119 protein-coding genes, 1 tRNA gene, 1 other RNA gene and 1 pseudogene (1 of these 122 only partly in view) are annotated in these 109,449 nt (G+C 63.1%); 37 read left to right on the top strand and 85 right to left on the bottom strand.

Going from position 1 to position 109,449, the window contains the following annotated elements; all coding sequences use genetic code 11:
- Positions 1-55 precede the first annotated feature (55 nt).
- Positions 56-679, bottom strand: coding sequence for a hypothetical protein (locus C1D09_RS18420; RefSeq protein ID WP_143975658.1), 624 nt, complete (start codon positions 677-679; stop codon positions 56-58).
- A 160-nt stretch (positions 680-839) separates the two neighbouring features.
- Here C1D09_RS18420 and C1D09_RS18425 point away from each other — a divergent pair, with 160 nt between their 5' ends.
- Complete coding sequence (locus C1D09_RS18425; RefSeq protein ID WP_143975659.1) at positions 840-1,973, top strand: helix-turn-helix domain-containing protein; 1,134 nt, start codon at positions 840-842, stop codon at positions 1,971-1,973.
- Positions 1,974-1,989: 16 nt separating this feature from the next.
- Here the strand turns inward: C1D09_RS18425 and C1D09_RS18430 are convergent, their stop codons facing one another.
- Positions 1,990-2,619, bottom strand: a complete 630-nt coding sequence (locus C1D09_RS18430; protein WP_143975660.1) for a TetR/AcrR family transcriptional regulator — start codon at positions 2,617-2,619, stop codon at positions 1,990-1,992.
- Between the two features lie 124 nt (positions 2,620-2,743).
- On the opposite strand from C1D09_RS18430, the gene C1D09_RS18435 reads away from it, so the two are divergent.
- Positions 2,744-3,571, top strand: a complete 828-nt coding sequence (locus C1D09_RS18435; RefSeq protein WP_143975661.1) for an NAD(P)H-binding protein — start codon at positions 2,744-2,746, stop codon at positions 3,569-3,571.
- A gap of 1 nt (position 3,572) precedes the next feature.
- On the top strand, positions 3,573-4,049 hold the full coding sequence (locus tag C1D09_RS18440; RefSeq protein ID WP_143975662.1) for an anthrone oxygenase family protein: 477 nt from the start codon (positions 3,573-3,575) through the stop codon (positions 4,047-4,049).
- 30 nt (positions 4,050-4,079) lie between these two features.
- On the opposite strand, the gene C1D09_RS18445 is transcribed toward C1D09_RS18440, so the two are convergent.
- The 3 genes from C1D09_RS18445 to C1D09_RS18455 all read right to left on the bottom strand — a co-directional run bounded on the left by C1D09_RS18445 (position 4,080) and on the right by C1D09_RS18455 (position 5,692).
- Complete coding sequence (locus tag C1D09_RS18445; RefSeq protein WP_143975663.1) at positions 4,080-4,406, bottom strand: Rdx family protein; 327 nt, start codon at positions 4,404-4,406, stop codon at positions 4,080-4,082.
- Positions 4,406-5,155 (bottom strand): YebC/PmpR family DNA-binding transcriptional regulator, encoded by a 750-nt coding sequence (locus C1D09_RS18450; RefSeq protein ID WP_143975664.1) that lies wholly within the window; start codon positions 5,153-5,155, stop codon positions 4,406-4,408. Before C1D09_RS18450 ends, C1D09_RS18445 begins: the two co-directional genes overlap by 1 nt.
- A 213-nt stretch (positions 5,156-5,368) precedes the next feature.
- Entirely contained in the window at positions 5,369-5,692 is a 324-nt protein-coding gene (locus tag C1D09_RS18455; RefSeq protein ID WP_143975665.1) for an ArsR/SmtB family transcription factor, read from the bottom strand.
- Positions 5,693-5,743: 51 nt separating this feature from the next.
- Between C1D09_RS18455 and C1D09_RS18460 the strand changes: the two genes are divergently transcribed.
- From C1D09_RS18460 to C1D09_RS18475, 4 genes are read left to right on the top strand one after another with little or no spacing between them, the layout of a single operon-like run.
- Positions 5,744-6,226, top strand: a complete 483-nt coding sequence (locus tag C1D09_RS18460; RefSeq protein WP_143975666.1) for an SRPBCC domain-containing protein — start codon at positions 5,744-5,746, stop codon at positions 6,224-6,226.
- A 23-nt stretch (positions 6,227-6,249) separates the two neighbouring features.
- Positions 6,250-6,642, top strand: a complete 393-nt coding sequence (locus tag C1D09_RS18465; RefSeq protein ID WP_143975667.1) for a VOC family protein — start codon at positions 6,250-6,252, stop codon at positions 6,640-6,642.
- Positions 6,643-6,698: 56 nt separating this feature from the next.
- Positions 6,699-7,061: a hypothetical protein gene (locus C1D09_RS18470; RefSeq protein WP_143975668.1), complete on the top strand. Its 363-nt coding sequence runs from the start codon at positions 6,699-6,701 to the stop codon at positions 7,059-7,061.
- A gap of 26 nt (positions 7,062-7,087) precedes the next feature.
- Positions 7,088-7,555 carry an SRPBCC family protein gene (locus C1D09_RS18475; RefSeq protein WP_143975669.1) on the top strand — a complete coding sequence of 156 codons (468 nt, stop codon included), beginning with the start codon at positions 7,088-7,090 and terminating at the stop codon, positions 7,553-7,555.
- Between the two features lie 19 nt (positions 7,556-7,574).
- Here C1D09_RS18475 and C1D09_RS18480 read toward each other — a convergent pair whose 3' ends face one another.
- The 4 genes from C1D09_RS18480 to ssrS all read right to left on the bottom strand — a co-directional run bounded on the left by C1D09_RS18480 (position 7,575) and on the right by ssrS (position 10,154).
- Positions 7,575-8,342 (bottom strand): TerC family protein, encoded by a 768-nt coding sequence (locus tag C1D09_RS18480; RefSeq protein ID WP_143975670.1) that lies wholly within the window; start codon positions 8,340-8,342, stop codon positions 7,575-7,577.
- A gap of 78 nt (positions 8,343-8,420) precedes the next feature.
- Complete coding sequence (locus tag C1D09_RS18485; protein WP_019861780.1) at positions 8,421-9,245, bottom strand: TIGR00282 family metallophosphoesterase; 825 nt, start codon at positions 9,243-9,245, stop codon at positions 8,421-8,423.
- A 70-nt stretch (positions 9,246-9,315) separates the two neighbouring features.
- Positions 9,316-9,903: a 5-formyltetrahydrofolate cyclo-ligase gene (locus tag C1D09_RS18490; protein WP_143975671.1), complete on the bottom strand. Its 588-nt coding sequence runs from the start codon at positions 9,901-9,903 to the stop codon at positions 9,316-9,318.
- A gap of 95 nt (positions 9,904-9,998) precedes the next feature.
- A non-coding RNA gene (gene ssrS, locus C1D09_RS18495) (6S RNA) lies at positions 9,999-10,154 on the bottom strand.
- A 136-nt stretch (positions 10,155-10,290) separates the two neighbouring features.
- Here ssrS and C1D09_RS18500 point away from each other — a divergent pair.
- The 5 genes from C1D09_RS18500 to msrB all read left to right on the top strand — a co-directional run bounded on the left by C1D09_RS18500 (position 10,291) and on the right by msrB (position 14,189).
- On the top strand, positions 10,291-11,130 hold the full coding sequence (locus C1D09_RS18500; protein WP_143975672.1) for an AAA family ATPase: 840 nt from the start codon (positions 10,291-10,293) through the stop codon (positions 11,128-11,130).
- Positions 11,131-11,221: 91 nt separating this feature from the next.
- Entirely contained in the window at positions 11,222-11,668 is a 447-nt protein-coding gene (locus C1D09_RS18505) for a GNAT family N-acetyltransferase (RefSeq protein WP_143975673.1), read from the top strand.
- 7 nt (positions 11,669-11,675) lie between these two features.
- Positions 11,676-12,866 (top strand): vWA domain-containing protein, encoded by a 1,191-nt coding sequence (locus tag C1D09_RS18510; protein ID WP_019861785.1) that lies wholly within the window; start codon positions 11,676-11,678, stop codon positions 12,864-12,866.
- Positions 12,867-12,885: 19 nt separating this feature from the next.
- Complete coding sequence (locus C1D09_RS18515) at positions 12,886-13,683, top strand: MBL fold metallo-hydrolase (protein WP_143975674.1); 798 nt, start codon at positions 12,886-12,888, stop codon at positions 13,681-13,683.
- A 101-nt stretch (positions 13,684-13,784) separates the two neighbouring features.
- A complete protein-coding gene (gene msrB / locus C1D09_RS18520) occupies positions 13,785-14,189 on the top strand; it encodes a peptide-methionine (R)-S-oxide reductase MsrB (RefSeq protein ID WP_143975675.1) in 405 nt (134 codons plus the stop codon).
- Positions 14,190-14,255: 66 nt separating this feature from the next.
- Here msrB and C1D09_RS18525 read toward each other — a convergent pair whose 3' ends face one another.
- The 13 genes from C1D09_RS18525 to C1D09_RS18585 all read right to left on the bottom strand — a co-directional run bounded on the left by C1D09_RS18525 (position 14,256) and on the right by C1D09_RS18585 (position 29,269).
- On the bottom strand, positions 14,256-14,564 hold the full coding sequence (locus C1D09_RS18525; protein WP_246135802.1) for a hypothetical protein: 309 nt from the start codon (positions 14,562-14,564) through the stop codon (positions 14,256-14,258).
- A gap of 7 nt (positions 14,565-14,571) precedes the next feature.
- Positions 14,572-15,012, bottom strand: a complete 441-nt coding sequence (locus C1D09_RS18530) for a hypothetical protein (protein ID WP_143975677.1) — start codon at positions 15,010-15,012, stop codon at positions 14,572-14,574.
- Between the two features lie 49 nt (positions 15,013-15,061).
- Entirely contained in the window at positions 15,062-15,322 is a 261-nt protein-coding gene (locus tag C1D09_RS18535; RefSeq protein ID WP_010912082.1) for a DUF2312 domain-containing protein, read from the bottom strand.
- A 160-nt stretch (positions 15,323-15,482) separates the two neighbouring features.
- On the bottom strand, positions 15,483-18,941 hold the full coding sequence (pyc, locus tag C1D09_RS18540) for a pyruvate carboxylase (protein ID WP_143975678.1): 3,459 nt from the start codon (positions 18,939-18,941) through the stop codon (positions 15,483-15,485).
- A 292-nt stretch (positions 18,942-19,233) separates the two neighbouring features.
- Complete coding sequence (locus tag C1D09_RS18545; protein WP_019861791.1) at positions 19,234-20,349, bottom strand: branched-chain amino acid ABC transporter substrate-binding protein; 1,116 nt, start codon at positions 20,347-20,349, stop codon at positions 19,234-19,236.
- A 137-nt stretch (positions 20,350-20,486) separates the two neighbouring features.
- Entirely contained in the window at positions 20,487-20,834 is a 348-nt protein-coding gene (locus C1D09_RS18550; protein ID WP_143975679.1) for a DUF6867 family protein, read from the bottom strand.
- A 110-nt stretch (positions 20,835-20,944) separates the two neighbouring features.
- Complete coding sequence (locus C1D09_RS18555) at positions 20,945-21,673, bottom strand: ABC transporter ATP-binding protein (protein WP_010912086.1); 729 nt, start codon at positions 21,671-21,673, stop codon at positions 20,945-20,947.
- Positions 21,673-23,148 (bottom strand): ATP-binding cassette domain-containing protein, encoded by a 1,476-nt coding sequence (locus C1D09_RS18560; protein ID WP_143975680.1) that lies wholly within the window; start codon positions 23,146-23,148, stop codon positions 21,673-21,675. Before C1D09_RS18560 ends, C1D09_RS18555 begins: the two co-directional genes overlap by 1 nt.
- Positions 23,148-24,743, bottom strand: coding sequence for a high-affinity branched-chain amino acid ABC transporter permease LivM (gene livM / locus C1D09_RS18565; RefSeq protein ID WP_143975681.1), 1,596 nt, complete (start codon positions 24,741-24,743; stop codon positions 23,148-23,150). Before livM ends, C1D09_RS18560 begins: the two co-directional genes overlap by 1 nt.
- A gap of 4 nt (positions 24,744-24,747) precedes the next feature.
- Complete coding sequence (locus C1D09_RS18570; protein ID WP_010912089.1) at positions 24,748-25,650, bottom strand: branched-chain amino acid ABC transporter permease; 903 nt, start codon at positions 25,648-25,650, stop codon at positions 24,748-24,750.
- Between the two features lie 336 nt (positions 25,651-25,986).
- Complete coding sequence (locus C1D09_RS18575; protein ID WP_143975682.1) at positions 25,987-26,988, bottom strand: 4-hydroxyproline epimerase; 1,002 nt, start codon at positions 26,986-26,988, stop codon at positions 25,987-25,989.
- A 17-nt stretch (positions 26,989-27,005) separates the two neighbouring features.
- Positions 27,006-28,319, bottom strand: coding sequence for an NAD(P)/FAD-dependent oxidoreductase (locus C1D09_RS18580; RefSeq protein ID WP_167514669.1), 1,314 nt, complete (start codon positions 28,317-28,319; stop codon positions 27,006-27,008).
- Between the two features lie 14 nt (positions 28,320-28,333).
- On the bottom strand, positions 28,334-29,269 hold the full coding sequence (locus tag C1D09_RS18585; RefSeq protein WP_143975683.1) for a dihydrodipicolinate synthase family protein: 936 nt from the start codon (positions 29,267-29,269) through the stop codon (positions 28,334-28,336).
- 69 nt (positions 29,270-29,338) lie between these two features.
- Between C1D09_RS18585 and C1D09_RS18590 the strand changes: the two genes are divergently transcribed.
- A complete protein-coding gene (locus C1D09_RS18590) occupies positions 29,339-30,031 on the top strand; it encodes a GntR family transcriptional regulator (protein ID WP_167514670.1) in 693 nt (230 codons plus the stop codon).
- 166 nt (positions 30,032-30,197) lie between these two features.
- Here C1D09_RS18590 and C1D09_RS18595 read toward each other — a convergent pair whose 3' ends face one another.
- Both C1D09_RS18595 and C1D09_RS18600 read right to left on the bottom strand, forming a co-directional pair.
- The gene (locus tag C1D09_RS18595; protein WP_246135803.1) at positions 30,198-30,488 is read right to left on the bottom strand and encodes a hypothetical protein; all 291 of its coding nucleotides are present in this window, start codon (positions 30,486-30,488) and stop codon (positions 30,198-30,200) included.
- A 260-nt stretch (positions 30,489-30,748) separates the two neighbouring features.
- Positions 30,749-32,245, bottom strand: coding sequence for a CoA-acylating methylmalonate-semialdehyde dehydrogenase (locus tag C1D09_RS18600; RefSeq protein ID WP_143975686.1), 1,497 nt, complete (start codon positions 32,243-32,245; stop codon positions 30,749-30,751).
- Between the two features lie 160 nt (positions 32,246-32,405).
- Between C1D09_RS18600 and C1D09_RS18605 the strand changes: the two genes are divergently transcribed.
- Entirely contained in the window at positions 32,406-33,287 is an 882-nt protein-coding gene (locus C1D09_RS18605; protein WP_143975687.1) for a LysR family transcriptional regulator, read from the top strand.
- Between the two features lie 30 nt (positions 33,288-33,317).
- Here the strand turns inward: C1D09_RS18605 and C1D09_RS18610 are convergent, their stop codons facing one another.
- On the bottom strand, positions 33,318-33,605 hold the full coding sequence (locus C1D09_RS18610; protein ID WP_143975688.1) for a hypothetical protein: 288 nt from the start codon (positions 33,603-33,605) through the stop codon (positions 33,318-33,320).
- 49 nt (positions 33,606-33,654) lie between these two features.
- Here C1D09_RS18610 and C1D09_RS18615 point away from each other — a divergent pair, with 49 nt between their 5' ends.
- Together C1D09_RS18615 and C1D09_RS18620 are read left to right on the top strand one after the other, a co-directional pair.
- Complete coding sequence (locus C1D09_RS18615) at positions 33,655-34,098, top strand: phospholipase A2 family protein (protein ID WP_143975689.1); 444 nt, start codon at positions 33,655-33,657, stop codon at positions 34,096-34,098.
- Complete coding sequence (locus C1D09_RS18620; protein ID WP_143975690.1) at positions 34,095-36,248, top strand: phospholipase D-like domain-containing protein; 2,154 nt, start codon at positions 34,095-34,097, stop codon at positions 36,246-36,248. The genes C1D09_RS18615 and C1D09_RS18620 overlap by 4 nt, the downstream gene beginning before the upstream one ends.
- Before the next feature lie 11 nt (positions 36,249-36,259).
- Here C1D09_RS18620 and C1D09_RS18625 read toward each other — a convergent pair whose 3' ends face one another.
- The 10 genes from C1D09_RS18625 to rsfS form a co-directional block, all read right to left on the bottom strand.
- Positions 36,260-37,516 carry a D-amino acid dehydrogenase gene (locus C1D09_RS18625; protein WP_143975691.1) on the bottom strand — a complete coding sequence of 419 codons (1,257 nt, stop codon included), beginning with the start codon at positions 37,514-37,516 and terminating at the stop codon, positions 36,260-36,262.
- Between the two features lie 124 nt (positions 37,517-37,640).
- Complete coding sequence (locus tag C1D09_RS18630) at positions 37,641-38,183, bottom strand: GreA/GreB family elongation factor (protein WP_143975692.1); 543 nt, start codon at positions 38,181-38,183, stop codon at positions 37,641-37,643.
- A 14-nt stretch (positions 38,184-38,197) separates the two neighbouring features.
- Positions 38,198-38,620 carry a nucleoside diphosphate kinase regulator gene (gene rnk / locus C1D09_RS18635; protein WP_143975693.1) on the bottom strand — a complete coding sequence of 141 codons (423 nt, stop codon included), beginning with the start codon at positions 38,618-38,620 and terminating at the stop codon, positions 38,198-38,200.
- Positions 38,621-38,892: 272 nt separating this feature from the next.
- Positions 38,893-40,038 carry an alanine racemase gene (alr, locus tag C1D09_RS18640; protein ID WP_143975694.1) on the bottom strand — a complete coding sequence of 382 codons (1,146 nt, stop codon included), beginning with the start codon at positions 40,036-40,038 and terminating at the stop codon, positions 38,893-38,895.
- 65 nt (positions 40,039-40,103) lie between these two features.
- Positions 40,104-40,625: an RNA pyrophosphohydrolase gene (locus C1D09_RS18645; protein WP_143975695.1), complete on the bottom strand. Its 522-nt coding sequence runs from the start codon at positions 40,623-40,625 to the stop codon at positions 40,104-40,106.
- A 30-nt stretch (positions 40,626-40,655) separates the two neighbouring features.
- Positions 40,656-41,837 (bottom strand): divergent polysaccharide deacetylase family protein, encoded by a 1,182-nt coding sequence (locus tag C1D09_RS18650; protein ID WP_143975696.1) that lies wholly within the window; start codon positions 41,835-41,837, stop codon positions 40,656-40,658.
- Positions 41,838-42,029: 192 nt separating this feature from the next.
- Entirely contained in the window at positions 42,030-43,361 is a 1,332-nt protein-coding gene (locus tag C1D09_RS18655) for a S41 family peptidase (RefSeq protein WP_038650335.1), read from the bottom strand.
- Position 43,362: 1 nt separating this feature from the next.
- Positions 43,363-44,733 carry a murein hydrolase activator EnvC family protein gene (locus C1D09_RS18660; protein ID WP_143975697.1) on the bottom strand — a complete coding sequence of 457 codons (1,371 nt, stop codon included), beginning with the start codon at positions 44,731-44,733 and terminating at the stop codon, positions 43,363-43,365.
- Between the two features lie 205 nt (positions 44,734-44,938).
- On the bottom strand, positions 44,939-45,421 hold the full coding sequence (rlmH, locus tag C1D09_RS18665) for a 23S rRNA (pseudouridine(1915)-N(3))-methyltransferase RlmH (RefSeq protein ID WP_064981297.1): 483 nt from the start codon (positions 45,419-45,421) through the stop codon (positions 44,939-44,941).
- An 84-nt stretch (positions 45,422-45,505) separates the two neighbouring features.
- Positions 45,506-45,883, bottom strand: coding sequence for a ribosome silencing factor (gene rsfS / locus C1D09_RS18670; RefSeq protein ID WP_010912111.1), 378 nt, complete (start codon positions 45,881-45,883; stop codon positions 45,506-45,508).
- A 241-nt stretch (positions 45,884-46,124) separates the two neighbouring features.
- On the opposite strand from rsfS, the gene C1D09_RS18675 reads away from it, so the two are divergent.
- Positions 46,125-46,976 carry a mechanosensitive ion channel family protein gene (locus tag C1D09_RS18675; RefSeq protein ID WP_095793480.1) on the top strand — a complete coding sequence of 284 codons (852 nt, stop codon included), beginning with the start codon at positions 46,125-46,127 and terminating at the stop codon, positions 46,974-46,976.
- Positions 46,977-47,030: 54 nt separating this feature from the next.
- Here the strand turns inward: C1D09_RS18675 and C1D09_RS18680 are convergent, their stop codons facing one another.
- The 5 genes and pseudogenes from C1D09_RS18680 to obgE all read right to left on the bottom strand — a co-directional run bounded on the left by C1D09_RS18680 (position 47,031) and on the right by obgE (position 52,667).
- Positions 47,031-48,329 carry an MFS transporter gene (locus C1D09_RS18680; protein ID WP_143975698.1) on the bottom strand — a complete coding sequence of 433 codons (1,299 nt, stop codon included), beginning with the start codon at positions 48,327-48,329 and terminating at the stop codon, positions 47,031-47,033.
- 95 nt (positions 48,330-48,424) lie between these two features.
- The gene (locus C1D09_RS18685; RefSeq protein WP_143975776.1) at positions 48,425-49,012 is read right to left on the bottom strand and encodes a nicotinate-nucleotide adenylyltransferase; all 588 of its coding nucleotides are present in this window, start codon (positions 49,010-49,012) and stop codon (positions 48,425-48,427) included.
- Between the two features lie 193 nt (positions 49,013-49,205).
- Complete coding sequence (locus C1D09_RS18690) at positions 49,206-50,492, bottom strand: glutamate-5-semialdehyde dehydrogenase (protein WP_143975699.1); 1,287 nt, start codon at positions 50,490-50,492, stop codon at positions 49,206-49,208.
- 3 nt (positions 50,493-50,495) lie between these two features.
- Positions 50,496-51,631, bottom strand: a pseudogene (gene proB, locus C1D09_RS18695) (glutamate 5-kinase).
- Positions 51,632-51,635: 4 nt separating this feature from the next.
- Entirely contained in the window at positions 51,636-52,667 is a 1,032-nt protein-coding gene (obgE, locus tag C1D09_RS18700; protein WP_143975701.1) for a GTPase ObgE, read from the bottom strand.
- A 129-nt stretch (positions 52,668-52,796) separates the two neighbouring features.
- Between obgE and C1D09_RS18705 the strand changes: the two genes are divergently transcribed.
- Positions 52,797-53,666, top strand: a complete 870-nt coding sequence (locus tag C1D09_RS18705; RefSeq protein ID WP_143975702.1) for an endonuclease/exonuclease/phosphatase family protein — start codon at positions 52,797-52,799, stop codon at positions 53,664-53,666.
- 7 nt (positions 53,667-53,673) lie between these two features.
- Here C1D09_RS18705 and C1D09_RS18710 read toward each other — a convergent pair whose 3' ends face one another.
- The 4 genes from C1D09_RS18710 to C1D09_RS18725 form a co-directional block, all read right to left on the bottom strand.
- The gene (locus C1D09_RS18710; RefSeq protein ID WP_143975703.1) at positions 53,674-54,207 is read right to left on the bottom strand and encodes a GNAT family N-acetyltransferase; all 534 of its coding nucleotides are present in this window, start codon (positions 54,205-54,207) and stop codon (positions 53,674-53,676) included.
- A 21-nt stretch (positions 54,208-54,228) separates the two neighbouring features.
- Positions 54,229-54,816: a GNAT family N-acetyltransferase gene (locus C1D09_RS18715; RefSeq protein ID WP_019861830.1), complete on the bottom strand. Its 588-nt coding sequence runs from the start codon at positions 54,814-54,816 to the stop codon at positions 54,229-54,231.
- Positions 54,817-54,936: 120 nt separating this feature from the next.
- The gene (gene rpmA / locus C1D09_RS18720; protein WP_143975705.1) at positions 54,937-55,206 is read right to left on the bottom strand and encodes a 50S ribosomal protein L27; all 270 of its coding nucleotides are present in this window, start codon (positions 55,204-55,206) and stop codon (positions 54,937-54,939) included.
- A gap of 98 nt (positions 55,207-55,304) precedes the next feature.
- Positions 55,305-55,976 carry a 50S ribosomal protein L21 gene (locus C1D09_RS18725; RefSeq protein ID WP_143975706.1) on the bottom strand — a complete coding sequence of 224 codons (672 nt, stop codon included), beginning with the start codon at positions 55,974-55,976 and terminating at the stop codon, positions 55,305-55,307.
- A 414-nt stretch (positions 55,977-56,390) separates the two neighbouring features.
- Here C1D09_RS18725 and C1D09_RS18730 point away from each other — a divergent pair.
- The 4 genes from C1D09_RS18730 to C1D09_RS18745 all read left to right on the top strand — a co-directional run bounded on the left by C1D09_RS18730 (position 56,391) and on the right by C1D09_RS18745 (position 57,474).
- Positions 56,391-56,480, top strand: a tRNA-Ser gene (locus tag C1D09_RS18730).
- A 103-nt stretch (positions 56,481-56,583) separates the two neighbouring features.
- Complete coding sequence (locus C1D09_RS18735) at positions 56,584-56,889, top strand: hypothetical protein (protein WP_143975707.1); 306 nt, start codon at positions 56,584-56,586, stop codon at positions 56,887-56,889.
- A gap of 1 nt (position 56,890) precedes the next feature.
- A complete protein-coding gene (locus tag C1D09_RS18740; protein WP_143975708.1) occupies positions 56,891-57,286 on the top strand; it encodes a hypothetical protein in 396 nt (131 codons plus the stop codon).
- The gene (locus tag C1D09_RS18745; RefSeq protein ID WP_143975709.1) at positions 57,283-57,474 is read left to right on the top strand and encodes a hypothetical protein; all 192 of its coding nucleotides are present in this window, start codon (positions 57,283-57,285) and stop codon (positions 57,472-57,474) included. Before C1D09_RS18740 ends, C1D09_RS18745 begins: the two co-directional genes overlap by 4 nt.
- 51 nt (positions 57,475-57,525) lie before the next feature.
- Here C1D09_RS18745 and C1D09_RS18750 read toward each other — a convergent pair whose 3' ends face one another.
- From C1D09_RS18750 to C1D09_RS18765, 4 genes are all read right to left on the bottom strand, one after another.
- Positions 57,526-58,077 carry a GNAT family N-acetyltransferase gene (locus C1D09_RS18750; RefSeq protein ID WP_143975710.1) on the bottom strand — a complete coding sequence of 184 codons (552 nt, stop codon included), beginning with the start codon at positions 58,075-58,077 and terminating at the stop codon, positions 57,526-57,528.
- A gap of 482 nt (positions 58,078-58,559) precedes the next feature.
- A complete protein-coding gene (locus C1D09_RS18755) occupies positions 58,560-58,793 on the bottom strand; it encodes a hypothetical protein (protein WP_143975711.1) in 234 nt (77 codons plus the stop codon).
- Positions 58,794-58,850: 57 nt separating this feature from the next.
- Complete coding sequence (locus tag C1D09_RS18760) at positions 58,851-59,069, bottom strand: hypothetical protein (RefSeq protein WP_143975712.1); 219 nt, start codon at positions 59,067-59,069, stop codon at positions 58,851-58,853.
- Positions 59,070-59,517: 448 nt separating this feature from the next.
- Complete coding sequence (locus C1D09_RS18765; RefSeq protein WP_143975713.1) at positions 59,518-60,375, bottom strand: ATP-dependent DNA ligase; 858 nt, start codon at positions 60,373-60,375, stop codon at positions 59,518-59,520.
- A 113-nt stretch (positions 60,376-60,488) separates the two neighbouring features.
- Here C1D09_RS18765 and C1D09_RS18770 point away from each other — a divergent pair, with 113 nt between their 5' ends.
- Positions 60,489-60,773 (top strand): DUF982 domain-containing protein, encoded by a 285-nt coding sequence (locus C1D09_RS18770; protein WP_143975714.1) that lies wholly within the window; start codon positions 60,489-60,491, stop codon positions 60,771-60,773.
- A 15-nt stretch (positions 60,774-60,788) separates the two neighbouring features.
- Positions 60,789-61,013, top strand: a complete 225-nt coding sequence (locus C1D09_RS18775; RefSeq protein ID WP_143975715.1) for a hypothetical protein — start codon at positions 60,789-60,791, stop codon at positions 61,011-61,013.
- 68 nt (positions 61,014-61,081) lie between these two features.
- On the opposite strand, the gene C1D09_RS18780 is transcribed toward C1D09_RS18775, so the two are convergent.
- Both C1D09_RS18780 and C1D09_RS18785 read right to left on the bottom strand, forming a co-directional pair.
- A complete protein-coding gene (locus C1D09_RS18780) occupies positions 61,082-61,306 on the bottom strand; it encodes a DUF6894 family protein (RefSeq protein WP_143975716.1) in 225 nt (74 codons plus the stop codon).
- Positions 61,307-61,827: 521 nt separating this feature from the next.
- Entirely contained in the window at positions 61,828-62,202 is a 375-nt protein-coding gene (locus C1D09_RS18785) for a hypothetical protein (RefSeq protein WP_143975717.1), read from the bottom strand.
- 443 nt (positions 62,203-62,645) lie between these two features.
- Between C1D09_RS18785 and C1D09_RS18790 the strand changes: the two genes are divergently transcribed.
- The 4 genes from C1D09_RS18790 (at position 62,646) to C1D09_RS18810 (ending at position 65,060) form a co-directional block, all read left to right on the top strand.
- Positions 62,646-62,819, top strand: coding sequence for a Flp family type IVb pilin (locus C1D09_RS18790; protein WP_143975718.1), 174 nt, complete (start codon positions 62,646-62,648; stop codon positions 62,817-62,819).
- 303 nt (positions 62,820-63,122) lie between these two features.
- Entirely contained in the window at positions 63,123-64,091 is a 969-nt protein-coding gene (locus tag C1D09_RS18800) for a phosphatase PAP2 family protein (protein WP_167514671.1), read from the top strand.
- A gap of 13 nt (positions 64,092-64,104) precedes the next feature.
- The gene (locus C1D09_RS18805; protein WP_143975721.1) at positions 64,105-64,818 is read left to right on the top strand and encodes a hypothetical protein; all 714 of its coding nucleotides are present in this window, start codon (positions 64,105-64,107) and stop codon (positions 64,816-64,818) included.
- Positions 64,819-64,862: 44 nt separating this feature from the next.
- Positions 64,863-65,060, top strand: coding sequence for a hypothetical protein (locus tag C1D09_RS18810; protein WP_143975722.1), 198 nt, complete (start codon positions 64,863-64,865; stop codon positions 65,058-65,060).
- A 3-nt stretch (positions 65,061-65,063) separates the two neighbouring features.
- On the opposite strand, the gene C1D09_RS18815 is transcribed toward C1D09_RS18810, so the two are convergent.
- The 8 genes from C1D09_RS18815 to C1D09_RS18855 form a co-directional block, all read right to left on the bottom strand.
- Positions 65,064-65,780, bottom strand: a complete 717-nt coding sequence (locus tag C1D09_RS18815; RefSeq protein WP_143975723.1) for a hypothetical protein — start codon at positions 65,778-65,780, stop codon at positions 65,064-65,066.
- Positions 65,781-65,851: 71 nt separating this feature from the next.
- Entirely contained in the window at positions 65,852-66,166 is a 315-nt protein-coding gene (locus C1D09_RS18820) for a hypothetical protein (protein WP_143975724.1), read from the bottom strand.
- Positions 66,166-67,707 (bottom strand): phage tail family protein, encoded by a 1,542-nt coding sequence (locus tag C1D09_RS18825; protein WP_143975725.1) that lies wholly within the window; start codon positions 67,705-67,707, stop codon positions 66,166-66,168. The genes C1D09_RS18820 and C1D09_RS18825 overlap by 1 nt, the downstream gene beginning before the upstream one ends.
- 707 nt (positions 67,708-68,414) lie before the next feature.
- On the bottom strand, positions 68,415-69,071 hold the full coding sequence (locus C1D09_RS18835; RefSeq protein WP_281288595.1) for a DUF6441 family protein: 657 nt from the start codon (positions 69,069-69,071) through the stop codon (positions 68,415-68,417).
- A gap of 3 nt (positions 69,072-69,074) precedes the next feature.
- Positions 69,075-69,512, bottom strand: coding sequence for a hypothetical protein (locus C1D09_RS18840; RefSeq protein WP_143975728.1), 438 nt, complete (start codon positions 69,510-69,512; stop codon positions 69,075-69,077).
- Between the two features lie 3 nt (positions 69,513-69,515).
- Complete coding sequence (locus tag C1D09_RS18845) at positions 69,516-70,022, bottom strand: hypothetical protein (RefSeq protein ID WP_143975729.1); 507 nt, start codon at positions 70,020-70,022, stop codon at positions 69,516-69,518.
- A gap of 430 nt (positions 70,023-70,452) precedes the next feature.
- The gene (locus C1D09_RS18850) at positions 70,453-71,376 is read right to left on the bottom strand and encodes a hypothetical protein (protein WP_143975730.1); all 924 of its coding nucleotides are present in this window, start codon (positions 71,374-71,376) and stop codon (positions 70,453-70,455) included.
- A gap of 116 nt (positions 71,377-71,492) precedes the next feature.
- Complete coding sequence (locus tag C1D09_RS18855; protein ID WP_143975731.1) at positions 71,493-71,843, bottom strand: hypothetical protein; 351 nt, start codon at positions 71,841-71,843, stop codon at positions 71,493-71,495.
- Between the two features lie 342 nt (positions 71,844-72,185).
- On the opposite strand from C1D09_RS18855, the gene C1D09_RS18860 reads away from it, so the two are divergent.
- Positions 72,186-72,647, top strand: coding sequence for a hypothetical protein (locus C1D09_RS18860; RefSeq protein WP_143975732.1), 462 nt, complete (start codon positions 72,186-72,188; stop codon positions 72,645-72,647).
- 91 nt (positions 72,648-72,738) lie between these two features.
- Here the strand turns inward: C1D09_RS18860 and C1D09_RS18865 are convergent, their stop codons facing one another.
- Entirely contained in the window at positions 72,739-72,930 is a 192-nt protein-coding gene (locus C1D09_RS18865) for a hypothetical protein (RefSeq protein ID WP_143975733.1), read from the bottom strand.
- An 80-nt stretch (positions 72,931-73,010) separates the two neighbouring features.
- Here C1D09_RS18865 and C1D09_RS18870 point away from each other — a divergent pair, with 80 nt between their 5' ends.
- Together C1D09_RS18870 and C1D09_RS18875 are read left to right on the top strand one after the other, a co-directional pair.
- Positions 73,011-73,319 (top strand): hypothetical protein, encoded by a 309-nt coding sequence (locus C1D09_RS18870; protein WP_143975734.1) that lies wholly within the window; start codon positions 73,011-73,013, stop codon positions 73,317-73,319.
- A 60-nt stretch (positions 73,320-73,379) separates the two neighbouring features.
- Positions 73,380-73,574, top strand: coding sequence for a hypothetical protein (locus C1D09_RS18875; protein ID WP_143975735.1), 195 nt, complete (start codon positions 73,380-73,382; stop codon positions 73,572-73,574).
- Positions 73,575-73,822: 248 nt separating this feature from the next.
- Here C1D09_RS18875 and C1D09_RS18880 read toward each other — a convergent pair whose 3' ends face one another.
- The 7 genes from C1D09_RS18880 to C1D09_RS18905 all read right to left on the bottom strand — a co-directional run bounded on the left by C1D09_RS18880 (position 73,823) and on the right by C1D09_RS18905 (position 78,215).
- Positions 73,823-74,125: a DUF6074 family protein gene (locus C1D09_RS18880; RefSeq protein ID WP_167514672.1), complete on the bottom strand. Its 303-nt coding sequence runs from the start codon at positions 74,123-74,125 to the stop codon at positions 73,823-73,825.
- 80 nt (positions 74,126-74,205) lie between these two features.
- Positions 74,206-74,754 carry a hypothetical protein gene (locus tag C1D09_RS18885; RefSeq protein ID WP_143975736.1) on the bottom strand — a complete coding sequence of 183 codons (549 nt, stop codon included), beginning with the start codon at positions 74,752-74,754 and terminating at the stop codon, positions 74,206-74,208.
- Positions 74,751-75,707 (bottom strand): hypothetical protein, encoded by a 957-nt coding sequence (locus C1D09_RS18890; RefSeq protein ID WP_208760402.1) that lies wholly within the window; start codon positions 75,705-75,707, stop codon positions 74,751-74,753. Before C1D09_RS18890 ends, C1D09_RS18885 begins: the two co-directional genes overlap by 4 nt.
- Positions 75,691-75,867: a hypothetical protein gene (locus C1D09_RS33195; RefSeq protein ID WP_167514673.1), complete on the bottom strand. Its 177-nt coding sequence runs from the start codon at positions 75,865-75,867 to the stop codon at positions 75,691-75,693. Before C1D09_RS33195 ends, C1D09_RS18890 begins: the two co-directional genes overlap by 17 nt.
- 193 nt (positions 75,868-76,060) lie before the next feature.
- Entirely contained in the window at positions 76,061-76,264 is a 204-nt protein-coding gene (locus C1D09_RS18895; RefSeq protein WP_143975737.1) for a helix-turn-helix transcriptional regulator, read from the bottom strand.
- A 138-nt stretch (positions 76,265-76,402) separates the two neighbouring features.
- Positions 76,403-77,005: a hypothetical protein gene (locus C1D09_RS18900; RefSeq protein ID WP_143975738.1), complete on the bottom strand. Its 603-nt coding sequence runs from the start codon at positions 77,003-77,005 to the stop codon at positions 76,403-76,405.
- Positions 76,995-78,215: a tyrosine-type recombinase/integrase gene (locus C1D09_RS18905; RefSeq protein WP_143975739.1), complete on the bottom strand. Its 1,221-nt coding sequence runs from the start codon at positions 78,213-78,215 to the stop codon at positions 76,995-76,997. The genes C1D09_RS18900 and C1D09_RS18905 overlap by 11 nt, the downstream gene beginning before the upstream one ends.
- A gap of 271 nt (positions 78,216-78,486) precedes the next feature.
- Here C1D09_RS18905 and C1D09_RS34365 point away from each other — a divergent pair, with 271 nt between their 5' ends.
- Positions 78,487-78,744 (top strand): DUF6538 domain-containing protein, encoded by a 258-nt coding sequence (locus tag C1D09_RS34365; RefSeq protein WP_425463424.1) that lies wholly within the window; start codon positions 78,487-78,489, stop codon positions 78,742-78,744.
- Positions 78,745-78,935: 191 nt separating this feature from the next.
- Here the strand turns inward: C1D09_RS34365 and C1D09_RS18910 are convergent, their stop codons facing one another.
- The 3 genes from C1D09_RS18910 to recQ all read right to left on the bottom strand — a co-directional run bounded on the left by C1D09_RS18910 (position 78,936) and on the right by recQ (position 83,560).
- A complete protein-coding gene (locus tag C1D09_RS18910; RefSeq protein ID WP_143975740.1) occupies positions 78,936-79,850 on the bottom strand; it encodes a hypothetical protein in 915 nt (304 codons plus the stop codon).
- A 1,201-nt stretch (positions 79,851-81,051) separates the two neighbouring features.
- Positions 81,052-81,315, bottom strand: coding sequence for a PilZ domain-containing protein (locus C1D09_RS18915; RefSeq protein WP_143975741.1), 264 nt, complete (start codon positions 81,313-81,315; stop codon positions 81,052-81,054).
- Positions 81,316-81,724: 409 nt separating this feature from the next.
- Entirely contained in the window at positions 81,725-83,560 is a 1,836-nt protein-coding gene (gene recQ / locus C1D09_RS18920) for a DNA helicase RecQ (RefSeq protein ID WP_143975742.1), read from the bottom strand.
- A gap of 254 nt (positions 83,561-83,814) precedes the next feature.
- Between recQ and C1D09_RS18925 the strand changes: the two genes are divergently transcribed.
- Positions 83,815-85,236, top strand: coding sequence for a coniferyl aldehyde dehydrogenase (locus C1D09_RS18925; protein ID WP_143975743.1), 1,422 nt, complete (start codon positions 83,815-83,817; stop codon positions 85,234-85,236).
- A gap of 235 nt (positions 85,237-85,471) precedes the next feature.
- On the opposite strand, the gene C1D09_RS18930 is transcribed toward C1D09_RS18925, so the two are convergent.
- The 3 genes from C1D09_RS18930 to uxaC form a co-directional block, all read right to left on the bottom strand.
- Entirely contained in the window at positions 85,472-85,831 is a 360-nt protein-coding gene (locus C1D09_RS18930) for a cupin domain-containing protein (RefSeq protein ID WP_143975744.1), read from the bottom strand.
- Positions 85,832-85,943: 112 nt separating this feature from the next.
- On the bottom strand, positions 85,944-86,720 hold the full coding sequence (gene kduD, locus C1D09_RS18935; protein WP_143975745.1) for a 2-dehydro-3-deoxy-D-gluconate 5-dehydrogenase KduD: 777 nt from the start codon (positions 86,718-86,720) through the stop codon (positions 85,944-85,946).
- Positions 86,721-86,777: 57 nt separating this feature from the next.
- Positions 86,778-88,187, bottom strand: coding sequence for a glucuronate isomerase (gene uxaC / locus C1D09_RS18940; protein ID WP_143975746.1), 1,410 nt, complete (start codon positions 88,185-88,187; stop codon positions 86,778-86,780).
- Positions 88,188-88,326: 139 nt separating this feature from the next.
- Here uxaC and C1D09_RS18945 point away from each other — a divergent pair, with 139 nt between their 5' ends.
- Complete coding sequence (locus C1D09_RS18945) at positions 88,327-89,835, top strand: mannitol dehydrogenase family protein (RefSeq protein ID WP_143975747.1); 1,509 nt, start codon at positions 88,327-88,329, stop codon at positions 89,833-89,835.
- Between the two features lie 27 nt (positions 89,836-89,862).
- On the opposite strand, the gene lepB is transcribed toward C1D09_RS18945, so the two are convergent.
- The 9 genes from lepB to C1D09_RS18990 all read right to left on the bottom strand — a co-directional run bounded on the left by lepB (position 89,863) and on the right by C1D09_RS18990 (position 99,846).
- A complete protein-coding gene (lepB, locus tag C1D09_RS18950; RefSeq protein WP_143975779.1) occupies positions 89,863-90,588 on the bottom strand; it encodes a signal peptidase I in 726 nt (241 codons plus the stop codon).
- 335 nt (positions 90,589-90,923) lie between these two features.
- Entirely contained in the window at positions 90,924-91,331 is a 408-nt protein-coding gene (locus tag C1D09_RS18955; RefSeq protein WP_143975748.1) for a F0F1 ATP synthase subunit epsilon, read from the bottom strand.
- Between the two features lie 109 nt (positions 91,332-91,440).
- A complete protein-coding gene (atpD, locus tag C1D09_RS18960; RefSeq protein WP_167514674.1) occupies positions 91,441-93,021 on the bottom strand; it encodes a F0F1 ATP synthase subunit beta in 1,581 nt (526 codons plus the stop codon).
- Positions 93,022-93,091: 70 nt separating this feature from the next.
- Positions 93,092-93,976 (bottom strand): F0F1 ATP synthase subunit gamma, encoded by an 885-nt coding sequence (locus C1D09_RS18965; protein WP_143975749.1) that lies wholly within the window; start codon positions 93,974-93,976, stop codon positions 93,092-93,094.
- A 32-nt stretch (positions 93,977-94,008) separates the two neighbouring features.
- A complete protein-coding gene (gene atpA / locus C1D09_RS18970; protein WP_019861845.1) occupies positions 94,009-95,538 on the bottom strand; it encodes a F0F1 ATP synthase subunit alpha in 1,530 nt (509 codons plus the stop codon).
- Positions 95,538-96,098 carry a F0F1 ATP synthase subunit delta gene (locus tag C1D09_RS18975; RefSeq protein WP_143975750.1) on the bottom strand — a complete coding sequence of 187 codons (561 nt, stop codon included), beginning with the start codon at positions 96,096-96,098 and terminating at the stop codon, positions 95,538-95,540. Before C1D09_RS18975 ends, atpA begins: the two co-directional genes overlap by 1 nt.
- A gap of 246 nt (positions 96,099-96,344) precedes the next feature.
- Positions 96,345-96,740, bottom strand: coding sequence for an AGROH133_08824 family phage infection protein (locus C1D09_RS18980; RefSeq protein WP_143975751.1), 396 nt, complete (start codon positions 96,738-96,740; stop codon positions 96,345-96,347).
- A 175-nt stretch (positions 96,741-96,915) separates the two neighbouring features.
- Positions 96,916-97,611, bottom strand: coding sequence for an aspartate/glutamate racemase family protein (locus tag C1D09_RS18985; RefSeq protein ID WP_143975752.1), 696 nt, complete (start codon positions 97,609-97,611; stop codon positions 96,916-96,918).
- A 51-nt stretch (positions 97,612-97,662) separates the two neighbouring features.
- Positions 97,663-99,846 (bottom strand): primosomal protein N', encoded by a 2,184-nt coding sequence (locus tag C1D09_RS18990; protein WP_143975753.1) that lies wholly within the window; start codon positions 99,844-99,846, stop codon positions 97,663-97,665.
- Positions 99,847-99,936: 90 nt separating this feature from the next.
- Here C1D09_RS18990 and fsa point away from each other — a divergent pair, with 90 nt between their 5' ends.
- Complete coding sequence (gene fsa, locus C1D09_RS18995; RefSeq protein WP_143975754.1) at positions 99,937-100,593, top strand: fructose-6-phosphate aldolase; 657 nt, start codon at positions 99,937-99,939, stop codon at positions 100,591-100,593.
- Between the two features lie 88 nt (positions 100,594-100,681).
- Here the strand turns inward: fsa and C1D09_RS19000 are convergent, their stop codons facing one another.
- From C1D09_RS19000 to leuS, 3 genes are all read right to left on the bottom strand, one after another.
- Positions 100,682-103,273, bottom strand: a complete 2,592-nt coding sequence (locus C1D09_RS19000; protein WP_143975755.1) for a DNA translocase FtsK — start codon at positions 103,271-103,273, stop codon at positions 100,682-100,684.
- Positions 103,274-103,529: 256 nt separating this feature from the next.
- Positions 103,530-104,108 carry an LPS assembly lipoprotein LptE gene (gene lptE, locus C1D09_RS19005; RefSeq protein WP_143975756.1) on the bottom strand — a complete coding sequence of 193 codons (579 nt, stop codon included), beginning with the start codon at positions 104,106-104,108 and terminating at the stop codon, positions 103,530-103,532.
- Complete coding sequence (gene leuS / locus C1D09_RS19010) at positions 104,095-106,719, bottom strand: leucine--tRNA ligase (protein ID WP_143975757.1); 2,625 nt, start codon at positions 106,717-106,719, stop codon at positions 104,095-104,097. The genes lptE and leuS overlap by 14 nt, the downstream gene beginning before the upstream one ends.
- Positions 106,720-106,875: 156 nt before the next feature.
- Between leuS and C1D09_RS19015 the strand changes: the two genes are divergently transcribed.
- Both C1D09_RS19015 and C1D09_RS19020 read left to right on the top strand, forming a co-directional pair.
- On the top strand, positions 106,876-107,538 hold the full coding sequence (locus tag C1D09_RS19015; RefSeq protein WP_143975758.1) for a YggS family pyridoxal phosphate-dependent enzyme: 663 nt from the start codon (positions 106,876-106,878) through the stop codon (positions 107,536-107,538).
- A 111-nt stretch (positions 107,539-107,649) separates the two neighbouring features.
- Positions 107,650-108,699 carry an aldo/keto reductase gene (locus C1D09_RS19020; protein WP_143975759.1) on the top strand — a complete coding sequence of 350 codons (1,050 nt, stop codon included), beginning with the start codon at positions 107,650-107,652 and terminating at the stop codon, positions 108,697-108,699.
- A gap of 76 nt (positions 108,700-108,775) precedes the next feature.
- Here the strand turns inward: C1D09_RS19020 and C1D09_RS19025 are convergent, their stop codons facing one another.
- A protein-coding gene (locus tag C1D09_RS19025; protein ID WP_167514675.1) for a neutral zinc metallopeptidase crosses the window boundary here: on the bottom strand, positions 108,776-109,449 show its 3' portion. The gene runs 1 nt beyond the window's last position; the window shows 674 of its 675 coding nt (coding positions 2-675); its start codon straddles the right edge of the window (only 2 of its three bases are visible, at positions 109,448-109,449); the stop codon is at positions 108,776-108,778.

The raw sequence follows: 109,449 nt of genomic DNA on the forward strand, positions 1-109,449 counted from the left end.
CCCTTGATCACTACCGAGGGTTTGGCGCCGGCGGTGTTGGCAAGCGAGCTGTCGACTAGCGACGCGGTGGCGGTGACCGAATAACCGATCGCAACCCCCTGGCCGAAGGACAGCGTGGCATCCAGCGCTTTGCCGGTGATGGCGATGTTCTCGTCCTTCCTGACGCTGCCGAAGGCGAGATGGCCTTCAGCGCGTCACCCCTGAGGTCGACGCTCGAGGCATGCCCGTCCAGCGACACGTCGGCTGCCTTGCTGGTTATGGCGATGGTGGAGAAATTCCCCGTCATGCTGGCCTGCAGCGCTGCCTGGTCGATCGAGACCGAACTTTCGGGCTGCATGTTGGCGTTGATCTCGACCCTGCAGTCTGACGGATCCAACCATGACGAAGGGGCAACGTCGATGCGCAATGTCGAGGCCTCCAGCTTCATATCGCTGGCAGAACGGCAGTCATTGGCGAACCAGCTCGAATACCAGCGCGCGAACCAGCCTTCGCGGCGGCTGCCGATCGTCACCTGGTAAGGGGCCGAAGCCGAAGCGGTGAGCCGGACGGAACTGGCTTCGCCCGATATGACGACGGCGGTCACGCCGGCGAGATCGAGCGTCTTGCCAGTATCCCCGCTTGCGGGTGAGGCAAGCGCTGCGCTGCCAAATGACAGCAAGGCGAGAATTGCGGATTTCATTGATATCTCCGATCATGTGTGGCGGTCCCCGCTGGACCGTGGCGCTGTCGGAATGAACCGGGATGTCGATTTCCGCGACCTCGATCACGATCCGGGACGACCGTGAACGCAATCCGGGCCATTGTCGGTCGCTGCCAGCCTTAGAACCACGCCTGCGATCATGATTTTCATTCCCCTGCCGTTCGTCGTCTCCCTGCTGCTCGTCATTCTGCTCGTGCGGATGGCCCGCCGGGCCGACCTGCGCGAGAACATGTTCTTCATGCTGCTGATGGGGATCTACGCCTTGCAGTCGGTGCTGATCGGCATGCGCTGGGGTTATGATGCCAGGGTCGTCATGCCGGTCCTGTCCTTGATAGCGACGCTGATCGCGCCGCTTGCCTGGATCGCTTTCAGCGGCCTGACGAAGGAACGGTCGGAGCATCGCCTGGCCCGGCTGTGGCCGCATATGCTGCCGGCCTGCCTGGCAGCCCTCCTGATGACCTTCTGGCGCGAGCCGGTCGGGCCGCTGATTATCCTGGTGTTCCTGTCATATGGGTTGGCGCTTCTTTGGCTTGCACTGGCCGGCCCGGACGTCCTTGTCGAATCGCGCCTCGACGGCGTCTTGCGGTCCTACCGGTCGCTGTGGGTTACGGCGCTGGCGATCCTCGCATCGCCCATCACCGACATCTTCATCAGTCTCGACATGCAATGGGCTGGCGGCGTTCATTCCGGCGCGATCATAGCCGGCGGCAGCGTGCTGGCTCTATTGCTGCTCGGTGGCGCCGCCGCAGTCGCCAGCGAAGAAGCCGCTCCGGGCGAAGACGACGACGAAGCGGATCGGGCGCATGCACAGACCACGCCAAGGGCGACCGGCGAAGATTCTGCGGTCGCGGCGGCGGTCGACGCGCTGATGCGGTCGAAGCAACTCTACAAGGACGTCGATCTCAACCTTGGGCGCATCGCCAGGCGGCTCGGCCTGCCGGCACGGCAAGTGTCGTCGGCGATCAACCGCATCCACGGATCGAGCGTGTCGCAGTATGTCAACAATCAGAGGATCGAGGAGGCGCGCCGCCTGCTGGTGACGACGGACGAGCCGGTCACCCGCGTCATGTTCGATGCCGGCTTCCTCAGCAAATCGAACTTCAACCGCGAGTTCCTGCGCATCACCGGCCTGAGCCCGAAGGCATGGCGGCTCGAGCACCAGCCGCCAGGCGGTGCGATGTCGGTCACATCCTCGCCGGCCGAAGCCTTGCCGGCCAAGTCCTTGCCGGCCAAGTCCTTGCCGGCCCAGTCCATGCAAGGCAGGGGAAAATAACTCCGCGCAGCGCCACTCAATCGCCGGCCAGTTCCCGCAGCGCCATGCGCTTGTAGGCGGCGACCAGCCTGTCGCCCTCCTCCCGCTCGACCGAGATGGCCAGCCGCACCGCGGCCTCGCCCATTTGCCAGACGAGAAACGCCGTGGTCTCCAGGGCAAGGGAATCGGCGCCGGGACGCAGGCGCTTCAGCACCGCGACGAGAAACTCCGCATTGGCCCGGCTGTCGGCGAGTTCGAGCTGGCGCAGCGCCTTGTCGGCCTGCGTGCCCGACCAGATGTCGCGCATCACCGGCTCGGCCAGGAACAGCCCGTAATAGATATCGACCAGCTCCGAGAAAGCCCGCCGCAGGCCTTCGGCGTCGCTGACATCCTTGAGCGCGGCCGCGATGCAGGCCTGGCTTTCGGCCGTGTAGCGCTCGGCCAGTGCCCAGATGATCGCCCGCTTGTCGGGAAAGAACTGGTAGAGCGAGCCGATCGACACCCCTGCCCGTTCGGCGACCTCGCCCATGCGCATGGCGTCGCTGCCCTGCTCGGTGATCAGCGCCGAGGCCGCGGCCAGCATGCGCTCCACCCGCTCGCGGCTGCGCTGCTGACTTGGCGCCCGTCGTGGCGAAGCGATCTGCTCGTTGGCCGGCGTGACTTCCATGACTGTCTCCAACAAGGCGTTCGGCACAATCACCGAAAAAATGGCTTGACCCGCAAAATACGAGGGTTTATCACGTTTTGCAAATGTGAGGATTTCTCACGTTTATAAACGGAGGAACATCACCATGACCGACACCAAACCAATTCTTATCCTCGGCGGCACCGGCAAAACTGGCCGCCGCCTTGCCGAGCGGCTGACGGCGCGCGCCATTCCGGTACGGATCGGCTCGCGTTACGGCACGCCGCTTTTCGACTGGGAGGCTCCCGCAAGCTGGGCTCCCGCACTCGAAGGCGTCAGCGCGGTCTACATCAGCTACTATCCCGACATCGCCGTGCCGGGCGCCGCAGAAGTGATCGATGCCTTCACCCGCCTTGCCGTGGAGCATGGCGTTCGCCGGCTGGTGCTGTTGTCGGGGCGCGGCGAGCACGAGGCGCAGCGCGCCGAGGAGATGCTGAAAGCTTCCGGGGCCGACTGGACGATCCTGCGCTGCGCATGGTTCTCGCAGAATTTCAGCGAAGGCTTTCTCGTCGAGCCGTTGCTGGCGGGCGAAGTGGCACTGCCGGTCGGACCTGTCGGCGAACCCTTTGTCGATGCAGACGACATCGCTGACGCCGCCGAAGCGGTGCTGACGGAGCCCGGTCATGTCGGCCAGCTCTATGAACTGACGGGGCCGCGGCTGTTGAGCTTCGCCGACGCGGTCGCCGAAATTGCCAAGGCGGTTGGGCGCGACATCCGCTTTGTCAGAATTTCGCATGACGAGTTCGCGGCCGCTGTCGCGTCGCAAGAACTGCCATCCGAAATCGTCTGGCTGCTCGATGAGCTGTTCACCCAGGTGCTCGATGGTCGCAACGAGTCGCTCACTGACGGCATCCAGCGCGTGCTCGGCCGCGCACCGAAAGACTTTTCCGCCTACGCAACCGAAACCGCCGCTGGTCGAATCTGGAGCAACTGAGATGAGCAAGCTTGTCCCCGCCCTCACGATCATCGCCGCAATCGGCTCGGGCGTCGTCGGCGGCGTCTTCTTCGCCTTTTCCAACTTCGTCATGGCAGCACTTGCCCGGCTGCCCGTCCCGAGCGGCATCGCCGCGATGAATTCGATCAACATCATGGTGATCACGCCGACTTTCATGACCGCGCTTTTCGGCACCGGCCTGCTCTGCCTGCTGCTTATCGCCGCCGCCGTCATGGGCTGGAGCCAGTCCGGTTCGTACTGGCTGCTTGCCGGCGCGGTGATCTACGTGATCGGCAACCCGATCGTGACCATGGTCTTCAACGTGCCGCTCAACGATGCGCTTGCCGCCGTCGACCCGGCCAGCAGCAATGGCGCAGCCGTGTGGGCGAACCATCTGAGCCAATGGGTGATGTGGAACCACGTCCGCACCGTCACTGCCATCGTGGCGATGGCCTGCTTTATCTTCGCATTGCTGTGAAGAGGCGTTGCGAAACGCAAAAGGCTCCGCTCAGGCGGGGTCTTCTTGCGCGTGCCCCTTTGACGTGTGGCCCTTGCGGTCGGAATGGCCGAGATCGCGATCGGGATCGATCACGTCACGCACCAGCTGTTTGAGTTTTGCCGCGTCCGGGAAGCCGCCGTCGCGCTTGCGATCCCAGATGAGAACATCATTGCAGGAGATGGTGAAGACACCACCGGTGCCGGGCACCAGCGTCACTTCGCCAAGATCGGTGCCGAAGGTGGAGAGCAGCTCCTGCGCCATCCAGCCGGCGCGCAGCAGCCACTGGCACTGCGTGCAATAGGAGATGCGGATGGCGGGCAGCGGCGTCTCGCTCATCACGCCGCGCTGAGCTTGGCCAAGGTCTCGTCGTCGACTTCGAAGTTGGCGTAGACGCTTTGCACGTCATCGTCGTCCTCGAGCGTGGCGACCAGCTTCATCAGCGACTGTGCCCGCTCCTCGTCAACCGGAACATTGTTCTGCGGCCGCCAGATCAGCTTCACCGATTCCGCCTCGCCGAGCGAGGCTTCCAGCGCCTTCGACACCTCGCCGAGATTCTCGAAGGCGCAATAGATCGTGTGGCCTTCCTCGTCGGTTTCGACGTCGTCGGCGCCGGCTTCGATCGCCGCTTCCATGACCTTGTCGGCGCTGCCGGCCGATGCCGGATAATAGATCTCGCCGACACGATCCCACATGAAGGACACCGAGCCGGTTTCGCCCATCGCGCCGCCGGCCTTGGTGAAGGCGGCGCGCACATTCGACGCCGAGCGGTTGCGGTTGTCGGTCAGCGCCTCGACGATGACGGCGACGCCACCTGGGCCATAGCCCTCATAGCGCACGGCCTCGTAGTTTTCGGCATCGCCCATCGACGCCTTATTGATGGCGCGCTGGATGTTGTCCTTCGGCATCGACACCGCCTTGGCGTTCTGGACCGCCAGCCGAAGGCGTGGATTCATCGATGGGTCGGGCGTGCCACTCTTGGCGGCCACGGTGATTTCGCGCGCCAGCTTGGAAAACATTTTCGACCGCACCGCGTCCTGACGGCCCTTGCGGTGCATGATGTTCTTGAACTGTGAATGGCCAGCCATGGCACCCCTGTCGTGTTCGGCTAGAGCGTTCTGCGGCGAGTTGCATTACCTCGCCTTCTGCAAAATGCTCGAACTCAAAATTTCAGAGCGTCCTTGATGCGTCCGGAGGACGTACGGCGCTCCTTGTCGGAATGGCCGGCTTATAGATAAATCGGCTCAATTCGTCCAGCCGCACCGCGCGCGTGCCGCAACCGGACAGGCTGCCGCAAACGCTTACGCCTCAAGATCGGACTTCAGCCGGTCGATGATGCTGAGAGCATGGCCGGCATACTGGCTGATCCAGCGGTCGTGGATCTGCTTGATCGGCAGTGCGTTGAGGTGGTTCCAGCGCTCGCGTCCGTCGCGGCGCGGGACGATCAGCTCCGCCTCCTCCAGCACCTTCAGGTGCAGCATGACTGTGCAGCGGTCGATATCGGGAAAGGCGGCGCACAGCATGCCGGTTGTCTTCGGCTCATCCTTTAGCTGATCGAGCATTTCGCGCCGGCGCGGATGCGCCAGCGCCTTGAAAACATTGTCGTCTTGCGATCGACTTGACATGTTATCTTTCTATAACATATCGTCGAGCCGATCAAGGATGGAGCTGTGGATATGTCCCTGGGATTCCGCGTTTCCGGCCGCATCGGCAAACCGGTCGCCGAAGTGTTCGACGCCGTCGTCAACCCCAAGAAGCTCAGCGGCTATTTCACCACCATTGGCGGCGCCAGCGCGCCGCTGCGGACCGGCACCGGTGTCGTCTGGTGGGGCAAGGTGCCGGTCGAGGTCGACGAAGTGGTCAAGGACCGCCGTATCGTGCTGCGCTGGGACGCCACCGACGCCGACGGCAGGCCGGCCTACAAGACCCGCATCGAGATGAATTTCGAACCGCTGGACGATGGCGGCACCTTCGTCACCATCGCCGAAAGCGGCTGGCAGGAAGGCGAGGTCGGCCTGAAGAAGTCCTACCTCAACTGCGAGGGCTGGTCGCAGATGCTGGCCTGCATGAAGGCCTATGTCGAATACGGGATCAATCTGCGCGACGGCTATTACCGCAGCGAGATGAAGGGCGAACCCGCCAACGAGAGCAATGTTTGAGCAGGGAAAAATGGAGGTCCGCGATGACGAGAGCAACACCGTTTCTGATGTTCGAGGGCAAGGCCGAGGAGGCCATGGCTCTTTACTGCGAGACCATTCCGGGCAGCAGCATCCTCGACATTACCCGCTATGGTGCCGATGAGGATGGCCCGGAGGGGACGCTGAAGTTGGCGCGCGCTTCCATCGCCGGCCTGGACGTAATGATCTTCAACAGCCCCGTACACCACGCCTTCGGCTTCACGCCGTCGGTCTCGTTCTATGTCGACTGCTCCTCCCTGGAGGAACTGGACCGCATTGTCGACGCACTGGCGAAGGAGGGCGGGTTCCTGATGCCGTCAGGCAATTACGGTTTCAGCCGCCGCTTCGCCTGGCTCAACGACAGGTTCGGTGTCTCCTGGCAGGTCAACCTGGCCTGACCGAACCTGGCCGGAACGATGACGAAGACACCAGGCGCGGCGCAATGGAGACGGCAATGACGACAAAAATCACCGGCGGCATCAACATCGCCATGAAAGTGCCGCCGCATCAGTATGAAGCAACGATCGCCTTCTACCGCGACACGGTCGGCCTGAAGCCATTCACCGCCAAGGCGCCGGCGGTCGGCTTCGAACTCGGGCCCAACCGCCTGTGGATCGACGAGGCGCCGATGTTGAGCCAGGCCGAGGTTTGGCTGGAGCTGTTCACCGAAGATTTCACGACCGCCGCCGCACACCTCGCCGAGGCCGGCATTGTGCGTTGCGATGCCATCGAGCCCTTGGGCGAAGGCTTTCGCGGCGGCTGGATCACCAACCCGGCCAGCATCGTCCACATGCTGCGCGAGCCCGACGCCTGGTGAACGCCACGCCCAGAAAGGAGACCGCCATGGAGATCCGCGAAACCCCGACTGCCGAAGCCGGCATGCTGATCCGACGGCCTGTCGCCGAGGTGTTCGAGGCCATCGTCGATCCGGCCATCACCGCCAAATTCTGGTTCACCCATGGCAGCGGCCGGCTGGACAGCGGCAATGAGGTCCGCTGGGAGTGGCGCATGTATGGCGTCTCGACGACCGCCAAGGTCAGCGAGATCGTCAGGAACGAAAGGATCGTCATGCAATGGGGCGATCCGCCGACGACGGTGGTCTGGACCTTCACCGAAATGCGCGGCGACGCGACCTTCCTCGAGGTCCGCAACTTCGGCTTTTCCGGCACGGGCGATGAACAGGTGAAGGAAGCGATCGGCTCGACCGGCGGCTTCACGTCGGTGCTGGCCGGCGCCAAGGCATGGCTGGAACGGGGCCTGACGCTCGGCCTGATCGGCGACCGCCACCCGGAGGGCGTGCCAGGGCGCTAGATGCCCCGGCGTGCCAGGCTCAATGCCCGTCGCCGGGCCTCGCTTTCTTGCGCCGCCGCGCCAGCATGTTGAGCCCCTCGACCAGGGCCGAGAAACCCATCGCCGCGTAGATGTAGCCCTTGGGCACATGGTAACCCATGCCGTCGGCGATCAGCGTCATGCCGATCATCAACAGGAAGCCCAGGGCCAGCATGACGATGCTGGGGTTCTTGGCAATGAAGTCGGCCAGCGGGCCCGCCGCCAGCATCATCACGCTGACGGCCACGATCACGGCGATGTACATGATGGCGATCTCGTCGGTCATGCCGACGGCGGTGATGATGGAATCAATCGAAAAGACGAGGTCGAGCAGCAGGATCTGGAAGATCGCGCCGGCAAGCGAGATCTTGAGCGTCTCGCCCATCATCGTGTCCTTGTGGTCGTCGGGATCGACCGTGTGATGGATCTCCTTGGTCGCCTTCCACACCAGGAACAGGCCCCCGGCGATCAGGATCAGGTCGCGCCAGGAGAAGCCATGGCCGAAGGCCGTGAAGACCGGCGTCGTCAGCTGGACGATGATCGAGATGGTGGCCAGCAGCACCAGCCGCATGACCAGCGCCGCCGAAATACCGAGCCGGCGGGCGCGGGCCCGCTGCGCTTCCGGCAGCTTGTTGGTCAGGATCGAGATGAAGATCAGATTGTCGATGCCGAGCACGATCTCGAGCACCACCAGCGTCAGCAAGGCGACCCATGCGGTTGGATCGGAAACGAATTGAAAATGCGGCGCAAGAAATTCGATAAGCTGCATGGAGGTCGTTGTCCCCTCTTTTAACGATCTGAAGCAGATGTCGTCGGCAGTTAGGTACTGCGCGCGCCCATATCAACGTCACGACCAGAAGGATGGAGCCGTTTCTTCCAGTCTAGGCCCGCGACGAAACGGCGCGATCTTCTCGGTCAGTCCGGTACGGTCGGAAATATTGACACCGACCCCGCACAAGGTCGCCGGGCCGGTCGCCGCCTCGAAGCGCCCCTTCGGCACCTTCGACAGGAACCGGTTGAGCGGTTCCTCCTTGTCCATGCCAAGCGAGGAATCATAGTCGCCGCACATCCCGGCATCCGACAGATAACCGGTGCCGCCATTGAGGATCTGGTGGTCCGCCGTCGGCTGGTGGGTGTGGGTGCCGACGACGAGACTGGCGCGGCCGTCGACGAAATGCGCAAAGCACATCTTCTCCGAGGTCGCCTCGGCGTGGAAGTCGATCACCACCGCATCCGCCTGCTCGCCGAGCGGGCAGGCGGCAAGTTCGCGTTCGCCGGCCTGGAACGGATCGTCGAGCTCGGGATGCATGAACACCCGGCCCATGATGTTGGCGACCAGCACGCGCGCGCCGCTTCTGGCGATGTAGACGCCGGAGCCGCGCCCGGGCGTACCCTTGGGGAAATTCGACGGACGCAGGAAGCGTTCTTCGCGCGGCGCGAAGGCCAGCGCATCGCGCTGATCCCAGACATGGTTGCCGGTGGTGACGACGTCGGCGCCGGCGGCGATGGTCTCGCGAAAGATCTCTTCGGTGATGCCGAAGCCGCCCGCGGCATTCTCGCCATTGACGATGACGAAATCGAGTTTGAAGTCCGAGATCAGGCCGGGCAGTTGTTCCCACACCGCCGTGCGTCCCGTTTTTCCGACCATGTCGCCGAGGAAGAGAAGTCTCATATGATCCCGCACCGAGAGTCAGCGAAGCAAAAGCTGCATGACATCCGCGAAAAGATCATGCCTCCATTATCTACAATTTTGGCGTGAAGCGGCGCAACCCGCTCTCGGTCAGTATTTCCGGGATGACCACGTCGTGGTTCTCGTCCGGAACCTGCGCCACCTCCTGGCAATCGAAGGCGATGCCGATCAGCCGTGGCGCATGCCCCTTGTCGACCAGCTTCGCGATCGCGCGGTCGTAATAGCCGGCGCCATAGCCGATGCGGTGGCCGCGCGCGTCGAAGGCGGCGAGCGGTACCAGCATCACCTCGGGGTCAAGCACCTCGGCCTCTTCATGGGGTCCGATCGTGCCGAAGCCCATATCCACCATCGGCGCGCCGCGCACCAGCTCGCGAAAGACGATGGTGGTCTTGTCGAGAATGGCGGGCAGGCAAAGCCTGGCGCCCTTTTCGCGCAAGGCGAACATCAAGGGCCTGACGTCGACTTCCGAACGCATCGGCCAGAAGCCGGAGACGATCTGGCCTGGCTCGATGGCCAGATGATCGCGCGCCGTCTCGGCCATTTCGAGCGCCACCTCCACCCTCCAGAACTCATCGAGCGCGTCGCGGCGGCCAAGCGCCTGGAGCCGCAGCTGTTTTTTCAGGTCTTTGAGAGATGTCATGCGCGGACGATAGAAAAGGCCGGATCTGAATGGCGTTTTGGAAGCGACGTTTTCTACGCATCATCCACCGCAATGCATGGATGCGCTGCAAGAAGTGACGATCCACACAACCGGTGGAGAGAGCGATCCCGGGAACCTACAAAGTAGGTGGGCGCCGTGTGAGAAAACCCACGGGTCTTCCCAGGGACAGCTCCCTAAGGATCGTTAAGGCCCCGGGGAAAATGTTCTCCTGCCGGGAAGCGCAGACCGTCCCTCTCAATATAGGCCGCTCATCGGTCAAGCGCCAGTGAGACAGGCGGCCCCGGCGGCTTTATTCGCCATCCGCGCCCCACCCTTGCACAGGTCGGGCGGCGTCCTTACGGTCGCGGGATGAACCAAGGAGCAAAAATGCGTTTCGAAGGCACGGCGGCCTATGTCGCCGACAAGGATCTGATGGTGGCCGTCAACGCTGCGATCGCGCTGGAGCGACCCTTGCTGGTCAAGGGCGAGCCCGGCACCGGCAAGACCGAGCTTGCCCGCCAGGTGGCGGCGGCACTCGGCCTCGATCTCATCGAATGGCACGTCAAATCGACGACGCGGGCCCAGCAAGGCCTTTACGAGTATGACGCCGTGTCGCGTCTGCGCGACAGCCAGCTCGGCGATGCCAGGTTCAACGACATCAAGAACTACATCAAGCGCGGCAAGCTCTGGGAGGCGTTCGCGGCGGGCAAGAAGGTCGTGCTTCTCATCGACGAGATCGACAAGGCCGACATCGAGTTCCCCAACGACCTGCTGCAGGAACTCGACCGGATGGAATTCTTCGTCTACGAGACCGGCGAGACCATCCGCGCCGCGGTGCGACCGATCGTCATCATCACCTCCAACAATGAGAAGGAGCTGCCGGACGCCTTCCTGCGCCGATGCTTCTTCCACTACATCCGCTTTCCCGACGTCGACACGCTGCACAGGATCGTCGACGTCCATTATCCCGGCATCAAGCAGAATCTGGTGCGGGCGGCCCTTACCCGGTTCTACGAGATCCGCGAGGTGCCGGGCCTGAAGAAGAAGCCGTCGACCTCCGAGGCGCTCGACTGGATCCGCCTGCTGGTCGCCGACGACATCGCGCCCGAGGATTTGCGCGCCGACCCGAAAAACGCATTGCCCAAGCTGCATGGCGCGTTGCTGAAGAACGAGCAGGACGTGCATCTGTTCGAGCGGCTGGCCTTCATGGCCAGAAGGCAGCAATAGGCAGGCAGCAATAGCGTTTCCCGGGCTGTGGACCGTTGCTGCCGGCCGGAGGGCAAGGCAGCTTCGGCCATAACCATTCGGAGGAGAAGAAATGTCCGAGATCGTTGTCCGCCCGCTCGCGCAGTCCGACCACGCCGACTGGACGCGCCTGTGGACCGACTACCTCACCTTCTATGAAACCAGGCTGCCGGAAGAGGTCTACGCCGTCACCTGGAAGCGGCTGTTCACGGCGGGCGAATTCGAGCCGAAGGGTTTTATCGCCACGCTCGACGGCAGGGCTGTCGGTCTCACCCACTATCTCTACCATCGCTCGGGCTGGTCCGAGAAAAACAACTGCTATCTGCAGGATCTGTTCGCCGACCCGGACGTGCGCGGCAAGGGCATCGGTGCGGCGCTGATCAATGCCGTGAAGGACGCGGCGGAAAAAATCGGCGTCAAGAACGTCTACTGGATGACGCACGAAACCAACGCCACGGCACGCAAGCTCTACGATCACGTGGCGCGCCGCACGGGCTTCATCGAGTATGATCTGCTGTAGATAGACGATGTTCATTCCCTTCTTCCTCGAACTGAAGGCCGCACGGGTTCCCGTCTCGCTGAGGGAATACCTGTCGCTGCTGGAAGGGCTGGAAGCCGGGCTGGTCGACTATGACGTCGAGGGCTTTTATTACCTGGCCCGCGCCGCTTTGGTGAAGGACGAGCGCCATATCGACCGCTTCGACCAGGTGTTCGCGCATGTCTTCAAGGGCATCGAGGCGCTGGGCGGACCGGATGCGGTGGACGTTGCCAACATCCCGGAAGAGTGGCTGCGCCGGCTCGCCGAAAAGCACCTGACCGAGGAGGAGAAAAAGCTTGTCGAGGCGCTCGGCGGCTTCGAAAAGCTGATGGAGACCCTGAAGCAAAGGCTCGAGGAGCAAAAAGGCCGCCACCAGGGCGGCTCGAAATGGATCGGCACCGGCGGTACCTCGCCCTTCGGCGCCTATGGCTACAATCCCGAAGGCGTGCGCATCGGCCAGCACGAAAGCCGCAACCGCCGCGCGGTAAAGGTCTGGGACAAGCGCGAGTTCCGCAATTTCGACGATGCCGTCGAGCTCGGCACCCGCAACATCAAGATCGCGCTGAAGCGCTTGCGCCGCTGGGTGCGCGAAGGCGCCGAGGAAGAATTCGACCTGCCCGGCACCATCCACGCCACCGCCGAGCATGGCTATCTCGACGTGCAGACGCGGCCCGAGCGGCGCAACGCGGTGAAGCTTTTGATGTTCTTCGATGTCGGCGGCTCGATGGACGACCACATCAAGAGCGTCGAGGAGCTTTTTTCGGCGGCGCGTGCGGAATTCCGCCAGCTCGAATATTTCTACTTTCACAACTGCCTCTACGAAGGCGTGTGGAAGGACAACCGGCGCCGGCATGCGGAGGTGATCCCGACCTTCGACCTCCTCCACAAATACGGACCGGACTACAAGGTGATCGTCGTCGGCGACGCCTCGATGAGCCCTTACGAGATCGCCCACCCCGGCGGCTCGGTCGAGCACTGGAATCCGGAGGCCGGCGCCGTCTGGCTCGGCCGCCTGCTGCAGCAATGGCCGAATGCGGTATGGCTCAACCCCGAGAGCGAAAAGAACTGGGGTTACACCCATTCGATCGCCATGATCCGCGACATTTTCGGCGGCCGCATGTTCCCGCTGACGCTGGCCGGGCTCGAAAGCGCGACGAAGCAGCTTTCTCGAAAACATTGAAGGACCGACGGGAGATCCGATGAGCTGCTTCCTCTGCCTGCAGTGCGGCGTCCAGTTCGCGGCCACGGAGACGCCGCCGCAACACTGCCCGATCTGCGAGGATGAGCGGCAGTTCGTGCGCTGGGAAGGCCAGGCCTGGGTAACGCCGCAGGAGCTTGCCGCCGGGCATCGGTTGGTGATGAGGGACGATGCCGGCGTGCTCGGCTTCGGCATCGAGCCGCGCTTCGCCATAGGCCAGCGGGCGCAGCTGGTGCAGACGACGCATGGCAATGTGCTGTGGGACTGCGTCTCGATGGTGAGCGACGAGGCGGTGGCCGAGATCAACCGGCGCGGCGGCCTGGCAGCCATCGCCATCTCGCACTGCCACTTCTACTCGGCGATGGCATGTTGGAGCGAAGCGTTCGGCGGCGTGCCGATCTATCTCCACGCCGACGACCGCCAATGGATCATGCGACCGCATCCCTCGATCGTCAGCTGGCACGGTGAGACGCTTGCCCTCAATCCGTCGCTGACACTCGTGCGCTGCGGCGGCCACTTTTCCGGCAGCCAGGTGCTGCATTGGCAGCGAGAGGGCGGCAACGCCCTGCTGACCGGCGACACCGTGCAGGTGACGCCGACGCGCCGCCATGTCAGCTTCATGTACAGCTATCCGAACCAGATACCGCTCAACGCGGCAGCCGTACGCCGCATCGCGACGGCACTGGAGCCATTCGACTTCGACGACATCCGCGGCGCATGGTGGGACCTGAACATCATCGGCGGCGGCAAGACGGCCCTGGCGACCTCTGTCGCGCGCTATCTGGCGGCGATAGGATGATGATGGTCAGCGGGCATGCCGGCAAACCTTGTAACAAATGCCTATTTGTTGCGAATATGAGGTTGCAACAAAGAACGAGCCGCCAAGGCTGAGGAGATCAAATGGACACCCACACCTACCCCGTCACCCGCACCGATGCCGAATGGCGCGCCCGGCTGACGCCGGAGCAATATGCGGTCATGCGCAACCACGGCACCGAGCGGCCGGGAAGCTGCGCTTTGCTCTACGAAAAGCGCGCCGGGACATTTTCCTGCGTCGGCTGCGACCAGCCGCTGTTCGAATCCAAGCTGAAGTTCGAGAGCGGCACCGGCTGGCCGAGCTTCAACGACCCGGTGCCCGGCTCGATCGAGACCACCGTCGACCGCAGCTACGGCATGGTCCGCACCGAGTGCCATTGCGCGCGTTGCGGCAGCCATCTCGGCCACGTCTTCGAGGACGGCCCGCCGCCGACCGGCCTGCGCTACTGCATCAACGGCGTGGCGCTGACATTCGAGCCGGCCGTCTGATCGGCATCGTTTGGCTTTCGGCAGAGGGCGGCTTCGGCCGCCCTTTTCATGCTGCATTCCGCCGGCTCAGACCACAACCGTGGCGATGAGCCAGAGCGCCGAGCCCAGCAACATCAGCGAGGCCTTGGCGCTCGATTGCTCGGCCGTCCGCCAAACCGCAATGGTGAGGAAGATATTGTAGGGCACAGGTGCGAAATGCACCGCCAGCACGAGCCCGAGCGGCATCTTCAGCACAAGCAGGATCAGAGCGACTATCGACGAGGCAATGCTGATCCCCGTTCCGACCAGCAGCATGTCGAGCCAGAACAGCCGCTCGATCGGCACCTGGCCAAGCCAACGCGACCGGAAGAAGGATCGGGCGCCTTCCGGGGACAACGGCGCCCTACCCGTGTCCAAGCACATCGGCGACGGCGCGCTCGACGCGCGAGCATTCCGTCACCAGCCAGTCGGTCATGGCTGGCCAATTGTCCTCGGCAAAGCAGTTGACCCGCCACATCGAATTGATGCCGAGCCCTTGGCAGCTTTGCTCCGGCCTGAGCTTAAGCCTCTCTTCGATCGCCGGCTGGAACGGCTTCAGCCGCGACCAGCTTTGGGTGGCGCCGAACTTCTCGTTGCGGCCGAAAAAGACGCCGACATGGTTCTGCGCCGGCGCGACATACATGGAAATGACCAGGGCGAAGTCAGGCAGCCCGCGCTGCCAGAACCAGGGACCGCGGCGCGCCAGCCGGGTCCTTTCTTCGGGATGCCGCTCAGCGAACAGCGACCAGAAACCGCGATGGCGGAATTCAGAGGCGCGGCGTCCGCCGTAGTCGAATTCGCTCATGGTTCAAACCGTATCCACGGCAACCGCGTCAGGCGCCGGGCGGTTGGTCTTAGACCATGCCGAGCGCGGCCATGTACAGATCGAGGATGGCATCCTCTTCCTGGCGCTCGGCCTGGTCCTTCTTGCGCAGGCGGATGATGGTTCGTATCGCCTTGGTGTCGAAGCCGGTGCCCTTGGCCTCGGCGAACACTTCCTTGATGTCGTCGGCGATCGTCTTCTTTTCTTCCTCGAGCCGCTCGATGCGTTCGATGAGGGCACGCAGCTGGCCGGCGGCAACAGTCTGGCTGGTCTCGGTGATGTCGTCGGCCATGTTCTTCTCCAAGATTTGTTCGGTGCCGCGACTCGGCGAAAGACGGCGGCAAATTTGAGCCGGTTCGATGCCCGACCGGCGGCGGCGGGTCAAGCTGTTATCGAACAAGGCGCGAGGGCTGCCGACAGAAGCCGACAGCCTGCCCGCTCTTTGCCGGCTCTCAAGCGAAGGCGATCAGCAGATCCTTGGCATCGATCTGGTCGCCGGTCTTGACCAGCACCTCGGCGACGGTACCGTCGCGCTCGGCATGCAGCGCCGTTTCCATCTTCATCGCCTCGATGGAGAGCAGCACGTCACCGGCCTTCACCGCCTGGCCGGTGGCGACCGACAGCGCCGAAACCACGCCCGGCATCGGCGCGCCGACATGCGCCTCGTTGCCAGGCTCTGCCTTGCGGCGCGCCTTGGCGGCGGAAGCACCGTGCGCCCGGTCCGGCACCTTGACGCGCCGCGGCTGACCGTTGAGCTCGAAGAACACGGTGACCATGCCCTTGTCGTCGACATCGCCTATGGCAAGGCAACGCACGACCAGCGTCTTGCCCTTCTCGATGTCGATGAAGATCTCGTCTTCCGACTTCATGCCGTAGAAATAGGTCGGCGTCGGCAGGACGCTGACCGGGCCGTAGGTCTCCTGCGCGCTGGCGAAGTCGGTGAACACCTTCGGATACATCAGCCACGAGGCGAACTCGTATTCCGAGAGCTTGCGCTCGAGCTTCTCCTCGATCTCCTTGCGGCTGGCCTTGAGATCGGCGGGCTTCAGCAGCGAGCCGGGCCGCGCCGTGATCGGCTTGTCGCCTTTCAGCGCCTTCTTCTGCAGCGCCGCCGGCCAACCGCCGGGCGACTGGCCGAGATCGCCACGCAGCATCGAGACGACCGAGTCCGGGAAGGCGATATCCCTGGCCGGGTTCTCGACATCGGCGACGCTGAGGTCCTGGCTGACCATCATCAGCGCCATGTCACCGACGACCTTGGATGACGGCGTCACCTTGACGATGTCGCCGAACATCAGATTGACGTCGTGATAGGTCTGCGCCACCTCGTGCCAGCGCGTTTCCAGCCCGAGCGAGCGCGCCTGTTCCTTGAGGTTGGTGAACTGTCCGCCCGGCATTTCATGCAGATAGACTTCCGAGGCCGGCCCTTTCAGGTCGCTTTCGAAGGCGGCGTACTGGTTACGCACCGCTTCCCAGTAGAACGAGATTTTGCGGATCCATTGCGGGTCGAGGCCGGGGTCGCGCTCGGTGCCCTTCAGCGCCTCGACGATAGAGCCCAGGCAAGGCTGCGACGTGTTGCCGGAGAAGGCATCCATCGCCGCGTCGATGGCGTCGACGCCACTCTCCACCGCCGCCAGCACGGTCGCCGCCGACAGGCCCGACGTGTCATGGGTGTGGAAATGGATAGGCAGGTCGGTCGCCTCGCGCAGTGCCTTGAACAGCACGCGGGCGGCGGCCGGCTTCAACAGACCGGCCATGTCCTTGACGGCGATGATGTGGGCGCCGGCGGCCTGCAGTTCGCCGGCCAGGCCGACATAGTATTTCAGGTCGTATTTGGCCCGCGCCGGATCGAGAATGTCGCCGGTGTAGCACATCGCCGCTTCGATCAGCTTGCCTTCGGCGCCCACCGCATCCATGGCGACGCGCATGTTCTCGACCCAGTTCAGGCAGTCGAAGACGCGGAACAGGTCGATGCCGCCGGCAGCCGCCTGCTTGACGAAATGCTGCACGACATTGTCGGGATAATTGGTGTAGCCGACGCCGTTGGCGCCGCGCAGCAGCATTTGCAGCAGCAGGTTGGGCGCCGCCTCGCGCACCAGCGACAGCCGCTCCCAAGGATCCTCGGTGAGGAAGCGCATGGCGACGTCGAAGGTCGCGCCGCCCCAGCATTCGAGCGACAGAAGCTGCGGCAGGGCGCGCGCGTAGGTGCCGGCAATATTGGCAATGTCATGCGTGCGCATGCGTGTCGCCAGCAGCGACTGGTGGCCGTCGCGCATCGTCGTGTCGGTGACCAGAACTTGCCTTTGCTCGCGCATCCAGCCCGCGAATTTCTCAGGACCCAGCACGTCCAGCATCTGCTTGCTGCCGCCCGGCACATTGCCGTTGATGTAGGGCACGACCGGTGCGGCGGCATCGGCCTTCGGCATCGGCCGGCCGCGCGTCTCGGGGTGGCCGTTGACGCTGACGTCGGCCAGATAGTTGAGCAGCTTTGTGGCGCGGTCCTGCCGTTTGACCTGCTGGAACAGTTCCGGCGTCGTATCGATGAACTTCGTCGTATAGGAATTGTCGGCGAAGCTCGGGTGATTGATGATCGCTTCGAGGAAGGTGAGGTTGGTGGCGACGCCGCGGATGCGGAATTCGCGCAGCGCCCGGTTCATGCGGGCGATCGTCTCGGCCGGCGTCGGCGCCCACGCCGTCACCTTCTCCAGCAGCGGATCGTAGAAGCGGGTGATGACCGCGCCGGAATAGGCAGTGCCGCCATCCAGCCGGATGCCGAAGCCGGTGGCGCCGCGGTATGCGGTGATGCGGCCATAGTCCGGAATGAAATTGTGCTCGGGATCCTCGGTGGTGATACGGCACTGCAGGGCGTGGCCGTTGAGCCTGATGTCCCTCTGCGCCGGCACGCCCGATTGCGGTGTGCCGATGGCGAAGCCGTCGAGGATGTGAATCTGCGCCTTGACGATGTCGATGCCGGTCACCTGCTCGGTGACGGTATGCTCGACCTGGATGCGCGGGTTGACCTCGATGAAATAGAACTTTCCGCTGTCGGCATCCTGCAGGAACTCGACCGTGCCAGCGCCGATGTAGCTGGTCTCGCGCGCGATCTGCAGCGCGTAGCCGCAAAGCTCCTCGCGCTGCGCCATTTCGAGATAGGGTGCCGGCGCCCGCTCGACGACCTTCTGGTTGCGGCGCTGGATCGAGCAGTCGCGCTCGAACAGGTGCACGGCATTGCCATGCGTGTCGCCGAGCACCTGGACCTCCACATGGCGGGCGCGCTCGATCAGCTTTTCGAGATAGACCTCGTCCTTGCCGAAGGCGGCTTTCGCCTCGCGCTTGCCTTCCGTGACCTCACGGGCCAGATCGGCCTCGGAACGGATGGCGCGCATGCCGCGTCCACCACCGCCCCACGAGGCCTTGAGCATCACCGGATAACCGATCTCCTTGGCCAGTTTCTTGACCGCCTCCATATCGTCCGGCAACGGATCGGTGGCGGGAATGACCGGCACGCCGACCTCGATGGCGAGATTGCGCGCCGCGACCTTGTTGCCGAGACGGCGCATCGTGTCCGGCTTCGGCCCGATGAAGGTGATGCCCGCTTGCGCGCAGGCTTCGGCGAATTCGGGGCTTTCGGACAGAAGCCCGTAGCCAGGGTGGATGGCATCGGCGCCCGAGAGCCTGGCGACGCGGATCACCTCCTCGATCGACAGATAACTCTCGATCGGCCCCATATCCTTGGTGAGATGCGGACCGCGCCCAACCTGGTAGCTCTCGTCGGCCTTGAAGCGATGCAGCGAATATTTGTCTTCCTCGGCCCAGATCGCCACGGTTTTGAGGCCCAGCTCGTTGGCCGCGCGAAAGACGCGGATGGCGATTTCTGACCGATTGGCGACGAGGATCTTCGTGATGGCCAAGGACTGGGCTCCAGCAGCGGAAGGGACGGGAAATCGGTGCAATGATTAGCGTGAAAATGCTGCAGTGCAAACAAAATCAGCGCCGGATTAAACCGATTTAAATCAATTATCCGGCCAACACTCGCATGCCTTGGCACCAACGGACGGAACAATGGCGACAATTTCGATCCTGGATGCGATCTCTCCGCCTGAGAGGAGCCGGCACGAAAGATCGTCGGCTGCCAAACGCGCCAAAAGAAAATGCCCGGCGCGTTGCGCCGGGCATCTTGGATTTCAGATCTGCCGGAGCAGCTTATTTCGGGAACCAGGAATACTTGCCGTCGTCCTTCTTCTTCCACTCGTACATGATGTAGCCCGGCAGCTTCGGGTCGCCCTTGGCGTCATAGGCGAGATCGCCCAGAACGGTCGGGAACGGGCCGTTTTCGTGCATCGCCTTGGCGACGGCCTGCGGGTCGTTCGTCTTGGCGGCGGCGGCCGCCTCGGCGACCACCTGCACGGCGGCGTAGGCGTAGAGCGTGTAGGCTTCCGGCTCGAAGCCCTGCGCACGGAACTTCTCGACGAGTTCCTTGTTGGCCGGGATCAGGCGCGGATCGGGTCCGAACGTGTTGAGCGTGCCGGCGACGGCGTCGCCCGCGATCGCGGCGAGTTCGTCCGTCACGATGCCGTCACCCGACATCATCGGCGCCTTGAGGCCCTGATCCGCGGACTGGCGGATGATCAGGCCGGCTTCGGTATGCAGGCCGCCCCAGTAGATCAGGGTGACGCCGGCTTCCTTCATCTTGGCGATGAGCGCCGAGAAGTCCTTGTCGCCGACATTGACGCCTTCATACATCACTTCCTTGACGCCGGCGGCGTTCATCGCCTTCTTGGTTTCATCGGCGAGGCCTTGGCCATAAGGGGTCTTGTCGTGCACGACGGCGACCTTGGCATCCTTGAAGTTCGCGGCGATGTAGGCGCCGGCGATGCTGCCCTGCTGATCGTCGCGTCCGCAGGTGCGGAACACGTTCCACAGACCGCGCTCGGTGAACTTCGGGTTGGTCGCGGCCGGCGTGATTTCGACGATGTTGTTTTCGGCGTAGACTTCCGAGGCCGGGATCGAGACGCCCGAGTTGAAGTGGCCGATCACGAACTTGACGCCGTCGCCGACGAACTTGTTGGCGACCGAGATGCCCTGCTTCGGATCGGACACGTCGTCGCCGACTTCGAGCTTGATCTGCTCGCCGTTGATGCCGCCCTTGGCATTGATCGCGGCGACCGCCGCCTCCGCGCCCTTCTGCAGCTGCGCGCCGAAGGCCGCATTCGGACCGGTGATCGGACCGGCAACGCCGAACATTACATCAGCCCACGCGTTGCCGCCGAACGCGACAAGCGCGGTCAGGGCGACGGCGGACAAAAGTGACTTTTTCATTTAAACGCTCCCATTAACGGAGTGGGCGTGGATGAAGCTTTCATGCGATGCCCACCCTTATCGCAGAAAGCATAGTTTGCCGATTTTCAGGCACTTGTCACGCCGATTCATCCCTGACCCGGCGTTAAAGATGAACGTCAACCTTTCGGTTTCCAGCTCAAGATTGAAGCTCTTTCGTAGAGCCAATTATACTGTGTGACCATCTGGTTGGTTCGTGTGTATTGATAGCCGACGAAGCCCAATATCATCAGCACGATGGTGTCGACGACATAGTACTGCAGCGAGAACATCGTGCCGTCGAACAGCGCATGATGGATGAAGCGGATGCCGATGCCGAGACCCAGCAGATAGATGAAAAGCTGGATGAAGGAGCGCCATGTCTGGGCGCTGGCCTTGCCCGTCATCCAGGCCGCCCAGCCGCCGAGCAGGCAGGTGACGAAGAAGAACTGCCAGATCGAGGGTTCCTCATAGAGAATGCCCTGCATGATGAAGTCTCCCTAGCATGATCCCGAAAAGTTGCAGACTTTTCGGACAAGGATCATGCGACAAACAAACAAGTTGGAGCGGGATACCGGGTGCACATTCCGCTCCAGACTCAGTGATGTCCGCCTTCGAGATAGGCGGCGCGCACTTCCGGATTGGCGAGCAGTTCCTTGCCGGTGCCGCTCATCGTCACATTGCCGTTGACCATGACGTAGCCGCGCGTGGCGAGCTTCAACGCGCCGAACGCGTTCTGCTCGACCAGGAACACCGTCAGTCCTTGCGTGCGGTTCAGCTCGCGGATCGCATCGAAGATCTGCTTGACGATCAGCGGCGCCAGGCCCAGCGACGGCTCGTCGAGCAGAAGCAGCTTCGGCCGCGCCATCAGCGCGCGTCCGATCGACAGCATCTGCTGCTCGCCGCCCGACAGCGTGCCGCCGCGCTGCGCGATGCGCTCCTTGAGCCGCGGGAACAGCGTGAACACCTTCTCGACGTCCTCGTCATAGTGTTTGAGATTGTCGAGGCTGGCGCCCATCTGCAGGTTTTCCATCACCGTCATGCGCGGGAAGATGCGCCGGCCTTCGGGTGACTGGGCGATGCGCATGCGCGCGATCTCGTGCGTCGGCAGCTGGGTGATGTCGGTGCCGGCGAAGGTGATGGTCCCCGTGCGAGCGCGCGGAGCGCCGAAAATGGTCATCATCAGCGTCGATTTGCCGGCGCCGTTGGCGCCGATCAGCGCCACGATCTCGCCCTCCTTGACGGTGACATCGACGCCGTTCAGCGCCCGGATGTTGCCGTAATAGGTCTCCACGCCCTTGATATCGAGCAGCGTTGTCCCGGCCATTATTTGCCCCCTCCACGCTTGCCCGACACAGGCTTGGCCGCACCGGTGGTCTTTGCGGAAGCATGGCTGGTCGCCACCTTGCCGGCATCGACGCGGCGCGAGAATTCCGTGTCCTTGCCCTTACCGAGCAGCTTGGCCTGCTTGACCCATTCCTCGCGCTCGATGCGTCCGTCAAAGGCGAGATAGGCTTCGGCAGCCTCGACATCGGCCTTCTTCCAGGCGCCGATCTGGTCGAAGTGAAAGATGCCGTGCTCGTTGAGCTTCTTCTCGTTGACCGTGCCGATGCCCTTGATGCGGGTCAGGTTGTCGGCCTTGCCGCCACGGGGGGCGGCAAGGCGGTTCGAAATGCCTTCGGCCTTTGCCGCGGGCGCCTTGGCGGCCGCCTTCTTCGGTGCCGCTTTTGCCGCGGGCTTGGCCGGCGCGGCCGGCTTTGCGACGGGTTTGCCCGCCACGGTAGCCGCGCGGGCATCGACCTGAGCCGCCTTCGAAGCGCCTTTCGACACCGTGACGCGCTCGCCATCGCTGTGTCCGACGGTGTCGGTCACAGGTCCGGCCAGATATGACGACGACGTTCCGGGGCCATGCGCCACATCCGGCCCAATGTCGAGCTGCTCGATGACGTCCTCGTCGCCGACCTCGGTCAGCACGGTCTCGACCTCCTCGTCATCGACGCCGAGATAGGCAGCGATGACGCGTGGATCGGTGCGCACCGACTGCGGATTGCCGTCGGAGATCTTGCGGCCATATTCCAGCACCACGACATGGTCGGAAATCTGCATGACGACCGACATGTCGTGCTCGATCAGCAGGATCGAGGTGCCGGTGTTGTTCTTGATGTCCATCAAGAGCTCGTTGAGCGCCGCCGATTCCTTCGGATTGAGGCCGGCCGCGGGCTCGTCGAGACACAGAAGTTCCGGTCCCGTGCACATGGCACGTGCGATCTCGAGGCGCCGCTGCGCGCCATAGGGGAGGTCGCCGGCCGGATCGTCGGCGCGATCGACGAGATCGGCCTTCTCCAGCCAATGCCTGGCCAGGTCCATCGACTCGGCCGACGCCTTGCGATAACCGCTGAAGCCGAACAGGCCAAGCACCGTATAGCCCGACGCCTTCATCAGCTTGTTGTGCTGGGCAACCAGAAGGTTCTCCAACAGCGTCATGCCCGAGAACAGGCGGATGTTCTGGAACGTTCGCGCCACCTTGGCACGCGCCGGGATCTCATGGTTGGGCAGCCGCTCCAGCAGATAGGTCGAGCCGTCGGCCCGGTTGAGCGTGATCATGCCTTCGGACGGCTTGTAGAAGCCGGTGATGCAGTTGAACACAGTGGTCTTGCCGGCGCCGTTAGGCCCGATCAGCGCCGTGATCTCGCCGCGTCGGGCGGTGAAGGAGAGGTCGCCGATGGCGACCAGGCCGCCGAATTTCATCGACAGATGATCGACCTGCAGGATGGCATCGTTCATTTGCGTGGTCGCGTTCATCAGCCGTGGCCCTCCTTGGTGAAGGAGCTTGAGACAGCCCTTCGCTCCTTGAGGAAGGCGGTCGGTTCACGGCTGCCGACGAAGCCGCGCGGCTTCCACAGCATGACGATGACCATGGCCATGCCGAACAGAAGCATGCGGTAGAGTTCGGGGGTGAAGTCCGGCCCGAATATCTGCTTGAGGAAGTCAAGTTCGCGCAGCGCCTCGGTGCCGCCGATCATCACCATGGCGGCAACCGCGATGCCGACCAGCGAGCCCATGCCGCCGAGAACGACGATGGCAAGGATGATGGCCGATTCCAGGAAAACGAAGGATTCCGGGCTGACGAAGCCTTGCCGCGCGGCGAAGAACGAGCCGGCGAAACCACCGAACATGGCGCCGGTGGCGAAGGCGGTCAGCTTGGTGGTGGTGGTGTTGATGCCGAGCGAGCGGCAGGCGATCTCATCCTCACGCAAGGCTTCCCAGGCGCGGCCGACCGGCAGACGGCGCAGCCGGATAGTGACGAAGGCTGTAAGCAGGCACAGGCCCAGGATCAGATAGTACAGGAAGATCTTGTAGTACGCGCTCGAGGTCGCGATGTGCAGAACCTTGGCAATGTAGTTGGGGTCCGACACGTTGAAGGTCACCAGGCCGAAGAAGGAAACCTTGGGAATGCCGGAGATACCGGCCGACCCGTTGGTGACCTCTCGCCAGTTGATCAGCACCAGGCGGATGATCTCGCCGAAGGCGAGCGTCACGATCGCCAGATAATCGCCGCGCAGGCGCAGTACCGGGAAGCCGAGCAGCACCCCCCACAGGGCGGCCATGCAGCCCGCGGCCGGCAGCAGGATCCAGAACGACAGGCCGTATTGCGTTGCAAGAAGCGCATAGGCGTAGGCGCCAAGAGCGTAAAAGGCGACGTAGCCGAGGTCGAGCAGGCCGGCGAGGCCAACGACGATGTTCAGCCCCCAGGCCAGCATCACATAGATCAGGATCTGGATGCCGAAATTGTCGACCCATTTCAGCGAGCCCTGCAGCCCTCCGGCAATCGACCATGCGTTCAGCGACAGCACCGCGACCACGAGGATCGGGTACAGCACCAGGGCTGTGATACCCAGTTTGGTGAAGTTGGCATGGATGAAGGCGCGGAAGTAGTAGATCACGCAAGCCAGCAGATAGATGACCGCCAGGGCGCGCAGGAATTGCAGATAGCCGGCCGGTTCCGCTCCCACCCATCCGGCGAGGGAGCTATTGAACGCGAACAGCAGCACCGCCGCTACGACAGCCACGATGAACGCCGGCAGCGTGAAGAACCGCGACCCCACGCTGGCCGGCAACAGACCGGTGGCGACGTTGGCGATCTTTTGGTTGGCCATGAAGGGCTGGCCATAGGCGACATAGAGGAACCGGCCGACGGCCGTGGCGATCACCACGGCGGCGAGCAGGCCCCAACGCTGCGTCAGGACCAGTTCATTGGACATGTTCTGGCCGGTCTTCAGACCGATGAACAGCACGAACAGGCCAAGCGCGATGGCACCGGCATAAAACGCTTCCTTAAGCGCGCGCTGGGTGGGGGTGGCGACGCTGTCGCTCTCACGAGATACGGTCACGGCCATGATCTCAGACCTTTTCGACTTCAGGCCGGCCCAATATGCCGGAAGGCAGGAAGATCAGCACGATGGCCAGGATCGAGAACGCCGCGACGTCCTTGTAGTCGATCGAGAAATAGGCCGACCACATGCTCTCGATGAAGCCGATCAGCAGCCCGCCGAGCACGGCGCCCGGCAACGAGCCGATGCCGCCAAGCACGGCCGCGGTGAACGCCTTCACACCCGGCACGAAACCGTCGGAGAAAGCCACCACGCCATAGTACATCAGGAACAGCGTACCGGCGACGGCGGCAAGCGAGGCACCCATGATGAAGGTGATCGAGATGGTGCGGTCGACGTCGACGCCGAGCAGTGCGGCCATCTTGCGGTCCTGTTCGCAGGCGCGTTGCGCCCGGCCAAGCGAGGTCCTGTTGACCAAGTACCAGAACACCACGAGGAGCAGCGCGGTGACGATGACGATGATGATCTGCTTCAGCGACACGCTGACGCCGTCGATGTTGTAGACTTGGCTGACCATCGGCGGGATCGGCTTGTTGCGCGGACCTTGCGTCACCTGGACGAAGTTCGACAGCGCGATCGACATGCCGATGGCGGTGATCAGCGGCGCCAGCCGGAACGAACCGCGCAGCGGCCGGTAGGCCACCTTCTCGATCGTCCAGTTGTAGAGGCTGGTCAGCAGCATCGCCACGATCATCATGACCAGCAGCGCGATGACCACGGGCACCGAATAGAACAGCGCGCCGAGGATGAGGAAGACGATCAGCGCCGTGAAGGCGCCCACCATGAAAATGTCGCCATGGGCGAAGTTGATCATGCCGATGATGCCGTAGACCATCGTGTAGCCGATTGCGATCAGCCCATAGATCGATCCCAGCGTCAGCCCATTGATAAGCTGCTGGACAAAGTACTGCATGTGTACATGGCTCCCCTGGAATGTCGCCCATGCAGACGCATTCCTTTTCGTATTTCCCCTAGTCGTAAAGTTTCGAGCCCGGATTGCAACGTGATTTTTTTGACCGCCCCGCGTGTTTCCGATTCACGTCGTTTCGACCGCCCGTTTTTTGCACCCGACCCCTGGACTATCGCGGACCCTATCATTGGCATAACGCAATGTCTTTGACGATTCGGCCGTATCATGCACTCCGTTTCGAAGAAATCGCCGTCAACATTAGGTGATAAGAAGAATCGTTGCGTTCCTGACAGGGTTCGTCTTTTCGTCACACTCCTTTCCGCAACGTCAGGATTCTCCTTACTTGACCACGAAACCATGCGCGAACGGATCGCGATCGTCGATGAAGATCGTGTTCAGTCCGGTCATCCGCGCCCAGCCGCCGATCGAGGGAATGATCGCCGGTTTGCCCGCCACGGCCACCTCCTTTTCGACCTTGCCCTTGAACAGCGAACCGATGATCGATTCATGCACGAAGGCGTCGCCGGCCTTGAGCTTGCCCTTGGCATGCAGCTGCGCCATGCGCGCCGAGGTGCCGGTGCCGCATGGTGAGCGGTCGATCGCCTTGTCGCCATAGAACACCGCATTGCGGGCGTCGGCGCCTTCGACCGTCGGCTTGCCGGTCCACAACATGTGCGACAGCCTGTTGATGCCGGGGTTTTCCGGATGCACGAAGGAATATTTCTCGTTGAGCCGCTGCCGCACCACCGGGCTCCAGGCGATGAGGTCGCCGGCGGAATGATCCGCCATGTCGCGGTAGTTCTCCTGCGGCTCGACGATGGCGTAGAAATTGCCGCCATAGGCGACATCGACGGTGATCTCGCCAAGCACCGGACATTCGACCGTCAGGCCTTCGGCATGGAGGAACGACGGCACGTTGGTGATGCGAACTTCCTCGACATATTCGCCGACCTGTTTGTATTCGGCGATCACCAGCCCGGCTGGCGTATCGAGCCGCAGCACACCCGGCATCTTTGGCTTGATCAGCCCGTGCTCGATGGCCATCGTCACCGTGCCGATGGTGCCATGGCCGCACATCGGCAGGCAGCCGGAGGTCTCGATGAACAGGATGGCGATGTCGCAATCCTCGCGGGTCGGCGGATACAGGATCGAACCCGACATCACGTCATGGCCGCGCGGCTCGAACATCAGCCCGGTGCGGATCCAATCATACTCGGCGAGGAAATGCGCGCGCCGTTCCATCATCGTCGCGCCCTCGAGCAACGGGCCGCCGCCGGCGACCAGCCGCACCGGATTGCCGCATGTGTGGCCGTCGATGCAGAAGAAGGATTTCTTGGCCATGTCGCTCCTCGAAAGATTCAGAACCGTTGTGGACTGAAGGGGGCGAGATCAACGGACGCAACCTGCCCCAGGATGATTTCCCGGATCAACCGTCCGGTCGCCGCGGCTTGGGTCAGGCCGAGATGACCGTGGCCAAAAGCATAGACGACCGGCCGGCTTCCCGAAGCCTTGCCGATGACGGGGACCGAATCCGGCAGCGAGGGCCGGAACCCCATCCATTCGCGCCCGCCCGAGGGATTGAGTCCGGGCAGGAATTGTTGCGCCTTCTGCAGCAGCGCTTTCGATCTGTTGAAATTGGGCGGCCGCTCTATGCCGCCGAGCTCGACGGCGCCGCCGACGCGCAGGCCCGTCTCCAGCGGCGTGATGACGAAGCCATGGCCGGAGAAGATCAGCTGACGCTTCACGTCGAAAGCGCTCCTGGGCAGCGTCGTGTTGTAGCCGCGCTCGGTCTCCAACGGAATGCGGTCGCTAAGCTGCCGCGCCAGGAGATGCGACCAGGCGCCGGCGGCGACGACAAGGTGCCTTGTCTGCCTGGCCGTGCCATCGGCCAACATCAGTGTCGCGCCATCCTGGTCCGCCGCCACCCGGTCGATCCTGGCCCTTTTGAAGCGGGCACCCCTGGCCTCGGCGTAAGCCCACACCGCCTTGCCGAGCAGCTTTGGATCGGCGACCGTCTTCCAGCCCGGCACGAAGGTGCCTTTGATGAAGCGCGGGGAGAGGCCTGGCTGCAAACCCGCCAGGTCCTCGCCTTCCACATGCCGAAAGTCGATGCTGAAGCGCTCGCGCGCGGCCCAGCCGGACAGCGAGGCTTGGAACTCGGCTTCGCTCTCGTAGAGCTCCAGCGAGCCGTCCTCGCGCAGCATCGGCCGCGTGCCGGAACGATCAAGCAGCCCCATCCATTCCGCTTCGGCGAGCTTCATCATGCCGGCCTGGGCGGCGAGGCTGGCTTCGTATTTCGCCGGCGCGCCGGCGCGCCAGAAGCGGATCAGCCAGGGCAGAAGCCGCGGCAGGTAGGCGGGCGGAATGCTGAGCGGGCCGAGCGGATCGGCCAGCCATTTCGGCAGGTGCTTGATCATGCCCTTGTGCGCCAGCGGCAGCACGTCCGAGAAGGCGAAGGCCGCCGCGTTGCCGGAGCTCGTCTCCTCGCAGATGCCGGTGCGGTCGAAGATTGTTACGCTGCACCCCGCCTCGGCAAGCAAGGCAGCGGCACAGATGCCGATGATGCCACCGCCGACAATGGCGATATCTTTCCCTTCTCCCCATTCACGGGGAGAGGGTGCCCCAGCAGCGGAGCGCTGCTCCTGTTCCGGGGATTTTGAATGTCCTGGCACGTCGGCGCTGTCCCCTATTCGGCTGCCACCAGTCTGTCCGCCGTTAGGGGAGACGTCTGGAGCGAAGGCAGCTGCGGCCGCGCCGCCAGCGCCTCCCGTATGATCTTCTCGACCGCCTTGCGGCGCTCGCCCGACAGCGGTTGGCGCGGCATGCGCACGCGGTCATTGGTATCGATTGCCAGCACTTCGGCAAGCTTGATGTTCTGTACCAGATAGGTCGAGACGTCGAGGTCGAGCAGCGGCCGGAACCAGCGGTAGATGGCGAGCGCTTCCTCGCGGCGACCCTGCTTCATCAGTTGGAAGATGGCGACGGTCTCGCGCGGGAAGGCGGTGACCAGGCCGGCCACCCAGCCGATGGCGCCGACCGACAGCGCCTCGAAAGCAAGATTGTCGACACCGGTGAACAGATCGTAACGGTCGCCAAGCCGATTGACGATCTCGGTCGAGCGCCTGATATCGTCGGAGGATTCCTTGATGGCGACGAAGCGCTTGTCCGACGCCAACTCCTCCATCTGGTCGACGGTGACGTCGACGCGATAGGCGAGCCGGTTGGAGTAGATCATCACCGGCAGGTCGCCGGCCTCGGCGACCGCCCGCAGCGCCGCGACGGTCTCTTCCGCATTCGTGTGGTAGATCGGGCTCGGCACCACCATCAGTCCATCGGCGCCTTCCCTGGCGGCGCGCCTGGCGATGGCGGCCGCCTCACGGGTGCCCGCCTCGTTGACCGTCAGCAGCACCGGCTTCTTGCCGGCCACTTTCTGCGCGGTCTTCAGCACATCGATCTTCTCGTCAGGCGACAGCATCGGCCCTTCCCCAAGCGAGCCGCAGACGATGATGCCGTCGCAACCGGCCTCCATCTGCAAGCCGAAGCAGCGCTCCATTTCGGCATGGTCGAGCCGGTCGTCGGCGGTGAATTTGGTCGTGACGGCGGGGAAAACTCCGGTCCACATAGTCGTGTCTCCATCTGATATATCAGCCGTATATCTGTTAAGAAACGCGCTGTCAATGCGGAATCCGTTATGATATATTCAGGATATATCAGGAGATCGCCTTTGATATCCATGGAAGCAACCATGACCTCCGAGCCGGCGGCCGCCAGGGCCTACCGCGTGCTCGAGCATATGATCGTCACGCTGGAACTGGCGCCGTCGAGCTTTGTCACCGAGGGGGCGCTTATCGAGAAGCTGGACCTCGGCCGTACGCCCGTGCGCGAAGCGATCCAGCGGCTGGCCTGGGAAGGGCTGCTTGATGTCAGGCCGCGCGCCGGCATCGCCATCGCGCCGCTGCATCCCGGCGACTGGCTGCGCGTGCTCGACGCCCGGCGCGGTGTCGAGGTGGTGCTGGCCCGCTCGGCGGCCCGCTTCGTCACCCGCGAGGCCGCCGACCTGTTTCACGAGGCGGCGCTCGCGATGCAGAAGGCGGTCATCTCGGGCAATGTTCTTGCCTTCATTCAGGCTGACAAGGCGCTCGACGAGGCGCTGGCGATGGCCGCCGACAATCCCTTCGCCGCGCGGCTGGCCGCCCCGCTGCAGACCCACAGCCGCCGCTTCTGGTTCCGCTACAAGGCGGACACGGGCCTCGCCGAGTCAGCCGAGCATCACGTCGCGCTGATCCGTTCGATTCTCGACGGCGACGAGGAGGCAGCCGCAAAGGATGCCAAGCGGCTGATGGCGCTGCTGCGCGGCCATGCCGAGGTCGCCGCAACGCGCTGATCGGGCACCCTTGCGCCGTGGCGACGGCGGCATTCTCCCATCCGTCACCGGTCGGGAAAATCCAGCTTCGGCCCTGCACGACGCTCCGGCGGTCGCAAAGGCTTCCCGTCACGACGCAAGCCACTGCGTGCGCCCCCCGGAGGGAGCAGCGTAGGTGCGGGGCTGCTCAAGCACCCGGCAGGGCCACTTTCATCATCGTACTGTCCCAGCCTTCACCGGCCGACAGGACGCAGCTCCGGCCGGTGGTATCGGAGGCCACAACGGTCCAGCTGCCTTGCTGCGAAACAAAGACCTCAAGGACCACGCTGGAGTTGATCAGGCCGCGTCCGGCCTCGTTTTCATGGAACTTTTCGCCGAGTGCCTTGATCAGATCGGCTCGTGGTGCGCATTGTCCGGCTGCATGGGCCTGGTCGGCACCCGCCGATATCGCAAGCGATCCCAAGACCATCGTCGCCATAAGACCTCGTGTCATCCGACACCTCCTCGCGCCAGACGAGAACCCCGGCTGCTACCGGCGCTGTTTGATGGCCTGCAAGGGCTGCAGGATACAACGTAAGACCCATACCGCCGCTTGGTTCCATCACATTAGCGATTCGGCGGATAACGCCGCGGTCCGGACGAAAAAGGCCCAGGCGATTCAGCCCGGGCCTTCGACGTCGGATATGTTGCCGAGCGCGCCGCCCAAGCGAGAGGCGCGCAAGCAAGAGAACCGTCAGCTCAATTCATCGTCGGGATGACGAACTCGGCGCCATCCTTGATGCCGGACGGCCAGCGCGAGGTCACCGTCTTGGTCTTGGTGTAGAAGCGGAAGGCGTCCGGGCCGTGCTGGTTGAGGTCGCCGAAGGACGACGCCTTCCAGCCGCCGAAGGTGTAATAGGCGATCGGCACCGGGATCGGCACGTTGACGCCGACCATACCGACCTGGACACGGCTTGCAAAGTCACGCGCGGCGTCGCCGTCGCGGGTGAAGATGGCGACGCCATTGCCCATTTCGTGGTCGTTGGCGAGCTTGATCGCGCTCTCATAGGTCGGCGCGCGCACCACCGAGAGCACCGGCCCGAAGATCTCTTCCTTGTAGATGCGCATGTCCGCCGTGACGTTGTCGAACAGGCAGCCGCCCATATAGTAGCCGTTCTCATAGCCCTGCATCTTGAAGCCGCGGCCATCGACGACCAGCTTGGCGCCCTCCTTTACGCCGGTATCGACGTAACCTTTCACGCGTTCCAGCGCCTGTGCGGTCACCAGCGGGCCGAAATCGGCGGCCGAATCCGTCGACGGACCAACCTTCAGGCTCTCGACGCGCGGGACCAGCTTTTCCATCAGCCGGTTGGCGGTGTCGTTGCCGACCGGGACAGCCACCGAGATCGCCATGCAGCGCTCGCCGGCCGATCCGTAGCCGGCGCCGATCAGCGCGTCGACGGTCTGGTCCATGTCGGCGTCGGGCATGATGATCATGTGGTTCTTGGCGCCGCCGAAGCACTGCACGCGCTTGCCGGCCGCGGTGCCGCGCGAATAGATATAGTGGGCGATCGGCGTTGAGCCGACAAAGCCGACGGCCTTGATGTCGGGATCGTCGAGGATGGCGTCGACCACTTCCTTGTCGCCGTTGACGACGTTGAGGATACCGGCCGGCAGGCCCGCCTCGAGGAACAGTTCGGCGATGCGGATCGGCACGCCCGGATCGCGCTCCGACGGCTTCAGGATGAAGGCATTGCCACAGGCGATCGCCGGCGCGATCTTCCATAGCGGGATCATTGCCGGGAAATTGAACGGCGTGATGCCGGCGACGACGCCGAGCGGCTGGCGCATCGAATAGACGTCGATGCCGGGGCCGGCACCGTCGGTGAACTCGCCCTTCATCATGTGCGGCGCGCCGATGCAGACTTCGACCACTTCGAGGCCGCGCTGGATGTCGCCCTTGGCGTCGGCGATGGTCTTGCCGTGCTCGCGCGCCAGTATGTCGGCCAGTTCGTCATAGTCGCGGGCGACCAGTTCGAGGAATTTCATCAAGACGCGCACGCGGCGCTGCGGGTTGGTGGCGGCCCATTTCGGCTGCGCGGCCTTGGCGTTCTCGACCGCCGCGCGCAGTTCCGCCTGCGAGGCCAGCGCCACCGTGCCCCGCACGGAGCCGTCCATCGGCTGCATGACGTCCTGCTTGCGGCCGCTGGTGCCGGCGACACGCTTGCCGCCGATGAAATGACCGTATTCGATCATCATGTCTCTCCCTTGTTTGTGATGGCGTATTGTCCGCCTTTGCGAGGGCGAACGCAACGCGAGGAAGAACGCAACCGTTGTGCGAGAATTAGATATCGGTTGACGGGTGAGCATCAATTCTCGCAAATGACTGACTACAAGATATCTCCTGGGGATTCCGATGAACTGGGATGACGTCCGCATCTTCCTCGCCGTGGCACGCGCCGGCCAGATCCTTGGCGCCGCCAGGCGGCTCGAGCTGAACCACGCCACCGTCTCGCGCCGCATCGTGGCGCTCGAGGAAGCGCTGCGCACGAAGCTCTTTCGCCGTCTGACCACCGGCAGTGAACTGACGCCGGCCGGCGAGCGTTTCCTCGATATTGCCGAGCGCATGGAGGGCGACATGATCGCCGCGCGCTCGACCATATCGGGCGAAGGCGACGATATCTCCGGCACCGTGCGCATCGGCGCGCCGGACGGGTTCGGCGTCGCCTTCCTGGCCAGGCGTCTCGGCGAGCTGACCGCGCTGCATCGCGAGTTGACGATCCAGCTCGTGCCGGTGCCGCGCTCCTTCTCCCTGTCCCGTCGCGAAGCCGACATCGCCATTACCGTCGAGCGGCCGACCGAGGGCCGGCTGGTGGCGGGAAAGCTGGTCGATTATTCGCTGGGCCTGTTTGCGTCGCGCGCCTACGCCGATGCCAATGGCCTGCCCAAAAACGCCGCCGAACTCGGCCGGCACACACTCATCGGCTATGTGCCCGATCTCATCGTCAGCCCTTCGCTCGACTACGCGGCCGAATTCAGCGCCGACTGGCGTACCAGCTTCGCCATCTCCTCGGCGCTCGGCCAGGCCGAAGCAGTGCGTTCGGGCGCCGGCATCGGCATCCTGCACACTTTCGTCGCGCGTTCGATGCCGGAGCTCGTAGCCGTCGATGTGGTGGCACCCATCCGCCGCGCTTACTGGCTGGTCTATCACGAATCGGTCCGGCCGCTGCGCCGCATCCAGATCGTCGCCGGCTTCATCACCAAGGCGGTGGAGCGAGAGCGGGGCCTCTTCGCCTGATCCCGCAAACCGGCAGACGCAATGCGCTTTTCAAGGCGGGTCGAGAACGAACGAATTCACGACACGCTCGGCCTTGTCCGCCAGCGGCGCCCACTTCCGCTCCACCTGCTCGGCGCTCTCGCTCATCACGCTGCAATCGACATAGCCATAGCGCGCGCCCCGCAACGAAAACGCAAATATGGAATGGCCGTGCAGACGGACGTCGTTGTCGCCATGGCCTGTGCCACCAGGAGATATCACGATTGGGCGATACGCGACGCCTTTTCCTTGCCACAAAACCGGCCAGTGTGGCATCAGGCGTGTGGTGGTCGCCGCCATGGGCAGGGCCGCCGGTGGGGAATCTTTCAGAAAGCTGGCGCGGATAAAAATGCGAGCCGTTCTTGCCATCCTGCCGCTGGTTTTCGTGTCGGCCTGCGCCAATCCGTGGACAAAAGTGCCGGAAGCCGAATTGCCCAAGCCGATCCGTTACGCCATGGCACGCCCCTCGCCTTTCGTGTTCGGCAATTATTGCGGCCCCGGCACCCGCACCGGCGATCTGTCGGCCAGGCCGGTCGACCGCCTCGACGCGGTGTGCCAGACCCACGACGCCTGCTACATCGCCCGCCGCAATCATTGCGATTGCGACGGCGCGCTTGTCGCCTCGGCCAGGGCGATCCGTGATGACAAGACGGCGCCACGCAAGATGCGCGGCGAGGCGGAATTGCTGATCGCTACCTTCGCCATCCCGGCCTGCAAGGTGTTTCCCCAAGGCTTGATGCCGCCGCGCGACCCGGCTCAGTTGAGCGCCATGAAGGCCGGAGCCAACGGGTGAATCGCCTCGCATTTGTCATCCTTGCCCTGCTCGGGCTGACCGCCCTTGCCAGTTGTGCCGGCACGGGCCGCAATGCCTGCGATCTCCCGCCGGGACAGGCGGCCTGCGCGCGGCCGTCTCTGTCGGCCAGCACGCCTGGGCCGCGGGTCGCGGCGTCGCAGTTTTTCGGCGATGCCGGCGCCAGCGACTACGAAAGAAGTTTCCTGGCGCTGCTTGCCCACAATCAGCTCGGCGCCATGGATCGCGCCAACGGCACCGGCCGGTTCGGGCGCAACGGCCGCGATGTGCAGAACAGGGACTTCCAGGCGACCTATTCGACGCTGCAGCAACTGGCCGGACCGCTCGCCAGGACGCATCTGCCGTCGGCCAATGGCGGTAGCGGCTGGGGCCATTTCGACGGACGCTGGCGGGTGTCGCGGCAGACGCTCTACATCGACGCGGCGGCACGGCCCTCGGCACCCAAGAGTTTCGATTTCTCCGGCCTGCAGGCGCGCAGCACCGAGATCGTCGTGCGCCAGGCTGGCGAGCAGCCGGCCGAGGTCGAGGCCACCTGCGACGGCGCGTTGGCGATCCGCGCCGCCGGCGTCGCGCGCACCATCGCCGCCGGCACGCCATTTCGCTTCCGCCTGTCGGGTGAGGACGACACGGTCAGCCTGTTTCCCGGCGACAGCCTCAACCGCTGCACGGCAAAGGTCAGCTCCAGCCTTGTCGCGGCCGGTACTTCCCTCACCATCCGGCGCGAAGAGAGCGCGGATCCGGCTCTTGCCAGCCTTGACAGCCGCTACGAACGTTGCCCGGTCCCCGACAGCGGCGGCCTCGACGCTCTCGAGCGCGCCTTCTATGCCAGCCGCTGGCTGTCGCAGACCTGCGCCCTGCCGATCGGCGAGCCCAGGCTGCTGCGCAAGTCGCGCGACGGCTTCAATGCCAAGGTCGAGGCGCTGATGGGCGCACCGCTATCCGATGCCGCAATAGACAAAGGCGACCCGGAACTGCCGCTTGATTTCTCCAGGGCGCCAAGGCTGAAGCTGATCTATCTGTCGTCGCTCGAATTCAAGGCCGACTTTTCCGGCAGGATCATCGAGCGGCTGATCCGCCATCATGCCGCCCTGGGCACCAAGGTGCGCATTCTGGTCACTGACGTGCTGGAGCGCGAAAAGGACGACGCCATGCTGCACCGGCTGGCGGCGGAGTTCCCCAATGTCGAGCTGCAGGAATACCGCTGGCGCGCCGATCATGGCGCGCCGATCGACGAGCAGATTTCACAGCTGCACAAGACCCATCATATCAAGATGCTGGCGACACTGGCTTTGGATCCTGCGCGCTCGCGCATTATCATCGGCGGCCGCAACATCCATGACGGCTTCCTGTTCCACAGTCCGATCGACCTGTCGCGCTATCCCGACCTGCAGCAATACGGCAAGACCGATGGCTTTTCGCTGAACTACTATTCGAACTGGAGCGACTTCGACATCGAGTTTGCCGACAGGGCGACGGTCGAGACGCTCGCCGCGCATCTGTCGACGATATGGCTGCGCGATGCCGACACCAATCTGGCGCGCCCCTTCTCCATCCCGGTCAGTGGAGATCGCCGTCCCCGGGGAAATGCCCGGCATTTCATTTCCGTGCCCTATGAGGACGACCATGCGCTGGAGGCCTATTTCGTCGAACTGGTCGACGCCGCCCGGCAGCATATCCAGATCGTCAACCCCTACCTCAATCTGACGCCGAGCCTCGCGCATGCCTTCGACCGGGCGCTTGCCCGCGGCGTCAAGATCGACATTGTCGGCCGCATCGACCTCAAGGGCGACATTGGCGGCAAGTTCCTCACCGCGCTCAACAAGCTGTTTGTCGAGAAATATGGCACCCGCATCGACATCCGCGAGTTCAAGGCGCCAGACGTGGTGCTGCATTCCAAGATCATGATGATCGACGAAAGGCTGGTCGCCATCTCCTCGGTCAACCTCAACAACCGCAGCTTCTTCCACGATTCAGAGAACGGCATGATGGTGCTCGATCCCGCCTTTTACGTCAGGATGAAGCCGATCTATGACGACTATCTCGCCCACTCGAACCCGGTCGCCACCGACGTGACGATCCCTTGGGCGTATCGGCTGCTGTTCGACGAGGCCTGGGTCAGGCAGGCATTCTGATCTCCCCGCGCCTATGTCAGGTAGCGCTCCTGCGCCAGCGCGCGGGCATCGATGTCGGGCACCTTGTTCGACATGATGTCGGCCAGCACCTTGGCCGAGCCGCAGGCCATGGTCCAGCCGAGCGTGCCATGGCCGGTGTTGAGGAAGAGATTGGAAAGCTCGGTGCGGCCGATCAGCGGCGGCCCGTCCGGCGTCATCGGCCGCAGGCCGCACCAGAACGTCGCCTCGCGCATGGCGCCGGCGCCCGGAAAGAGATCGCCGACGGAATGTTCGAGCGTGCGCCGCCGCGATTCGTGCAGCCTGAGATCGAAGCCTGAAATCTCGGCGGTGCCGCCGACGCGAATGCGGTCGCCGAGCCGTGTGATCGCCACCTTGTAGGTTTCATCCATCACGGTCGACACCGGCGCCAGGGCGGCGTCCTTGATCGGCACGGTGATCGAGTAGCCCTTGACCGGATAGACCGGGATAGACCGTTTGATCCGGCGCATGAAGCCCGCCGAGTAGCTGCCCAGGGCCATCACATAGGCTTCGGAAGCCTTGAAACCCTTGCTGGTGCTGAGATTGGCAATGCGGTTGCGGCTGCGCAGGACCCGCCAGATCGTCGTATCGTATTCGAACTTGACCCCACGCGCCACGCAGAGCTCGGCCAGTTTCTCGGTGAACATCTTGCAGTCGCCGGTCTCGTCATGCGGCAGCCTCAGCCCGCCGACGAATTTCTCGCGCACGCCGGCCAGCGCCGGCTCCGCCGCGATGCAGCCGTTCTGGTCGAGGATCTCGTAGGGCACGCCATATTTCTTCAGCACGTCGACATCGCCACCGGTACCGTCGAGCTGCTTTTGCGTGCGAAACAGCTGCAGCGTGCCCTGGGTGCGCTCGTCATAGGTGATGCCGGTCGCCTCGCGCAGCGCCTTCAGCGTGTCGCGGCTGTATTCGGCTAGAGGGACCATGCGCGACTTGTTGACGGCATAGCGCTCGGCCGTGCAGTTACGCAGCATCTTGACCAGCCAGGTCCACATATGCGGATCGAACGCCGGCCGCACCACCAGCGGGCCATGCTTCATCAACAGCCATTTGATTGCCTTGAGCGGAATGCCGGGTCCGGCCCAGGGCGAGGCATAGCCGGGCGAAATCTCGCCGGCATTGGCGAAACTGGTTTCCAGCGCCGGGCCTTTCTGGCGGTCGAGCACCGTCACCTCGTGCCCGGCCTCGGCCAGGTAATAGGCCGTGGTCACCCCGATGACGCCGCCGCCCAGCACCATGATCTGCATCGTTCACTCCTTGCCGCGGCGCGCGCCCTCAGGACGCCCGTCGACGCGACCGCATTTCTCGATGTGCGCATGATCCCAAATGAAAATCGATGCCGATTTTCGAGAACCATGCGCTGTTGCCCATTCACGCCGCCGAGGGACCGGGGTCGTCGTCTTCTGTCTGCCGCATTCCGGGCGTCTCGCCAAGAGGCCGCCAATCGTCTGCGGCGCTGTAGACGAGAGTGAGCCCGTGCGGTCGCCGCCCGTCGGCTCGGTCTTTCTTCCTGACCGCGCGGCGGGCAGCTTCCGGCTGGTAGAGCACGGCGTTGATCAGGATCGACTCCCGCCGGCCGTCGGCGTGCTCGATCGAAGCCGCCTGGCCCTGCGCCATGCCAAGCATGCAGAGCCCACGCCTGGTTGCCACCGACAGGCTGGAGCCCACCGGTCCGCGCAGCTCGTTCCGCACCAGGGTGCGCGTCTCGGCGTGACCGGCATCGACGCTGAACACCACCCTGCTGTTCAGCGTGACGATATCGGGGCCGACCGCATCGACCTGGACGATATCGGCGCTTGAAAGCTTGCGTTCGAGCATCTGCACGATTGGATCAGCGAATGCGCGCCAACGCTCCAGCATGATTTCGAGGACGGCGCGGTCCTTCGTGGTCAGGCAGCAATTCGTGCTTTTCATCTCCGCCTCCACGATCAGCGCCGCTGCGCGCCGGAGACCGGCGTGTCGACGGCTTCGACCGTCACCGACAGTTCACGGCCGCCACGACTGCTCCAGCGAACCGCCTGCCCGATCGCCACCCCGATGAGCGCCGTTCCCATCGGCGTCAGCACCGAAATCCTGTTTTCGGCAATGTCGGCTTCGCCAGGATAGACCAGCATGATGCGCTGGGTTTCCCCGCCTTCGCCGCGGACCGTTGCGATCGAACCCATGCGCACCACGTCGGCCGGCATCGTCGCCGCGTCCGTGACGATGGCGCGGTCCATCTCGAAGAGCAGTTCCTCGGCCGTCTCGGGGGCGCGGTCGAGCAAGGCGCTCGCCAGGCCAGTCAACCTGTCATGGTCGGTGTCGCTGATCAGAATCCGGCTCGGCGGACGCAGTCCTGTTCCATGTTGCATGGCAAACCTCTTGGATCGGCGCATCGAATGGATGCGCGCTTGCCACCGTACTGACGGCGGCGTGATGAAAGGCCGGCGGCCTTGAAGGGCTGTACGGCTTGATGGCGGTTGGATGTATTGATGCCCCGATACGAACGGACGCCAGAAGGCGGCCGCGCCGGGGCTACGATCCCGCGATCGGGCAGACCCTGAACAAGGTTCTGGTGTAAGCGAGGTTGCTCATGCCCCGAACCTTGCCGACAGGCGCACGCTTGTCAAGCGCGGCCAAACGCTCAACCGCCGACATAGCGGCGGTGAAAGCGCGGGCCGAGGCTGGCCAGGATTTCATAGCCGATGGTGCCGGCATGGCCGGCGGCATCGTCGACGCTCTGGGAGGGACCGAGCAGTTCGACCAGATCGCCCTCGCGCAGCTTGCCGGGCGGCAGCGCGGATATGTCGAGAATGATCGAATCCATCGACACACGTCCGAGGAACGGCAGGCGCACGCCTTCGAACCACGCCGCCGAAGCGGAGCGGCGCAGCCAGCCATCCGCATAGCCGAACGAAATCGTCGCCAGGCTCAGCGGGCCGACCGCATGGTAGCTATGGCCATAGCCGATGCCGGCGCCCTTTTCGACGCGGCGCGTCTGCGCCACCTTGGCGTGCAGCCGCACCACGGGCAGCATCGGATTCGGCTCGCCGGGCGTCGGATTGATGCCGTAGAGCGCCGCACCGGGCCGAGCCAGATCGTGATGGTAAGACGGTCCGAGAAAGATGCCGGAGGAATTGGCGAGCGAGGCAGGCGCCTCGGGCAGCACGGCGCGTAGCCGTTCAAAAGCCAGCCTCTGCTGTTCGTTGGCCGGATGGCGCGGCTCGTCGGCGCAGGCCAGATGGCTCATCACATATTTGACGTCGATGCCGTCGAACGCACCGCCATCACCGCCCAGCGCCTCGACCTCGGCCGGCGCCATGCCGAGCCGCGACATGCCGCTGTCGACCTGGATGGCCGCCGGCAGCCGGCGACCGGCATCGTGCGCCGCCACGCGCCAGGTTTTCAACTGCGCACCACTGTTGATGACCGCGCAAAGCCCAGCCGCCGTCGCTTCCGGCTCGGAGCCAGGCGGCAGGCCGTTCAGCACGTAGATGTCCGGACCGGTGCCGATCGCCTTGCGCAGCGCGATGCCTTCCGCCAGCAGCGCGACAAAGAAGATGTCGCAGCCTTCCCGGATCAGGGCCGTAGCCACCTGGGCGGCGCCGAGGCCGTAGCCATTGGCCTTGACCACCCCGGCGCAGTTCACGCCGCCCAGCCGTGCCTTCAGCCGCCGGTAGTTTTCACGGATCGCGTCGAGATCGATCGTCAGGATCGCGCCGGCCGCCGCTTCGCTGACCGGCCAACCGGTGACGATTTTCGCAGTGGACCGGTCGACGGCGTCGTTCATGGCGACCCTCATTGCATCGGCCATCAATACGACCCTCGCACCAACGCGGCAACCTCGGCGCGCGATTACCGCGCCAGATGACTAAACGCCGCCACCACGTCCTCATAGACCTTGCGCTTGAATGGCACGATCAGGTCGGGCAGGTCCTGCATCGGCCGCCACGACCATTCGTCGAATTCGGCGGTATGGCCTCCCGGCGGCGGATTGATCTGGATTTCGCTGCTCTCGCCATGGAAGCGGAAGGCGAACCATTTCTGCGTCTGGCCGCGATACCGGCCCTTGAAGGCAATGCCGACGAGATGGTCCGGCAGGTCGTAATTGATCCAGTCCGGCGCTTCGGCGATGAGCGAGACGCTACGCATGCCGGTTTCCTCGTAAAGCTCGCGCTCGGCCGCCTGCAGCGGCTCCTCACCCTTGTCAATGCCGCCTTGCGGCATCTGCCACAGCTGAGTCGTGCCGGCAAATTCGCTGTCGGGTTCGGCGATGCGATGCCCGACCCAGACCAGGCCCTCGCCATTGAGGATCATCAGCCCGACACAGGGACGGTAGGGCAGCGCTTCGCGGTCGACCACTTTCGTCTTCGGCATCAGTCGGTGTCTCCAGCCATCCTGCGATGGCTAACCCTTTTGCGGATCGATCGCCACCGCTGAAATCGGCACGATCTCGATGCCGCGCTTCTTGGCTTCGGCAATCCAGGATGAGACGATGTCGACCGTGAGATCGAAGGCCGAGCCGATGCCGACGGCAGTGCCCTTGGCCCGCGCCGTGGCTTCGAGACTGTCGAGTTTCTTCAGGATGGCGCCGCGATCCTGCACGGCGTCGATCGCCGTGTCACCGGCGACGAAGGGCACGCCGTCCTTCAGCGCCAGGTCGGGCGCCAGGCTGCGCGCCGACGATCCGTCGTCTATATAGGCGAGACCCCGTTTGCCGAGTTCGGCCATGAACGGCTCCATTGCCCCCGGGTCGGCGGAGAAACGCCCGCCCATATAGTTCATGACGCCGGTATAGTTCGTCGTCCGCGACAGCGCCCAGTGCAGATTCTTGAGGTTCTCCTCGGCGCTCGCCGCCACGGTCAGCGTGTTGCGGCCGGGATTGACGTTGGGATAGTCGAACGGTTCGAGCGGCACCTGCATGACGATCTCGTGGCCGCTCTGCCGGGCGGCTTGCATCCAGCGGCCGATGCTGTTGCCTTGCGGCGCGAAGGCCAGCGTCACTTCCGCCGGCAGCTTGGCGATCGCGGCCTGGGTGCCGGTCTGCGAGACGGCCAACCCGCCGATGACGATCGCCACCCGCGCGCCGCGCGCGCCTGACCACGGCCGTGCATAGACGTCGAAAGGCCGTCTACCATCGACGGAGCGTATCGGCAGCGGTCCGGTGTCGCTGACTTCGATCAGCGCCTTGTCGGGAAGATGCGCGATCTTCAGGTTCTGCCCGACACTGGACGGATCGCGGATGACGATGGCGGCCTGCGGAGGACCATCGCCTTCCTCCTTCTGCACATGGATGATCTGGGGACCACCGGTCTTGGCTGGCGTTTCAGCCTTTGGCGCCGCCACCGGGGCCGGAGCGGATGGCGCGGCGGCGGGCGCGGCCGCGGCCGTCACTTTCGGCGTCGAAACGGCGACCTCCTGCGGCTTTCGAAACGGCTTTTCCCTGAGCGCGATCGCGGCCGATACGCCGACCAGCGCCAGCACGGCAACGGTCGACGCGACCACGCCCGTGCTGACCTTGCCGGCGGCGCGGGGAGCCCGGACGGTCTGTCCAAGCGGGCGTTCGATGTCCTTGCCGATATCAGCCAAGCCCTGTCCCCAGGGCGCATGGTTGCGAAGGCGATCCCTTCGACGACATGCGCGAATTCATCAACCCTGGCGCCCCCTGGCGCCACATCCGGAGGCGTGGTCTTGCCTCCCCGAATCAAACTGCCGGAACCTTTCGGTCCCGGCAGCATCGCATTGCTTCGTTCAGGCGGCCAGACCCGGCCGACCAAACCGTTACTGGTTGAGCACGGCCTTTTCCGGGTTGGGCGGGAAGGCCGGATCGGTCTTCTCGCCGCGCAGCAGCTTCTCGGCAAAGATCAGCTGCAGATCGTCCTTCGGATCCGGCGGCACATAGGCGGCCGAGCCCGAGCCGGTCGCGCTCTCGTCGGCGCCCTTGATGTGGCCCTTGAGATCGGATTCGCCGCGCGTCAGGTCCCTGCCCTGCAGTTCCGGCGGCAGCGGCTGGTCAACCTTGATGTCGGGCGTGATGCCCTTGCCCTGGATCGACTTGCCCGATGGCGTGTAATAGAGCGCCGTCGTCAGCCTGAGCGCGCCATTCTCGCCGAGCGGAATGATGGTCTGCACCGAACCCTTGCCGAAGGACTGCGTGCCCACCACCGTGACGCGGCGCAGATCCTGCAGCGCGCCGGCGACGATTTCGGACGCACTGGCCGAGCCGCCATTGACGAGCACGATCATCGGCTTGCCGTTGATGTCGTCGGTCTGCTTCGGCTTGGCGTCGAAGCGGGTGACGTCCTTCGGATCACGGCCACGCGTCGAGACGATCTCGCCGCGCTTCAGGAAGGCGTCGGACACGCTCACCGCCTGGTCGAGCAGGCCACCCGGATTGAGGCGCAGGTCGAGCACATAGCCCTTGAGCTTGTCGTCCGGCACCTGCTTCTTGATGGTGTCGATGGCGTTCTCGAGGTCGTCATAGGTCTTTTCGGTGAACGAGGTGATCTTCATGTAGCCGATGTCGTTCTCGACCCGGAACTTGACCGCCTTGACCTTGATGATGTCGCGCACCACCGTCAGCTCGATCGGCTTGTCGGCGCCCTGGCGCAGGATGGTGAGCTTGATCGGCGTGTTGACAAGGCCGCGCATTTTTTCGACCGCGTCGTTGAGCGTCAGGCCGCGAACCTCCTCGCCGTCGATCTTGGCGATGTAGTCTCCTGCCAGCACGCCGGCCTTGGCGGCGGGCGTATCGTCGATCGGCGTGATCACCTTGACCAGGTCGTTCTCCATAGTGACCTCGATGCCGAGGCCGCCGAACTCGCCCTTGGTCTGCACGCGCATATCCTGCGCCTGTTCGGCATTCATGTAGGAGGAGTGCGGATCAAGAGAGGAAAGCATGCCGTTGATGGCGTTCTCGACCAGCGACTTGTCGTCGGGCGGCGTGACATATTGTGCCCGCACCCGCTCGAAGATGTCGCCGAAGATCGCCAGCTGCTTGTAGGTCTCCGATCCCGCAGCGTTCGCCGACGAGCCAGGAGCACCATAGACAAGGCTCATGGCGGATGCGCCCATCAGCGCACCGGCAAACAGAAGCGACAGTTTCCGCATCATTTCACGTCCTTCCAGAAAAACGGTCCGCCCACCATGGGGTCGGATCGACGGGTTTTCCATCCTTGCGGAACTCGACGTAGAGTTCCGGCGTGGCATTTCCATTCTTCGAAACCGAGGTGCTTGCCACCCGGGCCTCTCCCATCGCACCGACCGGCTCTCCTGCGAGCACTGACTGGCCAGTCACGACGCTGATTCTGCTCATCCCCGCCAGAACGACATGATAACCGTCGCCAGCATTGAGGATCAAGAGTTGACCATAAGAGCGAAACGGCCCCGCATAAAGCACATTCCCATCCGCCGGAGCGGTAACGATGGCTCCCGATTGTGTCGCAAGCATGTCGCCAAGCATCACCGCGCCATTACCGTCGTCCGCGCCAAACCGGCGTTTGATGCGGCCGGTGACCGGCAGCGCGATCTGGCCCTGCAGTGCCGAAAAGGGGGCGGTCGCGGTGAGCCGGTTGCCTTCGGGAACCGGCAGTGACGCCAGCGATGCCGTTTTGTCGCCGCCATCGTTTCCATCACTGGTCTGACCGTCACCGGGCTGGCCCGCGGCGGCTGCCTTTGCGGCATCCGCGGCCTTGCGGGCCTTGTCGGCCTGCGCTTCGAGCGAGGCGATCAGGTCCTTCAGGCTGGAGGCCTTGGCCGCCAACTGCTCGGAACGCTGCTGTTCGGCCGCCATTTGCGCCTGCGTGTCGGCCTCGAGCTTCTGCTTGGCTTCCAGCAGCATGCCGAGCCGCTTCTTTTCCGCCACCTGCTCGCCGACCGCCTCCGTCAGCCGCGCCCGCTCGGCCTCGATCGAGGCCGTCACCCGGGTCTGCTCCTTGAGGTCGGCCAGCAGGCTGTCGGTCTGCTGGCGCAATTCCGGCACCACTGCGCCGAGAAGGATGGCGCTGCGCACCGACGACAGCGCGTCCTCCGGCTTGACCAGGATCGCCGGCGGCGGGTTGAGCCCCATGCGCTGCAGCGCGCCCAGCACTTCTGCCAGCACATCGCGTCGCGCCATGAGCGAAGCGCGGATTTTCTGTTGCTGGTTCTTCAGCCCTTCCAGCTTGGCGCCGATATCCTCGATGTCCTGGCCAAGCTTCTGCTCGGTCATCGCCGACTGGATCAGCGCGGCGGTGATCGAGGCATGGTCCTTCTTGACCGCGGCGATATCGGCGGCGAGCTTGGCAAGCCGTTCGGACGAAAGCGTTATTTCCTTGGAAACCTGCTCGTACTCGGCGCGGCTCTGGTCGGGATCCGGCGCCGTGTCGAGCTTGTCTTCGGCCCGCGCCGAGTGGAACGAAAGGAGCACCGCCACCGCAGCCATGCCGCAGCGCGCGCGCCAGGAGCCCCCTGTCGGGCCCGTTGTCGATTTCCAGCCCTCAGACATTCGCGATCTATAGTATCCGCGGCTTCGTTAACGAACCATCAACCATGTTTGACCAGCCCGTCTGCGAATGGATGTTGCTCAAACTGGTCCCCGTTTTGGGCAACGACATGCATCAAAACCCCAGATTCTGCATCTAGCTCGGCATTGGGGCGGAAATCCGGGCAATGGGCGACGAATCACCGCTGGCTGCAACTGTGCGGCAGGCTCACGCGCGATGATAGGGGTGGCCGGAAAGGATCGTCGCCACCCTATAGAGCTGCTCTCCCAGCATCACCCGCACCAGCTGATGCGGCCAGGTCAGCGCGCCGAACGACAGCACCAGATCGGCCTGGTCGCGCAGCGGCGGATCATGGCCGTCGGCGCCGCCTATGGCGAGAACCAGCGCCTTGCGCCCACCGTCGCGCAACTGCCCGATGCGATTGGCCAAATCCTGCGAGGAAAGGCTCTTGCCGCGCTCGTCGAGCAGGATCAGCGCCGTGCCCGGCTGCAGCTGCGCCTGCAGTCGGGAGCCTTCGTCGCGCTGGCGCTCGATAGCGCTCTGCGACCGGCCCTCGGTGATCTCGGTTATCCCGGCAAATTCAAGCCCGACCGCCGGCCCGCTCTTGGCGAAGCGCTCGAAATAGCGGTCGGCCAACTCCCGCTCGGGGCCGGCTTTCATTCGGCCCACGGCATGAACTGAAATCTTCATCCTCGCCTCTATAGGCCGCTAATGCATGTCACCCCAAGGGGGAAGCGGTTTTGGGACAATGGCATGCATCAAAACAAAAGCGGCTTAGTGGAGGGTCTCTTCCTCGAGATCCGGCGCCTGCCACATCTTTTCGAGATTGTAGAATTCGCGGACTTCGGGGCGGAAGACGTGGACGATGATGTCGCCCGAATCGATCAGGACCCAGTCGGCGCCGGACAGCCCCTCGACGCGCGCCGTGCCGAGGCCGGCATCCTTGAGCGCCTTGAGGAGATGATCGGCGACAGCAGAGACATGACGGTGCGATCGGCCCGACGCGACGACCATGTAGTCGCCGAGGCTCGATTTCCCCTGAATGTCGATTGAGACGATGTTTTCGGCCTTGGAGTCTTCCAGACTGGCAAGGACTGTGTTGATGGCGCGGGACACGGCGTCGTTTACGCTGATCCCGGCCGGCGAAGGCACGATGTCGGCCTTCTTCCGCAGTGCTGTTCTCAGTGTATTTCCTTTCGCAGCAAGAACAACCAAATCACCTCAAAAGCAGGTGACACCACTTAGATAGGCAGAGTTCCCTGACAGTTTCAAGACGCTGCCCAACTCACGCGAACTCGCCGGTTGCCCGCTTGTTCCACGCGGGACGCAAAAAAGATCGGAACCGCGGCGTCCGGCATGGGTTATCGGCTGACCGACCAACCGGAATCCCGCCATGCCGATCGATCCGCAAAACACCCTTCTTACCGTCCAGGCCGGCCTAGCACAGCTCAGCACGCTGATCGTTTCCTATTCCTTCTCGGCCATCGGCGCCATCATCCTTCTGGTGGTCGGTTACATCGTCGCCGGCCTCGCCGAGCGCTCGATCTTTGCCGGCCTCGGCCACATCCACGGTTTCGACGCGACGCTGCGGCATTTCTTTTCAAAGATCGTCCGTTACGCCATCCTCATCCTGGTCGTCATCATGGTGCTCGGCCAGTTCGGCGTGCAGACCGCCTCGATCATCGCCGCGATCGGCGCCATCGGCCTGGCCATCGGCCTGGCGCTGCAGGGCACGCTGCAGAACATCGCCGCCGGCATCATGCTTCTGGCGCTGCGGCCGTTCCGCATCGGCGAATCCGTCGAGGTCGGCGCCATTTCGGGGTCGATCGAGGAAATCGGCCTGTTCGCCACCAGGCTCAGGACCGCCGACGGCGTCTACATACTTGCGCCCAATTCGACGCTGTGGAACCAGCCGGTGCGCAACTTTTCGCGCAACGGCGTGCGCCGTGCCGACATCAGCCTGAGCATCGGCTCGTGGAACGACATCGACGGCGCCCAGAAGACCTTGCTTGCCCTTGCCGGCGCCGACAAGCGCATCCGTCGTGAACCGGCGCCGATCGCCTTCGTGGCCAGCCTCGGCGATACGACCGTTTCGCTTACCTTGCGCTATTGGACTTCGGCGGCCGACTACTTCTCCACGAACATCGACATGACGAAGCGCGCAAAGCAGGCTTTCGACAGCGAGGGCATCTCCATCCCGCTGCCGCCACCGGAAGCGCCGGCGCAAGAGACGCGTAAGCAGTAGGCAGCCGCGAGGCGCCGAGAGCACTTTTCCCGCGGCCTTGCGAAGGAACCCGGTTCAGTCCTTTGTCCGGCCCGCCGTCTCGTCCGGTGCATAAGCGAGTTCCACCGGCAGCGGCGCCTGCGCCGTCATCGGCGTGAAGCTGCCGGTCTCGGTGGCGGGCACCGCCTGTGTGGTGAACACGCGCAACAGCACGAACAGGCAGAAGGCGCAGGCGATGACGACAGCCACATAGATGAAGGCCTGCGTGCCGTAGACGGCCGACAGCGCCGTGACGATGCCAGGCACGACAAAGCCGGCCAGCGACCACGCGAACAGGAGCGAACTGGACAGCGCCACCATGTCGTCCTTGCCGGCCCGGTCGGCGGCGTGCGCGCTGGACAGCGAATAGATCGATTCCGAAGCGCCGTCCCACAACACATAGATAACCAGCAGCGCCGGCAGCGCGCCGCCGTCGAAACCGAGGGCGAACATGCCGGCCACCGCGGCCAGCGCGGATGCTCCGATCAGCACGTAGCGGCGGTCGGTGCGGTCGGAAATCCAGCCGAAGGGAAGCTGCAGGATCAGCGTGCCGAGCGGCATCACCGAAAGCAGCAACGCCACATCGGCCTGGCTGTAGCCCTTGGCCGTGGCATGGATCGGCGCGAAACCCGAAATCGACATCGACAGGCCGCCGACCGCCAGCATGCCGGCAACGCCGACCGGCGAGATCCGCCAGGCCCGGCGCAGCGCCACCGAGGCGGCCTGCGGCGCCGGTGGTTGCGCCAGCCGCGTCATGCCGACAGGCAGGATCGACAAAGCGGTGAAGGCAATGCCGATCAACGGCGCATCCGCGGTCCTGACGTCGACCAGCGCCAGCGTGGCATAGCCGACGCCCAGCCCGGCGACATAGGCGACGTAGAAGAAAGCCATCACCCGGCCGCGTATGGCGTTGGCGACGGCATCGTTCAGCCAGCTCTGCGCGACGATGAACAGGCCGCATATGGCAAAGCCGTAGAGGGCGCGCGCGCCGATCCACGGTATGGGGTGCGGACCCGCGCCGATGGCCGCGTTGGACAGCGCGATCAGCGCCGACAGCACCATGAAGCCGCGGGCATGACCGACCCTGCGTACCAGCGGCCCGGTCAGGATGCAGCCGGCAAGACCGCCGGCCGACAGGCCCGTGACGATCAGGCCGGCCCAAGTCGGATCGAAGTCCTCGACGCCGAGCCGGACCGGGATGTAGGCAAACATCAGCCCGTTGCCGATGGCGATAAGCGCCATCGACACGATGACACTTGCGATCGCGATCAGCGGTGTCGGCGCGCTGCCATGCTCCGGTTCGACTGCGGCTTGGGTCTTGGTTTGAATTGCCATGTCGGGTCAGCATCGCCGATGCGTCGGGCAAGCGCCGCCGTAAAAACGACATGGTCGGGCGGCCGAAACGCTGGCTCTTCCCCGGCGGAGATGCCCTACCCCTTCGCCATCTTGCGGATCGCGCTCGACGACAGCGATGAGCGCGGGCCGTGGATGAAGGTCCAGGCCGGCGCCTTCATGTGGGCGAGCAGCGGCGCGTCGCCTTCGTCGATGCGGGCATAATCGAAGGTCTTGGCGACGACCGACGACAGGAACGACAGCGTCGCGCCCGGCCGGTCGATGACCGCGATGGGGAACGTCAGCACGATCTCGCGCCAGCGCTGCCAGCGATGGAAATCGCGCAGACTGTCCGCGCCCATGATCCAGACGAAGTCGACGCCGGGATTGCGCGCCTTGACCAGCGCCAGGGCGTCGGCGGTGTAGCGCACATGATGCGCCGCCTCGAAGGCGGTAATCTTGATCTTCGGGTTCTTGGCGATCTGCTCGGACAGTTGCAGCCGCTCGGCCAGCGGCGCCAGTTCCCGCGTGCTCTTCAGCGGATTGCCCGGCGTCACCATCCACCACAGCTGGTCGAGCGCCAGGCGCCTCAGCGCGATCTCGGCGACCAGCGCATGGCCTGCATGCGGCGGATTGAACGAGCCGCCGAACAGGCCGACGGCCAGGCCCTTCTCGGCATGCGGCATTTTCAGGTAGCGGGAAGGAACGGTGTTCTCACCGTCCCCTTTGTGCGAGGGATGGGCAAGACCCGCGGCTTGCCCAGGTCGGTCGACCCGCGAAGCGGCGCGGGGTGGGGGCATGGTGGAATTCAGCGTCGTCCTCCCACCCGGCTCGCTGCGCTTGTCACCCTCTCCACAAGTGGAAGGGTAAGGGGAGCGCTCACGGCCTCACCTGCCCCGACCCGCGCACGCGATATTTGAACGAGGTCAGCTGCTCGACGCCGACCGGCCCGCGCGCATGCATCTTGCCGGTGGCGATGCCGATCTCGGCGCCCATGCCGAACTCGCCGCCATCGGCGAACTGCGTCGAGGCATTATGCAGCAGGATCGCCGAATCGATCTCGTTGAAGAACCGCTCCACGGCCTTCGTATCCTCGGCGATGATCGCCTCGGTGTGATGCGAGGAGAAGGTCTCGATATGTTCGATCGCGCCGCCGATGCCGTCGACCAGCTTCACGGCGATGATGGCGTCGAGATATTCGGTCACCCAGTCGGCATCGGTCGCCGGCTTGGCGTCGAAAAACACCCTTAGCACCTCTTGATCGGCATGGATCTCGCAGCCGGCGGCGCGGAGCGCATCGAGGATCGGCCCCAGATGCGTGGACGCCACCGCGCGGTCGACCAGCAGCGTCTCGGCCGCGCCGCAGACGCCGGTGCGCCGCATCTTGGCGTTGACGGCGATTTTGATCGCCATGTCGAGATCGGCGGAGCGGTCGATGTAGAGGTGGCAGATGCCTTCCAGATGGGCGAAGACCGGCACGCGTGCTTCGCTCTGCACACGCCCGACCAGACTTTTGCCGCCGCGCGGGATGATGACGTCGAGCGCGCCACCTAGCCCCTTGAGCATCTCGCCGACAGCGGCGCGATCGGTGGTCGGCACCAGTTGGATGGCGTCTTCCGGCAGGCCGGCGGCCTTCAGGCCCTCGACCAGGCAGGCATGGATGGCAGCGGACGAATTGAGCGAATCCGAGCCGCCGCGCAGGATCACCGGATTGCCGGCCTTGAGGCAGAGCGCGCCGGCATCCGCCGTCACGTTCGGGCGGCTCTCATAGATGACGCCGACGACGCCGAGCGGCGTGCGCACGCGCTCGATCCGCAGGCCGTTCGGCCGTTCCCATGCCGCGATCACGTCGCCGACCGGATCCTTGAGTTCGGCGATTTCGCGGATGCCGTCGGCCATGGCACGGATGCGCGCCGGATTGAGCTTCAGCCGGTCCATGAAGGAGGCGGAAAGCCCCGACTCCTCGCCATTCGAGATGTCGATGGCGTTGGCGTCGAGAATGTCCCGCTCCCGGGCGACGATCGCCTCTGCCATGGCAAGCAGGGCGGCGTTCTTGGCGGCGGTGGCGGCGATGGCCAGCGGTCGGGCAGCGGCGCGGGCGCGGCGGCCGATATCGGCCATCAGCGCCACGGTGTCATCCCCGGATTTTTCATGCAGCTTCAGCATGGCTCATCCTCCGCTTAGGTCGCTCCCGCGTGACTCACCACGAGGTCGTCGCGGTGGATCATCGCCGAACGCGCCTCGTAACCGAGCACGGTTTCGATCTCGGCCGTCTTCAGGCCTGCGATCCTTACGGCATCGGCGGCATCATAGGCAACCAGCCCCCGCGCGATCTCGCGGCCCTCGGGCGACAGGATCGCCACCGTATCGCCGCGCGAAAAATTGCCGCTGACCAGTTTGACGCCGGCCGGCAGCAGCGATTTGCCCGATGCGAGCGCACCGACAGCGCCGGCGTCGACCGTCAGCCGGCCGGCCGGTTCGAGCTGGCCGGCGATCCAGGTCTTGTAGCCCTTGACCGGATTGGCGCTCGGCCGGAAGAAGGTGGCGCGTTCCCCGCGCTCGATCGCCATCAGCGGCGACAGCCGCGTGCCCGAGGTGATGATCATCGCGGTGCCGGCGGCGGTGGCGATCTTGCCGGCATCGAGCTTGGTGCGCATGCCGCCGCGCGACAGTTCGGAGGCGGCAGCCCCTGCCATCGCCTCGATGTCGGGCGTGATGCGGTCGACCACCGGAATGAACCTGGCTGTGGGATCGCGCGCCGGCGGTGCGGTGTAGAGCCCGTCAATGTCGGAGAGCAGCACCAGAAGGTCGGCGCCCATCATGGTGGCAACGCGCGCGGCCAGCCGGTCATTGTCGCCATAGCGGATTTCCGACGTGGCCACCGTATCGTTCTCGTTGATGACCGGCACCGCCTTCATCTTGAGCAATGTCGAGATCGTCGCCCGCGCATTGAGATAGCGGCGGCGCTCCTCGGTGTCGCCAAGGGTCAAGAGAATCTGGCCCGATTTCAGCGCACCCTTGCCGAGCGCATCCGACCAGGCGCCGGCGAGCGCGATCTGCCCGACGGCCGCCGCCGCCTGGCTCTCCTCGAGCTTCAGCGCACGCTTGCCGAGGCCAAGGATGGTGCGGCCAAGCGCGATGGCGCCTGAGGAAACAACGAGGATTTCGGCGCCGCCCTGGGCAAGCACCGCGATGTCGTCGGCCAGCGACGCCAGCCAGTCGCGCTTCAGGCCGCTCGCGCGGTCGACGAGCAGCGCCGAGCCGATCTTGACGGTGATGCGCCGGTATTTCTTCAGCGACTGCATGGTCTTACTTTTCCCAGCGCGTCTCGGCCACGGGCGCGGCCTCCGCGCGCGCCTCGGCAATCACTGTCATCAGCGCCCGCAGGACGGCCTCCACGCCTTCGCCGGTGACGGCGGACAGAAGCATCGGCGCCCGCCCCGCGGCGCGCTTCAGCGAGGCGACCTTCTTCTTGCGTTCATCGGCATCGAGCGTGTCGACCTGGCTGAGCGCCAGGATCTCGACCTTTTCAGCCAGGCCGTGGCCATAGGCCTCGAGCTCGGCGCGCACGGTCTTGTAGGCCTTGCCCGGGTTCTCTTCCTGCGCCGAAACCAGGTGCAGCAGCACGCGCGTGCGCTCGACATGGCCGAGGAAACGGTCGCCGATGCCGACGCCTTCATGCGCGCCCTCGATGAGGCCCGGAATGTCGGCGATGACGAATTCGCGCGCATCGATGCGCGCGACGCCGAGGCCGGGATGCAGCGTGGTGAACGGATAGTCGGCGATCTTCGGCTTGGCCGCGGTGACCGCCGCCAGGAAAGTCGACTTGCCGGCATTGGGCAGCCCGACCAGCCCGGCATCGGCGATCAGCTTCAACCGCAGCCAGATGTTGAGCTCTTCGCCGGGAAGGCCTGGATTGGCGCGGCGCGGCGCCTGGTTGGTCGAGGTCTTGAAATGCTGGTTGCCGAAGCCGCCATTGCCACCCTTGGCGAGCAGGAAGCGCTGGCCGACCACGGTGAGGTCGCAGATCAGCGTCTCATTGTCTTCCTCGAACACCTGGGTTCCGGCCGGCACCTTCAGCGTGACGTCGGCGCCCTTGGCGCCGGTCATGTTGCGGCCCATGCCGTGGACACCGGTCTTGGCCTTGAAATGCTGCTGGTAGCGATAGTCGATCAGCGTGTTCAGCCCGTCGACCGCTTCCAGCCAGACATCGCCGCCGCGGCCGCCATCGCCGCCGTCCGGCCCGCCGAACTCGATGAATTTCTCGCGCCGGAACGACACCGAACCGGCGCCCCCGTCACCCGAGCGGACATAGACCTTGGCTTGATCGAGAAATTTCATGGGATGGCAGTTTCTTTTATTGGCCTTGCGGCATTGCTCTAAACCTTGGGCCTTGCTCTAAACCAAGGCGCGGTCGAGGGCGAGACCGTTTATGACAATGGTCGTGGGGTCGGCCGGAGACATGTCGGCATGAAGCTTGTAACCTACAACATCCAGTACGGCATCGGCCTTGATGGACAATACGATGTCGCGCGCATTACCGACACGGTGCGCGGCGCCGATGTGATCGCGCTGCAGGAGGTCACCCGCAACAATCCAAGGAACGGCGGGCGCGACATGGTCGCCGAGATCGGCGAGGCGCTGCCCGACTATTTCGCGGTCTATGGCAGTAATTTCGAGGCCAATATCGGCTCGCGCATCGAGAACGGCCGCGCCATCACCACCACCTTCCAGCTCGGCAACATGATGCTGTCGAAGACGCCCATTCTTCTGTCGCGCAACCTGCTTTTGCCGCGCAGCCGCAGCTTCGAGATGATGAATTTCCAGCGCGGCGCGCTGGAGGCACTGATCGAGACGCCGCTCGGCTTCATCCGCTTCTATTCCATCCATCTCGATCACCGCAGCCCGCTCGAACGCACCAGCCAGATCCAGTTCCTGCGCCGGCGCCTTTTGAACTACGCCCTCGAAGGCGGCGCGCTGTCCGGCGTCGCCGAGATCGGCCTGCCGGAATTGCCGCATCCCGAGGCCTTTGTCGCCATGGGCGATTTCAACATGCTGGCCGGCTCGCCCGAATATGTCGAACTCGCCGGCCGGCCAGATCATCAGTTCGGCATGCCGCTGACCGCCGACTTCGCCGTTGACGCCGCCGTGCGCCTCAATGCCACCGGCGACGATCTCGCCAGCTGGGTCGACCCGAAGGACCCGGCAAACACCAGCCGCCATAAGCGCATCGACTATGTCTTCACCAGCGCATCGCTTGCCCGATCGCTGCGGCGCCTGTGGGTCGACAGCAAGGCAACGGGTTCGGACCATCTGCCGGTGTGGGTTGAACTGGGTTGATGGCTTTTCATCTGGCTGCGTTTTCGCGTTCGACGATCGCCATCATGATCGTATCGCCGTACTGCCCGTCGATACAGACAGCGTCGCGCTGCACGCCCTCCCTGACAAACCCGACCTTGTCGTACAGCGCGATGGCACGGGCATTGTCGGCATGCACGGACAGCTCGATGCGGACAAAGCCAACCTCGCGTGCCCGCGCCAGGGTCGCATTGATAAGCCGCAGACCGAGGCCACGCCCGCGATGGGAGGCAACGATTCCCATGCCCAGGGTGCCGCGATGGGCATGGATGAGCCGGTCATGGCGTGAGATATCGCACCAACCGACGACCCCACCACGAACAACCGCCACGAAACCTGGATCGCCTGCCGCGATACGGTCCAGTACGAATCGCCGGGTTTGATCCAGTGGCGGCGCCTCGAGGAAGGACAGATACTTCCGCTCACGCGCAACGAGATCAAGCGCGCGATGGAAGCTTTCGATGTCACCGGGGGTTATCGGCGCGATCGCGATCGTTTCAACATCGTTGCCGTCATCGACCATTGGCTTGCCCGGCGCAGTCCATCAAAAATGCACCCAGTTGCGCAGGCTGATCCACGTCTTCCTGTCGAGCCTGTAACGCTCGACCGGCACCTGGCCCGCGACGATCGAGTTCAGCATGCCCTGCCCGGCATACTGGAAGCCGCACTTGTGGATCACCCGGCGCGAGGCCGGATTGATGACCCGCGTCGAGGCATGCAGCACCTGGACCGACGTCTTCTGGAAGGCGAGGTCGACCAGGGCGTGGGCGGCTTCCGTCGCATAGCCGCGCTTCCAGTAGGGTTCGCCGATCCAGTAGCCGAGCTCCAGCCCGCGATCGGTGGTGTTGAGCCCGGCGCAGCCGACGAAAGTATCGGTGCCGGCCAGTGTCAAGGCATAGGCGATGCCGGCGCGGCGCGACCGTGTCATCGCCAGGAAAGCGCGGGCCTCGGCCTCGCCATAGGGGTGCGGCATGCGCGCCAGCATTTCGGCGACATGACGGTTGTCGGCAAGCTCGACCAGTTGCGCGATGTCGCTCTCGCGCGGCGCCCGCATCACCAGCCGCTCGGTGACCAGCACCGGGCAGTCTATCGCATAACTTTCGTCTTCTGAGTCTTCCGCTTCGGCAACCATTTCAAAGTCCTCCAGGCACAAGAAAAAGGGGAGATGGAAACCCATCTCCCCTGATCCTTTTCCTGGCGTTGCCAGACACCGGTTCCCGAGATGGGCGCCGGTGTTCTAGTGCGGAACCGGCTACTCCGCGGCTTTGGTAATCGGGTTGACCGATACGTAGGTTCGGCCATTGGCTTTTTTGTTGAACATCACGGCGCCGGCTTCGAGCGCAAAAAGGGTATGGTCCGTGCCCATGCCGACATTGACGCCGGGATGCCAGGTTGTGCCGCGTTGACGAATGATGATGTTGCCCGGGATGACGGCTTCGCCGCCGAACTTCTTCACGCCCAGACGCTTGGAATGCGAGTCGCGACCGTTGCGCGACGAGCCGCCAGCTTTCTTGTGTGCCATCTAACTAACTCCGTTGCGCCGCAAGGCGCCTAAAAGGCCTTATGAACGCGTTCGCGTTCCGTTTCAAGTCCGATCCGGCGGATGTTTCGCCGGAAAAATTACTTCTTCGCCAGTTCCTTGGCCTGCTCGCGCCAGTCCTTGATCTGGTCGGCGCTGAACGGCATGTGCTCGTCGATCTTGGCGACATCCTTGTCGGTCAGCTTGGCGAGCTGCGCGAAAGTGATGATGCCCTGCTCGTTAAGATCCTTGGCGGCGACCGGGCCGATGCCCTTGATCACGGTCAGATCGTCCGGCTCGCCCTTCGGCGCCTTGAACAGCGGCGCGGCGGCGGTCTCGGCCGTCACTTCTGCCTTGGGGGCGGTTTCCTTCTTGGCCTTGGCTTCCTTCGGCGCGGCCTCGGCAGCAACCTCGGCCTTGGCTTCCGCCTTCACGGCGGCCTTCTTGGCCGGCTTGGCGCCACCCAGCAGGATCTCGGAGATCCGCACGGTGGTCAAAAGCTGGCGATGGCCGATCTTGCGGCGCGAATTCTGGCGGCGGCGCTTCTTGAAAGCGATGACCGTGCGGTTCTTGCCCTGTTCGACGACTTCCGCGGTGACCAGAGCGCCATCGACGAATGGCGCGCCGAACGTGACATTGTCGCCCTCGCCATGCGCGAGCACGTGGCCGATCTCGACGATATCGCCGACATTGGCTTCGACTTTTTCGATCTTCAGGAGATCGTTGGCGGCAACGCGATACTGCTTACCGCCCGTTTTAATGACTGCGAACATTTTTTGCCTTTCGCTGTTCGGTCGGCCTTGATGAACCGCCTCTGGCGGTCCGGCCGTCTTTTTGTCAGTCTGCGGGTTCAAAAAACAAGCGGCGCGGAAGAACCCTCCACGCCGATTGCGCGCTGTCCCTAACCGAAGGTTGCGTGGGAGTCAAGGCAACAGCCGTTGCCGGACAGCATTGGCAAGCAAAGCCGGGCCCATCAGACATGACCGCCCGGCGTTGCCGTCACCTGGCGGCGAGGATGCGTGGCTGGCCCGTGAAACCGCATGAGTTCGACCGCAAAGACCTGCCCTGTTTCAGCCGCTTGTCCAGCGGGCCGGATGACCAGCCAAATATCGGTGGATTTGGCCTTGTAACCTGCCCGTTCAGCCGTTATCTAGTGCGCCGCGCCGGCAACGGCCGACCATGACCGCGGAGAGGTGGCAGAGTGGTCGAATGCACCGCACTCGAAATGCGGCATGGGTGCAAGCCCATCGGGGGTTCGAATCCCTCCCTCTCCGCCATTTATGCCGTCTAAAGCATTGATTTTGCGCCATAACGTCTGACGGCAATTGCCTCCTTCCCAACGCGGTTCCCAATCGACTGCAACCCGAAGGAGCACTGGAAATGACCAGCTTTTCTGACTTGCCGGCCGCTTGGTTCAAGGGCCGGTTCTCTCGCCGAGCCGTGCTTATCCGCGCCGTGGTTGCGGCGCCTGCCGTTGGCGCCGCTGCCGTCGCAGCATCCATGGAATCCCCCATTGGCGAGGTGCCCGTTCAGAAGGTGAACCGTCTCGCTCGCGAATTGGCCTATGCGATGGACGAGTGGATGGCGGACATTAGCCATTCTGAATGCCCCCTCGCCTTGTGGGCTGCCCACGTGTGGCCGGCGTCGTCCGGCCGCGGCATCTACTTCAAGAACGAGGGCGTCTGACATGAACGCCCACACGCCCACGCTACAACCGTTCGGCATGCCGAAGGGGATGGATCCACAACAGTGGCGCCAGTCTGTCGAGAAGCGCCTGAACGACCTCCTGGACCGCGCCATGAGCCTGATCAGGGCGCTTGACCTGATGGAGGCCGATTGCGATCTGGAGGACACAGGAGACGATGAGCCGTCGCTTGGCTGGGGACATCGCGGCGGGCATTCCTTACTGTCCGGCACCGCGCCAAGCCTCCCACTCGGCGACACGACCGACATCGAGCTCGACAACTGCGACGACGAGTGCGGTGGCGATCTGGAGGGCTACTGTCCCGGCGATTACGGCGAGGTCATCATGTGGCCGGATGATCTGGAATCGCAGGAAGTGCTTGTGTGGTCGGGGCTATGACTGAAATCAAGAACCCGCTCTCAGCAGCGATAGATCCGAGCAACGACATGATCGTCGTGCCATTCCACCACGCTTGCCGCGACAGGTTCGGCATGATCCCCATCCGCACCTGCGACAAAGAGTTCATGCTCGTCTCGCCGTCGCACTACGACCCTGAGCACTATCCGCCGGGCTCTTGCATTCAATAGATACCGACGCCGACCCATTAGCCCGCTGCCTCACGGTGGCGGGCTTTTTTGCTACCGCCCTCTGACCAGGGTCAGGATATCCTCAAGCGGATATAGCATCTTAGGCTGCCTCAATCCCTCAGAATACTCGACGAAATTCAAGCTCCGGTAGAAAGCCGTCGAGTCTTCGTTGAAGGACTGAAGGGTCAAAGCGTAGAAACCTGCATGGTCCGAAATAGCCGCCACGCGTTCGAATACATCCATCAAAAGATGCTGGCCCAAGCCTCTCCGCTGATAGGGCTCGTCGACGCCAACAAACGATAAATGAACAGCGGGGAACGCGGTGTAGTTTTTCCCCAAGTAAGTCTTGTCCTTGCCCTTGAACGCCTCGACGCTGTCAGACCCCAGCTGAAGGGCATAATATCCGATGCAAACGTTGGACGGCGGGAGATGGGCACAGAACACCCTGTGCTCCATCCGTTTACCAGACTTGTTTGCCTTGTTTTTAAGGAAGGCGTTGATCGATTTAACGCCGCAATCGAACCTGTTGACGACGGTTTGCTGACTACCGTACGGCCGAATTTCTACCTGAGCTAAGTCGACCTTCGGGCGCTGACTTGGCACGGTTCACGGCCTCGTACTGTCGACGCATTTCGACAATCTTGGCGTTTGGGCCGCCATTTTCATTTTGAACGCGACGTACAAATTCAGCCGCCTCCCGCTGCGTGCGGAACTTCAGCTTGCCATTTTCCTGGGCTAAGCCGTTCCAAAAATCTCTAAACAATTCATATATGTAGCTCATTTCAGGTATCCATAGCTCAACTGCTGACGTTCGCAACGCGCACAGTCACGCGAGTACCTTCACAGGTAATTCTTATCATTGCGGCGCTCATATTGGAATCGGGCTAGCTGAATTTTTCGCTAACTTCGTCAAATTATGCTGAACGACCGCAGCCTCACATAAGGAAACAACGAGATGCATTGAAGGTCAGTTCCAGCAATTCTGACCTGCGCGCAACGCACAGCATCATTACCCCGGCCGCGCCGCCGTTCGCCTCGCTGTGGCCCGCAAGCGGCGCTCTATTCGACTCTCGCCCCGCCGTACCCTACTGCGAACGCTCGACCGCAAAGGTAGGCGCGTCCTCGCCCTCGCCAGCCTGAAGGAATTCTACGATCGCCGATAGAAGCCGCTCGGCGACGATCCGGTTCATGACCAACTCAATCTCGCCCCTGTCTGTCTCCAGTTCGAGCAAACCGAGCAGTCGATCAGTCGACAGAAGGGTCGTTTCAGCGGCGAGCAGTTTGGTGAATGAGGTTCGGCCGCCGAGCTTGCGCGTCATGGTGACTCCAGAAAGTACGCGCGAGGCGCTGCGCCGCCTATTTGGCCGTCCACGCGCTCAATTGAGCTTCCGAATGCGTCCCTTTTCGATCTGGAACACTCCGTTGGCTCCGCCTTGGCGCTCGAAATCAGACTGGATCTCGTCCCAGGTGCCGAGGTAGTGGCCGCAATCTGCGCAGGTAATCGGCGTTGTAGGTTTGGCGTCTTTGGGGATTTGCAATCGGATCGTGCCGCAATAGGGACACTCCAGGAGGTGGTCCAGATACTCGCCGGCCATGATGATTGCAGCCCTTTATCATCAACCCTTTAGCGTTGCGACGTACGCGCTAAAATCCGGGCTTCCCGTACAATGGAAGCTTTGTCATGTCCCACAAGCGATACAATTTCTCGAATTTGTGCTTCTGAGACCCCAGTTTCCCGAGCGAGCGCCGCAACAACTTCCGCGCTCAGACCTAGTCGTCCTGGTTCCATCGCCATTTTCGCTCCTGCGCCTCCGTTGGGGCAGGAGTGCGATGTTCGCTCCCAAGCGTCGACGCCCTTACAAGTTGCCGACGATGAATGGTTGTACGCTTTCCGACCCTCGTTAGCCAGCGACAAAGCTGCCCCGCCACATACGACGCGCGACCTACTTCCGCGTAATGCCAGCAATTCAGGATCGATTTCTTTACCGTCGCCGGTGGCCCGGTCTGATATCCAGTGGTAGAGGAAATCGCTCCCGCGCTTGCTCATTCTTCCCGGAAATCCTGTAACGAGGCGTGCCGCAAATCCGCCTCGCCGCGCAAGTGCTTCACGCGCCCGATGATGCCCCGCCTCACCCATTGCGTCGCCGGCCGCTTCATGCCCTTCGGCGCCGGGCCGGCGTGCTCCTGAACGCGCTTCCACAACCGCTCGCGGATCGCCTGGCTGGAATTGATGAAGGCCGATCCAACATAGCGCCCGGTCGCACGATCGGCCATCAGCGCAAAGGCGGGCTTGCCGGCTTCACGCTCGACGCCGATCAGCTCGTATTCGTCGACGGAATAGCACTTCGCCTTCAGCCAGTTGGTTGACGGGCCGCTGCGGTACTTACTGTCGCGGCGCTTCGATACCATTCCTTCAAGGCCGGCCTGGTCGACAAGGTGGAAGATCGCCTTGGCGTCGCCCGGCAGCGGCTCGCTGAACTGGATCCGGCCGCCAGGCTCGATCATGCTGGCCAGGATCTCGCGCCGCTCTTCGAGCGCCATATCGCGCAGATCATGACCATTGAGGTGCAGCAGGTCGAAGGCGACGAAATAGAGGTCATGCTGCCGCCGCGTGATCGCCTTGCGCAGTTCGCCAAAGTCGGACAAGCCGGCTTCGTTGAGCACGATGATCTCGCCGTCGATTATCGCGCTCTCTGCACCGAGCCTCGCCGCCTCCTGCACCAGGTCGCGATACTTGGCCGTCCAGTCATGGCCGTTGCGGGTGTAGATGCGAGTGCCGTCTTCGTCGATGATCAGCTGCGAGCGATAGCCGTCGAACTTGACTTCGTGAATCCACGCATCGCCCTCGGGAGGGTGCTCGACAAGGGTCGGCATCAGAGGCGCGACAAATTTCAAACGCATGCACAGGAACTCATAGACGCAATTCAATTAGATTTAGCTAAAATAGTTCCCAATCTCGAAACCTAAATTCCCTTGAAACGTTCTGCCGATTTCAGCGGTCGGGAGGTCGTTCCATGGGTTTTTTACCGCTTTCCATCGAACTGTTAGACGGGAGTAAAATGCGTGTCTCGTCCATCTGCGAGGCCGAGATTGCGCTTCAAGGGCAATGGCGAAGCAAGGCGGCTGCACCTTATAAGGACGCTTGTCGGCTCATAGCTGCAGCCAAAGACGGAACCTGCAATCCAACTATTGCTTTCGCGGCGTTCAAGGCCGCCGCTATAGATCAGCGCCTGTTGCTGCCTGCAAAGAAGTGTGGTGCGCTCAAGATGCTGGATGACGTGGCCAAAGACATGATGTGACGCACGGCGGTGCATATGAGGAACGATCCCGAATGCCGGGCAGCCCTGCGCCTGATCAGAGAGACGATCGAAATCCATTGCCCGCCTGGCGTGCTGCCCAGCGAGGAAGTCGTGAACGGCCTGTATGGGCCGGGCCTCATGGAGGAGGCCGAGGCGCTCGCCGCCGCCGTTGTAGAAACCGTCGACAGGCTGACACTACGAGCGACCGCGAAGCCGCCCGCGCCAAGTATCAAGGCGTAGAGCCCGGTCGGCGTTCGTGCCGCGGATTTTGTATAAGTGGCAGTTTATCGGCAAGAGCTAGAGCTCCATCATTGCTCTATGGTCAGCGTAGCCCGATAGACGACACTTCCCAGATCATCGCGGACTGTGACAACCATCGTTTCGCTCAGGTTGCTCGTTGCCATCTCGTCAACGGCTATGTCGTTCGTCGCCTTAAGCGCTTCCCGCCGCATTTCGCTGGTGCTGGGAAGATCCACCCACGCATCGCCCAAACTAACCCCGTTAAGGACCACCTCGAACAAATATCGCGACATGTTCCAGCATCGCACGAACGGGAGTTCGTGCATTCACATTTGATTTAGGGACAAGGCGCCCCGCCGCTGAATTTGCCTACATGGGTGATCGGGTTAGCGGGAGCCCCCTGCGGGGGCGAATATGTAAGGGCCGTCCATAGTCCATTGCCGCAGGCTGCCAATTGTCGTGTCCTTTCAATGAAACAGCAGCGCACCGACGACGGCCAGCGAGGCGATGAGGGCGAGGGCCGGCATCAGGCCTGCCCCTGCGGTTGGACCGCCAAAAGCGCGTCTGGCGCAGCCTGGCGGCTCGCTGTGACGCGCCCCACAAGCCTTTTGGGCCGGACCATGGTGCTGCCTATCGGCTCCAATCTTGGGGCAAGGCATTGTAGAGTAGCAGACCCGCCGCCAAAGACAGGATCGCCCCTAATAAGCCCGGGCCGGTCAACCCTGAATAAAATAGGAAAGCGAACGCCAACTGAGACATCATTCCACCCCTTGGGGTTTTGGCAGGTTTGCTGAGAGAGAACCTTTAGAGCGCGCTAAAGTTCCGGCCTGGATTCGGCGCCGTTCGCCTCTTGGCGGCTCGCTGTGGCGGCAAGGAAGCGTGCCGCGGACTCGGCGCGGTATCGCGCTGTGGCCTCCTGCTGCACGCGCTCGCGCTCGAGCCTGTACTCTTCGGGCAGCGGTTGCCAGTCGGCCGGCTTGTTCTTCATCGTCCATTTTTCGCCGCGGTAGCCCCAATGAGCGATGCCAACGAGGTCTGAGCCATCAAACCAGCAAGAAACGTTGAGCTTGGCGAAATGCAGCGCCCTGGCAGCCCACCAGACCTTTTCTATGCGGGCCTCGCCGTCGCCGTCATACTTCCAGGGCGCCCAGCCTTTGCCAGGTCGTTCGATGAGATCGATGTCACGCATGTCGATACATCCAACCTTCGAAAATAGGCCTTGGCGAAACCATCGCAACACCTCAACGGCATGTTGCGCAAGGGCTTGAGCAATCTGAATCTTAATCTATTTGCCGATTTGGCCGTGCCGAAAGGCGACCTACTGGAGACCGAAATACCCCCTTCGTACGTACTGCTTTAGCTGACGCTGAATAACGGGGTATATCGACTGAATGACCGCGCCTGCCCCGCTGCCGCCTAACCCGTTCACATAGTTAAGATGCGAAATCGCTAATATTAGCAACCACTTACATCAAGACACGCTTATCGCTCAAGCAACCAAGGGTTAACCGATTGTTAATCCACAGTTGACTCGCCCCGTATGCCGGGAACAGGATCAGTCCAGGACCGGGGGATGAGCACCTTCAGGGGCACCTTTGTCCGGGTGTAAATCAGTGTAAAAGGGGAAGTCAAATGAAGAAGCTTCTTGAACAGTTCCGCGCCGACGAAAACGGCGCAGCGATGGTGGAATATACCGTTCTTCTCGGCATTATTACCGTGGCCGTTATCGCGACGGTCGTCCTGGTCGGCACCTGGATCAGCGGCCGGTGGACCTCGCTCAACACCGCTCTCCAGGCTGCGGCTTAAACCACCATGGAGGCGCTCATCGCGAGGTTTATCGCCGATGATGACGGCGCAGCTATGGTCGAGTATAGTGTCCTCCTTGGCATCATCACTGTGGCTGTCATCGCCACGGTCGTCCTAGTGGGCGGCTGGGTAAGTGCTCAGTGGACATCATTGAACACAACACTTACCGCAGCAGCTTAGGGAAACAACGCCGAGCGATTGAACCCCGTTCGGCGATGAGTCGACAGCAAGCCAGCCCTTTCATGAGCTAGGATTGGCTTGCTGTCGGCGACACTCTCTCCCTCTCAGTGTGAGAACAACCCCTTGCCGAACCGTCCCATTATCGTGCTGTCATTCGGCTTGACGGCGCTCGTAGCAGCGTTGGACATCGCCTGGCTGCCCTTTTCGAAAATTCACGTTGACACCTCCAACGTTTCGGTGATCGCGAAACTAGGGCTTGGCATGGTCCTGCTATACGGCATCAGCGTCGCCGTGTCTTTGCGCGTAGGAAACGACAAATCGCTGCTTGGGCAGTTGATTGGCCGGCTGGCATATATCATCAGATCGCTCATTGGGGTAACGATGCTATCCCTTCCTTTTGGCATCGCTTTCGGTATATTTATTTGCCTTGCATCTTCAACCGGGAGAGAACTCGTCGATGCGCAACTAGCAGCGATCGACCGCGCCGTCGGCTTTGACTGGCTGGCATTCCTCTCGGCCATGAATGGGGATCCTATCGTCAGTAAGGTCCTGGTTTTGGCCTACCATACCGCCGGCTTGCAGGTTCTGGCGCTGCTGATCTCGTACGCGGCGATGCAGAGAGCGGACCGCATGATCGAGTTCACCGTGCTGAACCTTGTCTGCCTGACGATCACGGGCATCCTGGTCGCCTTTTTCCCGGCGGCAGGCGCCTACGCCTATTTCAACCCGCCACCAGGGGCATACAATAACTTCACTGAGCATGCCGGTATGTGGCACTACTCCACTTTACTTAAGCTGCGCTCTGGTGATCCCTTCACACTCTTCCTCGACGACCCGCAGCCCTTGGTTACCTTTCCGTCGTACCACACAGCTGTAGGGATCTTTGTCGCCTGGTCGGCTCGCGGCTTCCGTTTTTTCTGGCCGGTTGCAGCGCTTGAGGCGGTGATGATCCTCAGCACCTTACCGGAAGGCGGGCACCACCTAGTAGACGTGGTCGCGGGCGGCATAGTGGCAGTGCTAGCAATCGTGGCGGTTGCTGGGATCGAATCGGCCAAACGTCCAATGCTGCGGCCAGCAAAGGCCCCAAGATGACCGCCGTGCCTATATGACATCGATCGCGGATCGCACACTGGCCGTTGGCGACCAAGGCCGGTTTAGTGCTGCCCTTTTCGTCGTCCTGCTCATCAGCGTGTTCATAGCAACGGTCGCGCCGTTCGACGTGATGTTCACGGCAGCGACATTCGGATCGCCTATCCTCCGGGCAATCCTGATTGCAGTGATGGTGCTGACTGGAGCGTGGGCTGCGAACAATGTCGGCCTCAGGCTGACGGGGCGGGTAGGTTCCCTATTGGCTGGAGCGGGCGCGGCTATTCTCGTCGCCGGCTATGTGATTGCTATTGATTGCTACCTATTTCGAAGCTCGCTTCCGGCCTCATATGTTCGGTTCTTTGAGGAGGTGCCCCTTGCCGATCGGTTCGGCTACTTCATGCTGCGGGCCTTCAACGAGAATGTGATCTACCGACTGTTCGTGTTCTCAACGGCCCTTTCGGTGCTATCGGAAGTTAGGGCGAAGGGCCTGCCCCCTTTAGCCATTCTGGCCGTCATGATCGGCACGCAGGCCCTTAACATCGGCTTTAATGTTACAGCGCTTTCTCCAGACCCGATCACCGCGGGGACGCTCGCCTATGAGGCGCTGCGGTATATCGTGCCGGGCGTGATCTGGGCTTGGCTGTTCTGGAGGTTTGGATTCATGGCTGCTGAGACAGCGTCGGTCGGTTGCCACATTTTCTTGCAACCGGCCTTGGGCGCACTTCTGTAAAGCCCGTTAACGGCCCATTTCCGGTTTTCGCTTAGCATCGCCTTATGGACGCAACCATTTTCGACGATCTCAGCCGCGTGGTGAAGGCGCCCCGGAAAACGCGGCTTGCCTATGCAGTCGCCACCCTTGCCGCGCTCGTGATATTGGCCGGCGCCAGCGCCGCATGGAAAAGCTCCGATCACACTGAACCCAAGCTGCCGAAAACCGATATCGGCCAGATCCTGCACCCCGGCGTGGTCTGATCCTCAAGGCCCGAAGCTGATGGCCCCTCCGATGTGAGCCTGCGATGCGGCCAGGGTCAGCGTCAGGTCCTGCGTGGTCAGGGCCGCGGTGGTCGCAAAATGGCAGGCAACGATCCGGTGGTTGCCCGTGGCGCTGGTGAAGTCGGCATCTTCAACGACAGTTTCACTGCCGGACCAGCTTTCCGTCCAACCGGTGATTGTCGGCTCACAGACGCCAACAGCGATCACCGCTCCATTGACCTTGGTCTCGATGTCGTTGAGGGCAATTGAAGCGCTCGATGCCTGAGCGGACGACACCGCATCAAGCGGCGTAGCCGTGGCCCCGCTGACCGCCCAGGCGAGAATATTGCCATTGATCACGTTGGCGCCAAACGTTGCGACGATATCAGCGGTGGCCAACGCCCCTGGCTGGCAATAGTAAAACTCGATGTAGCCTGCCGAGATGAAACCCAGGGTAATTGCGCCCGGGCTCCATAACGCGGCTGCCGTACCACCAACAGTTACGCCAGTGGTTGTCGTCCCGAAATTGCTCTCGCGCACCAATCCGATCACGACGATATCTGACGCGCTCGTTGCGATCGGAGCTGATGCATACGTTAGGGTGTTACCGGAGGGGCCGCCGCTGAATTTGCCGACATAGGTGACCGGGTTAGCGGGAGGCCCCCCAGCGAATATGTAAGGGCCGTCCATAGTCCATTGCCGCAAGCCGAGGATTGCCAATGTCGTGTCCTTTCAATGAAACAGCAGCGCGCCGATGACTGCGACCGATGCGAGAAAGGCGAGGAGCGGCATCATGCGGCGCCTTCTCGCCCGTAGGCTGCCTGAATGATCTCTCCGGCCGACATCATCGCCAGGACGTATTCGTTGCCGAAGGCCTGCCATAGCGTGTAGGGGATCGACACCTTGACGGTCGTGCCGTCTTCCTTGTCGAAGCTCATGCCGACCCACTCGCCCTTGGGCGCCGGGCCTAGACGCAGGCCGGTGACGTGGTGAGCCTTGAAGTCGCCGAACTGCTCCTGAAACTCGGCCTGGTTGGCGCGCACCCGCGGGTTCTGCGGGTCGTAAGCCTGCGGGATCGTCTTCGGATCGAAGTCTGGGAAATTCATCAACGTGGCCTCCTTCCTGCGCTCGCGCTCGATTCCTGCAGGACGAACCGCTGCAACCGCATGACCGGATCGGCCTGGCCGATGAGATCGATGACATCTTGTACCGTCGGGCCGTACTGCAGCTTCACCGCCACCGTGTTGCCGGAGAAGCCGGATGCTGGCGACACGTTGACATTAGCCAGGCCGCCGCCAGCGAAGCGCGGGATCGCCATCGATCGGTTGAAGTTGTCGACAAGGCCGCCGACGCTGAAGCCGCGCAGACCATTCATGTTCGGGATGATGCCCTGATTGAGCATGTGGAAGAAATCGGCGCCGAGGCGCTGCACCGCGCGCGCCTGGATGATGAATTCGCCGTTCGAAACGCGAGCCAAAATGCTGTCCGTCCGGGGGCCTCCAGGGCCTTGGATCAGTCCTCCGTTGGCGAATCCGCCCTGACCGCCACCGCCGGAACTGCCGCCGCTGTCACCGCCGAGCCCGACAAGCTGCCTTGCCAGATTGATGGCCGACTGGATCTTCGAGACAATGGAATCGACCAGCGACGAAACGCGGTTGAGCACGCTGCTGGCGATGCCGACCAAGCTGTTGAAGATGGCTGTGATCCGCCCTGGCAGCGTTCCAAACCAGCCGGCAATGCGCTCGACGATCTGCTGCGCAATGGAGCCCAGACGATCAATTAGGCTGTTCCAGACCGACACAATGCTTTCAACGATGCCATTGAAGGCGTCGACCGCCGCTTGCTGGCCATCGCCGAACGCGGCGACGATCCCCTGCCATAGGCCTATGGCGCCGTCGACAATGGACTGCCACGCAGCCGCAGCGCCACTGGTGATGAATTCCCAAGCGGCTGCGGCGCCGGTTTTTATGTCGTCCCAGAACACAGCGATAGCGACGCCGGCGGCAAAGGCGGCAGCGGCGATCGCCAGCGGAATGCCGCCCACCAGCCCGGCCAGAAGCCCGATACCGGACACGACGACACCGACCGCACTGGCGAGCGCGGTGAATGCGCCAACGGCCGAGAGGATCGCAGTACCAAGCGCGAGCTCGCCGGCTGTGATGTCTGTTCCAAAAACTCTGTTGATCTGATCGGCGACGAACTGCGCGCCCTCCCGGAGCAACTTGAAGGCCGGAATCACCAGGCCGTTGACGACGCCAGAAACGTCGCTGCCGAACTGGACGATGGCGGCGCCCCATTCCCGGATGAATGGGCTCTTGATGTTTTGCGTGTTGCCGGAAAGCAGATGGAAGAGATCGCCGAGCGCGCCGGCTGTCACCTGGGCAACCTTCTGCCCGAAGGCGACGATCGCTTCGCGGTTGTTGTTGATCTCGTCACGCAAACTGCCGGCAAGAGTGGTGAAGATCGGCGCGAACAACAAGCCGAGCTGCACCCGCACGCCGCGCGCGGCCTTGCCCAGCGAAGTCAGAGTGTCGTTGAAATCTTCCGCGATGGTCGATTGTGCCTTCGTGAAGACGAGCCCGGTTCGCTCGGCCTCCTGCCCGAGATCGATCAGCCCTTTCTTGCCGGCGTTCAAGAACGGCAGCATTTTCGGCGCCGGCCTTGCCGAACAACTCGATTGCCAATGCGCTTTTGATCGCACCATCCGGCATCCTGGCGAAGGCGTCGGCGACGTCGAGCAGAATGGCCTCATTCGACCGCAAGGCGCCGCTGGCGTCCCTGATGCGAACACCAAGCTTGGTGAAGATGTTACCGGCATCGCCGACTTTCTTGGCGGCATCTGCGGTCTTGCCGCCGAAACGGACCACCTGAACGCCTGTGTTGTTGATGGCATCGGCTGCTGTCGTCGTGCCTTTGGCGGCCTCGCCGATGGCCTTGTTCAAGCGGCTCATGCCAGCCTGAAACTGTTCCTGCGACAGGTCGGCGAGATCGGCCGCATGAGCGAGCCGGCCATAAGCGTCAACCTGCAGACCGGTTTTCTGTGCGGCCTTGCCGGCCTCGTCGGCAGCGTCGGCGCCGCTCTTGGCAAGGCCGAACACCGCCGCGCTGGCGGCTGTGCCTGCCGCAGTGAGGCCGGCACCGATCAGGGCCAGGTTCTTTCCGAGCGTCGCAAGGTCAGATCTCGCCTTCGACAGGCTGGCGGTGAACTTGGCGAAATCCACCTTGGAGACCGCGGCCGCGATGTCGCGGAAGGCCTTTTCGCCAGCATCGCCCATATCCTTGAGTTGCTGTTCGATCGCCTTGCCGCCGTCCAGCGCGACGCGTTGCAGAATTGGTTCCTTAGCCATGGTATGGTCAGCCCTCCGGGTTTAGGTGTTTGAAGTAGAGCTCGCCAAGCCGACCGGCGGCGCGTTCGGTGATCTCGCGAATTTGCAGTTTGTCCTTGATCGACACGCTGGGGATGCCGACGAACAGCGGAACAGCCTGTTTCGCGCCCGTGCCGGTGGCACCCCTTCTCAATTTCGCATTGGTGATTTTGCCGATGTTGCCGCTCGCTTTCTGCCGGGCCGAAACGCCAATATTGGCGGCCAGGAGAGGCGGCTTGCCAGGCCGGTTGATCGTGAACAGCGGGCCGATTTGCCGGATGTAGAGTTCCGGTGTCATCTTCTGGCGCCCGATCCGCTTCGGCGCGGTAGGCAACGGCAGCCAGAGCAGTGGACTGCCGGAGATGTCACCGCCGGTTTCGAAGATGTTCGAATAGCGCACCTTGGAATAGAGCACCGCCGCGGCGTCGATTGAGTCGCGATTGCTCGGGTAGACCTCGCCACGAAAGGTGTTTTGGAATCGCTTGCTGAAGCCTGCCGATGCCATGTCGGCGCGGCCTTCGCGCTTCACAATGTCGGCGAGCTCTCGAATGGCACCGGTGCCGGCGGCGGCAATCGGGTCCTTGATCGACGTCATCGCCTTGGCGAAGGCGCCTTTGTCGTAGGAATATCGCAGGCGAGCTGCCACGGGCTAGGCCCCCTTGCCGTTGCGGCGGACATAGATGTCCGAGGCGATGCCATTTAGCCCGCGGTTGGCGCGTGCGATGGCTGCGTCCCATGACGCCACCGGCGGCTTCGGATCTTCTGATTTGGCACGCCGGTAGAAATCGAAACGGGTTGTCGTGCTGACTGGAGCTGCTGATAAAGGTCGCTCGGTCGCCGCCGGCGTTGCTTTGGCCGGCACCGTACCGTAGATGGCGCGGCTGATCGCTTCCGAGGACTCGGCGGGATATGCGCTCCTCAAATCCGCCAGGTGATCTCTCTCGTCCATCGAAAGCTGGAAGAAGGCCCCGCTCCCTCGATGTTGAGTGGCGTGGAAGAAACCGATCGCGTCTTCGTCGTTTATGAAAGCTGCAACGCCGGTATCGATGGCGCGGCGCCAGTGCGCAGCGAAGCTGTTGGGGATCATGGTTCAAATCTCCGGGATTTTGAGAGTTCTGGCCGCGGCCGGCCATCCTGCCGAGGCGGCAATTACGGTGAGAGCGATCTGCCAGTCGAACAGCCATTTAGACCGCAGGACGAAGCCATCGCCGGTCTTGAAGTCGCCGGCCACGGCATAGGGCATCCCGCAACGCAGCCACGTCACAAGCGCATCGCGGGGGATGCCAAACACCTCGACGGCTTCGTCGATCGGAAAGTCCTGGGGTTCGCGTTCCGCGAGTTCCTGCCAGTCGACGAGCCGGTCGACATAATGATCCAGGGCAGACCCCTTGCGCGGCCGGTCGCCGCCTGTCGTCGGAGATGATCGGTCTGAGAGAAACGCTTTGGTGGCAGTCGAAAGGTACCATCCGTCATGCTTCCCGCCCGCAAGTTTGCCATCAGGCGGGACAGCCTTCAGCGCTTGCGCGATCGTGCGCCGATCCCTGTCTAGTTCGATGGCGAGGGCGGAAATCGAATAGAGCGTTTTCGTCATGGCCATGGCGTCGCGCTCCCCTGTGGTGGTGGAACAGCCGGAAAAATTCTGTCTCTAGGAAAGGCTCGAGCGTAGCCGCCCCGTGAGGCGATTGGCTGGCCGGGAGAACCTACCTTCGCTTGCTGCCGGCCAATCGGTGCAGGCAGGGCAGCAGCACCAAGTGCCACCCCGCCTGCGTGCCTACGCGCCATGACGAAACAACGCGCCGGCAATGGGATGAGCGGGCCGAACGTCACGCCTAACGTTCGACCCTTGCCTACACGCGGAGGAGTCAACAACGCGCGCCGGCAATTCGAAAGGGTTGAGACCGGCCGACGATCGACTGCCGCCCAGTCTCTGGTTGAGTGGGGAAGGATCACCACTGCTCTTAACCTCAAATCTTTCCAGCCATCGGTTCCGGTAGCTTCAATGCTCTGAGATTTACTCATCGGCGCTGTTACTCGGCTGTCTCAAGTGACGCGTCCGCACCCTGTCCAGATGGTTCGATGTATTCGACCCTGACATCGGCTTGGTTTATCGCTGGCGCGGGGCGCATGGCCGCGAGCCTGGCTAAGTTGGCTAGAACCAACCTAGGGTCGGGATTAGTTGATGCCTGCCAGACGTAGGGGTCGCCGACTTTCAAGCCGGGCAGATCGATGGCGGCGAGCCGCGCGGGCCACGTGTTGTTGGTCCGAGGCACGTAGGTTCGCCGAATGACCCGGCGCTTGACGACCTCGGTGCTGCCTACAGCGCTGCCGCTGTGAATTGAACCTCGGTCCGAATTCGGGAATCTTGTGTTGAGTTCGTCCTGCTTCTCCGGCGGAAGCACTCGGATGTCAGGTGAGTTGGCGAAACACCAGACCGAGACTTTCACCTCCTCCAGGGTCTTCTCGGGCTGGCCTAGCAGTGCGCGCACGGCCGTTTCGGGATCCATCAATGGCGCCGCTCCGTCCGGGAGCCTCTGGTTTGCGTCGTCCACGGCAAGTTGCGCCTCGGCGAGGGTCTTGAGCAGCCCGATGAAATCGCGGGCGATAGCCGGATATCTGGTGGTGAGCAGCTTGGCGGCTGCATCCGCTTGGGCCTTGGCTGAGGCGTATTGGACGGTTCGTTCTTGCTGGGTCTCGGCTGCAGTGGCTGCCTCAATACGGCGCTCGAGTTCTTCCTTCGCCGCGCCTAACCGTTCGATATGGCGATAGGCAGCGGCCAAGCGTTCCTCGACTGCAGCCAGTTCCTTGTCGGTGCCGTCGAGGAGGATGCGCTTACGCTCCGCTTCGATCCCCTCTGCCACGGCTTCGGCGCCGTCCAGATCGATCGCGGCCAAGGCAGCCTTGAGATCCGCTGCGGTGTTTGACTGCCGGCGAAGAAGCTTGAAGATGTCCATGCGACGCACCTCGTTGATTGGCTCCAAGGTGCGGTTTGAAACGTGACGGACCAACAGGCCGATCGCAGAAAAACGTGACGAAACGGGATGAGCAGCAAGAAAAACGGGATGAATGGCTAGTCCTTCTTCCGGCGATGTTTCCGCAGTTCAACCTCGCGCATGGACACCAGCCAGCCGCCCCCTTGCTTCACCCCAATTCCCTCTGTCTTGCACCATTTGCGGATGGTGTTCTCTTTGCGCCCGGAACGCCTGCTGGCCACGGACGGAGTGACAAGGTCGTCAAACTTGCGGTGTGCGGCGGCATCGGCCTGACTGATCGGGACGGAACTTTGCGAGTCCATCGGCTCTCTCCCTGGCTGCCGCCCAACGTAGCGACGCAGATCCGCCAGTGCTGCGTCTGTTGAGGCCATGGCGGCTTCCACCGCGGCGACATAGGCCTCGAGTTGTGGGTCTGGAGCGGTGATCACGCTGGGGCGATCTCCGCCCAGGAATCGGCAATGGCTGCGCAAGCCTCTCGACTATTCTCCAGTTCCATTGCATGCTGCAGACGTTCGCCAATGGAGGGGTAGATGGCAAACGTAAAGGGCGGGAAAGACCACTCGGATTCGATTGAAGCGCTGGCCGCGAAGACTTTGCGCGACAAGCGGTCTAGCGAAGTGTCTAGGCGGCTAGCCGGCGCTGTGCTTGCGCATGCTGACGGGAAGCCAGCCAAGCCTACGCCACCGAAGAAGCCGAAACGCTGATTCCATTCTACTCGGTGGCGCATCGCGAGCCGGGGCGGAGGTTTCGCCGAAAAGTAGGCGCCAGCAATGCGTGAAATCGACCAATACGACCTGCCGTTGCCGGCGGCATACGATGAGCGCCTGGCTTCGATTGCCGATACGTTGGTCAGAGAAAAGCGGCTGCAGCTACTTGCGCTTTGCTGTTTCACAATCGTTGGTGGGTTGGCGATCAGCTGGTGGCGAGGCAATTTCGAAGCGTTCGGCAGATCCGGCGCCCTCCTCACCGCCCTGAGCATCATGCATGCTTGGCGTTCGCTACGCTGGTCGAAGATGATGACGGACCGCGTCGAGAAGGTTGTCGTCGACGTTTTCACGACTGTTGAACGCGGCAAAATTGCCCCAGGGTCCGATACCGAAAAAGTGGCTAGCGCTACCGCGCAGCGACGGGTTTCGCGTGCGATCGCAGCAGTGCAAAATCGATTCCTAACCGACCATTTGTTGGTCGGCGTCATCGGCACGCTGATCTGGGGCTTCGGCGACCTGCTTTGATGGGGCTCGCGCAGTCCGCCGGAGGCAGACAATGCGGCTCGCCCCGCAGCCGCGGTAGGCGGTATCAGGCGAGTACGATGGTGGCCGCGCATCAGTCGTCACGGCCTTCCGGCCAGCGCTTCCAGTATTCGCGTTCAAGCGCGGCCGCTACCAGATCGCCGGCCGGCGTGCGCGGAGCGCCGTGAGCGGCCTGGTGCTCGGCAAGGAAGCGAAGCATGCGCTCGACGGCCTCGGACTGGTAGGCCAATGCCTTTACTGCCGTGACGCGGAAGCCGGGCGTCATGCGGCACCACCGACAGGAACCAAAACCCTACTGCGATGTTTAGCTGGCGAAGGGCATCTTAAATTCTCGGAGAACTGATCATGAAAACCACCCTCATTTTGGGCGCGATGGCGCTTTGCTTGGCCGCGCCTTCCATGGCCTCTGCGGATTCGATCGTTCTGACGACGAACCAGCATCGCCATCATCATCGCGCGGACGCAGTCGTCATTAATGAGGACGGCGCTCGCCTCCATCATCGCCGGCACGGAACAGAGGCGTTCTACGACAACGGCAATCGGCGTCATTGGCGCAGGCATCATCGCCCCGACGTCGTCGTGATCAGGCGTTCGGACGACCGGCCGATGCATCGCCGCCATCGCCACGTCGTCATCGAAAACAGCGATTACTGATCTCCGACTGACCCGGCTCTGAGATCGGAGCCGGGTCGATCGGCTTAAGGATTCAGCTCCATGAACCCGACATTTCCGCTCAACCCTGAAACTGCTCGAAGCGGCCCAATCTATCGCGCGGCCAGGCTCGCGCTGCTGCGGCACGAGTTGATGCTGAGCTTTAAAGACACCGACGCCGCTGCGCAGAAGGTCGAGCGTGCAGTCGACAAGCTGGCCAAAGTGAGCACATCCGGCGAACAGCCTCCGCGTCACTAGGGCGTTTATGCTGCGTTGCCTTTCGACCATGCCGGAACCAGCGGCTGGCAAAGCGCGTTCCCCTGTATGGTCCGTTCCCTGAAATCGGTGTTGAAAGAGATCGTTCCTGCTTGGCTTGCGCGACAGAGGTCGCCTGACGAGGTGGACGTGCGCCAGGTCGAGCAGCCGCCGATTCGCGACCTGGTCGGCGCCGCGCCCCGCCGGCGATATCGTAGCCCTGTCAGATCGGAGTCGAACGACAATCGGGTTCATGCCGCGCTCCCGCCTGGCCGGCTGCCCCGATAGCTCAGGCGAACCATCTCGACTTCGACGGCAGACCAGAAGGCTCCAAGCTGCTCGTCTTGTTTCGCGGCCGAGATGCCCGCACGAGCCAGCGAGCGCAGCAGAGCATCCGTAACCTGGTCGCGGTAGAATGCGGCCGCTCGGTCCGTCGGCTTGTCGAGCATCTTCGCCGCAACGTCACGAATGCGACCGACCCGGTTTGCCATGGGGAATACGATCACCTTACCGGAAGGCAGCCAGGTGAATAGGGTAACTTCATCATGCTGCATCGGAGCCTCCGCAGATGCGCCCTGACATGGTAACTAATACTGCCCGCTGTGAGCGGTCGATGATTGGGTAAAAACGGGGCTTATCGTCCGACATGAGCGGTCACTCCGTCTTCTATCGTCCGCTGTGAGCGGGCCATATTTTCAGAATGGTCCGTTGTGAGCGGACCATTGGTCCGCTGTGGGCGGGCCGCTGTTTTTTCTGAGAGGTCGAAACCAGGCGCCCACTTCATGAACTCTTTGGTCCCGCCAGCGAGTTCCCGAGATGGCAGATCCTGCGGCAATTCAGTCAACCGCCAGCGAGTAGCGCGGCCCTGGTGGCGCCCTCCGTTACCGTTGATCTTCCAATCGAACGAACCCTTTTGCTGCGGCTTGATGAAGCCTTTGCATTGTAGGCCCTTGAACGCCTTCTCCACCGCCGTATTGCTGCAGTCGAGCAGCGCCTCGGCCTCGCGGTGCGACAGCGAGATGTCGCCATTGTTCCGGCCGTTATAACGGCGCTTAATCTCCAAATAGAGCGAGCGCTCGTAAACCGTGGCGTGCTGCCAAGCTGGCGTTCGCATCAACCATTCGTACATTTGGAAGAAATGGCCTTCGCCTTCGCTTCGGCGCCTTTCCTGTCGCTTGCTCATCCCGCTCTCCAGCCCGAAAGGATCGACTGCAAGGATTCGAGTTCGGCCGCGTTTACAGTCTCACACCGCGCCCAGGCTTCCGGCTCGATAAGCGCTTTGATTTCCCGCTCAACGCAATCACGCAGGTCCCGCGGGTCCATCGCATCCAACTCCCAGCATCGCGGTCCATGGTTTTCGAAAAACCAGTCATGACGTTTATCCGAGCGCTTGTCGGAGGCGGGGAAGGAAGGAAGACCCTGCGTCTGCTCCGGCGTAAGAGCGATGCGTCGGAACCGGACATGCGCGCCGCCATACTCGGTTAAGCGCCGCGGCAGATCGGCCTCGGACATGTACATACCACTGGGGTCAAAATCGCCGGCATAGAGAACGATGAGCGGGCGTCCATCATCATCTTGAGCGATGTCGTTGACGGTCGTCGCGCTGGCGAAACCGTGCATGACGCGAAAGCCGACCGCAAAGTGATCGAGCACCGGCTTAAGGACACCGCGAACTGTTCCTTTCTCCGACCAAATCTCGACGCGATGAGGCTGCTGATTCCAGAAGTCGCGACGGTAGGACCGTGCCACCGCCCTGGCATATTGAGCAGGATCGTCCCAGGTCGAGATCCGCTCAAGTTCGCGGGTCTCGTCAACAATCCAATCCCACGGGATGTCGCCCTGTTCTCTCGCGATGCGCAGCAGCCGATAAACCTTGGCCATGCTGTTGGTCGACATCGATCTGATTAGGCCGGCCGTGAACAGCTTGTAGCCAATGCCGCGGCCGGTGATCGGCTGTACTGCCTCGGCGATCTTGCGCATGGCTGCGATCAGATTGAGCGAGGCTTGCGCCATGCCACGACCTTTTTTCAATCCTGGTCGAAAATGCTCGCTGAAGAAAATCTCGGAGAAGATTTGCGACACGGGGCCTGCCGTCTGGTCGTCGGCGGGTTTTCGGTTTTCAGGAGGCATCTGCATTGCTGCCTCCTTTGCGTAGCCGGATCTTTTCAATGATCGCCTTGGCCACTTCACGGCCGATTTGAAAGCGTTCGGCGAGCACCAGGTCGGCGGCGCGACGATCACCGGCATAGCTTAGGAACCGGGCAGCGCGGTCGATCAGCTCGGGATCGATGTTCATCAGATCGCCCTCGCCATCGCTTGGTTGTGGCGCCGGACAGCCTCACAGGCTTCTGCGGAGCTGAGGCCCATCTTGCGCAAGGCGGGGATAGCCGGGCCTCTCAAATGGCGCGGAACCTCGGCCAGGAAGCGCTCACCGCGTTCGATGATCGGGGGCTCGGTGCTGTGGTCTTCCGTCTCTGGACGGCCGGCCATCACGCGGCCTCCCGCGAGCGGGCTGCGATGCGGTCGCGAATCCACTGCTCGACCTCGGACTTGACGAAAGCAATGCGCTTGTCACCAAGCGGTACCGGCTGCGGGAATTTGCCGGCTGCGCGTTTCTCGTTGATGCTGGTTCGGGAGAGGCTGGTAATCCGAGCCGCTTCCTTGATCGAAATCAGAACAGCGTCGCCGTCCATTTTATTGCCACCTTTCGCGGTTGCGGCGAGGTGGCCAGTAGTGTTGCCAACGTCGCCTTAGTTGCGTGTGGCGACCTATAGAGAGCAGAAAATTTGTCCCGTCAAAATGCGCGCGAAAGATAATTTGAGCGCATAATCTTACAGGTCACCACTGTGCGCACTCAGGAGGTAGACAGCAAAAGAGCGTCGGTTTTGGTAGCTAGCTGCTTGCCGCCATCGATTGATGGTCTTCCGGGAAACACCTGTGAGCTTGGCGAGAGAATATTCTGTCGCCGCCGAGCCAGTTGCCGCTATTGCCTTAGCATCGGCCTGAACAACAGCGTCCCAACGTGCCCAATCATCGACGCTCGGCCATCTGAATTTCTCGCAGACGTCTGGCGGCGGCTTGCCTTCCACCCCATCGAGACATTCGAAAATGAGCCGCATCAATGATGCCGGCGGCGCCTTCCCCTCACCCACGCACGCCATCAATAGCGCGAAGGCCTGCCAATTGACTGAGGCACGCCCATCACTTGTTTGGTTGGCCTTTAGACGACGCAATTCCGAGAGAAGTTGCTCCGAAACCAAGTCGACACCGCGCGACGGTGCTCCATCGGAAGTGTCCCGACCACCTGAAATATCGATCCCAGCGGCAAGGTCCGCTTCGATCTCGGCAGAGTGGAGCGCTTGTCGGAACTCAGCAGGCACCCGTCCAGGGCCGAACACCTGCAGGAGCGATGGAAGCTGATCGTTAGCGCTCATGACCCCTCCGCATAGGCGTCACGTTAGCGCCGCCCTTGGCGGTCGAAACATAGGCCGCCCAAGCGTCCATCATTTTCTTACGCTTCGCGATCGCCGAGCCGCGGCGGTAAGCGTTCTCGACCTCGTCGCCAACTTTATGGGCCAGCGCCATCTCGGCGACGTCGCGCGGAAAGTTCGTCGCATCGCCGGCCCAATCGCGGAAACTGGACCTGAATCCGTGGACAGTGAGGCCGCCCTTCTTCATTCGGCGTAGGACGGCAGTCATTGCCATGTTGGACAGCGGCCGCTTTGGGGCGACACCGGGGAAGACGTAGTTCGACAGCCGCTTGGCCTGCAGTCCCTTCAGGACCCCTAGAACGCGATCCGAGAGCGGGACAACATGTTCCCGAGCCATCTTCATTCGCGAGGCTGGAATCGTCCACAGAGCTTTGCCCAGGTCGAATTCGGACCATTCCGCGTTCAGCACTTCGCCCGATCGGGTGGCGGTCAGGATGCAGAGTTCGAGCGCCCTGGCGCCGAAGCCGTCGACACCGACGAGATCGACCATGAAGGCCGGGACGTCGGCATAGGGCATGGCCGCGTGATGGCCCTTGGCGAGCTTCTGGCGAGCCGGGAGAATATGATCGAGGTGACCTTTCCACCGGGCCGGATTCTCGCCCGAGCGCAGCCCTACGGCCTTGGCATAGTCGAGCACCTTCTCAATGCGGCCTCTCAGCCTGGAGGCGGTTTCCTGCTTCTCTGTCCATAACGGCCGAAGCGTTCGAACAATGTCGTCCGTGCTGACGTCGCCGACAGGGATCTTGCGCAGCGGCTGCGCGTACTCGGTCAACGTCATCTTCCATTGGGCTGCGTGCTTGTCATTGCGGAAGGTGTTTTCTTTCGAGATCAGCAGCTCGTCGGCGCACTCGCCAAAAGTCCTGAGCTTCACCGTCCGGCGACGGTGAGCCATTTCCTTTCGAGGATCGCCGCCGTTCTTGACGATCTCGCGCGCCTCGTCGGCGCGGCGCCTGGCATCAGCTAAGCTGATCTTGCCCGACTCATTGCCGTAAGAGCCGAGCCCGATCTCGCGGCGCATGCCTTGGCGAATGTAGATGAAGACCCAACTGCGCGTGCCAGCCTTGTTGACATAGAGCCACAGGCCATCGCCGTCGCCATGCCGACCGGCAGACAGACCCTTGATCTGCGTATCACGAAGTTTATGCCGCGCCATTTTTTCCTAACGGCTTTCCTAAGCATGGAGCTTGTCAGCAAAGTCATTAACGTGCAATATGTTCACGGGAATACGCTTCGGGATTAGGAAAATCAAGCGCCTGCCTGACGGTAAAGTCAGCAATTTCAATGCACTGGCGGTCTCCCTCTCCGCCATCGCTTTCCAATAACTATGTGATTTACAACGATTTTTCGTATAGGCAGTTCTCTTTTGGTACAAAGAGGCTATACGAAAGGTTACGATTCAGGGCTTCACGGCCCGCTATCTCTATATCCGGGGCGATGGCAATTATGTCTATCGCCGGATCATCCCTCCCGACTATCGAATTCTGGCCAACGGGAAGCGAGAATTCAAGGAATCGCTCAGGACTAAGAAGCACACGGATGCGATCACCCGATATGGTGAGACGCACGGCAAATACGAAGCCATCTTCGATCAGCTCAAGACACGCATCGCTCTCACTGATCAGCCGAGACTAAAGAGCCTTCGAAAGGAAAGACATTCCCTTCTACAAATTCAGTTTCCCTAACTGCCTACTACCAGGGACACCTCTATCTCGTGGCTATGCAAGTTCAGCGAGGACTAAGGGCCGCTTATGATTCCAGATCACCAGTTCGGAACGGCCCGGTCTCTGTCCGTCTGTGAGACGTTACGCTTGCGGTACCCGATCAGCCGAGTGCTGGAGGGCGAATACTCCCGGCGCTGACATCTAGGTTGTCGCTACTCGATCCCAGCACTGCGTTTGCAGTAGGCTGCTAAGAAATTCCGCGCGACTATATCTGCTCGGCAGAACTGTTCGACGGTAGGGCCATTGGCCAACCACTCTTTGTATGCCTCCGGTTTGTCCCTGCCAGGGTGACTGAGATTGCTTGAACGAAACCGATATAGATCTACGGCCTGATCCTTCAAATTATCGGGCACTCGTAGCACAGAGGCAACCGTGGCGATCGAAGGCAGCATGTTGATGAGCCCGATTCTTCGGAGTTCTGTTGATGCTTCACGAATCGCTTCTGGCTTGTTCGCCCGCTTTGAGAGCGTCTCGGCGAACTCCGCAGCGAATTCCCGCTCCTCAAGACGAATACTGTCCCCGCGTTCCCGGCGTATCGAGGTCATCACGCCAGTGACTATCGCTTCAACGCAGAGGACGTAATGCTGAAGGATCGAACGCTGTAGCGGTTTCGCGCCAGCGGTATTTTGCAGTTGCCATGCCGTCAGCAGATGGACGTATGCGTTTTCGGCTACCGAATCATTCTCGGTGATCGAGAAAAGTGCCCTGACCTCGGTCAAATCACTTTCGAACAAGGCATCCGGCTCATAGAACATCGCGATCCTAGCAGGCTGCGACCAAGCGGTAAGTTCTTGTTGCTCGCCCGCGCGCCGAAGCCTGCGGAGTTCAGCATGATAACGCCTACCAGGGATCGAGAGACTCAGTGACAGAAGCAGTCTGTCAGCGATGCGCTGTGCAATGTCGGACGCTTCATCGGCGTTCGCCGCCTCGACGTCGATCTGAAGGCGGTGACGGCTTTGCACCTCATCCCGTGGAGGGTAGGCAATGACTTGGGAATCGAGCGACGCATCCATCTTGATGACGGGCACCCGTTTCTTTTTCGCGTCCTGAAAATCGATCTCAGACAACGGTACAAGGAAAATGCGATTCGTAAATCTAAGCTCACTAGGAGGCAGCTTGGGCCCTGTTACGAGCCACCACGTTTGCCATTGTTCTATGTCCTTTAATGGTTGATGTTTCAACGCTGCCCCGTCAGTGTAGTTCGTTAGTTACAGTGTTGGATTTTTGAAACGCCATATCGCCATCTGGCGTTACCCGCTACGATGACGACCATGTCCTGACCATTAACCCACAACTCAATGCCGAAGATTACCCACGTCTCGCCTCTGCCATCCTTATTTCCACTTCCTCGCAGACGTCATCGTGACGGGTTCGAGCAAATTTGGATCCTTACGGTAAAAGCTAAAAATATCGTCCCGGTACTAGGCATTAATATTCACTTGACCCTGTGGTGGCCCCCCTTAACCCGACGCTTCTTGCATCCAAGACAATCGGGAACGATGGCCAGCCCGAGGCACCTCGACTCATTGATCGCCAACGATTGACGGTGACGCTGCCCGCCTCCCATTACCAGGCGGGCCTCTACTCCGCTGCTTGCACAGTGTCTGCCAAGGCCTTTCGAACTTCTTCGGGTAGCAATCCCAGCTTGTCAAAGAAGCTTCGATTTCTCATTTCCGCGTCTCTGAACACCTTCGCATAACTGAGCACCCGAATAGCCGCCCGGTGCGGGGTCGAAAACCCATAATACCCCATCCCATCAGGCGTAGGCGTCTGAGCAATGCTTCGTTCGAACTTTTTGCGCGCTGTCTCGGTCATGTCGCATGCCGGAGAGATTTGTCCGCGTTGAATTCAACCAAGATACTGATGACCCCACGCTTGGTGAATGCAGCTCGACCGAAGCGCTCTTCAGCAGCTTGAGTTGCGTTACTTACCGCCTCGTAGATTGATTAAAGCAACGCGGTTTTTCCGTCCGGCAATCGCATATTGCCGATGCGGCCCAAGACATCAAATTTCATGTTCTCCTCCGTTTTCAACAATGGGCCACATCCCACCAGCGTGAGTCAAATAGGCCGCAACATATCGGAGATAGCTAATGGAAGTTCGTTGCCGCTAGCTAACTTCACTGCTCTTCATTTCAGCGTCTGACGGACGCAGGATGGAGAACGGTGAGGATCGGCGAGATGACCGGCATCAGGCAAAGATGCCATCGCGCACTGCGCGAGTGCTCGCGGCGTGATAATTCGGCCAGTTGCTTGATGGCGTGCTGTTTCAATGGATCTGTACGCCAAGCCGCTCGTTCTTCCTCCATCGCACCACGGCACGATATTCGACACCATCGGCGGGAACGTGCAGGACGAACCGCTCGGGAACAACCACGCCCGGCTCCACCCGCAGCTCCGCACCATGAGCGTGTTGATTTCTGACGGAGCAAGCGATTGTCATATTCTCGGTGATAATGGTTCCATCCTTTAGAACGACCGACCGGGGAAGTGAGCGTCGTTCAATTGGCGGATCATCGGGCTTGCCGCTCATCTCATCCTCCCGAAACCTTGTGTCGATAAACGCATAGACCGACCGAGACAATCGCAGGTAAATTAGCATACACTAAAATGGTTCCGAAACGTTTATTGCCACGCAAGGTCGAGCGGTTGCGGCGACGGTATCAGGTCCAGGCCCGGCAACGGCACGGCGGCGACCTTCCTCAAGGATACGGTCTTGCTCGGCATCGAGATGCCGCCGCCCGACAGGCAAAAAGAGCCCGCCCGGAATGGGGACCAAGGCGGGCCAAAGGTGGCTAGGGATCATCCCAGCTTAGGTCAACGAGCGGCGGAAGGGTTGGTTGCTTTGCTCAACTCGTCAAAGCACCACGCCGGTTTGTGCGGCGGCCGATAATTCCAGTCGCGGTCGCGCTCCGCTGGTTTGCCGGATGTCGTGTGGGTTTTCAGACCGACCCGTCGGACCCGTGTCCGGCAATCGCCTTGACAAAAATCTCCCCGAATTCCTTGAGCTTCGCCCCTCCCACGCCATTGACCTCGGCGAAGGCATCGAGGTCGCGCGGACGGCGTTCGGCCATGTCGATCAGCGTGCGGTCGGAGAACACCACATAGGCCGGCACCTGGCGCTCCTTGGCCAGGCGCAGCCGCAGGGATTTGAGCGTGGCCAGCAGCGAGGCATCGACGCCTTCGGCGTTGCCACCCTCCGCGGTCCGCATCTTGCGCAAGGCGCGGCCGCGGATCTCGACACGGTAATGGAACGGGATCTCGCCACGGCCGAGCGCATGGCCTTTCTCGGCGATGGCGAGGCCGCCATGGCCGCTCGGATCCGGCTCGAGGAACCCGCCGGCGACGAGCTGCCGGACCAGCGATAGCCAGAGATCCTTCTTGTGCGCGGCGCCGCTGCCGAAGCTGGCGAGCTCCTGATGACCGCGGGCCAGGATCTTCTCGGTCTCATGGCCGAGCAGGATATCGATGACATGGGCGGCGCCGAAGCGCTCGCCGCTCTGCGCGACCGCGGCCAGGATGATGCGCGCTTCCGCGCCGCCATCCGCGCGCGGCACCTGCTCGAGGCAGTTGTCGCAATTGCCGCAGGGCTCTGCTTCCTCTCCGAAATAGCCGAGCAACACCTGACGGCGGCACTGCGCCGTCTCGCAATATCCGATCAGCGTGTCGAGCCGGCGATGAGCGCGCTTCTTGTGCTCGACCGAAGCATCCTCGTCGTCGATGAACAGCCGGCGCATGCGGATGTCGCCGAGGCCGTACAGCATGTGCGCCTCGGCCTTGCGCCCGTCACGGCCGGCACGGCCGATCTCCTGATAATAGGCCTCCAGGCTGCCCGGCATGTCGGTATGGAAGACATAGGCGACATCGGGCTTGTCGATGCCCATGCCGAAGGCGATGGTCGCCACCATGACGACGCCGGACAGGGTCATGAAGGCGTTTTGGTTGGCCTCGCGCGCCTCCTTGCTCATGCCGGCGTGGTACGCGAGCGCGGTGACTCCGTTCTTCTCGAGGAAGGCCGCCGTCTCCTCCGTCTTCTTGCGCGACAGGCAGTAGACGATGCCGCTCTTGCCCGGATGACGCTCGATGAAGCGCAGCAATTGCCGCTTGCCGTCCTGCTTGGATTCGATGGCGAGCTTGATGTTGGGCCGGTCGAAACCCAGCACCAGCGTTTCGACCCGCTCGGCGAACAGCCGCGCTTCGATATCGCTGCGCGTGCTCTCGTCCGCCGTCGCCGTCACCGCGATGATCGGCACGTTGGGGAAGATGTGACGCAGGCGCGACAAATCCTCATACTCAGGCCGGAACGCCGGCCCCCATTGCGAGATGCAATGCGCCTCGTCGATGGCGATCAGGCTGATTTCGAGCCTGGAAAGCGCCTCGAGCATGCGCTCGGTCATCAGCCGTTCCGGCGCCAGATAGAGCAACCGCGTCTGGCCTGATGCCACGCGGCGCCAGGCGGCGACATTGGCCTCCCGGTCGAGCGAGGAATTGATCGTATCGGCGCCAACGCCGGCAAGCCGCAAGGCCGCGACCTGATCCTGCATCAGCGCCACCAGCGGCGACACGACAAGGGCGAGCCCGCCCATGACCAGTGCCGGCACCTGGTAGCAGAGCGATTTGCCCGCACCCGTCGGCATGACGGCCAGCACATGGCGCCCGCCGAGCAGCGCGTCCATGACATCGGCCTGGCCAGGGCGGAAATCGTCGAAGCCGAACACGTCCTTCAGGACGCGCCGCTTGGGATCCTCCGCCCGAATGCTGGCTGCCAGTGCCGACATCAGGCGGACACCGGACGGGAAGCGATTTTTCGGGGATGGGAGAGGATGTGGGAATCGATCAAGATGCTCTCCGCGTGATGCTTCGGAGTAGCGCAGCTGCCCTCGGAACACAACCGGAACAGTCATCCATGTCGACGGCGCACGACTGGCCGTGATTGGCGAAGGCTCACCTTCCCCTGCGACACCCGCACCCCTGCTGGATTCCTTCACGTGCCAGGATGTAAGCTCGGCCAGGCAAGCCAAGGGAGGGCGCGATGCTGCAGGTGAGAGAGGATGTCCTCGGCGAACGGTTCAAGCTACAGCGCGCCGCCTTCGAGCAGCAGCCCTTTCCGGATCCAGGCGTTCGGAAAGACCGCCTGCAGCGCTTGCTGGCGCTGACCGAGCGGCATGAGATGGACATTTGCGCCGCGATCGACGCGGACTTTGGCGGCCGCTCGGCGCATGAGACGCGGCTCGCCGAACTGTTTGTCGTGCGTGCCGGCATCCGCCACACGCTGTCTCATCTGAAGGGCTGGATGCGCGAGCGTCGTGTCGCCACCACCTTGCCGTTCCTGCCGGGCCGCAATCGCCTCATACCGCAGCCGCTGGGCGTGGTCGGCATCGTCTCGCCGTGGAATTACCCTTTCCAGCTTGCCGTCGCGCCGGTCACGGCAGCGCTCGCCGCCGGCAACCGTGTTCTGGTCAAGCCGTCCGAACTGACGCCGGCCTTCTCGGCGCTGCTCGCCAAGCTGGCCGGCGAACATTTTTCGCCCGACGAATTGAGCGTCATCACCGGCGATGCCGAGATGGGCAAGGCCTTCGTGTCGATGCCGTTCGATCATCTGCTGTTCACCGGCTCGACCGCGGTCGGCCGCCAGGTCGCGATCGCCGCTGCCGCCAATCTGACCCCGGTCACGCTGGAACTCGGCGGCAAGTCGCCGGCGATCTTCGATCCTTCCTGCGATCTCGATGCGGCAACAGCCAGCATCGCCTACGGCAAGCTGCTCAATGCCGGGCAGACTTGCATCGCGCCGGACTATCTGCTGGTGCCCAAGGGGCAGGCAGCCGCGGTCGTCACCAAACTCGCTGCCGCGGCGGCGCGGCTCTACCCGACGCTGCGCGACAACCCCGACTACACCGCAATCATCAGCGACCGGCATTTTCAGCGCCTGCGCGCCATGATCGCGGAAGCCCGCGATGCCGGTGCCAATGTCGTCGAAATCAACCCGGCCGGCGAGGAATTCAGCGCCACGAGCCGCAAGCTCTTGCCGACCCTGGTCACCAATGCCGGCCCGGATTTGCGGCTGATGCGCGAGGAGATTTTCGGCCCGGTGCTGCCGATCGTCGAATATGCCACCGTCGACGAGGCGATCAGCCATGTGAACCAGGCCGAGCGGCCGCTGGCGCTCTACTGGTTCGGCAACGACAGCGGCAACCGCCGGCGCATCCTGCGCGAGACCGTCGCCGGCGGCGTCACCATCAACGACTGCATGCTGCATCTGGTGCAGGAGAACCAGCCTTTCGGCGGCGTCGGCGCCAGCGGCATCGGCGCCTATCACGGCGAATGGGGGTTCCGCACCTTCAGCAAGGAGAAGCCGGTTTTCCTGCAGTCGCGCCTGAGCGCCGGCGCCCTGCTGCGCCCGCCCTACGGCAAGACGTTCGAGCGGATTTTCAGCCTGCTCCGGCACATCACCTGACCACAGGCAGCCGTCGGTTGTACGGCGCATTAAGCTTATCTTCACCACGATGCGGCAGGCTTCACATCCTGCGGTCATGTCTTGAGTACCGCGGCGCCACAAGCGCCCAGGCAACAACCCGCGCCTCTTTCGGGGCGCGGGTTATGCGCCCGCACTCGATCTCCCTATTTTTTGGCCAGGCGAAATCCTCGGCTAAGGCAGGATGCCGAAGAGTGCGAAGCGGTTTGGGACGACATCATGCGCTATCCGTTTGATTTGAAGCAAGAAAATCGGCACGGTGCGGCGTAAAGCCGTCGACCAGCCGTCCCGCTTCCAGCGCCTTGACGCCATGCACCAGACCCGACGGCACGATGAAGCTGCCGCCGGCCTCGAGAATTTCCGTGCGCCCGTCGATGGTCACCTCGAAACGGCCCTCGGCGACGTAGCTCGACTGGACATGCGGGTGCGAATGCAGGGCGCCGACGCCGCCCTTGTCGAAGCCGAATTCGACCAGCATCAGTTCGTCGGTATGCAGGAGAACACGACGCCTGTTGCCATCCGGCGTCGGCATCCAGGTCCCCTCATCGGCATGCGCGAAGATCTTGGGCTCCGTCATTGTCATCTCCTTGGAGCAATTCCAGGAAAAGCGTGAAACGGTTTTCCGTCCGGAATTGCGTGAAAACAAAGAGGTAGCGCAGTTCGGCGTTTCGGCGAAACGATGAACCGCGCTACCACGCCAACCAGCCGCCATCCACCGGAACCGCAGCGCCATGCATATAGTCGGAAGCCCGTGCCAGCAGGAATACGGCGGCATCGCCAATGTCCGATGGCTCGCCCCAGCGCCCCGCTGGAATGCGCCCGAGAATGGCGGCGCTGCGATCGGGGTCGGCGCGCAGCGCCAGCGTGTTGTTGGTCTCGACATAGCCCGGCGCGATGGCATTGACATTGATGCCCTTGGAAGCCCATTCGCAGGCGAGCAGCCGGGTGATGCCGAGAACGCCATGTTTCGACGCGGTGTAGGAGGCAACCCGGATGCCGCCCTGGAAACTCAGCACCGAAGCAATGTTGACGATCTTGCCCCGGCGACCGTCGGCAAGCGCGCGCCTTGCGAAGGATTGGCAGAGCAAGAAGACCGTCTTCAGATTGACGTCCATGACGTCGTCCCAGTCGGTTTCGGTCAGATCGACGGCATCGGCGCGCCGGATGATGCCGGCATTGTTGACCAGCCCGTCGAGCGGCCCGCTTTCGTCCCAGACCCGGTCCAGCATCGGTCCGGCGGCCGCCGTGTCGGCAAGGTCGGCGCTCACCGCTTCGAACCTGGCACCGATGGCCGCGACCTTGCTCGCCGTATCGTCCATCGACGAGCGGCCGACCCCGACCACAGTGCCGCCCGCGCGCGCGATCGAGAGGACAATGCCTTGTCCGATGCCGGTGTTGGCTCCGGTGACCAGGATGCGCTTGCCGGCCAGGCTGAAGGCGGAGAGATCGATGCCGGTACTGTTCATGTCAGCCTGTCACGCGTTTCCGACGGCCAGCGTCGTTGGGAGTTGGAACCGACGCCATCAAAGCCGGTACGCCTTCTTGGCCAGCGTGTAGGCCAATTCGCGAGCCAGCTCATGCGCCTCCTCCTCGCGCAGCCGGTGCTCGGCGACGAGGCGCGCCAGGAAGGCGCAGTCGACTCGCCGCGCCACGTCGTGGCGGGCCGGGATCGAGGGAAAGGCACGGGTGTCGTCGTTGAAGCCGACGGTGTTGTAGAAGCCGGCCGTCTCCGTCGTCATCTCGCGAAACCGGCGCATGCCTTCCGGACTGTCATGGAACCACCAGGCGGGGCCAAGCTTCAGCGCCGGGTAAACACCGGCCAGTGGCGCCAGTTCCCGCGCGTAACTGCTCTCGTCGAGTGTGAAGAGGATCACCGTCAGGTTACGCTCCAGCCCGACGCAATCGAGCAGCGGCTTCAGCGCCGTCACATAGTCGGTCCGCATCGGGATATCGAAGCCCTTGTCGCGGCCGAACCTCTGGAAAATGGAGGGCGAATGATTGCGCCAGGAGCCGGGATGGATCTGCAACACCAGCCCGTCATCCCGGCTCATCTTGGCCATCTCGGTCAGCATCTGGGCGCGGAACAGTTTGCGCTCGCGCTCATCCTCCGAGCCGCGGCGGATGCGGTTGAACAGCTCCTGCGCCGCCGCGTCGGAGAGATTGGCGGTCTCCGCCGTCGGATGGCCGTGATCCGAAGACGTCGCGCCATAGTCCTTGAAGAACGCGCGCCGCTGGCGATGCGCGTCGAGATAACCGGCCCAACTGCCCGTGTCGCAGCCGGTGATCTCGCCGAGCCGGTCGAGATTGGCCGAAAAACCCTCGAAATCGGGATCCACGACCGAGTCCGGCCGATAGGCGGTGACGACACGGCCCTCCCAGCCGCTGTCGCGGATCATCTTGTGCCATTTGAGATCGTCGAGCGCGCCGTCGGTCGTGGCGATGGCTTCGATGTTGAAGCGCTCGAACAAGGCGCGCGGACGGAAATTCTCCCACTGCAGCACCGTCGCGATCGTCTCGTAATGGCGGTCGGCGGTCGTTGCATCCAGCGGCTCTTCGATGCCGAACAGATGCGCCAGCACATGGTCGAACCACAGCCGGGTCGGCGTACCGCGAAACAGGTAATAGTGCTCGGCGAAGCGCCGCCAGATCGTCCTGCCGTCGGTCTCCACCGTGGCGCCGTCAAGCGTCGCCACGCCGAGATCCTCCAGCCGCACGCCCTGGCTGAACAGCATGCGGAAGATGTAGTGGTCGGGCACGATGAGCAGTTGCGCCGGATCCGGGAACGGCTCGTTTTGTGCATACCATCGCGGATCGGTATGGCCGTGCGGGCTGACGATGGGCAGGTCCTTGATGCCGGCATAGAGTTCGCGGGCAAGCGAGCGCGAATGCGCTTCGGACGGAAACAGCAGGTCCGGATCGGTCAGCGCTACCATGGGGAAAGCGGCTCCTCCAGTCTGGATAGCGGTACGTTCGGGCCAAAGGGATGTCAATGTGCGTTGGCAAAGCGGCATCCTTGCGGCAGGCGCGAACAGGTGTTACCCCGCCTGTGATCCACAGCCCCCCAGCCCCGGTATGCTGATGACCAGAAGCCATCTGTCCGACGCCACGCTCCAGAAGCTGCCCGCCGGGACCAAGATCCCTGCATACGACCGCGGCCACATTGCTCCAGGCATCGTGCATCTGGGAGTCGGCGCCTTCCATCGCGCGCATCAGGCCGCCTATGTCGACGAGTGCCTGGCGGCGGGCGATATGGAGTGGGGCATAACAGGCGTCTCCTTGCGCAGCCCTGATACGCGCGATGCGCTGTCGCCGCAGGACGGGCTCTACACGCTGGCGATCCGCAGCAGTGGCGAGGAGGAGTTGCGCGTCATCGGCTCGATCCAGTCGATGCTGGTTGCGCCGGAAGATCCGGGCGCGGTGCTGGCCGCGCTGACCGATCCGCACACCCGCATCGTCACGCTGACCATCACCGAGAAGGCCTATCTCAGGGCCGCGGGGGGCGGGTTGGACGTCGCCCATCCCGACATCACCCACGACCTGGCCAATCCGCAGCTGCCGAAGACGGCGCACGGTTTCCTAGCCGAGGCGCTTGCCAGGAGGCTGGCCGCCGGCACCCCGCCCTTTACCGTGCTGTGCTGCGACAACCTGCCGGCCAACGGCGCCACACTGCATCGGCTGCTGACCGAATTCGCCGAGCTGCGCGATGCCAGGTCTGCCACGGCAGGCGATACCATGATCGCCGACCATATCGCGAATGCGGTCGCCTTTCCGTCGAGCATGGTCGATCGCATCGTGCCGGCAACCACCGACGCCGACCGGGCACGCATCGCTGGCGAACTCGGTGTCGACGATGCCTGGCCGGTGATGACCGAGCCCTTTCGCCAATGGGTGGTCGAGGACAATTTTCCGGCGGGCAGGCCGGACTGGGAAAAGTTCGGCGTCACCATGGTCGGCGACGTCGGCCCCTTCGAGGACATGAAGCTCAGGCTCCTCAACGGCGCGCATTCGGGCGTCGCCTATCTCGGTCTGCTCAGCGGCCACGCCACGGTCGACCGCGCTTTCGCCGATCCGGCGATCCGGAAGTTCGTCGACGGGCTGTGGGCCGAGGCCATCCCGACATTGCCGGAAGGTGCCGGGCTCGACACATCGACCTACACGGCCGAGCTAGCCGAGCGTTTTTCAAACACCGCGCTCGCCCACCGCACGGCGCAGATCGCCAATGATGGCAGCCAGAAACTGCCGCAGCGCATCATCGCCTCAGCCCTCGAATGCCTCGAAGCCGGCACCGAGTTCGTGCATCTCACGCTAGTGGTGGCGGCCTGGATCGCCGCCTGCGCCGCGCGCGGAAAAACCTTGCCCGAAGGCCATTTCACCGATCCGCTCGATGCGGCCTTGACGGCGCTTTTGGACCAGCAATTGCCAGCGAACGAAACCGTGACGGCGGTGTTCGACCTGGCCGGCTTCGCCGGGGACCACGCCGAGCGTCAGACCCTGATCGAGATCACGGCGGTGCATCTGGTCCACCTGCGGCGCGACGGCCCGACGCTGGCCTTCGCAGCGCTTGGTATAGAAGGCGAGTAGTCGAGTCAGGCCCGGTGCGGTTCGGGCCTATTTGCTGACCGACCCATCCAGCGTCTGCCTCGAGGAGTAGTCCGTGCCTTGCGAATTCCAGAATAATCGCGCGGCCTTGCCGACGAGATTTTCGTAGGGAACGAAGCCGACCGTGAACCGACTGTCGGAGGCATTGTCCCTGTTGTCTCCCAGCACGAAATAGTGGCCTTCGGGCACTTCGAACACGCGCGTGTTGTCGCCAATCGAGTTGTCAGCCAGGTCGAGAACGAAATGGCTGACGCCCCCCGGCAGGGTCTCCCTTTGAAGCTTGGCTGGCCTCTCCTCGTACAAGAACGTGCCGGCATCTTCGAGACCGACGGCCACATCGTTGATGTGAAGCACGCCGTTGACCATCTGAATCCTGTCGCCGGGAAGGCCGGCAATTCGCTGGATGTAGTCCACCCTAGGGTCTTGCGGGAATTTGAACACCACGACATCCGCACCGTATATGCGTCCTTCTATCGGCAACAGACCGAACGGAACGCTGTAACGGCTGTAGCCGTAGACGAATTTGGAGACGAAGAGATGGTCACCCACCTGCAATGTCGGCACCATGCTGCCGGACGGAATCGAAAAAGGCTGGAACAAAAACGAGCGGATCACCACCGCGGGCACGGTTGAGGAGAGCAGCACGAATACCAGTACCCAGAACCCATGAGCGTACCATTTGGCCGGCTTGAACCGGGACGCGAACGGCACGACGAGCGCCACCCAGATGATCATCAAGCCGATACTTGAAAGGTTGGCCAGCCGCGCAAGATCGACGCCCGGCAACACCGGAAAGCCGATGTAGATAATCGCGAAACTGAGGATGCTGATCACCACCAGGCTCGCGAGCGCCGGCCTGCCGGCGCCGATCCACAGAAATCCACCGACTGGCCCGCCAAAGGCTGACACCAGGGCGGCCGACCACCGCGATCGCGAAACTGTCTGTCGCTGGCTTGTTTGCTGTGTCATCGGCCCCCCAGCCAACTGTCCAACAAACAAAAAAGCGAGGCAAGGCCCCGCTTTCAATGTCTTGTCCGAGAGATGGATCGACCTGTCGCCTCAGGCGGATTTCAGGCCGGCAGAATCGCGCCTTCCAGCGTGGTCAGCTGGCTGAGGAACTGCTCGGCCTTGCTGCGCGCCTGGTCGTCCTTGGCGTCGGCTGCATCTTCCTTGGCTTCCTGGATGCGGCGGGCGAGATCGGCGCGGTCGACATCCTTGACCGCCACAGCCGATTCGGCCAGCAGCGTGCAGCCGGCCGGAACGATGTCTGCGAAGCCGCCGAACACGACATAGCGCTCTTCGCTACCTGAGGCGGCCTTCACCGTGACGACACCCGGCTTGATGGTGGTCATGACCGGCGCGTGATGCGCCATAACGGTCATCTCGCCCTCGGCGCCCGGAATGACGACGGATTCGACCTCGGCGGAAACCAGCAGGCGCTCCGGCGAGACCAGTTCGAATTTGAAAGCTTCAGCCATGTCAATCTAGCGAGTAGGGAATAGTGACTGGGAAGTAGGGAGAGAGGGCACGGCCCCGATCACCCGGCTGCTGTTCACTACTGACTACTAACTACTCCTATTCCCTTGATTAAGCTGCTTCAGCCGCCAGGCGCTGTGCCTTCTCGACCGCTTCCTCGATGCCGCCGACCATGTAGAAGGCGGCTTCCGGCAGGTGATCGTAGTCGCCGTTGCAGAGGCCCTTGAAGCCCTTGATGGTGTCGGCGAGGTCGACCAGCTTGCCCGGCGCGCCGGTGAACACTTCGGCGACGAAGAAGGGCTGCGACAGGAAGCGCTCGATCTTGCGGGCGCGGGCCACGGTCTGCTTGTCCTCTTCCGACAGCTCGTCCATGCCCAGGATGGCGATGATGTCCTGCAGCGACTTGTAGCGCTGGAGGATCGACTGCACCTGGCGGGCGACCGCATAGTGCTCTTCGCCGACAACCATCGGGTCGAGCATGCGCGAGGTCGAGTCCAGCGGATCGACCGCCGGATAGATGCCCTTCTCGGCAATGGCGCGGTTCAGCGTCGTCGTCGCGTCAAGGTGGGCGAACGAGGTCGCCGGCGCCGGATCGGTCAAGTCGTCGGCGGGCACGTAGATGGCCTGCACCGAGGTGATCGAGCCCTTGGTGGTGGTGGTGATGCGTTCCTGCAGCGCGCCCATGTCGGTGGCGAGCGTCGGCTGATAGCCCACGGCCGACGGGATACGGCCGAGCAGAGCCGACACTTCCGAACCCGCCTGCGTGAAGCGGAAGATGTTGTCGACGAAGAACAGCACGTCCTGGCCCTGGTCGCGGAAATATTCAGCGACCGTCAGGCCGGTCAGGCCGACGCGGGCGCGCGCGCCCGGCGGCTCGTTCATCTGGCCGTACACGAGGGCCGCCTTGGAGCCTTCGCCGCCGCCCTTCTTGTTGACGCCGGACTCGATGAACTCGTGATAGAGATCGTTGCCCTCGCGGGTGCGCTCGCCGACGCCGGCGAACACCGAATAGCCGCCATGCGCCTTGGCGATGTTGTTGATCAGTTCCTGGATCAGCACGGTCTTGCCAACGCCGGCGCCGCCGAACAGGCCGATCTTGCCGCCCTTGGCGTAAGGTGCCAGCAGGTCGAGCACCTTGATGCCGGTGATCAGGATCTGAGCTTCCGTCGACTGCTCGACATAGGTCGGAGCCGGCTGGTGGATGGAGCGCATTTCGATCGCGTCGACCGGACCCTCTTCGTCGACCGGCTCGCCGATGACGTTGATGATGCGGCCGAGCATGCCCGGACCGACCGGCACGGTGATCGGCGCACCGCTGTCACGCACTTCCTGGCCGCGCACCAGGCCTTCGGTCGAGTCCATGGCGATGCAGCGAACGGTGTTTTCACCCAGATGCTGGGCAACTTCGAGCACCAGGCGATTGCCGACATTGGTGGTCTCGAGCGCGTTCAGGATCGCCGGGAGATGATCGCCGAACTGCACGTCGACGACGGCGCCGATGACCTGGCGGACCTTGCCGACAACGCCGGTTGCCTTGGCGGCCACGGCCGGTGTCTTGGCCGCCGCGGCCTTGGCCGGCGCTGCCGCCGCCTTTGCCGGAGCTGCCTTCGCGGCGGCTGCCGGAGCCTTGGCCGCCTTCGCAGGGGCTGCGGCCTTCGGGGCCGCCGTCTTGGGGGTCGCTGCTTTCGCCATCGTCTTTACCCTTTTTCGTCCTTTGTTTCTCACGCGGTCCAGTCGCGGGCCGATGGCCCGCGAACCGCGCCTAGAGCGCTTCGGCGCCCGAAATGATTTCGATCAGTTCCTTGGTGATCTGCGCCTGCCGCTGACGGTTGTAGGTGATCGACAGCTTGTTGATCATCTCGCCGGCGTTGCGCGTCGCATTGTCCATGGCGCTCATCTTGGCGCCCATTTCGCCGGCCGCGTTTTCGAGCAGCGCCCGGAAAACCTGCACGGAAATGTTGCGCGGGATGAGGTCGGAGAGGATTTCGCCCGGCTCCGGCTCGTACTCGTAGACGGCATTGCCGCCATCCACCGCCTCGGCGGGAGCCGAAGCGACGCCCGCCGGGATGATCTGCTGCGCCGTCGGGACCTGGCTGATCACCGATTTGAACTGCGAGTAGAACAGCGTGCAGATGTCGAAGGCGCCCTCGTTGAAGAGGTGGATGACCTTCTTGGCGATCGCGTCGGCATTGACGAAGCCGAGCGTCTTGACCTCACGCAGGTCGACGCGGTCGAGGATCAGCGAGGCATAGTCGCGGCGCAGGATATCGAAACCCTTTTTGCCGACGCAGATGATCTTGACCTGCTTGCCATCGGCCAGAAGCCGCCGGATGTGATCGCGGGCAAGGCGGGCGATCTGCGAATTGAAGCCGCCGCACAGGCCGCGCTCGGCGGTGCAGACGACGAGCAGATGCACATTGTCCTTGCCGGTGCCGGTCATCAGCGCCGGGGCGTCGCCGCCGCCGCCGATTGCCTGGGTGATGTTGGCCAGCACGGAACCCATGCGCTCCGAATAGGGGCGCGCCGCTTCCGCTGCCTCTTGCGCACGGCGCAGCTTCGCCGCGGCGACCATCTGCATCGCCTTGGTGATCTTCTGCGTCGCCTTGACCGAGGCGATACGGTTACGAAGGTCTTTTAATGAAGGCATGCTTCAAACCTGATCCCGTCTTGTCGCTTCGCTCAGGCGAAGGTCTTGGCGAAAGCGTCGATCTCTGCCTTCAGCTTGGCGCGCAGATCGTCCGACAGCGCCTTTTCCTTGCGGATGGCGTCGAGAACGTCCTTGCCCGCCGCACGCATGTGGCTGAGCAGGCCATGCTCGAACTTGCCGACCTGGTTGACCGGCAGCTTGTCGAGATAGCCGTTGACGCCGGCGAAGATCACCGCGACCTGCTCTTCCGTCTTCAGCGGCGAGAATTGCGGCTGCTTCAGGAGTTCGGTCAGGCGCGATCCGCGGTTGAGCAGGCGCTGGGTGGCGGCGTCGAGATCCGAGCCGAACTGCGCGAAGGCCGCCATTTCGCGGTACTGCGCGAGCTCGCCCTTGATCGAGCCGGCAACCTGCTTCATCGCCTTGATCTGCGCCGAGGAACCGACCCGCGACACCGACAGGCCGACGTTGACGGCCGGACGGATGCCCTGGAAGAACAGGTTGGTTTCGAGGAAGATCTGGCCGTCGGTGATCGAGATCACGTTGGTCGGGATGTAGGCCGACACGTCGTTGGCCTGGGTTTCGATGACCGGCAGAGCCGTCAGCGAGCCATTGCCCAGATCGTCATTGAGCTTGGCGGCGCGCTCGAGCAGGCGCGAATGCAGATAGAAGACGTCGCCCGGGTAGGCTTCGCGGCCCGGCGGGCGGCGCAGCAGCAGCGACATCTGGCGATAGGCGACGGCCTGCTTCGACAGATCGTCGTAGCTGATCAGCGCATGCATGCCGTTGTCGCGGAAATATTCGCCCATGGTGCAGCCGGCGAACGGCGCCAGGAACTGCATCGGCGCCGGATCGGAAGCGGTGGCGGCGACGATGATCGAATATTCGAGCGCGCCGCGCTCTTCCAGCACCTTGACGAACTGCGCGACGGTCGAGCGCTTCTGGCCGACGGCGACGTAGACGCAGTAGAGCTTTTCCTTCTCGGGGCCGTTGTCGTGCACCGACTTCTGGTTGAGCATCGTGTCGAGGATGATGGCGGTCTTGCCGGTCTGACGGTCACCGATGACCAGTTCGCGCTGGCCGCGGCCGACCGGGATCAGCGCGTCGATGGCCTTGAGGCCGGTCGACATCGGCTCATGCACCGACTTGCGCGGGATGATGCCGGGCGCCTTGACGTCGACGCGCTTGCGTTCGGTCGCCTTGATCGGGCCCTTTCCGTCGATCGGGTTGCCGAGCGCGTCGACGACGCGGCCGAGCAGGCCCGGACCGACCGGAACGTCGACGATGGCGCCGGTCCGCTTGACGGTGTCGCCTTCCTTGATGTCACGGTCGGCGCCGAAGATGACGACGCCGACATTGTCGGCTTCGAGGTTGAGCGCCATGCCGCGGATGCCGCCGGGGAATTCGACCATTTCGCCGGCCTGGACATTGTCGAGGCCGTAGACGCGGGCGATACCGTCACCGACGGACAGCACCTGTCCAACTTCGGAGACCTCGGCCTCCTTGCCGAAATTCTTGATCTGGTCTTTCAGAATAGCGGAAATTTCCGCGGCGCGGATGTCCATCAGCCGACCTCTTTCAGTGCAAGCTTGAGCGAATTGAGTTTGGTTTTGAGCGACGTATCGATCTGGCGCGAGCCCATCTTGACCACCAGCCCGCCGAGCAGCGATGGATCGACGGTGACGGAGATGGCCACGTCCTTGCCGGCGACGCTTTTCAGCGCAGCCTTGAGTTCGGTCTGCTGGGCAGCCGTCAGTTCGTGCGCCGACGTCACTTCAGCAGCGGTCTCGCCACGATGCTCGGCGGCGATCTGGCGGAACGCCTTGATCATGCCGGGCACGGCGAACAGGCGGCGGTTGCGGGCGACGACGCGCAGGAAATTACCGGTGAGGCCGGTGATCCCTGCCTTGTCGGCGATCGCCGCGATGGCCTTGGCCTGCTCCTCGCTGGAGAACACCGGGCTGTTGATGAGCCGGGTCAGGTCGGGACTGCCCGCGAGCATCGCCTCGAAACTGTTGAGGTCGGACTCGACCTTGGCCACGGAATTTGCCTGCAGGGCGAGTTCGAACAACGAACCCGCGTAGCGTTCTGCGACACCTGAGATTGGCGATGACGATTGAGCCACGGACCGTCTTTTCTCTTGTCTGACAGGCCGCAGATTGTTGGCGCGAGCAAAAACTCTGGCTAAATCTTTGACCTTACTGCATTTTTTCAAGCACGGAGGCGCGGCTTCCGCTATCCCCGGCCGAAAGTCGATTGCCGTCTAGCACAGGCATTTTAAGACCGCAATGCGTCGTTCCGCATGCTTTTCAGGCACTATTGTCGCATCCGGCGAAAGACTCGCGCCTTATGCGCCGGAATAGCCTTGGATTCAGGGCACAAAGCCGAAGGCAAAGGCGAGCGGCAACGCCGCCAGGACCAATTCCACCACAATGGAAACCCAATTGAAAGGTGTGTTGGCGCCATCCGACATCATCGACAGCAGCCGGCCGAAGGCCGTGAACAGCCAGGAGAAGCCGAGCGCCATGTAAACCAATGGCTGCGCCAAGAGGATGCAGCACAGGCCGACGCCGAGATAGAAGCCCGACATCCTGCCGCGCCCCTCGGCGATCGCCGCCGCTTTGTCCGGCCTCGCCTGCAGGCGCAGGATGCGGAAGGCCTGCCCGGGCGCCAGGAAAAACACAAGCCCGAGCAGCACGGTGACGACGGCGCTCGACCAAGCCAGCCATTCGCCCTGGCTCGTCGGCCATGGAAGCGCAAAATCCATACTGTCCCCTCGGAATGCCTGCTTTGAAATCGCGGGCATTCTAGCCGAGGAAAAGCGCCGCGCCAGATGGCATCAGGCACTTTCAAAGCAATGCCAGGAAAAGTGTGAAACGGTTTTCCCGGGAAAAACGCGTGGCGTTTTCCCTGGGAATTGCGTCAGGAAGAATGAGAGCGCGTCAACCGAGCGCGAATTCCACCGCCGCCTCGGCGTGGATGCGTGTCGTGTCGAAAACCGGAATGTCGAAATCATCCTGTCCGATCAGCATGGTGATCTCGGTGCAGCCCATGATGATGCTGTCGGCGGCCTCTTCGCGGCGCAGACGTTCGGCCTCTTCCATATAAGCGGCCTTCGAGGCTTCGCTGACGATGCCCTGGCAGAGCTCGTCATAGATGACGCGATGCACCATGTCGCGCCCGGCCGCATTGGGCACGACAGGCGACAGGCCGTATTTGTCGGCGAGCCGGCCCTTGTAGAAATCCTGCTCCATGGTGAAGCGCGTCGGCAGCAGTGCCGGGCGCAGCATGCCGGTACGCTTGACCGCCGAGGCCGTGGCGTCGGCGATATGGATCAAGGGGATCGACACCGACGCCTGCACCTGGTCGGCCAGCCTGTGCATGGTGTTGGTGCACAGAACCAGGCCTTCCGCGCCGCCCGCCTCCAGCTTGCGCGCGGCTTCGATCAGAAGCACGCCGGCGCCGTCCCAATCGCCATGATGCTGCCGCTCGGCAATCTCGGCGAAATCGAAAGACCACAAAAGCAGTTTCGCCGAATGCAACCCGCCGAGGCGCTCGCGCACGATTTCGTTGAGCAGGCGATAGTAGATGGCGGTCGATTCCCAACTCATGCCACCGAGCAGGCCAAGGGTTTTCATGTGATCTTCCATTTTCTCGCTGGCCAGCAGCCTATCGCCGATATGGCGGCCTTACAAAAAGCTCTGTGGGTCGATGTCGACCTGCACCCGGACCGAGCCGCGCTGCTTCGGCCCATTGGCCAGCATGGCGCGGATAAAGCCCTGCATGTCGGCGCGCCGTTCGCCCTGGATCAGCAGGCGGAAGCGGTGGCGGCCGCCGAGCAGGGACAGCGGCGCTTCCGCCGGACCCAGCACGAACACGTCCGACGCCTCGGGCGCGGCGCGGCGCAGGCCGCGTGCATGGCCCTCGGCTTCCGCCCGCGTCACCGCGCTGACGATGACGCCGGCCAGCCGGCCGAACGGCGGCAGGGCCGCCCGTTCGCGCTCGGCGATCTCTCGTTCGTAAAAGGCCTCGGCATCGCCCGAGACGATCGCCCGCATCACCGGATGGTCGGGCTGGAAAGTCTGCAGCAGGCCGAGGCTCTTCTTGCCGGTGCGGCCGGCCCGGCCGGTCACCTGGCTGAGCAGCTGGAAGGTGCGCTCGGCGGCACGCGGATCGCCATTGGCAAGACCGAGATCGGCATCGACGACGCCGACCAGCGTCATGTTGGGAAAATTGTGGCCCTTGGCGACGAGCTGCGTGCCGATGACGATGTCGGCCTCGCCATCGGCGATCGCCTCCAGTTCCAGCCGCAGCCGCCGCACCCCGCCCATCAGGTCGGACGACAAGACGATGGTGCGCGCATCGGGGAAATGCGTGACGACCTCCTCGGCGATGCGCTCGACGCCCGGGCCGCATGCGACCAGATGGTCAAGCGTGCCGCATTCCGGGCAGGCTTCGGGGCGGCGCTCATTGTGCCCGCAATGATGGCAGACCAGCTGGCCGCGAAAGCGATGCTCGACCAGCCAGGCCGAACAGACCGGGCAGCCGAAACGGTGGCCACAGACGCGGCACAGCGTCAGCGGCGCATAGCCGCGCCGGTTGAGGAACAAAAGCGACTGTTCCTTCTTCTCCAGCGTCTTGCGCATATGGTCGATCAGCACCGGCGACAGGAAGCCGCCACGCGCCGGTGGCGCGCGCCGCATGTCGATCGACTTCAGCTGCGGCAGTGCAGCCTCGGCGAAGCGGGTGGAGAGAATGGCCCTGTTGTACTTGCCCTGGCTCGCATTGACGCGGCTCTCGATCGATGGCGTCGCCGACGCCAGCACCACCGGGAAGCCGCCGATATGGCCGCGCACCACCGCCATGTCGCGCGCATTGTAGAAGACACGGTCCTCCTGCTTGTAGGCGGGATCGTGCTCCTCGTCGACGACGACCAAGCCAAGCTCCTTGAACGGCAGGAACAGCGCCGAGCGTGCGCCGGCAACGACGCGCACCGTGCCTTCCGCCACTTGCCGCCAGACTTTTTCGCGCATCCTGGGCGGCAGGTCGGAGTGCCATTCGCCCGGCTTGGCGCCGAAGCGCTGCTGGAAGCGTTCGAGGAAAGCGTGGGTCAGCGCGATCTCCGGCAGAAGGATCAGCACCTGCTTGCCCTGGTCGAGCGCGGCCGCCACCGCCTCGAAATAGACCTCCGTCTTGCCAGACCCGGTGACGCCATCCAGCAGCGCGACGTTGAAGACACCGGCCGCGACATTGGCCCGCAGCATCGACGCCGCGTCGCTCTGGTCCGGCATCAGTTCCGGCACGGCATAGCTCGGGTCAGGTGCCGCCACGACCGGGCGCGGCGGGATCATCACCGTCTCGAACACGCCTTGCGCCTTCAGCCCCTCGATGACCGTCGACGACACACCGGCCGCATGCGCGAGGCCCGACCGCGTCCAGGCGAGCCCGCCTTCGGCGGTCTCCAGCACGCGCGCCCGCGCATCCGTCATGCGGTCGGGAACGATGAGCGTTCGCTGCAGCCCCTCGATCCATGGTTCCGGGTCGAAAGCCTCCGGCGCTCTGAGCAGCATGCGCGCCACCATGCCCGGCGCCGACAGCGTGTATTGCGCCACCCAGTCGACGAAACGGCGCATCGAACGGTCGATCGGCGGGCAGTCAAAGACCTGCTCGATGGGGCGCAGTTTTTTCGCGTCGACAGTCTCGACCGCCCCGTCCCAGACGATGCCGGCAACCTGGCGCGGCCCGAGCGGCACGCGCACGATCGACCCCGGCACCACGCGCATGCCGGCCGGCACGGCATAGGTGTAGGGGCGTTCGGCAGGCATCGGCACCAGCACCGGCGCGGCTGCGACAAAGGGCGAATCTTCGATCATGAGGCGTGACCTTGCCCCGACTTTGGTCTAGATCAAAGAGCAACGCTGAACGTGCCTTCCCAAGCACGACAAAATCGTCAGGAGACCGCCATGAAATTTTTTGTCGACACCGCCGACATCAAGGATATCCGTGAGCTGAATGATCTGGGGCTGCTCGACGGCGTCACCACCAATCCGTCGCTGATTCTCAAATCCGGCGGCAAGATTGCCGACGTCACCAAGCAGATCTGCGATATCGTCGAGGGTCCGGTATCGGCCGAAGTGGTGGCTACCGAATACAAGGACATGATGGCCGAGGCCGAGGTGCTGGCCAAGATCGCGCCCAATGTCTGCATCAAGGTGCCGCTGACGCTGGACGGCCTGAAGGCCTGCAAGACGATCCGCACCCAGATGAACCGCATGGTCAACGTCACGCTGTGCTTCTCGGCCAACCAGGCACTGCTCGCCGCCAAGGCCGGCGCCTCTTTCATTTCACCCTTCGTCGGCCGTATCGACGACACCGGCTCCGACGGCATGGAGCTGATCCAGGAGATCCGCCAGATCTACGACAATTACGATTTCCAGACCGAGATCCTGACCGCATCGGTGCGCACGGTGAACCACGTCAAGCAGGCGGCCCTGATCGGCGCCGACGTCATCACCGCGCCGCCGGCGACGCTGAAGGCGCTGGTCAACCATCCGCTGACCGACAAGGGTCTCGCCGCCTTCCTCGCAGACTGGGCCAAGACCGGCCAGAAGATCGGCTGAGATCGCACTGCTTGAATGAGAAAAGGCCGGGCGACCGGCCTTTTTTGTTATGTGTCGGAAGAAGCCCGATCGCCGCGAGGACCGCCGATCATTCCGTGCCGTCGTCGTCGGGCGCGGCCACCGGCGGGCGCCGGCCCATGATGATTTCACGCTTGCCGACATGGTTGGGCGCGCCGACCAGACCTTCCTTCTCCATGCGCTCTACCAGGGAGGCGGCCCGGTTGTAGCCGATGCCGAGCCGGCGCTGGATGTAGGACGTCGAACACTTCTTGTCGCGCACCACCACCTTGACCGCTTCGTCATAGCTGGAATCGCCGTCCTCGGCCGCGACCGATCCCTTGTCGAAGACCGCGCCCTGGTCGTCCTCGACCTCTTCCTCGTCCTCGTCGGCGGTGACGGTCTCCAGATATTCGGGGCGGCCCTGCGCCTTCAGGTGCGCCACGACATGTTCGACCTCGGCGTCGGAGACGAAGGGTCCATGCACGCGCGAAATGCGCCCGCCACCCATCATGTGCAGCATGTCGCCCTGGCCGAGCAGCTGTTCGGCGCCCTGCTCGCCCAGGATGGTGCGGCTGTCGATCTTGGAGGTGACCTGGAAGGAGATGCGGGTCGGGAAGTTGGCCTTGATCGTGCCGGTGATGACATCGACCGACGGGCGCTGCGTCGCCATGATCAGGTGGATGCCGGCGGCGCGCGCCATCTGCGCCAGGCGCTGGATCGCGCCTTCGATCTCCTTGCCGGCGACCATCATCAGGTCGGCCATCTCATCGACGATGACGACGATGTAGGGCATCGGCGCAAGATCGATTTCCTGCTGCTCGAATAGCGGCTCGCCGGTGCCCTTTTCGAAGCCGGTCTGCACCGTCATGACGACCGCCTCACCCTTGTCGCGGGCTTGGGCGGCGCGCTCGTTGTAGCCGTCTATGTTGCGCACGCCGAGCCGTGCCATCTTGCGGTAGCGGTCCTCCATCTCGCGCACCGCCCATTTGAGCGCGGTGACTGCTTTCTTGGGATCGGTGACGACCGGCGTCAGGAGATGCGGGATGCCGTCATAGACGGAGAGTTCAAGCATCTTCGGATCGACCATGATCAGCCGGCATTCTTCCGGCTTCAGCCGGTAGAGCAGAGACAGGATCATGGTGTTGATGGCGACCGACTTGCCTGAGCCGGTGGTGCCGGCGACCAGCAGATGCGGCATCTTCGCCAGTTCGGCGATGACGGGCTCGCCGCCGATCGTCTTGCCGAGGCAAAGCGCCAGCTTGCAGCTGGTCTTGCGGAAACCCTGCGATTCGATCAGTTCGCGGAAATAGACGGTCTCGCGCGTCTCGTTCGGCAGCTCGATGCCGATGACGTTGCGGCCGGGCACGACAGCGACGCGCGCCGAAATCGCCGACATGGAGCGGGCGATATCATCGGCAAGACCGATGACGCGGGACGATTTGACGCCCGGCGCCGGCTCGAACTCATAGAGGGTGACGACCGGCCCCGGGCGAACGTGGATGATCTCGCCGCGCACGCCGAAATCCTCGAGCACGCTTTCCAGCAGATCGGCATTCTGCTCGAGCCGCTCCTGCGACATATAGAAACCCTGCCCCTCCGGCGGCTGCTGCAGCAGCTCTCCGGGGGGGAGTTCATATGCCTCCCCTGTCGTGGCCGGCACGATTTTGCCGGCCAAAGGCAACGGCGACGAGGCGCGCACGGCCGGTGCCTGCACGATCTCGTCGGCGACCTGCGCGACCTGCGCCGAAGAAGCATTGCCCGTGACGGCGGGGGCCGCAACCCGGACATGGGCTCGCTTCGGCACACTGCTCGCCGCCGGCTGGACCACGGCTTCGTTGGAGTTGGCCGGACGGACATCCGCCGAGGCGGACGAGGCCTGCTGGCCTGGAAGGCAATCGATGACGCGGAACAACGCGGTCGGGTCGGTCGTGGGCGCGGCGCGAACATCGACCCGTCCGGCGGCAACCGGCGCGGCGGCGCGCTGAACCGGGACGGCTCGCGACGCGGGCGACGAACCTTCGACCATGTAGGGCGCCATGAGCTCGAAGAAGACGTGATCCGACAGATAAGGCCAGCGGACGGTTTCACGGCCTGCTGTCTTTACCGGCGCCGCCATTTCCCGGGCAGACGCGGCGGGCGTGGAGGCACGTGCCGTTGCCGCGGTCCCCGGACCGGCCGTCACCACCGTTCGCGCCTTTTCGCTGGCATGCCTGGGCGGGACGGATGCCGAGGCCGCCGGTCTTTCATGCATCACGGCTTTGTTGCCGGCGGGCGGCCGGGCGGATTCCAGAGCGGTGTTCCGGCTTTTCATCGCCGCCGACAATGACGGGGACGGCACCACGGGCACCGTCGCAGCCGCCGCTGGCTGCGCGAAGGCTTGCCGCACCGGCGGCGCCGGCGGTTCGCCCTGCTCGGAGGTGATCTGGCGCGGATGACGCGTGCTGGCTTCATAGTCCGGCGTGCGGGTAAACCGCACATTGGGCGCCAGGAAGAAATACTCCTGCCAGGCGGGGCTTTCGTTGCCGCCGAGATCGACAGGCGGCGGCAAATTGCCGCCCGCGGCCGCGCCGGACGGCTGGCCACCGACCTTGCCGCTCATGCCGTTGAAACGCTTTCCCTCGGGGTCATCGGGCGAAGCTGGCTTCAATGAATTGACCCGAGGAAAACGCTTGGATTCCATTCTCAAGACTCACTCTGAAACGTCAGCTGAGCAATAGGGAGCGAGTGGTTAACAGTTGCTTCCCGTCGGCGCTTTTGGAGCGGCCGAAACGTATCTTTCACGGCGATGGGGCACGAGCCGGATGCGAGCCGATGACCGCCACCCACGATCATCCGCTCAGGCACAAGCGTCGAGTTAAGAAGAGAACTCTCGGCCGTCGCGAAGCGGGCCGTGCATCAGGACCGAGGCAACGTTTTTCGTGAACCGAGACGTGGCGCTAGCCAGCCGTCTTGCCGTGCCGGACCAGATCCTGGGCGATGGACAGCTGCAGCGCCTCGGCCAGTTCGCGCGCGGCGCGATTCTCGGCGTCGATCTGCGCCCTGTACGAGGCAAATTCCTGGCGCGGCCTGTCGAAGGACGAGGTGATCGAACGCTTGCCGACCGTGATGACGGCGCCGGTTTTCGCATCGGTCAGCGTATAGTTGGCGGTCAGCGTTACCGAGCCGGCCGTCGGCTCGTCTTCATCGGTGCCGACCTGCACCAGGGCCGAGGATTCGACAGCTTCGCCCACGCTGAGAGTAAGCGAATAGAGCGGCGACGCCGGTTCGCCGGCACCCCGCCCGAAGCCGAAGATCAGATTGTTGCGCACCTGTTGGGCGTAGCGCGTCCTGACCGGCTTGATGGCGATCGACGCCAGCTCGGCATTGGCGCTCGAGCCCGTCGACAACGGCGCGCTGGAATAGAGCGGCCGCACCGTGCAGGCCGAAACCAGAGCCAGCGAGCCGACAAGGCCGGCAAGCGCGACGCGGCGCAGCAGACGGCTCAGCTCTGTCTTTTCCCGATCAGGCAACGACATTGACGATCCTCTGCGGCACGATGATCACCTTGCGCGGAGCCTTGCCTTCGAGTGCTTTCTGCACGAAGTCGAGAGCCAATACCGCTTTTTCGACCGCACCTTGGTCCGCGTCGCGGGCAATTGTCAAATCCCCCCGCTTCTTGCCGTTGACCTGTACCGGATAGGTCACTTCGTTGTCGACGACCAGCGCCGGGTCGAAGGCCGGCCATGGCCGCTCGGCGACCAGATCGGTGCCGCCAAGCGTCTCCCAGCACTCTTCGGCCAGATGCGGCATCACCGGCGCGATCAGGTGCACCAGGATCTCCACCGCCTGGCGGCAGGCGCCCTGCAGTGCCGGATCGGCCTTGCCTTCCGCCACCTGGTTCAGCGGCGTGGTCAGCACATTGGCCAGTTCGTAGATGCGGGCGATGGCGCGGTTGAAGCCGAGCTTCTCGATGTCCTCGCCGACCGCCTTCAGGATCTTGTGCGTGGCCTTCGAGACCGCTCCCGCCTCGCCGGCGTCGGCAGCCGCGGGCTCGACGCCTGCCAGCGTCTCGGCCGCCGTCGACACCAGCCTCCAGATGCGCTGCATGAAACGGTGCGCGCCGGCGGCGCCATCGTCGGTCCATTCGACATCGCGCTCGGGCGGCGAATCCGACAGCATGAACCAGCGCGCCGTGTCCGCGCCGTAGCCGTCGGTAATGTCTTCCGGGCTCACCGTGTTCTTCTTCGACTTCGACATCTTCTCCAGCGGGCCGATGGTGACCGCCTCGCCGGTGGCGATGTCGAAGGCGCGGCGTTCACCGTCGACGCCCTCCAGCCGCACCTCGGTCGGCGCCAGCCAGCGGCCGTTCGAAGCCGATCCGACGCGGTAGGTTTCGTGCACCACCATGCCTTGCGTGAACAGGCCCTTGAACGGTTCGGCCAGATCGACATGACCGGTCTCGCGCATGGCGCGGGTGAAGAAGCGCGAGTAGAGCAGATGCAGGATCGCATGCTCGATGCCGCCAATGTACTGATCGACCGGCAGCCATTCATTGGCCGCCCTGGGATCGGTCGGCTCATGCGCCCAGGGCGCGGTGAAGCGGGCGAAATACCAGGACGAATCGACGAACGTGTCCATCGTGTCGGTTTCGCGCCGTGCGTCCTTGCCGCATTGCGGGCACTTCACATGCCGCCAGGTCGGATGCCTGTCGAGCGGGTTGCCCGGCCGGTCGAAATCGACATCGTCGGGCAGCTTGACCGGCAGGTCGGCCTTCGGCACGGGCACCACGCCGCAATCCTCGCAATGGATCATCGGGATCGGGCAGCCCCAGTAGCGCTGGCGCGAAATGCCCCAGTCGCGCAGGCGGAAGTTCACCTTGCGCTCGGCCATCGGCCGGTTGCCGATCGTCTTCTGCTCCAGCAGCTTCGCCACTTCGTCGAAGGCGCGGTCCGGCTTCATGCCATCGAGGAAGCGCGAATTGATCATCACGCCGTCGTCGACATACGCTTCTTCCGTGATCTGGAACGACTTCGCGTCGCCGCCTTCCGGCATCACCACCGGGATCACCGGCAAGCCGTATTTGTTGGCGAAGTCGAGGTCGCGCTGGTCGCCGGACGGGCAGCCGAATATGGCGCCTGTGCCATACTCCATCAGCACGAAATTGGCGACGTAGACGGGCAACGTCCAGCTGTCGTCAAAGGGGTGGACGACGCGGATGCCGGTGTCGAAACCCTTCTTCTCGGCCGTCTCCAGCGCCGCCACCGAAGTGCCCATGTGGCGGACTTCGTCGATGAACTTTGCCAGCGCCGGATTGGTCTCGGCGGCCTTTTTGGCCAGCGGGTGATCGGCGGCGACGGCCATGAACGAGGCGCCGAAGATGGTGTCGGGCCGCGTCGTGTAGACTTCCAGCTCATGCTCGCCGGCGATCGGTGCGGCCAGAGGCCAGCGGATCAGCAGGCCTTCCGAACGGCCGATCCAGTTCTGCTGCATCAGCTTCACTTTTTCCGGCCATTCGTCGAGGCCGTCCAGCGAATCCAGCAGGTCCTGCGCAAAGTCGGTGATCTTGAAGAACCACTGCGTCAGTTCGCGCTGTTCGACCAGCGCGCCGGAGCGCCAGCCGCGCCCGTCGATGACCTGTTCGTTGGCGAGCACCGTCATGTCCTCTGGGTCCCAGTTGACCTTGGAGGATTTGCGCGTCACCAGCCCCTTCTCGACGAAATCGAGGAACAGCATCTGCTGACGGTGGTAGTAGTCGACGTCGCAGGTCGCGAATTCGCGCGCCCAGTCCAGCGACAGGCCCATGACCTTGAGCTGCTCGCGCATGGTGGCGATGTTCTGGTAGGTCCATTCCTTCGGGTGGACCTTGTTCTGCATCGCCGCGTTTTCGGCCGGCATGCCGAAGGCGTCCCAGCCCATCGGATGCAGCACGTTGAACCCCTTGGCCCGCTTGTAGCGCGCCACCACGTCGCCCATCGTGTAATTGCGGGTGTGGCCGATATGGATGCGCCCCGACGGATAGGGGAACATCTCCAGCACGTAGTATTTCGGCTTCGGGTCGTCATTGCGCGCTTCGAACAGCTTCTTTTCGGCCCAGGCGTTCTGCCATTTGGGTTCTGACGCGCGCGGATTGTATCGTTCGGTTGCCATGGGACGTTTTTCACTTAAAAGCAGGCGCGAACCGCGGGCGACTGGCCCCGCGGTTCAGGGAATGTGGTCCGGGTGTTCACCATGGTTTGGCAAACCCGTCAACCATATGGGCATCGCGGCGACCAAAAACGCGGGTCAAAACAGCGGGATTTGCATATGGGTGAGACCGTTCAGCAGTTTTTCGCGGTCAAGGCGAAGATCGCCGCCGCCGAGCAGGAGGGCCGCCGCGAGGCCGGCGCGGTGACGCTGGTGGCCGTCTCCAAGACCTTTGACGCCGCCGACATCCGGCCGGTGATCGAGGCTGGCCAACGGGTCTTCGGCGAGAACCGCGTCCAGGAAGCGCAGGGCAAATGGCCCGGCCTGAAGCAGGCTTTTCCTGACATCGAGCTGCATCTTATCGGTCCGCTGCAATCGAACAAGGCCAAGGAAGCGGTGGCGCTGTTCGACGTCATCGAGACCGTCGACCGCGAGAAAATCGTCGCCGAACTCGCCAAGGAAATCGCCAGGCAAGGCCGCGCGCCGCAACTCTATGTCCAGGTCAACACCGGCTCCGAGCCGCAGAAAGCCGGCATCGAACCGCGCGACGCGGTAGCCTTCGTCGCCCGCTGCCGCGATGTCCACGGCCTCGCCATAGAAGGGCTTATGTGCATCCCGCCGGCCGACGAGAATCCCGGCCCGCATTTCGCCCTGCTGGAAAAACTTGCCCGCGAGGCCGGCGTCGCCAAACTGTCGATGGGCATGTCCGGCGACTACGAGACGGCCATCGCCTTCGGCGCCACCAGCGTCAGGGTCGGTTCGGCTATCTTCGGCAGCCGCTGATACGGCCGCCCTTTGGGCCAGTTCGGCAAGCTGGCTGCGCCACGACTGGAAACGAAACGTACCGTTCCTATTTGTCTTGTGTCATCACACATTTCTCCTGGAGCCTTCGCCATGCGTTACAACCAGCTTGGAAATACGGGGATGTTCGTCTCCGAACTGTGCCTCGGCACCATGACCTTCGGCGCCGCCGGCCAGAATGCCCAATGGGGCCTGATCGCCAGCCTCGACCAGAAGGGCGTCAACGAGATCGTCGGCCGTTCGATCGCCGCCGGCGTCAATTTCTTCGACACGGCCGACGTCTACTCCTTCGGCGAGTCCGAGCGCCTGCTCGGCCAGTCGCTCAGGGACCTCGGCGTCAAACGTTCGGACGTCGTCATCGCCACCAAGGTGCATGGCGCCATGGGCCAGGGTCCGAACGAGCGCGGTTCCTCGCGCGGCCACATCATGGATTCGGTCGACGCCAGCCTCGAACGGCTGCAGCTCGACCATATCGATCTCTATCAGCTGCACGGCACCGACGCGGTGACGCCGATCGACGAGACGCTGCGGGCGCTGGACGACCTCGTTGCCAGCGGCAAGGTCCGCTATGTCGGCGTTTCCAACTGGGCGGCATGGCGCATCGCCAAGGCGCTCGGCATTGCCGACCGCAAGGACTTCGCCCGCTTCGAGACCATCCAGTCCTACTATTCGATCGCCGGCCGCGACCTCGAGCGCGAGATCGTGCCCCTCATCAGCGAAGAAAAACTCGGCCTGATGGTGTGGTCGCCGATGGCGGGCGGCCTGCTTTCCGGAAAATACGGTCCAGGTGCGCCCGGCAATGGCGAGGGTCGCCGTGCGTCCTTCAACTTCCCGCCGGTCAACGAGGACCGCGCCTGGGCGGCCGTCGCCGTCATGCGCGAGGTCGCCAGGAAGCATGACGTCAGCGTTGCCACGGTGGCGCTCGGCTATGTCCTGGCCAAGCCCCTCGTGATGAGCGTCATCATAGGCGCCAGCCGCATGGACCAGCTCGAACAGAACCTCGCCGCGGTTGAAGTGAAGCTCGACGCGGACGATCTCGCCAGGCTCGACGAGATCAGCGCACTGCCATCCGAATATCCCGGCTGGATGCTGGAGCGCCAGGCGGCCGGCCGTCGCCCGGCACCGTTCGTGCCGAAGGGGTAGTCTCCACCACGACGCGACGTCCAAAGGCCACGCGTCCCTTCGGAGGTGGCCGGCAGGGCGACGAGTGGGCTCGGCATCAAAGCGGATCGGCAGACGTGTTGCAGTCCGCGATCGCTCTTCCGGCAAGGCCTCGATCAAACCAGCGGACCCTCTGTTGCGACGTGCCGTATCTCTTGGCCGGCGAATTTCTGGAGGCATTGGCGGGCTGATCGTCTCCGAGAGCGCGAAGGAGCCCCCTGGCCTGCGTCAGATCGGTATCTTCGAGCAGGTGCTGGTCCTGGACATAGCGGCTCCATAGCCCGGCAAAACAATCGGCCTGGAGCTCGCCCTGTTCCGATCGGATGATCGCGGCTTGCTGGTCGCCGTCGGGTGCATCAGGGTGGGGAACTCCAGAGATGTTCTGCACATGGTGCCCGACTTCTCGGGCGAGTATAAGCGCCTTGGCGAAGTCGCCGGTCGACCCAATCACGCGAAGCTCGGGAAATGCCGGATCGAGATAGATTCTGTGGTCGGCCGCGCAGTACGATGTCCCTGAAATAGAACCGCACGCGGTGGCGATGAAGCCGGTGAACAACACCAGCTTGGGCTCCTCGTAGGTCGATCCGCCAGCTTTGAAGGTGGCGCCCCAGAAATCCTCCGTTTCCGCCAGAACAACGGAGAGCAGATGCTTGACGTCGTCATCACCGGCGTTCGCGGCAGTTGGGGCGGCCTCGGCAGCCTCGCAGATCGTCGGGCCATGCAGCCATGCCA

This window comes from Mesorhizobium intechi (assembly GCF_002879535.1).
GTDB lineage: Bacteria > Pseudomonadota > Alphaproteobacteria > Rhizobiales > Rhizobiaceae > Mesorhizobium > Mesorhizobium intechi.

What these genes read in the sequence shown, in the direction of transcription:
- C1D09_RS18420 (WP_143975658.1), bottom strand. Translation starts at nt 679, where the DNA reads ATGAAATCCGCAATTCTCGCCTTGCTGTCATTTGGCAGCGCAGCGCTT.
- C1D09_RS18425 (WP_143975659.1), top strand. Translation starts at nt 840, where the DNA reads ATGATTTTCATTCCCCTGCCGTTCGTCGTCTCCCTGCTGCTCGTCATT.
- C1D09_RS18430 (WP_143975660.1), bottom strand. Translation starts at nt 2,619, where the DNA reads ATGGAAGTCACGCCGGCCAACGAGCAGATCGCTTCGCCACGACGGGCG.
- C1D09_RS18435 (WP_143975661.1), top strand. Translation starts at nt 2,744, where the DNA reads ATGACCGACACCAAACCAATTCTTATCCTCGGCGGCACCGGCAAAACT.
- C1D09_RS18440 (WP_143975662.1), top strand. Translation starts at nt 3,573, where the DNA reads ATGAGCAAGCTTGTCCCCGCCCTCACGATCATCGCCGCAATCGGCTCG.
- C1D09_RS18445 (WP_143975663.1), bottom strand. Translation starts at nt 4,406, where the DNA reads ATGAGCGAGACGCCGCTGCCCGCCATCCGCATCTCCTATTGCACGCAG.
- C1D09_RS18450 (WP_143975664.1), bottom strand. Translation starts at nt 5,155, where the DNA reads ATGGCTGGCCATTCACAGTTCAAGAACATCATGCACCGCAAGGGCCGT.
- C1D09_RS18455 (WP_143975665.1), bottom strand. Translation starts at nt 5,692, where the DNA reads ATGTCAAGTCGATCGCAAGACGACAATGTTTTCAAGGCGCTGGCGCAT.
- C1D09_RS18460 (WP_143975666.1), top strand. Translation starts at nt 5,744, where the DNA reads ATGTCCCTGGGATTCCGCGTTTCCGGCCGCATCGGCAAACCGGTCGCC.
- C1D09_RS18465 (WP_143975667.1), top strand. Translation starts at nt 6,250, where the DNA reads ATGACGAGAGCAACACCGTTTCTGATGTTCGAGGGCAAGGCCGAGGAG.
- C1D09_RS18470 (WP_143975668.1), top strand. Translation starts at nt 6,699, where the DNA reads ATGACGACAAAAATCACCGGCGGCATCAACATCGCCATGAAAGTGCCG.
- C1D09_RS18475 (WP_143975669.1), top strand. Translation starts at nt 7,088, where the DNA reads ATGGAGATCCGCGAAACCCCGACTGCCGAAGCCGGCATGCTGATCCGA.
- C1D09_RS18480 (WP_143975670.1), bottom strand. Translation starts at nt 8,342, where the DNA reads ATGCAGCTTATCGAATTTCTTGCGCCGCATTTTCAATTCGTTTCCGAT.
- C1D09_RS18485 (WP_019861780.1), bottom strand. Translation starts at nt 9,245, where the DNA reads ATGAGACTTCTCTTCCTCGGCGACATGGTCGGAAAAACGGGACGCACG.
- C1D09_RS18490 (WP_143975671.1), bottom strand. Translation starts at nt 9,903, where the DNA reads ATGACATCTCTCAAAGACCTGAAAAAACAGCTGCGGCTCCAGGCGCTT.
- C1D09_RS18500 (WP_143975672.1), top strand. Translation starts at nt 10,291, where the DNA reads ATGCGTTTCGAAGGCACGGCGGCCTATGTCGCCGACAAGGATCTGATG.
- C1D09_RS18505 (WP_143975673.1), top strand. Translation starts at nt 11,222, where the DNA reads ATGTCCGAGATCGTTGTCCGCCCGCTCGCGCAGTCCGACCACGCCGAC.
- C1D09_RS18510 (WP_019861785.1), top strand. Translation starts at nt 11,676, where the DNA reads ATGTTCATTCCCTTCTTCCTCGAACTGAAGGCCGCACGGGTTCCCGTC.
- C1D09_RS18515 (WP_143975674.1), top strand. Translation starts at nt 12,886, where the DNA reads ATGAGCTGCTTCCTCTGCCTGCAGTGCGGCGTCCAGTTCGCGGCCACG.
- msrB (WP_143975675.1), top strand. Translation starts at nt 13,785, where the DNA reads ATGGACACCCACACCTACCCCGTCACCCGCACCGATGCCGAATGGCGC.
- C1D09_RS18530 (WP_143975677.1), bottom strand. Translation starts at nt 15,012, where the DNA reads ATGAGCGAATTCGACTACGGCGGACGCCGCGCCTCTGAATTCCGCCAT.
- C1D09_RS18535 (WP_010912082.1), bottom strand. Translation starts at nt 15,322, where the DNA reads ATGGCCGACGACATCACCGAGACCAGCCAGACTGTTGCCGCCGGCCAG.
- C1D09_RS18545 (WP_019861791.1), bottom strand. Translation starts at nt 20,349, where the DNA reads ATGAAAAAGTCACTTTTGTCCGCCGTCGCCCTGACCGCGCTTGTCGCG.
- C1D09_RS18550 (WP_143975679.1), bottom strand. Translation starts at nt 20,834, where the DNA reads ATGCAGGGCATTCTCTATGAGGAACCCTCGATCTGGCAGTTCTTCTTC.
- C1D09_RS18555 (WP_010912086.1), bottom strand. Translation starts at nt 21,673, where the DNA reads ATGGCCGGGACAACGCTGCTCGATATCAAGGGCGTGGAGACCTATTAC.
- C1D09_RS18560 (WP_143975680.1), bottom strand. Translation starts at nt 23,148, where the DNA reads ATGAACGCGACCACGCAAATGAACGATGCCATCCTGCAGGTCGATCAT.
- livM (WP_143975681.1), bottom strand. Translation starts at nt 24,743, where the DNA reads ATGGCCGTGACCGTATCTCGTGAGAGCGACAGCGTCGCCACCCCCACC.
- C1D09_RS18570 (WP_010912089.1), bottom strand. Translation starts at nt 25,650, where the DNA reads ATGCAGTACTTTGTCCAGCAGCTTATCAATGGGCTGACGCTGGGATCG.
- C1D09_RS18575 (WP_143975682.1), bottom strand. Translation starts at nt 26,988, where the DNA reads ATGGCCAAGAAATCCTTCTTCTGCATCGACGGCCACACATGCGGCAAT.
- C1D09_RS18585 (WP_143975683.1), bottom strand. Translation starts at nt 29,269, where the DNA reads ATGTGGACCGGAGTTTTCCCCGCCGTCACGACCAAATTCACCGCCGAC.
- C1D09_RS18590 (WP_167514670.1), top strand. Translation starts at nt 29,339, where the DNA reads ATGATATATTCAGGATATATCAGGAGATCGCCTTTGATATCCATGGAA.
- C1D09_RS18595 (WP_246135803.1), bottom strand. Translation starts at nt 30,488, where the DNA reads ATGGCGACGATGGTCTTGGGATCGCTTGCGATATCGGCGGGTGCCGAC.
- C1D09_RS18600 (WP_143975686.1), bottom strand. Translation starts at nt 32,245, where the DNA reads ATGATCGAATACGGTCATTTCATCGGCGGCAAGCGTGTCGCCGGCACC.
- C1D09_RS18605 (WP_143975687.1), top strand. Translation starts at nt 32,406, where the DNA reads ATGAACTGGGATGACGTCCGCATCTTCCTCGCCGTGGCACGCGCCGGC.
- C1D09_RS18610 (WP_143975688.1), bottom strand. Translation starts at nt 33,605, where the DNA reads ATGGCGGCGACCACCACACGCCTGATGCCACACTGGCCGGTTTTGTGG.
- C1D09_RS18615 (WP_143975689.1), top strand. Translation starts at nt 33,655, where the DNA reads ATGCGAGCCGTTCTTGCCATCCTGCCGCTGGTTTTCGTGTCGGCCTGC.
- C1D09_RS18625 (WP_143975691.1), bottom strand. Translation starts at nt 37,516, where the DNA reads ATGCAGATCATGGTGCTGGGCGGCGGCGTCATCGGGGTGACCACGGCC.
- C1D09_RS18630 (WP_143975692.1), bottom strand. Translation starts at nt 38,183, where the DNA reads ATGAAAAGCACGAATTGCTGCCTGACCACGAAGGACCGCGCCGTCCTC.
- rnk (WP_143975693.1), bottom strand. Translation starts at nt 38,620, where the DNA reads ATGCAACATGGAACAGGACTGCGTCCGCCGAGCCGGATTCTGATCAGC.
- alr (WP_143975694.1), bottom strand. Translation starts at nt 40,038, where the DNA reads ATGAACGACGCCGTCGACCGGTCCACTGCGAAAATCGTCACCGGTTGG.
- C1D09_RS18645 (WP_143975695.1), bottom strand. Translation starts at nt 40,625, where the DNA reads ATGCCGAAGACGAAAGTGGTCGACCGCGAAGCGCTGCCCTACCGTCCC.
- C1D09_RS18655 (WP_038650335.1), bottom strand. Translation starts at nt 43,361, where the DNA reads ATGATGCGGAAACTGTCGCTTCTGTTTGCCGGTGCGCTGATGGGCGCA.
- C1D09_RS18660 (WP_143975697.1), bottom strand. Translation starts at nt 44,733, where the DNA reads ATGTCTGAGGGCTGGAAATCGACAACGGGCCCGACAGGGGGCTCCTGG.
- rlmH (WP_064981297.1), bottom strand. Translation starts at nt 45,421, where the DNA reads ATGAAGATTTCAGTTCATGCCGTGGGCCGAATGAAAGCCGGCCCCGAG.
- C1D09_RS18675 (WP_095793480.1), top strand. Translation starts at nt 46,125, where the DNA reads ATGCCGATCGATCCGCAAAACACCCTTCTTACCGTCCAGGCCGGCCTA.
- C1D09_RS18680 (WP_143975698.1), bottom strand. Translation starts at nt 48,329, where the DNA reads ATGGCAATTCAAACCAAGACCCAAGCCGCAGTCGAACCGGAGCATGGC.
- C1D09_RS18685 (WP_143975776.1), bottom strand. Translation starts at nt 49,012, where the DNA reads ATGCCGCATGCCGAGAAGGGCCTGGCCGTCGGCCTGTTCGGCGGCTCG.
- C1D09_RS18690 (WP_143975699.1), bottom strand. Translation starts at nt 50,492, where the DNA reads ATGCTGAAGCTGCATGAAAAATCCGGGGATGACACCGTGGCGCTGATG.
- obgE (WP_143975701.1), bottom strand. Translation starts at nt 52,667, where the DNA reads ATGAAATTTCTCGATCAAGCCAAGGTCTATGTCCGCTCGGGTGACGGG.
- C1D09_RS18705 (WP_143975702.1), top strand. Translation starts at nt 52,797, where the DNA reads ATGAAGCTTGTAACCTACAACATCCAGTACGGCATCGGCCTTGATGGA.
- C1D09_RS18710 (WP_143975703.1), bottom strand. Translation starts at nt 54,207, where the DNA reads ATGGTCGATGACGGCAACGATGTTGAAACGATCGCGATCGCGCCGATA.
- C1D09_RS18715 (WP_019861830.1), bottom strand. Translation starts at nt 54,816, where the DNA reads ATGGTTGCCGAAGCGGAAGACTCAGAAGACGAAAGTTATGCGATAGAC.
- rpmA (WP_143975705.1), bottom strand. Translation starts at nt 55,206, where the DNA reads ATGGCACACAAGAAAGCTGGCGGCTCGTCGCGCAACGGTCGCGACTCG.
- C1D09_RS18725 (WP_143975706.1), bottom strand. Translation starts at nt 55,976, where the DNA reads ATGTTCGCAGTCATTAAAACGGGCGGTAAGCAGTATCGCGTTGCCGCC.
- C1D09_RS18735 (WP_143975707.1), top strand. Translation starts at nt 56,584, where the DNA reads ATGACCAGCTTTTCTGACTTGCCGGCCGCTTGGTTCAAGGGCCGGTTC.
- C1D09_RS18740 (WP_143975708.1), top strand. Translation starts at nt 56,891, where the DNA reads ATGAACGCCCACACGCCCACGCTACAACCGTTCGGCATGCCGAAGGGG.
- C1D09_RS18745 (WP_143975709.1), top strand. Translation starts at nt 57,283, where the DNA reads ATGACTGAAATCAAGAACCCGCTCTCAGCAGCGATAGATCCGAGCAAC.
- C1D09_RS18755 (WP_143975711.1), bottom strand. Translation starts at nt 58,793, where the DNA reads ATGACGCGCAAGCTCGGCGGCCGAACCTCATTCACCAAACTGCTCGCC.
- C1D09_RS18760 (WP_143975712.1), bottom strand. Translation starts at nt 59,069, where the DNA reads ATGGCCGGCGAGTATCTGGACCACCTCCTGGAGTGTCCCTATTGCGGC.
- C1D09_RS18765 (WP_143975713.1), bottom strand. Translation starts at nt 60,375, where the DNA reads ATGCGTTTGAAATTTGTCGCGCCTCTGATGCCGACCCTTGTCGAGCAC.
- C1D09_RS18770 (WP_143975714.1), top strand. Translation starts at nt 60,489, where the DNA reads ATGGGTTTTTTACCGCTTTCCATCGAACTGTTAGACGGGAGTAAAATG.
- C1D09_RS18775 (WP_143975715.1), top strand. Translation starts at nt 60,789, where the DNA reads ATGAGGAACGATCCCGAATGCCGGGCAGCCCTGCGCCTGATCAGAGAG.
- C1D09_RS18780 (WP_143975716.1), bottom strand. Translation starts at nt 61,306, where the DNA reads ATGTCGCGATATTTGTTCGAGGTGGTCCTTAACGGGGTTAGTTTGGGC.
- C1D09_RS18785 (WP_143975717.1), bottom strand. Translation starts at nt 62,202, where the DNA reads ATGCGTGACATCGATCTCATCGAACGACCTGGCAAAGGCTGGGCGCCC.
- C1D09_RS18790 (WP_143975718.1), top strand. Translation starts at nt 62,646, where the DNA reads ATGAAGAAGCTTCTTGAACAGTTCCGCGCCGACGAAAACGGCGCAGCG.
- C1D09_RS18805 (WP_143975721.1), top strand. Translation starts at nt 64,105, where the DNA reads ATGACATCGATCGCGGATCGCACACTGGCCGTTGGCGACCAAGGCCGG.
- C1D09_RS18810 (WP_143975722.1), top strand. Translation starts at nt 64,863, where the DNA reads ATGGACGCAACCATTTTCGACGATCTCAGCCGCGTGGTGAAGGCGCCC.
- C1D09_RS18820 (WP_143975724.1), bottom strand. Translation starts at nt 66,166, where the DNA reads ATGAATTTCCCAGACTTCGATCCGAAGACGATCCCGCAGGCTTACGAC.
- C1D09_RS18825 (WP_143975725.1), bottom strand. Translation starts at nt 67,707, where the DNA reads ATGCTGCCGTTCTTGAACGCCGGCAAGAAAGGGCTGATCGATCTCGGG.
- C1D09_RS18840 (WP_143975728.1), bottom strand. Translation starts at nt 69,512, where the DNA reads ATGATCCCCAACAGCTTCGCTGCGCACTGGCGCCGCGCCATCGATACC.
- C1D09_RS18845 (WP_143975729.1), bottom strand. Translation starts at nt 70,022, where the DNA reads ATGGCCATGACGAAAACGCTCTATTCGATTTCCGCCCTCGCCATCGAA.
- C1D09_RS18850 (WP_143975730.1), bottom strand. Translation starts at nt 71,376, where the DNA reads ATGGACATCTTCAAGCTTCTTCGCCGGCAGTCAAACACCGCAGCGGAT.
- C1D09_RS18860 (WP_143975732.1), top strand. Translation starts at nt 72,186, where the DNA reads ATGCGTGAAATCGACCAATACGACCTGCCGTTGCCGGCGGCATACGAT.
- C1D09_RS18865 (WP_143975733.1), bottom strand. Translation starts at nt 72,930, where the DNA reads ATGACGCCCGGCTTCCGCGTCACGGCAGTAAAGGCATTGGCCTACCAG.
- C1D09_RS18870 (WP_143975734.1), top strand. Translation starts at nt 73,011, where the DNA reads ATGAAAACCACCCTCATTTTGGGCGCGATGGCGCTTTGCTTGGCCGCG.
- C1D09_RS18875 (WP_143975735.1), top strand. Translation starts at nt 73,380, where the DNA reads ATGAACCCGACATTTCCGCTCAACCCTGAAACTGCTCGAAGCGGCCCA.
- C1D09_RS18880 (WP_167514672.1), bottom strand. Translation starts at nt 74,125, where the DNA reads ATGCAGCATGATGAAGTTACCCTATTCACCTGGCTGCCTTCCGGTAAG.
- C1D09_RS18885 (WP_143975736.1), bottom strand. Translation starts at nt 74,754, where the DNA reads ATGAGCAAGCGACAGGAAAGGCGCCGAAGCGAAGGCGAAGGCCATTTC.
- C1D09_RS18890 (WP_208760402.1), bottom strand. Translation starts at nt 75,707, where the DNA reads ATGCAGATGCCTCCTGAAAACCGAAAACCCGCCGACGACCAGACGGCA.
- C1D09_RS33195 (WP_167514673.1), bottom strand. Translation starts at nt 75,867, where the DNA reads ATGAACATCGATCCCGAGCTGATCGACCGCGCTGCCCGGTTCCTAAGC.
- C1D09_RS18895 (WP_143975737.1), bottom strand. Translation starts at nt 76,264, where the DNA reads ATGGACGGCGACGCTGTTCTGATTTCGATCAAGGAAGCGGCTCGGATT.
- C1D09_RS18900 (WP_143975738.1), bottom strand. Translation starts at nt 77,005, where the DNA reads ATGAGCGCTAACGATCAGCTTCCATCGCTCCTGCAGGTGTTCGGCCCT.
- C1D09_RS18905 (WP_143975739.1), bottom strand. Translation starts at nt 78,215, where the DNA reads ATGGCGCGGCATAAACTTCGTGATACGCAGATCAAGGGTCTGTCTGCC.
- C1D09_RS18915 (WP_143975741.1), bottom strand. Translation starts at nt 81,315, where the DNA reads ATGAGCGGCAAGCCCGATGATCCGCCAATTGAACGACGCTCACTTCCC.
- recQ (WP_143975742.1), bottom strand. Translation starts at nt 83,560, where the DNA reads ATGTCGGCACTGGCAGCCAGCATTCGGGCGGAGGATCCCAAGCGGCGC.
- C1D09_RS18925 (WP_143975743.1), top strand. Translation starts at nt 83,815, where the DNA reads ATGCTGCAGGTGAGAGAGGATGTCCTCGGCGAACGGTTCAAGCTACAG.
- C1D09_RS18930 (WP_143975744.1), bottom strand. Translation starts at nt 85,831, where the DNA reads ATGACGGAGCCCAAGATCTTCGCGCATGCCGATGAGGGGACCTGGATG.
- kduD (WP_143975745.1), bottom strand. Translation starts at nt 86,720, where the DNA reads ATGAACAGTACCGGCATCGATCTCTCCGCCTTCAGCCTGGCCGGCAAG.
- uxaC (WP_143975746.1), bottom strand. Translation starts at nt 88,187, where the DNA reads ATGGTAGCGCTGACCGATCCGGACCTGCTGTTTCCGTCCGAAGCGCAT.
- C1D09_RS18945 (WP_143975747.1), top strand. Translation starts at nt 88,327, where the DNA reads ATGCTGATGACCAGAAGCCATCTGTCCGACGCCACGCTCCAGAAGCTG.
- lepB (WP_143975779.1), bottom strand. Translation starts at nt 90,588, where the DNA reads ATGATCATCTGGGTGGCGCTCGTCGTGCCGTTCGCGTCCCGGTTCAAG.
- C1D09_RS18955 (WP_143975748.1), bottom strand. Translation starts at nt 91,331, where the DNA reads ATGGCTGAAGCTTTCAAATTCGAACTGGTCTCGCCGGAGCGCCTGCTG.
- atpD (WP_167514674.1), bottom strand. Translation starts at nt 93,021, where the DNA reads ATGGCGAAAGCAGCGACCCCCAAGACGGCGGCCCCGAAGGCCGCAGCC.
- C1D09_RS18965 (WP_143975749.1), bottom strand. Translation starts at nt 93,976, where the DNA reads ATGCCTTCATTAAAAGACCTTCGTAACCGTATCGCCTCGGTCAAGGCG.
- atpA (WP_019861845.1), bottom strand. Translation starts at nt 95,538, where the DNA reads ATGGACATCCGCGCCGCGGAAATTTCCGCTATTCTGAAAGACCAGATC.
- C1D09_RS18980 (WP_143975751.1), bottom strand. Translation starts at nt 96,740, where the DNA reads ATGGATTTTGCGCTTCCATGGCCGACGAGCCAGGGCGAATGGCTGGCT.
- C1D09_RS18985 (WP_143975752.1), bottom strand. Translation starts at nt 97,611, where the DNA reads ATGAAAACCCTTGGCCTGCTCGGTGGCATGAGTTGGGAATCGACCGCC.
- C1D09_RS18990 (WP_143975753.1), bottom strand. Translation starts at nt 99,846, where the DNA reads ATGATCGAAGATTCGCCCTTTGTCGCAGCCGCGCCGGTGCTGGTGCCG.
- fsa (WP_143975754.1), top strand. Translation starts at nt 99,937, where the DNA reads ATGAAATTTTTTGTCGACACCGCCGACATCAAGGATATCCGTGAGCTG.
- C1D09_RS19000 (WP_143975755.1), bottom strand. Translation starts at nt 103,273, where the DNA reads ATGGAATCCAAGCGTTTTCCTCGGGTCAATTCATTGAAGCCAGCTTCG.
- lptE (WP_143975756.1), bottom strand. Translation starts at nt 104,108, where the DNA reads ATGTCGTTGCCTGATCGGGAAAAGACAGAGCTGAGCCGTCTGCTGCGC.
- leuS (WP_143975757.1), bottom strand. Translation starts at nt 106,719, where the DNA reads ATGGCAACCGAACGATACAATCCGCGCGCGTCAGAACCCAAATGGCAG.
- C1D09_RS19015 (WP_143975758.1), top strand. Translation starts at nt 106,876, where the DNA reads ATGGGTGAGACCGTTCAGCAGTTTTTCGCGGTCAAGGCGAAGATCGCC.
- C1D09_RS19020 (WP_143975759.1), top strand. Translation starts at nt 107,650, where the DNA reads ATGCGTTACAACCAGCTTGGAAATACGGGGATGTTCGTCTCCGAACTG.